General features: G+C 68.1%; 113 protein-coding genes, 1 pseudogene and 5 riboswitches. Of the genes and pseudogenes, 72 read left to right on the top strand and 42 right to left on the bottom strand.

Annotated features, from left to right (window positions below; genetic code table 11):
- Positions 1-271: 271 nt before the first annotated feature.
- Positions 272-1480, bottom strand: a complete 1209-nt coding sequence (locus MOM01_RS07335; protein WP_241384754.1) for an NADH:flavin oxidoreductase — start codon at positions 1478-1480, stop codon at positions 272-274.
- 54 nt (positions 1481-1534) lie between these two features.
- Positions 1535-2131, bottom strand: a complete 597-nt coding sequence (locus MOM01_RS07330; protein WP_241384753.1) for a TetR/AcrR family transcriptional regulator — start codon at positions 2129-2131, stop codon at positions 1535-1537.
- 130 nt (positions 2132-2261) lie between these two features.
- On the opposite strand from MOM01_RS07330, the gene MOM01_RS07325 reads away from it, so the two are divergent.
- The 9 genes from MOM01_RS07325 (at position 2262) to MOM01_RS07285 (ending at position 10018) form a co-directional block, all read left to right on the top strand.
- Positions 2262-3110, top strand: a complete 849-nt coding sequence (locus MOM01_RS07325; RefSeq protein WP_241384752.1) for an SDR family oxidoreductase — start codon at positions 2262-2264, stop codon at positions 3108-3110.
- 118 nt (positions 3111-3228) lie between these two features.
- Positions 3229-4122, top strand: a complete 894-nt coding sequence (locus MOM01_RS07320) for an SDR family NAD(P)-dependent oxidoreductase (RefSeq protein WP_241384751.1) — start codon at positions 3229-3231, stop codon at positions 4120-4122.
- Positions 4119-5009, top strand: coding sequence for an SDR family NAD(P)-dependent oxidoreductase (locus MOM01_RS07315; protein WP_241384750.1), 891 nt, complete (start codon positions 4119-4121; stop codon positions 5007-5009). The genes MOM01_RS07320 and MOM01_RS07315 overlap by 4 nt, the downstream gene beginning before the upstream one ends.
- 76 nt (positions 5010-5085) lie before the next feature.
- Complete coding sequence (locus MOM01_RS07310) at positions 5086-5619, top strand: nuclear transport factor 2 family protein (protein ID WP_085469076.1); 534 nt, start codon at positions 5086-5088, stop codon at positions 5617-5619.
- The gene (locus MOM01_RS07305) at positions 5616-6158 is read left to right on the top strand and encodes a nuclear transport factor 2 family protein (RefSeq protein ID WP_241384749.1); all 543 of its coding nucleotides are present in this window, start codon (positions 5616-5618) and stop codon (positions 6156-6158) included. The genes MOM01_RS07310 and MOM01_RS07305 overlap by 4 nt, the downstream gene beginning before the upstream one ends.
- A gap of 3 nt (positions 6159-6161) precedes the next feature.
- On the top strand, positions 6162-6647 hold the full coding sequence (locus MOM01_RS07300; RefSeq protein ID WP_241384748.1) for a hypothetical protein: 486 nt from the start codon (positions 6162-6164) through the stop codon (positions 6645-6647).
- Between the two features lie 64 nt (positions 6648-6711).
- A complete protein-coding gene (locus MOM01_RS07295) occupies positions 6712-7635 on the top strand; it encodes an alpha/beta hydrolase (RefSeq protein ID WP_241384747.1) in 924 nt (307 codons plus the stop codon).
- Between the two features lie 122 nt (positions 7636-7757).
- Positions 7758-9470: a 3-ketosteroid-delta-1-dehydrogenase gene (locus MOM01_RS07290; RefSeq protein WP_241384746.1), complete on the top strand. Its 1713-nt coding sequence runs from the start codon at positions 7758-7760 to the stop codon at positions 9468-9470.
- 29 nt (positions 9471-9499) lie between these two features.
- Positions 9500-10018 (top strand): hypothetical protein, encoded by a 519-nt coding sequence (locus MOM01_RS07285; RefSeq protein WP_241384745.1) that lies wholly within the window; start codon positions 9500-9502, stop codon positions 10016-10018.
- Between the two features lie 26 nt (positions 10019-10044).
- Here the strand turns inward: MOM01_RS07285 and MOM01_RS07280 are convergent, their stop codons facing one another.
- Positions 10045-10836, bottom strand: coding sequence for an FAD-binding oxidoreductase (locus MOM01_RS07280; RefSeq protein ID WP_241384744.1), 792 nt, complete (start codon positions 10834-10836; stop codon positions 10045-10047).
- Positions 10837-11057: 221 nt separating this feature from the next.
- Here MOM01_RS07280 and MOM01_RS07275 point away from each other — a divergent pair, with 221 nt between their 5' ends.
- Positions 11058-12611 (top strand): AMP-binding protein, encoded by a 1554-nt coding sequence (locus MOM01_RS07275; protein WP_241384743.1) that lies wholly within the window; start codon positions 11058-11060, stop codon positions 12609-12611.
- Between the two features lie 63 nt (positions 12612-12674).
- On the top strand, positions 12675-13244 hold the full coding sequence (locus MOM01_RS07270; RefSeq protein WP_241384742.1) for a hypothetical protein: 570 nt from the start codon (positions 12675-12677) through the stop codon (positions 13242-13244).
- Positions 13245-13269: 25 nt separating this feature from the next.
- Here the strand turns inward: MOM01_RS07270 and MOM01_RS07265 are convergent, their stop codons facing one another.
- The gene (locus MOM01_RS07265) at positions 13270-14430 is read right to left on the bottom strand and encodes an FAD-binding oxidoreductase (protein ID WP_241384741.1); all 1161 of its coding nucleotides are present in this window, start codon (positions 14428-14430) and stop codon (positions 13270-13272) included.
- Positions 14431-14702: 272 nt separating this feature from the next.
- Between MOM01_RS07265 and clpB the strand changes: the two genes are divergently transcribed.
- From clpB to MOM01_RS07220, 9 genes are all read left to right on the top strand, one after another.
- Positions 14703-17258, top strand: a complete 2556-nt coding sequence (clpB, locus tag MOM01_RS07260) for an ATP-dependent chaperone ClpB (protein WP_241384740.1) — start codon at positions 14703-14705, stop codon at positions 17256-17258.
- Positions 17259-17326: 68 nt separating this feature from the next.
- A complete protein-coding gene (locus MOM01_RS07255; protein WP_241384739.1) occupies positions 17327-18262 on the top strand; it encodes a hypothetical protein in 936 nt (311 codons plus the stop codon).
- A 29-nt stretch (positions 18263-18291) separates the two neighbouring features.
- Positions 18292-18951 carry a hypothetical protein gene (locus MOM01_RS07250; RefSeq protein ID WP_241385110.1) on the top strand — a complete coding sequence of 220 codons (660 nt, stop codon included), beginning with the start codon at positions 18292-18294 and terminating at the stop codon, positions 18949-18951.
- Positions 18952-18991: 40 nt separating this feature from the next.
- Entirely contained in the window at positions 18992-19774 is a 783-nt protein-coding gene (locus MOM01_RS07245; protein ID WP_241384738.1) for an SDR family NAD(P)-dependent oxidoreductase, read from the top strand.
- A 110-nt stretch (positions 19775-19884) separates the two neighbouring features.
- Positions 19885-20505, top strand: coding sequence for a LemA family protein (locus tag MOM01_RS07240; protein ID WP_241384737.1), 621 nt, complete (start codon positions 19885-19887; stop codon positions 20503-20505).
- Between the two features lie 77 nt (positions 20506-20582).
- Positions 20583-21122, top strand: a complete 540-nt coding sequence (gene pyrE, locus MOM01_RS07235) for an orotate phosphoribosyltransferase (RefSeq protein WP_241384736.1) — start codon at positions 20583-20585, stop codon at positions 21120-21122.
- 4 nt (positions 21123-21126) lie between these two features.
- Positions 21127-22242: a galactose-1-phosphate uridylyltransferase gene (gene galT / locus MOM01_RS07230; RefSeq protein ID WP_241384735.1), complete on the top strand. Its 1116-nt coding sequence runs from the start codon at positions 21127-21129 to the stop codon at positions 22240-22242.
- Positions 22239-23360, top strand: coding sequence for a galactokinase (galK, locus tag MOM01_RS07225; protein ID WP_241384734.1), 1122 nt, complete (start codon positions 22239-22241; stop codon positions 23358-23360). The genes galT and galK overlap by 4 nt, the downstream gene beginning before the upstream one ends.
- A 22-nt stretch (positions 23361-23382) precedes the next feature.
- On the top strand, positions 23383-24105 hold the full coding sequence (locus tag MOM01_RS07220) for a lysoplasmalogenase family protein (RefSeq protein ID WP_241384733.1): 723 nt from the start codon (positions 23383-23385) through the stop codon (positions 24103-24105).
- A gap of 16 nt (positions 24106-24121) precedes the next feature.
- Here the strand turns inward: MOM01_RS07220 and MOM01_RS07215 are convergent, their stop codons facing one another.
- Entirely contained in the window at positions 24122-24562 is a 441-nt protein-coding gene (locus tag MOM01_RS07215; protein WP_241384732.1) for a hypothetical protein, read from the bottom strand.
- 67 nt (positions 24563-24629) lie between these two features.
- On the opposite strand from MOM01_RS07215, the gene MOM01_RS07210 reads away from it, so the two are divergent.
- The 4 genes from MOM01_RS07210 to MOM01_RS07195 all read left to right on the top strand — a co-directional run bounded on the left by MOM01_RS07210 (position 24630) and on the right by MOM01_RS07195 (position 27976).
- Entirely contained in the window at positions 24630-25412 is a 783-nt protein-coding gene (locus MOM01_RS07210) for an SDR family oxidoreductase (RefSeq protein WP_241384731.1), read from the top strand.
- Between the two features lie 60 nt (positions 25413-25472).
- Complete coding sequence (locus MOM01_RS07205; RefSeq protein WP_241385109.1) at positions 25473-26072, top strand: hypothetical protein; 600 nt, start codon at positions 25473-25475, stop codon at positions 26070-26072.
- Positions 26072-26758: a TrmH family RNA methyltransferase gene (locus MOM01_RS07200; RefSeq protein WP_241384730.1), complete on the top strand. Its 687-nt coding sequence runs from the start codon at positions 26072-26074 to the stop codon at positions 26756-26758. Before MOM01_RS07205 ends, MOM01_RS07200 begins: the two co-directional genes overlap by 1 nt.
- A 75-nt stretch (positions 26759-26833) precedes the next feature.
- Complete coding sequence (locus tag MOM01_RS07195; protein WP_241384729.1) at positions 26834-27976, top strand: glycoside hydrolase family 76 protein; 1143 nt, start codon at positions 26834-26836, stop codon at positions 27974-27976.
- Between the two features lie 99 nt (positions 27977-28075).
- Here the strand turns inward: MOM01_RS07195 and MOM01_RS07190 are convergent, their stop codons facing one another.
- Complete coding sequence (locus tag MOM01_RS07190; protein WP_241384728.1) at positions 28076-28819, bottom strand: VTT domain-containing protein; 744 nt, start codon at positions 28817-28819, stop codon at positions 28076-28078.
- A gap of 167 nt (positions 28820-28986) precedes the next feature.
- Here MOM01_RS07190 and fbaA point away from each other — a divergent pair, with 167 nt between their 5' ends.
- A complete protein-coding gene (fbaA, locus tag MOM01_RS07185; protein ID WP_241384727.1) occupies positions 28987-30024 on the top strand; it encodes a class II fructose-bisphosphate aldolase in 1038 nt (345 codons plus the stop codon).
- A gap of 147 nt (positions 30025-30171) precedes the next feature.
- Here fbaA and MOM01_RS07180 read toward each other — a convergent pair whose 3' ends face one another.
- Positions 30172-31122, bottom strand: a complete 951-nt coding sequence (locus MOM01_RS07180) for an Rv0361 family membrane protein (RefSeq protein ID WP_241384726.1) — start codon at positions 31120-31122, stop codon at positions 30172-30174.
- An 80-nt stretch (positions 31123-31202) separates the two neighbouring features.
- Between MOM01_RS07180 and MOM01_RS07175 the strand changes: the two genes are divergently transcribed.
- The 4 genes from MOM01_RS07175 to MOM01_RS07160 all read left to right on the top strand — a co-directional run bounded on the left by MOM01_RS07175 (position 31203) and on the right by MOM01_RS07160 (position 34231).
- Positions 31203-31619 (top strand): DUF3151 domain-containing protein, encoded by a 417-nt coding sequence (locus MOM01_RS07175; RefSeq protein ID WP_241384725.1) that lies wholly within the window; start codon positions 31203-31205, stop codon positions 31617-31619.
- Between the two features lie 10 nt (positions 31620-31629).
- Positions 31630-32775, top strand: coding sequence for an FUSC family protein (locus MOM01_RS07170; RefSeq protein WP_241384724.1), 1146 nt, complete (start codon positions 31630-31632; stop codon positions 32773-32775).
- A gap of 85 nt (positions 32776-32860) precedes the next feature.
- A complete protein-coding gene (locus tag MOM01_RS07165) occupies positions 32861-33790 on the top strand; it encodes a cation diffusion facilitator family transporter (RefSeq protein ID WP_241384723.1) in 930 nt (309 codons plus the stop codon).
- Positions 33791-34081: 291 nt separating this feature from the next.
- Positions 34082-34231 (top strand): hypothetical protein, encoded by a 150-nt coding sequence (locus MOM01_RS07160; RefSeq protein WP_241384722.1) that lies wholly within the window; start codon positions 34082-34084, stop codon positions 34229-34231.
- 31 nt (positions 34232-34262) lie between these two features.
- On the opposite strand, the gene MOM01_RS07155 is transcribed toward MOM01_RS07160, so the two are convergent.
- On the bottom strand, positions 34263-34799 hold the full coding sequence (locus MOM01_RS07155; protein ID WP_241384721.1) for a histidine phosphatase family protein: 537 nt from the start codon (positions 34797-34799) through the stop codon (positions 34263-34265).
- 205 nt (positions 34800-35004) lie between these two features.
- Between MOM01_RS07155 and MOM01_RS07150 the strand changes: the two genes are divergently transcribed.
- From MOM01_RS07150 to MOM01_RS07135, 4 genes and pseudogenes are all read left to right on the top strand, one after another.
- Entirely contained in the window at positions 35005-35193 is a 189-nt protein-coding gene (locus MOM01_RS07150; protein WP_241384720.1) for a CbtB domain-containing protein, read from the top strand.
- 53 nt (positions 35194-35246) lie between these two features.
- Positions 35247-35771, top strand: a pseudogene (locus MOM01_RS07145) (CbtA family protein); the annotation flags it as partial.
- A gap of 4 nt (positions 35772-35775) precedes the next feature.
- Entirely contained in the window at positions 35776-37254 is a 1479-nt protein-coding gene (locus MOM01_RS07140) for a cobyric acid synthase (RefSeq protein WP_241384718.1), read from the top strand.
- The gene (locus MOM01_RS07135) at positions 37251-38048 is read left to right on the top strand and encodes a cobalt-precorrin-6A reductase (RefSeq protein ID WP_241384717.1); all 798 of its coding nucleotides are present in this window, start codon (positions 37251-37253) and stop codon (positions 38046-38048) included. The genes MOM01_RS07140 and MOM01_RS07135 overlap by 4 nt, the downstream gene beginning before the upstream one ends.
- On the opposite strand, the gene MOM01_RS07130 is transcribed toward MOM01_RS07135, so the two are convergent.
- Together MOM01_RS07130 and MOM01_RS07125 are read right to left on the bottom strand one after the other, a co-directional pair.
- Positions 37984-38532 (bottom strand): hypothetical protein, encoded by a 549-nt coding sequence (locus MOM01_RS07130; protein WP_241384716.1) that lies wholly within the window; start codon positions 38530-38532, stop codon positions 37984-37986. The two genes, MOM01_RS07135 and MOM01_RS07130, sit on opposite strands and share 65 nt — an antisense overlap.
- A gap of 98 nt (positions 38533-38630) precedes the next feature.
- A complete protein-coding gene (locus MOM01_RS07125) occupies positions 38631-39152 on the bottom strand; it encodes an Rv2732c family membrane protein (protein WP_241384715.1) in 522 nt (173 codons plus the stop codon).
- A 114-nt stretch (positions 39153-39266) separates the two neighbouring features.
- Between MOM01_RS07125 and MOM01_RS07120 the strand changes: the two genes are divergently transcribed.
- Entirely contained in the window at positions 39267-39956 is a 690-nt protein-coding gene (locus MOM01_RS07120) for a haloacid dehalogenase type II (RefSeq protein WP_241384714.1), read from the top strand.
- Positions 39957-39965: 9 nt separating this feature from the next.
- Here the strand turns inward: MOM01_RS07120 and MOM01_RS07115 are convergent, their stop codons facing one another.
- From MOM01_RS07115 to MOM01_RS07100, 4 genes are read right to left on the bottom strand one after another with little or no spacing between them, the layout of a single operon-like run.
- The gene (locus tag MOM01_RS07115) at positions 39966-40886 is read right to left on the bottom strand and encodes a cobalamin biosynthesis protein (RefSeq protein WP_241384713.1); all 921 of its coding nucleotides are present in this window, start codon (positions 40884-40886) and stop codon (positions 39966-39968) included.
- On the bottom strand, positions 40883-43258 hold the full coding sequence (locus tag MOM01_RS07110; protein WP_241384712.1) for a cobyrinate a,c-diamide synthase: 2376 nt from the start codon (positions 43256-43258) through the stop codon (positions 40883-40885). Before MOM01_RS07110 ends, MOM01_RS07115 begins: the two co-directional genes overlap by 4 nt.
- Positions 43255-43869, bottom strand: a complete 615-nt coding sequence (gene cobO / locus MOM01_RS07105) for a cob(I)yrinic acid a,c-diamide adenosyltransferase (RefSeq protein ID WP_241384711.1) — start codon at positions 43867-43869, stop codon at positions 43255-43257. The genes MOM01_RS07110 and cobO overlap by 4 nt, the downstream gene beginning before the upstream one ends.
- A complete protein-coding gene (locus tag MOM01_RS07100; RefSeq protein WP_241384710.1) occupies positions 43869-45764 on the bottom strand; it encodes a VWA domain-containing protein in 1896 nt (631 codons plus the stop codon). The genes cobO and MOM01_RS07100 overlap by 1 nt, the downstream gene beginning before the upstream one ends.
- Before the next feature lie 35 nt (positions 45765-45799).
- Positions 45800-45995, bottom strand: a riboswitch (cobalamin riboswitch).
- Positions 45996-46035: 40 nt separating this feature from the next.
- On the opposite strand from MOM01_RS07100, the gene cbiE reads away from it, so the two are divergent.
- The 4 genes from cbiE (at position 46036) to MOM01_RS07080 (ending at position 50086) form a co-directional block, all read left to right on the top strand.
- The gene (gene cbiE / locus MOM01_RS07095; RefSeq protein ID WP_241384709.1) at positions 46036-47241 is read left to right on the top strand and encodes a precorrin-6y C5,15-methyltransferase (decarboxylating) subunit CbiE; all 1206 of its coding nucleotides are present in this window, start codon (positions 46036-46038) and stop codon (positions 47239-47241) included.
- Positions 47238-47999 (top strand): cobalt-precorrin-4/precorrin-4 C(11)-methyltransferase, encoded by a 762-nt coding sequence (locus tag MOM01_RS07090; protein ID WP_241384708.1) that lies wholly within the window; start codon positions 47238-47240, stop codon positions 47997-47999. Before cbiE ends, MOM01_RS07090 begins: the two co-directional genes overlap by 4 nt.
- 107 nt (positions 48000-48106) lie before the next feature.
- Positions 48107-49537 (top strand): MFS transporter, encoded by a 1431-nt coding sequence (locus MOM01_RS07085; RefSeq protein WP_241384707.1) that lies wholly within the window; start codon positions 48107-48109, stop codon positions 49535-49537.
- Positions 49538-50086 (top strand): TetR/AcrR family transcriptional regulator, encoded by a 549-nt coding sequence (locus MOM01_RS07080; protein WP_241384706.1) that lies wholly within the window; start codon positions 49538-49540, stop codon positions 50084-50086.
- Here the strand turns inward: MOM01_RS07080 and MOM01_RS07075 are convergent.
- The 3 genes from MOM01_RS07075 to MOM01_RS07065 are packed head-to-tail and all read right to left on the bottom strand — an operon-like array spanning position 50041 to position 53353.
- A complete protein-coding gene (locus MOM01_RS07075; protein ID WP_241384705.1) occupies positions 50041-51615 on the bottom strand; it encodes a precorrin-2 C(20)-methyltransferase in 1575 nt (524 codons plus the stop codon). The two genes, MOM01_RS07080 and MOM01_RS07075, sit on opposite strands and share 46 nt — an antisense overlap.
- Positions 51612-52286: a precorrin-8X methylmutase gene (locus tag MOM01_RS07070; RefSeq protein ID WP_241384704.1), complete on the bottom strand. Its 675-nt coding sequence runs from the start codon at positions 52284-52286 to the stop codon at positions 51612-51614. The genes MOM01_RS07075 and MOM01_RS07070 overlap by 4 nt, the downstream gene beginning before the upstream one ends.
- Positions 52283-53353: a cobalamin biosynthesis protein CobG gene (locus MOM01_RS07065; RefSeq protein WP_241384703.1), complete on the bottom strand. Its 1071-nt coding sequence runs from the start codon at positions 53351-53353 to the stop codon at positions 52283-52285. The genes MOM01_RS07070 and MOM01_RS07065 overlap by 4 nt, the downstream gene beginning before the upstream one ends.
- A 37-nt stretch (positions 53354-53390) precedes the next feature.
- Positions 53391-53582: riboswitch (cobalamin riboswitch) on the top strand.
- Positions 53583-53635: 53 nt separating this feature from the next.
- Here MOM01_RS07065 and cobN point away from each other — a divergent pair.
- Positions 53636-57247: a cobaltochelatase subunit CobN gene (cobN, locus tag MOM01_RS07060; RefSeq protein WP_241384702.1), complete on the top strand. Its 3612-nt coding sequence runs from the start codon at positions 53636-53638 to the stop codon at positions 57245-57247.
- Entirely contained in the window at positions 57244-57990 is a 747-nt protein-coding gene (cobF, locus tag MOM01_RS07055) for a precorrin-6A synthase (deacetylating) (protein WP_241384701.1), read from the top strand. The genes cobN and cobF overlap by 4 nt, the downstream gene beginning before the upstream one ends.
- Positions 57991-58014: 24 nt before the next feature.
- Here the strand turns inward: cobF and MOM01_RS07050 are convergent, their stop codons facing one another.
- Both MOM01_RS07050 and MOM01_RS23030 read right to left on the bottom strand, forming a co-directional pair.
- On the bottom strand, positions 58015-58902 hold the full coding sequence (locus tag MOM01_RS07050; protein WP_241384700.1) for a class II glutamine amidotransferase: 888 nt from the start codon (positions 58900-58902) through the stop codon (positions 58015-58017).
- A 38-nt stretch (positions 58903-58940) separates the two neighbouring features.
- The gene (locus MOM01_RS23030; protein ID WP_277609372.1) at positions 58941-59072 is read right to left on the bottom strand and encodes a hypothetical protein; all 132 of its coding nucleotides are present in this window, start codon (positions 59070-59072) and stop codon (positions 58941-58943) included.
- Between the two features lie 175 nt (positions 59073-59247).
- Between MOM01_RS23030 and MOM01_RS07045 the strand changes: the two genes are divergently transcribed.
- Positions 59248-60048 carry an SDR family NAD(P)-dependent oxidoreductase gene (locus MOM01_RS07045; RefSeq protein WP_241384699.1) on the top strand — a complete coding sequence of 267 codons (801 nt, stop codon included), beginning with the start codon at positions 59248-59250 and terminating at the stop codon, positions 60046-60048.
- Positions 60049-60066: 18 nt separating this feature from the next.
- Here the strand turns inward: MOM01_RS07045 and MOM01_RS07040 are convergent, their stop codons facing one another.
- Positions 60067-60579, bottom strand: coding sequence for an Rv2732c family membrane protein (locus MOM01_RS07040; protein WP_241384698.1), 513 nt, complete (start codon positions 60577-60579; stop codon positions 60067-60069).
- 214 nt (positions 60580-60793) lie between these two features.
- Between MOM01_RS07040 and MOM01_RS07035 the strand changes: the two genes are divergently transcribed.
- From MOM01_RS07035 to MOM01_RS07020, 4 genes are all read left to right on the top strand, one after another.
- Positions 60794-61669, top strand: a complete 876-nt coding sequence (locus MOM01_RS07035; protein ID WP_241385108.1) for an SDR family oxidoreductase — start codon at positions 60794-60796, stop codon at positions 61667-61669.
- Positions 61670-61679: 10 nt separating this feature from the next.
- Positions 61680-61866, top strand: a riboswitch (cobalamin riboswitch).
- Positions 61867-61878: 12 nt separating this feature from the next.
- Positions 61879-62952 carry an ABC transporter substrate-binding protein gene (locus MOM01_RS07030; protein ID WP_241384697.1) on the top strand — a complete coding sequence of 358 codons (1074 nt, stop codon included), beginning with the start codon at positions 61879-61881 and terminating at the stop codon, positions 62950-62952.
- Positions 62952-64004: a FecCD family ABC transporter permease gene (locus MOM01_RS07025; protein ID WP_241384696.1), complete on the top strand. Its 1053-nt coding sequence runs from the start codon at positions 62952-62954 to the stop codon at positions 64002-64004. Before MOM01_RS07030 ends, MOM01_RS07025 begins: the two co-directional genes overlap by 1 nt.
- Positions 64001-64774, top strand: a complete 774-nt coding sequence (locus MOM01_RS07020; protein WP_241384695.1) for an ABC transporter ATP-binding protein — start codon at positions 64001-64003, stop codon at positions 64772-64774. The genes MOM01_RS07025 and MOM01_RS07020 overlap by 4 nt, the downstream gene beginning before the upstream one ends.
- 73 nt (positions 64775-64847) lie before the next feature.
- Here MOM01_RS07020 and MOM01_RS07015 read toward each other — a convergent pair whose 3' ends face one another.
- The 9 genes from MOM01_RS07015 to MOM01_RS06975 form a co-directional block, all read right to left on the bottom strand.
- A complete protein-coding gene (locus tag MOM01_RS07015) occupies positions 64848-65408 on the bottom strand; it encodes a DUF7676 family protein (protein WP_241384694.1) in 561 nt (186 codons plus the stop codon).
- The gene (locus MOM01_RS07010; protein WP_241384693.1) at positions 65405-66052 is read right to left on the bottom strand and encodes a (2Fe-2S)-binding protein; all 648 of its coding nucleotides are present in this window, start codon (positions 66050-66052) and stop codon (positions 65405-65407) included. The genes MOM01_RS07015 and MOM01_RS07010 overlap by 4 nt, the downstream gene beginning before the upstream one ends.
- The gene (locus MOM01_RS07005) at positions 66045-66860 is read right to left on the bottom strand and encodes an ABC transporter ATP-binding protein (protein WP_241384692.1); all 816 of its coding nucleotides are present in this window, start codon (positions 66858-66860) and stop codon (positions 66045-66047) included. Before MOM01_RS07005 ends, MOM01_RS07010 begins: the two co-directional genes overlap by 8 nt.
- A complete protein-coding gene (locus MOM01_RS07000) occupies positions 66857-67951 on the bottom strand; it encodes a FecCD family ABC transporter permease (protein WP_241385107.1) in 1095 nt (364 codons plus the stop codon). The genes MOM01_RS07005 and MOM01_RS07000 overlap by 4 nt, the downstream gene beginning before the upstream one ends.
- A gap of 5 nt (positions 67952-67956) precedes the next feature.
- Positions 67957-69153 carry an ABC transporter substrate-binding protein gene (locus MOM01_RS06995; protein ID WP_241384691.1) on the bottom strand — a complete coding sequence of 399 codons (1197 nt, stop codon included), beginning with the start codon at positions 69151-69153 and terminating at the stop codon, positions 67957-67959.
- A gap of 36 nt (positions 69154-69189) precedes the next feature.
- Positions 69190-69308, bottom strand: a riboswitch (cobalamin riboswitch).
- A 24-nt stretch (positions 69309-69332) separates the two neighbouring features.
- Positions 69333-70160: a glycosyltransferase family 2 protein gene (locus MOM01_RS06990; protein WP_241384690.1), complete on the bottom strand. Its 828-nt coding sequence runs from the start codon at positions 70158-70160 to the stop codon at positions 69333-69335.
- Positions 70157-71155, bottom strand: a complete 999-nt coding sequence (locus tag MOM01_RS06985) for a glycosyltransferase (RefSeq protein WP_241384689.1) — start codon at positions 71153-71155, stop codon at positions 70157-70159. The genes MOM01_RS06990 and MOM01_RS06985 overlap by 4 nt, the downstream gene beginning before the upstream one ends.
- Positions 71152-72237, bottom strand: a complete 1086-nt coding sequence (locus tag MOM01_RS06980; RefSeq protein ID WP_241384688.1) for a glycosyltransferase — start codon at positions 72235-72237, stop codon at positions 71152-71154. The genes MOM01_RS06985 and MOM01_RS06980 overlap by 4 nt, the downstream gene beginning before the upstream one ends.
- Positions 72234-73304, bottom strand: coding sequence for a glycosyltransferase (locus MOM01_RS06975; protein ID WP_241385106.1), 1071 nt, complete (start codon positions 73302-73304; stop codon positions 72234-72236). Before MOM01_RS06975 ends, MOM01_RS06980 begins: the two co-directional genes overlap by 4 nt.
- Positions 73305-73490: 186 nt before the next feature.
- Here MOM01_RS06975 and MOM01_RS06970 point away from each other — a divergent pair, with 186 nt between their 5' ends.
- Complete coding sequence (locus tag MOM01_RS06970; RefSeq protein ID WP_241384687.1) at positions 73491-74069, top strand: TerD family protein; 579 nt, start codon at positions 73491-73493, stop codon at positions 74067-74069.
- 85 nt (positions 74070-74154) lie between these two features.
- On the opposite strand, the gene MOM01_RS06965 is transcribed toward MOM01_RS06970, so the two are convergent.
- Entirely contained in the window at positions 74155-74814 is a 660-nt protein-coding gene (locus tag MOM01_RS06965; RefSeq protein ID WP_241385105.1) for a hypothetical protein, read from the bottom strand.
- 251 nt (positions 74815-75065) lie between these two features.
- Here MOM01_RS06965 and MOM01_RS06960 point away from each other — a divergent pair, with 251 nt between their 5' ends.
- Together MOM01_RS06960 and yczR are read left to right on the top strand one after the other, a co-directional pair.
- Positions 75066-76355: an adenylosuccinate synthase gene (locus MOM01_RS06960; RefSeq protein WP_241384686.1), complete on the top strand. Its 1290-nt coding sequence runs from the start codon at positions 75066-75068 to the stop codon at positions 76353-76355.
- A gap of 51 nt (positions 76356-76406) precedes the next feature.
- Positions 76407-77918, top strand: a complete 1512-nt coding sequence (gene yczR / locus MOM01_RS06955) for a MocR-like transcription factor YczR (RefSeq protein WP_241384685.1) — start codon at positions 76407-76409, stop codon at positions 77916-77918.
- On the opposite strand, the gene MOM01_RS06950 is transcribed toward yczR, so the two are convergent.
- The 3 genes from MOM01_RS06950 to MOM01_RS06940 all read right to left on the bottom strand — a co-directional run bounded on the left by MOM01_RS06950 (position 77919) and on the right by MOM01_RS06940 (position 80530).
- On the bottom strand, positions 77919-78863 hold the full coding sequence (locus tag MOM01_RS06950) for an alpha/beta fold hydrolase (protein ID WP_241384684.1): 945 nt from the start codon (positions 78861-78863) through the stop codon (positions 77919-77921).
- A 100-nt stretch (positions 78864-78963) separates the two neighbouring features.
- Complete coding sequence (locus MOM01_RS06945) at positions 78964-80061, bottom strand: CaiB/BaiF CoA transferase family protein (RefSeq protein WP_241384683.1); 1098 nt, start codon at positions 80059-80061, stop codon at positions 78964-78966.
- Positions 80062-80152: 91 nt separating this feature from the next.
- Complete coding sequence (locus MOM01_RS06940) at positions 80153-80530, bottom strand: nuclear transport factor 2 family protein (RefSeq protein ID WP_241384682.1); 378 nt, start codon at positions 80528-80530, stop codon at positions 80153-80155.
- Positions 80531-80623: 93 nt separating this feature from the next.
- Between MOM01_RS06940 and MOM01_RS06935 the strand changes: the two genes are divergently transcribed.
- Complete coding sequence (locus MOM01_RS06935) at positions 80624-81004, top strand: VOC family protein (RefSeq protein WP_241384681.1); 381 nt, start codon at positions 80624-80626, stop codon at positions 81002-81004.
- A 6-nt stretch (positions 81005-81010) separates the two neighbouring features.
- Here the strand turns inward: MOM01_RS06935 and MOM01_RS06930 are convergent, their stop codons facing one another.
- Positions 81011-81439 carry a hypothetical protein gene (locus MOM01_RS06930; RefSeq protein WP_241384680.1) on the bottom strand — a complete coding sequence of 143 codons (429 nt, stop codon included), beginning with the start codon at positions 81437-81439 and terminating at the stop codon, positions 81011-81013.
- A gap of 23 nt (positions 81440-81462) precedes the next feature.
- Positions 81463-84231, bottom strand: coding sequence for a vitamin B12-dependent ribonucleotide reductase (locus MOM01_RS06925; RefSeq protein ID WP_241384679.1), 2769 nt, complete (start codon positions 84229-84231; stop codon positions 81463-81465).
- A gap of 46 nt (positions 84232-84277) precedes the next feature.
- Here MOM01_RS06925 and purT point away from each other — a divergent pair, with 46 nt between their 5' ends.
- Both purT and MOM01_RS06915 read left to right on the top strand, forming a co-directional pair.
- On the top strand, positions 84278-85483 hold the full coding sequence (purT, locus tag MOM01_RS06920) for a formate-dependent phosphoribosylglycinamide formyltransferase (RefSeq protein WP_241384678.1): 1206 nt from the start codon (positions 84278-84280) through the stop codon (positions 85481-85483).
- Positions 85480-85962 carry a DUF456 domain-containing protein gene (locus MOM01_RS06915; RefSeq protein ID WP_241384677.1) on the top strand — a complete coding sequence of 161 codons (483 nt, stop codon included), beginning with the start codon at positions 85480-85482 and terminating at the stop codon, positions 85960-85962. The genes purT and MOM01_RS06915 overlap by 4 nt, the downstream gene beginning before the upstream one ends.
- Before the next feature lie 93 nt (positions 85963-86055).
- On the opposite strand, the gene MOM01_RS06910 is transcribed toward MOM01_RS06915, so the two are convergent.
- Complete coding sequence (locus tag MOM01_RS06910) at positions 86056-87453, bottom strand: FAD-dependent oxidoreductase (protein ID WP_241384676.1); 1398 nt, start codon at positions 87451-87453, stop codon at positions 86056-86058.
- 291 nt (positions 87454-87744) lie between these two features.
- Between MOM01_RS06910 and MOM01_RS06905 the strand changes: the two genes are divergently transcribed.
- From MOM01_RS06905 to MOM01_RS06875, 7 genes are all read left to right on the top strand, one after another.
- Positions 87745-88185, top strand: coding sequence for a nuclear transport factor 2 family protein (locus tag MOM01_RS06905; RefSeq protein WP_241384675.1), 441 nt, complete (start codon positions 87745-87747; stop codon positions 88183-88185).
- 48 nt (positions 88186-88233) lie between these two features.
- Positions 88234-88644, top strand: a complete 411-nt coding sequence (locus tag MOM01_RS06900; protein WP_241384674.1) for a rhodanese-like domain-containing protein — start codon at positions 88234-88236, stop codon at positions 88642-88644.
- On the top strand, positions 88641-89864 hold the full coding sequence (locus tag MOM01_RS06895) for an O-succinylhomoserine sulfhydrylase (RefSeq protein WP_241384673.1): 1224 nt from the start codon (positions 88641-88643) through the stop codon (positions 89862-89864). The genes MOM01_RS06900 and MOM01_RS06895 overlap by 4 nt, the downstream gene beginning before the upstream one ends.
- Before the next feature lie 24 nt (positions 89865-89888).
- Positions 89889-90019, top strand: a riboswitch (cobalamin riboswitch).
- Positions 90020-90102: 83 nt separating this feature from the next.
- Positions 90103-91008, top strand: coding sequence for an ABC transporter substrate-binding protein (locus MOM01_RS06890; protein ID WP_241384672.1), 906 nt, complete (start codon positions 90103-90105; stop codon positions 91006-91008).
- A gap of 104 nt (positions 91009-91112) precedes the next feature.
- Positions 91113-92075 (top strand): FecCD family ABC transporter permease, encoded by a 963-nt coding sequence (locus tag MOM01_RS06885; RefSeq protein WP_241385104.1) that lies wholly within the window; start codon positions 91113-91115, stop codon positions 92073-92075.
- The gene (locus MOM01_RS06880) at positions 92072-92884 is read left to right on the top strand and encodes an ABC transporter ATP-binding protein (RefSeq protein WP_241384671.1); all 813 of its coding nucleotides are present in this window, start codon (positions 92072-92074) and stop codon (positions 92882-92884) included. Before MOM01_RS06885 ends, MOM01_RS06880 begins: the two co-directional genes overlap by 4 nt.
- Complete coding sequence (locus tag MOM01_RS06875) at positions 92884-94224, top strand: bifunctional adenosylcobinamide kinase/adenosylcobinamide-phosphate guanylyltransferase (protein ID WP_241384670.1); 1341 nt, start codon at positions 92884-92886, stop codon at positions 94222-94224. Before MOM01_RS06880 ends, MOM01_RS06875 begins: the two co-directional genes overlap by 1 nt.
- Positions 94225-94566: 342 nt before the next feature.
- Here MOM01_RS06875 and MOM01_RS06870 read toward each other — a convergent pair whose 3' ends face one another.
- From MOM01_RS06870 to MOM01_RS06845, 6 genes are all read right to left on the bottom strand, one after another.
- Positions 94567-96528, bottom strand: a complete 1962-nt coding sequence (locus MOM01_RS06870; protein ID WP_241384669.1) for a hypothetical protein — start codon at positions 96526-96528, stop codon at positions 94567-94569.
- 7 nt (positions 96529-96535) lie between these two features.
- On the bottom strand, positions 96536-97171 hold the full coding sequence (locus tag MOM01_RS06865) for a SipW-dependent-type signal peptide-containing protein (RefSeq protein WP_241384668.1): 636 nt from the start codon (positions 97169-97171) through the stop codon (positions 96536-96538).
- Positions 97155-97745, bottom strand: coding sequence for a signal peptidase I (locus MOM01_RS06860; protein ID WP_241384667.1), 591 nt, complete (start codon positions 97743-97745; stop codon positions 97155-97157). The genes MOM01_RS06865 and MOM01_RS06860 overlap by 17 nt, the downstream gene beginning before the upstream one ends.
- Complete coding sequence (locus MOM01_RS06855) at positions 97742-98287, bottom strand: hypothetical protein (protein ID WP_241384666.1); 546 nt, start codon at positions 98285-98287, stop codon at positions 97742-97744. Before MOM01_RS06855 ends, MOM01_RS06860 begins: the two co-directional genes overlap by 4 nt.
- Before the next feature lie 4 nt (positions 98288-98291).
- Positions 98292-98852 (bottom strand): alternate-type signal peptide domain-containing protein, encoded by a 561-nt coding sequence (locus MOM01_RS06850; protein ID WP_241384665.1) that lies wholly within the window; start codon positions 98850-98852, stop codon positions 98292-98294.
- Positions 98853-99011: 159 nt separating this feature from the next.
- Positions 99012-99785, bottom strand: a complete 774-nt coding sequence (locus tag MOM01_RS06845) for a sulfite exporter TauE/SafE family protein (RefSeq protein ID WP_241384664.1) — start codon at positions 99783-99785, stop codon at positions 99012-99014.
- Positions 99786-100054: 269 nt separating this feature from the next.
- Here MOM01_RS06845 and MOM01_RS06840 point away from each other — a divergent pair, with 269 nt between their 5' ends.
- The 14 genes from MOM01_RS06840 to MOM01_RS06775 all read left to right on the top strand — a co-directional run bounded on the left by MOM01_RS06840 (position 100055) and on the right by MOM01_RS06775 (position 115162).
- Positions 100055-101023, top strand: a complete 969-nt coding sequence (locus MOM01_RS06840) for an amino acid ABC transporter permease (RefSeq protein ID WP_241384663.1) — start codon at positions 100055-100057, stop codon at positions 101021-101023.
- Positions 101020-101802, top strand: coding sequence for an amino acid ABC transporter ATP-binding protein (locus MOM01_RS06835; RefSeq protein WP_241384662.1), 783 nt, complete (start codon positions 101020-101022; stop codon positions 101800-101802). Before MOM01_RS06840 ends, MOM01_RS06835 begins: the two co-directional genes overlap by 4 nt.
- A gap of 31 nt (positions 101803-101833) precedes the next feature.
- Positions 101834-102808, top strand: coding sequence for an ABC transporter substrate-binding protein (locus MOM01_RS06830; RefSeq protein ID WP_241384661.1), 975 nt, complete (start codon positions 101834-101836; stop codon positions 102806-102808).
- Positions 102809-102832: 24 nt separating this feature from the next.
- Positions 102833-103963 carry an FAD-dependent oxidoreductase gene (locus MOM01_RS06825; RefSeq protein WP_241384660.1) on the top strand — a complete coding sequence of 377 codons (1131 nt, stop codon included), beginning with the start codon at positions 102833-102835 and terminating at the stop codon, positions 103961-103963.
- Positions 103960-104466 (top strand): GNAT family N-acetyltransferase, encoded by a 507-nt coding sequence (locus tag MOM01_RS06820; RefSeq protein ID WP_241384659.1) that lies wholly within the window; start codon positions 103960-103962, stop codon positions 104464-104466. The genes MOM01_RS06825 and MOM01_RS06820 overlap by 4 nt, the downstream gene beginning before the upstream one ends.
- On the top strand, positions 104463-105509 hold the full coding sequence (locus MOM01_RS06815) for an LLM class flavin-dependent oxidoreductase (RefSeq protein WP_241384658.1): 1047 nt from the start codon (positions 104463-104465) through the stop codon (positions 105507-105509). Before MOM01_RS06820 ends, MOM01_RS06815 begins: the two co-directional genes overlap by 4 nt.
- Before the next feature lie 158 nt (positions 105510-105667).
- Entirely contained in the window at positions 105668-107296 is a 1629-nt protein-coding gene (locus tag MOM01_RS06810) for an ABC transporter substrate-binding protein (protein ID WP_241384657.1), read from the top strand.
- Positions 107297-107299: 3 nt separating this feature from the next.
- Positions 107300-108313 carry an ABC transporter permease gene (locus MOM01_RS06805; RefSeq protein ID WP_241384656.1) on the top strand — a complete coding sequence of 338 codons (1014 nt, stop codon included), beginning with the start codon at positions 107300-107302 and terminating at the stop codon, positions 108311-108313.
- On the top strand, positions 108306-109199 hold the full coding sequence (locus MOM01_RS06800; protein WP_241384655.1) for an ABC transporter permease: 894 nt from the start codon (positions 108306-108308) through the stop codon (positions 109197-109199). Before MOM01_RS06805 ends, MOM01_RS06800 begins: the two co-directional genes overlap by 8 nt.
- A complete protein-coding gene (locus tag MOM01_RS06795) occupies positions 109196-110791 on the top strand; it encodes a dipeptide ABC transporter ATP-binding protein (protein WP_241384654.1) in 1596 nt (531 codons plus the stop codon). The genes MOM01_RS06800 and MOM01_RS06795 overlap by 4 nt, the downstream gene beginning before the upstream one ends.
- Positions 110781-111878 carry an LLM class flavin-dependent oxidoreductase gene (locus tag MOM01_RS06790; protein ID WP_241384653.1) on the top strand — a complete coding sequence of 366 codons (1098 nt, stop codon included), beginning with the start codon at positions 110781-110783 and terminating at the stop codon, positions 111876-111878. The genes MOM01_RS06795 and MOM01_RS06790 overlap by 11 nt, the downstream gene beginning before the upstream one ends.
- Before the next feature lie 13 nt (positions 111879-111891).
- Positions 111892-113262, top strand: a complete 1371-nt coding sequence (locus MOM01_RS06785; RefSeq protein ID WP_241384652.1) for an NtaA/DmoA family FMN-dependent monooxygenase — start codon at positions 111892-111894, stop codon at positions 113260-113262.
- Positions 113259-114029 (top strand): DUF1684 domain-containing protein, encoded by a 771-nt coding sequence (locus tag MOM01_RS06780; protein WP_241384651.1) that lies wholly within the window; start codon positions 113259-113261, stop codon positions 114027-114029. Before MOM01_RS06785 ends, MOM01_RS06780 begins: the two co-directional genes overlap by 4 nt.
- A complete protein-coding gene (locus tag MOM01_RS06775) occupies positions 114026-115162 on the top strand; it encodes an LLM class flavin-dependent oxidoreductase (RefSeq protein WP_241384650.1) in 1137 nt (378 codons plus the stop codon). The genes MOM01_RS06780 and MOM01_RS06775 overlap by 4 nt, the downstream gene beginning before the upstream one ends.
- Positions 115163-115343 lie beyond the last annotated feature (181 nt).

The following is a 115343-nucleotide window of genomic DNA, read 5'->3' as shown; positions in this document are numbered from 1 at the left end:
CTCGTCGAGAAATTCAGTCCCGCACACACGTCGATCCAATGGCAATCCGACACTTCCGAATGTCCACTCATCTCGGGGAGCGGCTTCGCGCCCGGTGAGCACCATCGGGAGTGCAGCGCGCTTCGAGACAGCATCGACCGCGCCGTGGCGAAAAGTGTGCTGACCGAATCACACATCGAGTTGCCGGACGGTCCATCTCTGCCCCGATTGCACTGAGAGTGACAGAAGGGGCCCCGCAGCAGAATCTGCAGCGGGGCCCCTTCGTCTGTTCTCAGGAGTGGGATTCGAGAACCAAGGGGCACCGGGTGCCCGTGAAGATGCTGGCCGCGCACCGATTGCAGTGGATGCACAACGACCGGGTGTCCCTGTCCCGCTGGATCTGTGCGATCAGATCGGGCTCGCGCAGCAGTGCTCGGGCCATCGCGACGAACTCGAAACCCTCGCGCATCGCGACCTGCATTCCGTCGAGATCGGTGATGCCGCCGAGCAGCACGAGCGGCAGGTCGAGCTCGTCGCGGAACTGACGGGCGTACTCGAGGAAGTACAGCGGTTCGTACGGATAATGCTGGAAGACGAAGTTGCCGAACATCTTCATCCCGAGTTGCAGGATCGGAATCTGTGTCTCGGCCATCTCGCGTAGCGGTACGTCGCCGCGGAACAGATACATGGGATTGAGCAGCGACGAACCGCCGGTGAGTTCGAGTGCGTCGAGGTGACCGTCCGATTCGAGCATCTTCGCGAACGGCAGGGACTCGTCCAGCCAGAATCCCCCGGACACTCCGTCGGCCATGTTCATCTTGGCCAGCACAGCGATCTCACCGTCCGCTGCCTCCGCAACGGCGGCGAGGATGCGGCGGGCGAACTCGGCACGGTTGGCCAGGGAGCCGCCCCAGCGATCCTTGCGGCGGTTCACCTTCGGGCTCAGGAACGAACTGGCGAGGTAATTGTGTCCGAGGTGGACCTCGACTGCATCGAATCCGACCTCGCGGGCGTATCGTGTCGCCTCGCCGTGCGCGGCAATGATCCGCCGGATGTCGTCCTCGCTCGCCTTCCTGTCGATACTCATGGACAGGGGATTCGGGCGCGCGGAGGGCGCCAGCGAGGGGAGCCCGTTCGATCGGGAGTTGGCCACGGGACCGGCGTGGCCGATCTGTGCCGAGACCTTCGCGCCGGTGGCGTGCACGGCGTCGGTGAGACGCCGGAGCCCGTCGAGCGCCTCCGGGCGCCAGTAGATCTGATCCTTCTCGGTCCGCCCTTCGGGCGCCACGGCGAGGTAGGCGACGGTGGTCATTCCGACGCCTCCTTCACCGACCCTGACATGGAAGTCGATGAGCCGGTCGCTGACCAGGGCGTCGGGGCTGGCACCCTCGAAGGTTGCGGATTTGATGACTCTGTTGCGCAGTGTGATCGGTCCGAGGCGGGCAGGCGCCAGTGGATCGACCGTAGGAACGGACGCTGGTTCGGGGTGGACTGTCGACATGGTGGTCTCCGGGTTCTCGGGCTGTGAGAGGACTTTCGGGCGTCCGGTGTTGATTCAGGCGGACTGTGCCGACGAGCGGGGAACGATGTCCATCCAGCGCAACATCGCGTCGACGGCGTCGGCGGGATCCCCGTGTGCGCCCTCTTCGGCCCACTCCGTCAAGGCTGCGAACGATGCGGCCTGGTATGCGGTCGCCAACGCGCGCGCGACCGCTGCCGGCACTTCGGGGACTCGCCGGCCGATGTAACCGGCCAGCTCGATGATCCACGGCTGGTACGCCTCCGACGCCATCGCGGCCAGTTCGGGTGTGCCGGCGATGAGACGGAGCCAATCAGGCCCGACTCGCTGGATGCGCGGACGATGCGAGACCGATTCGACGATCGCGGTGCGCACCGCGTCCGTCAGTGGGGCAGTCTCGGAGGTGGCGGACAGAGATGCGCGCAGGCGCTCGGTCGCAGGGGTGACACCGATCCAGGCGATCGCGGATTTGACGGAGAAGTGCCTGATGAGGGTGCGGGCGCTGACCCCGGTCGCTTCGGCCAGGTCGTTCCAGCTGGTGTCGGCGTATCCCTGCCGGGACCAGAGGTGGAAAGCCGCCTCGGCGATCGCTTCGGGGTCGATGACCGACGGTCGGCCGCGCCTGCGTCCCACCGTCGATCCGGTGTATGTCCTTGGAAGTTCGGAGGATTCCTGACGCACATACGCAGAACACCATTTTTGTCCTATTATGTCAAATATCAGCCGCCGGGAAGGCCGGCGTGCGGGGACGGGAGGAGACGGCATGGGCGTCTATGTGGTGACAGGATCTGCTTCGGGCATGGGGCGTGCCGTCGCAGAACAACTTCGCGCCGCCGGGCACACCGTCATCGGTGTCGACGTCAAGGAGGCGGAGGTCGTCGCCGACCTGTCGACGCCTCAGGGCAGGAAGGGCGCCATCGAGAACGTGCTCGAGGCCGCCGAAGGCCGGCTGGACGGCGCCGTGCTCGCTGCGGGTCTCGGCCCGGCGCCCGGCCCGGAACGCCCCCGGCTGATCGCGGAGGTCAACTACTTCGGGGTCGTCGACCTGCTGACGGGCTGGCGGTCGGCCCTCGAGGCAGCGGGCAACGCCAAGGTCGTCGTGTTCTCGAGCAATTCGACGACCACCACGCCCGCGGTTCCGGGCCGGACGGTCAAGGCGTTTCTGAACGGCGATGCGGACAAGGCAGTCCGATCGGTCCGGTTGTTCGGCAAGGTTGCGCCGTCGATCATCTACGCGGCTTCGAAGATCGCCGTCAGCAGATGGGTGCGCCGCACCGCCGTGCGACCCGACTGGGCGGGCGTCGGTATCCGGCTCAACGCTCTGGCGCCGGGAGCGATCATGACACCGCTGCTGGAGAAGCAATTGTCCACGCCGTCCGAAGCGAAGGCGATCCGCTCGTTCCCCGTGCCGGTCGGTGGCTTCGGTGATGCCGGACAACTTGCTGCGTGGGCGGTCTTCATGCTGTCGGACGCCGCGGATTTCCTGTGCGGCAGTGTGGTGTTCGTCGACGGCGGTTCCGACGCGTACTTCCGTGCCGACGACTGGCCCCGGTCGGTTCCGGTTCGTCAGCTCCTGTCCTATCTGGTTCGGTTCCGTCGATCGGGGAGGTAGCCGACGTGACCTCCCGCACAACGGGAGGGAACGGTCCGCCCGTGCGAGCTGCGGCATAACTTCGGAGTGGTTCGACGAGAAGTCCGAGCACACAGACGAACAGGCAGCAGGAACCGATATGACACAACGACTGACCGGACGTACGGCTCTCGTGACAGGGAGCAGCCGGGGTATCGGCCGGGCGATCGCGCAGCGTCTCGCATCCGAAGGTGCCACCGTAGTGGTCACCGCTCGTTCCATGTCCCCTTCCCGGTCGGTTCGGGACGGACAGGAGCATGTGCTCGCGGGCACCCTGGAAGAGACGGTGCAACTGATAGAACAGGCCGGCGGTCGCGCGGTTCCGATCGCGGCCGATCTCGAGGACCGCGACCAGCGCGCGGGACTGATCGACGCAGCGGTGGACGCCGTCGGCGGCCTCGACATCCTGGTCAACAACGCGGGTTTCGCCGATTACTCCTCGATCGAGAAGATGAGCGAGGAAACGTTCGACAGGACGATCGAGCACTACCTGAAGGTCCCGTTCCTGCTCTCGCAAGCGGCGATTCCTCACATGCGCAAGTCCGGTTCCGGGTGGATCGTCAATATCGGTTCGTCGACCGGCATGAGCCCGATCCGGCCGTTCCGTGAATACAACAAGACCTCCGGCGACGTGATCTATGCGTCGGCGAAGGCTGCCCTGCATCGATTCACGCAAGGCCTCGCCGCAGAACTCGTCGACGACGATATCGCCGTCAATGCTGTCGGTCCGTCCACGGCGATCATGACCCCGGGTGCTGCCACGCTGCTGCCCGAAGGCTACGAAACCGAGCCGCCGGAGTACCTGGCGCAGACCGTTCTCGAGATGTGCACCCTTCCTGCGGCCGAACGTACCGGTCTGGTCGGTTTCAGCCTGCACTTCCCGTGGTCGCAGGGAATACCGGTCAAGAGCCTCGACGGCAGGGACGAACTGCCTCGCCGCGAGCCACCGGCCTGGTGCAATCCCAACATCGCCGAGGACGGACTGAGGGCATGACGATGCAGTCGAACGGTGCGCGGGAACGTTTCTGCCGGGGCGTTGCAGTGGTGACCGGCGCAGCCGCCGGCATCGGTGAAGGTCTGGCGCGGCACCTCTCGTCGCTGGGAATGACGGTCGTCGTCTCGGACATCGACGGAGATCGCGCTGTGAAGGTCGCGGACGATATCGCCGCTTCGGGAGGCAAGGCGGAAGCCTGTGCCGTCGACGTCGCAGACCCCGACGCCGTCGAGGCGATGGCGAGCGAGATCTTCGATCGTCACGGCAGCGTCGAGCTCCTGGTGAACAATGCCGGCATCGAATCGTCCGGCCTGCTGTGGGAGATCGACCGGGAGCGGTGGCAGCGGCTGATGCAGATCAACGTCGACGGTGTCTTCTACTGCCTTCGATCCTTCGTCCCGCGGATGATCGCCGCAGGAACTCCCTCGTGCATCGCCAACCTGTCCTCGGTGGGTGGGCTCAATGCCGTTGCGGTGCAATCCCCGTACATCGTGAGCAAGCACGCGGTACTGGCGATGACGGAGTGCCTGCATCAAGACCTGGCCATCGTCGGTGCCCCGATCCAGGTGAGTGCCGTGATCCCGCATTCCATCCGGAGCGAGATCTTCCTGTCGGCTCAGCGAGAGGCGCCCACGGACAATCCGACGGCGAACGCGGTGTTCGCTGCCATGCAACGCGACAACGTCGAGAAGGGACTCGATCCGCTCGTCGCCGCCGAGCACATGATCGAGCAGATCGCGCGCGGCGAGTTCTGGGTCCACTCCGACGACGACCTGTGCATCGCCGCGATGCATCGACGCGGACAACAGCTTCTCGATCTTTCGCCACCGGCCGATCCTCACGCCATGCTCACACGCATGGGCATCACCGTCGAGCACGGGGCATGACAGGGGCTTCGTGTCCGATTCCCGCGTGATGGGACGTTTCGTAGGACGATGGGCATTCCGGACCATAGGGTGAAATATGGCCGAAAACAGCTGGAGCAGAGAAGAACTCGAGAACGCATATCAAAACTGGCACGCCACGGTGAATCGTGCGGGTTCGGGGGAGGGAAGCTGGCGGGATTTCCTCGAACTGTTCACCGAGGATGTCGTCTACCACGAGCAGATGGCCGGCGTACTCGAAGGGAGAGAGGGTATCTGGAAATGGGCAGAGCCGAGCCTCGCCCAATTTCCCGGCTCCCACACGGTCTCCTTCCCCGAGCACTTTCATGTGATCGACGAAACCAACGGCACGATCGTGGCCAAGCTCGACAACGTGATGAGCGATCCCGGTGATGGCTCGGTGTGGGGAGCGCCCCATGTCAGCATCTTGACCTACGCCGGGAACGGCAGGTTCTCCAGACAAGAGGACATCTACGACGTCACGAGTTTCCTCGACCTGATCAAGGCCTGGGGGCGACGTGCAATGGAACTGGGCACGTTCGACGCCACCCAGCGCGCCTGGTTCGCGCAGGTCTACCCCGAGACCGTCCCCTCGTCGGCGGCCGACCGATGAGTGGCGGAGGCGGGAGCACGACCGAATCGGTACGAGAGATCACCCTCGATCCGGCGGAGCGCGCGCTTGCGATCCGGGAGATCGAGAATGTCTTCGCCGCGCGGCTGCGCATCATGGACACCAAACAGTGGGACCTGTACGGCAGCGTGCATACCGAAGATGTCGTGAGCGAGACCTTCGGTGCTGCGGTCGGCGACGGGTCGGCGCGGCGGCCGGCGGTGGTCGGACGGGATGCACTGAGGCGCGCGATCGAAGGTGTTCTCGACGGACCTGTTCCGGTGACCAGCGTGCACCACGGGCATGCACCGGAGATCACATTGACCTCGGACACGACGGCGACCGGTGTCTGGGCGATGGAAGACAAGTTGTGGTGGCGCAACGGCTCGACCGAGGAACACCTGCACGGATACGGCCATTACCACGAGACGTACCGCAGGGTCGACGGTGTGTGGCTGATCGCGTACAGGACCCTGACGCGTCTGCGCGTCGATCACACCCCCGGATTCTTCGACTATCGGTCTCGATCTCCGCAGGAGTAACTCATGAACGAATCGACCCTCACTCCGGGCACCGTCAGCGCCCTCGTCGCAGCCTGGTGGTTCCACTACGACGAATGGAATCCCGTCGAGTTGCGGGCCTTGATGGCCGACGACATCGCCTTCACGTGTGCGAGCGACACGGGTACCACCGACTACGAGGATTTCATCCGCGTCGATGTGCGCGGAGCCGACGACGTGATGGCATGGAAGGACGATCACCGGCGCAACAGCCCTTATCCACTGCGTCACAACGGCACCAATGTGTTCGTCACCGGCGTCGCGGACGGAGAGGTCGAGTTCTCGTCCTACATCTTCGTGACGAAGATCGTCGCGGGAAAGCCGTTCGCTGTATCGAGTGGCATCGTGCGCGGCAGCATCCGGGCCACCGAAACGGGACCGGTCTTCAGTGCTGTACATGTCGTACTCGACACGCAGGAGTCGGTGCGCTACGCCGATCATCCCGTGGGAGCGTCCACCCCAGCGGTCTGATCGGATCGGATCCGATAGCGGCCGGAACCGGCCCCACCCCTCCGTCGACGAAACGAGAACGAAGATGCCGCTGTCTCCCGACGCCCAGCGAGTGGTCGACAACTCCGCAGCGCGTATGGCGAAAGCCATGCACGAGACACCCGTTGCGGAACTACGCGCCGCACTCACCGCGAGCGCCATCCCGGTGGTGACACCCATTCATCAGAGTCGGGACGTGGTGGTTCCCTCCGCGGGGGGCGGTGTCCGGGTGCGTATCTACCGGCCGTCCGATGATCCGGGATTGCCGGTGGTCCAATGGATGCACAGCGGGGGCTTCGCCGTCGGGAATCTCGATCAGAACGAGGAGTATCTGCGGAAACTGAGCATCGCATCGCAGGCCGTCATCGTCTCGGTGGACTATCGCCTCGCCCCGGAACATCCGTGCCCTGCCGCACTCGACGATTGCCGGGAGGTGTGGGAATGGATCACGTCTGCACCCGATGAGCTTCGGTCCGTCGACGTGACCAGAGCGGTCCTCGCAGGCGAAAGTGCAGGTGGGGCGCTGTCCTTCGCGTTGTCTCAGCAACTCCGGGACGAGGGGCTCCCACTTCCCGCCGCGCAGATCTCACTCTACGGCACGGCGGTGATGGAAGTGACCAATCCGGAGCACGCCACGGCGCTTCTGTCCCCCGAGGACTGTTACTGGTTCTGGGGCATGTACGTGCCCGACCCCGCCGACCGGAATTCTCGGCAGGCGTCTCCGGGCCTCGCTCCCGACCTCGGTGGCCTGCCGCCGGCCCTCGTGGTCACTGCCGAGATCGATCCCACCCGCGACGGGACCGAAGAGTACGCGCGACGTATGCAGGAGGCCGGTGTGCAGGTCGACCTGCGACGGTACGAGGGCATGATGCACGGCTTCGCGACCATGACGACCGTGCTCCCCGCAGCGAAGGAACTGTTCGATCAGATCGTCGACTATCTCGCCGAAGTCTTCACGCGGCAGAGATGATCCGGACATTTCCGGAAAACCGAGCACCTGACCTCGTACTCTCCCGGTGATCGGGATCACGGGCCGCACGGCCCGGAAACTGACCTACCGTCCCGCAGACAACCACATGAAGGAGACTGCCGATGGCGACGACACCCCTGCCGGCCGTGACCCCCGCCCGCGACACCACTGTGGACCTGCTCGTGATCGGGTCCGGTACCGGCATGGCCGCCGCACTCACCGCGCACGAAGCGGGACTGTCCACCCTCATCGTGGAGAAGTCGGAATACGTCGGCGGCTCCACCGCGCGTTCGGGTGGTGCCTTCTGGGTGCCGGCCAATCCCGTTCTGGTGGAGTCGGGTTCGGGAGACAGCGTCGAACGCGGCCACACCTACGTCCGGTCGGTCGTGGACGGAACGGCGCCGGTCGAACGGGGTGAGGCCTTCGTCGACCACGGAGTCGAGACGGTCGAGATGCTCCGTCGCACCACACCCATGAAGCTGTTCTGGGCGAAGGGCTATTCCGACTACCACCCGGAACTGCCCGGTGGGTCGGCGGTCGGACGCAGCTGCGAGTGCCTGCCGTTCGACATGTCGGTGCTGGGGGAGGAGCGTTCGCGTCTGCGCCCGGGGCTCATGGAGGCGGGCCTGCCGATGCCCACCACCGGAGCCGACTACAAGTGGATGAACCTCATGCTCCGCGTGCCGCACAAGGGTTTTCCGCGGATCTTCAAGAGGCTCGCGCAGGGTGTCGCGGGGCTCGCGGTCAAGCGTGAATACGTCGCCGGCGGGCAGGCGATCGCGGCGGGACTGTTCGCGGGTGTACTGCGAGCGGGCATTCCCGTGTGGACCGAGACGTCGCTGGTGCGTCTGATCACCGAGGGTGACCGGGTCACCGGTGCCGTCCTCGAGCAGAACGGACGCGAGGTGACGGTGACCGCGCGCCGCGGAGTGGTGCTCGCCGCAGGCGGTTTCGACCACGATATGGCGATGCGGCGCAAATTCCAGTCCGAGCGTCTGCTCGACAACGAGAGCCTCGGCGCCGAGACGAACACCGGTGATGCGATCAAGGCGGCACAGGAGATCGGTGCCGACCTGGACCTCATGGATCAGGCGTGGTGGTTCCCGGCAGTCGCACCGACCCGGCCGGGCAAGCCGCCGCTGGTCATGCTCGCGGAGCGGTCGCTGCCCGGTTCGTTCATCGTCGATCAGAGCGGCCGACGCTTCACGAACGAGTCGTCGGACTACATGTCCTTCGGGCAGTTGGTGCTCGAACGTGAACGCGCCGGTGATCCGATCGAGTCGATGTGGATCGTCTTCGACCAGAAGTACCGCAACAGCTACGTGTTCGCGGCCGGGGTGTTCCCCCGTCAGCCGCTGCCGGAGGCCTGGTACAAGGCGGGTGTCGCTCACCGCGCCTCCACCGCGGAAGAACTTGCGGCCTCGATGGGCGTGCCGGTGGAGAACTTCGCCGCGACCTTCGGCAAGTTCAACGACGATGCCGCTGCCGGAACGGATTCCGAGTTCGGCCGTGGGAGCAGCGCCTACGACCGCTACTACGGTGATCCCACCGTCCAGCCCAACCCCAACATGCGGCCCCTGACGCACGGACCGCTCTACGCCGTGAAGATGACCCTGAGCGATCTGGGCACCTGCGGTGGCGTGCGCGCCGATGAGCGGGCTCGGGTCCTGCGCGAGGACGGCACGCCGATCGCCGGTCTCTACGCGATCGGCAACACTGCCGCCAATGCGTTCGGCCACAGCTATCCCGGTGCCGGCGCCACGATCGGGCAGGGACTGGTGTTCGGGTACATCGCGGCGCGCGACGCGGCATCGCCGGACGCGCCGGTCGCCTGAGCGAACGGTTCGAGAGGTAGGGAGGGCATGTGACGATCACGAACGGGGACGTCCGTCCCCTCCCTACCGTGCTGTCCCTCTGGGGAACCGGGCCTCGTCTCGACGATGCTCGGGTGGACGAAGTGGACATCGTCTTCTTCGCCCCACCTGCCGGCGACACGCTGGGATGCCGGGCCCGGGAGCATCGCGACGAGGAGTCCGGCCGGGTCGACCGGACGCTCGGATACGTCGACGAGGTCGGGCGAGTCGTCGCCGAGGTCTTCGTGTCCGGATCCGTGCATCCGGGCGGTGGGCGCGGTGAGGTCGATCCGCTCGCCGGTGAGCTCCTGCATTCGGTCGCCGAGCGGTTCGACCTCGCCGATGTGCGGCGGATCCGGATGCGGTTCCGCGGACACCCGGCGGGTGTCGCATCGCCGAGTTGGTCCGCAACGGTGCTGCAGCAGTACCGCACCGATCACGAACGCGTCGAGGACGTCGCGCTCGTCGGCACGGATTCGTCCGGATCCGTGGTCGCTCGTGCCTGGGTGACCGTCGCGGCCGATTCGTAGAGCACCCGCCGGTCCGGCGGGCGTATTCAGTACGGGTCGTACCGGATGTTCTCCGCCGGCGTGCCGGTCTCGACGAGCCGCTGGGCGGTGGTGCGCACCATCGCCGCAGGCCCGCACACGAGCACCTGGTGGTCGCCGAACGCGCCGTAGGACGTGACGACCTCGTCGATGCTGCCCTCGAGCAGTTCGTCGGGGTCGGGCCCGAAGTCGCCGATCTGCGACGCGATGCGGTCGAACCAGGGATCGGGGAGGTCGGGGATCTCGAGGGTCTCGACGACCGGCACCACCGTCAGCCAGGGCAATGCCTCCGCCAGCAGGGTGAGCATGTCGGCGGCGTAGAGGTCGCGGGGATTGCGAGCTCCGGTGAAGAGGAAGGTGCGCGGCGGTGCCGGTCGCCGCGCCACATCGAGCACCAGTGAACGCAGCGGTGCGAGTCCTGTTCCGCCGGCGACCATGATCGCGATGCGCCCGGTGTCGTCGATGTGCAGGTCGCCGCCGCGGGCCGCACCGATCTGCCACACGTCGCCCGGTTGTGTCTCGGCGACGATCGCCCCACTCACCCAGCCACCCGGGACCGTGCGCACGTGGAACTCGAGTTTGCCGTCCATCGACGGCGGCAGCGCCGGGGACAACCGGCGGGGCAGCGTGGGCCGCTGCGGCACTGCGACGTCGACGTACTGGCCGGGGCGGAAGTCGACGATCGCGTCGTCGCATTCGAGCCGGACGACGGCGAGATCGTGCCGCAAGCGGTGATGTTCGACGACGGTCGCGGAGACGGCCGTCTCGGTCTCGGTCGGTGACGGCGTGGCCGACTGCATGCGTGACCCCCGGTGGTGTGCTGTGGTGTGCCCGAACGGCGTCGTCGCCGGTTGTGCCAAGACTCTAGGCGAGAAAGCGCCGGATGGGCATAGTGGAACGTGTTTCAGTTTTTGCTCCGGACCGGTTATCGTGGCCCAGGGTGGGTGATGGGCACCACAGGCGGGGACGCCGCCGGGCGCTGTCACACATCGGACCGTCACAGCACACCGGAAGGACGACCATGCCCGAGGAGTACGCCGACCTCTACCGTCCCGCATTCACGCCAGACCTCCTCATCACCGCGCTCGACCGCAGTGCCGACCGACCCGCCCTCCACCTCGGCGACGTCGTCCTCACCGGAGCCGAGATGCGCGCTGCCATCAGCCGGTTCCAGCAGGCGCTCGCCTCCGTCGGCGTAGGGCAGGGCTCGGCCGTGGCGATGTTGTCGAAGAACCGGCCCGAGGTGCTCATCTCCATGGGTGCCACGATGGTCGCCGGATGCCGCAACTCGTCACTGAACCCCATGGGCTCGCTGTCCGACCACCTCTACATCGCGACCGACGCCGAGATCGAGACCCTCGTCTTCGACCCCCGCCACTTCGAGGAGCGCGCCGCGGAGCTGCGCGAGCAGGTGCCGACCCTGAAGAACCTGTTCTCCCTCGGTCCGTCCTCGGTCGGCACCGACATCCTCGCCCTGTCGGACCGCTTCACAGAGCAACGGCTCGTGTCGGCGCCCGTCGACATCGAGGACACCTCGTCCATCGTCTACACCGGCGGCACCACCGGGAAGCCGAAGGGTGTGATGGGGTCCTTCCGCTCCGGAGCGGCGCTCAACCAGATCCAGATGGCCGAGTGGCAGTGGCCCGACCAGCCGCGTTTCCTGATGTGCACACCGCTCTCGCATGCCGGCGCGGCCTTCTTCGTCCCCACCCTCCTGCGCGGCGGATGCCTGTACGTGCTGCCGCACTTCGATCCCGCGCTGGTGCTCGAGGCGATCGAGAAGCACCGGATCAACGCCACCATGCTCGTGCCGACGATGATCTACATGCTGCTCGATCATCCCGACTTCGACAGCCGCGACCTGTCGAGCCTCGAAACGCTGTTCTACGGAGCATCGGCCATGTCGCCGTCCCGGCTGCGCGAAGGAATCGAACGTCTCGGTCCGGTCTTCTTCCAGTTCTACGGGCAGTCCGAATGCGGCATGACGATCTCCGTGCTGCGCAAGGAAGAGCATCTGCCCGACGATCCGGGCCGCCTCGCGTCGTGCGGGCGTCCCGTGCCGTGGCTCGACGTGCGCCTGCTCGACGACGACCTGAACGAGGTGCCGCAGGGCGAGCTGGGCGAGATCTGCGTGCGTGGCCCGCTGGTGATGAAGGGCTATCTGAACAAGCCCGAGGAAACCGCGGAGGCACTGCGCGGCGGCTGGCTGCACACCGGCGACGTGGCGCGGGCGGACAAGAACGGTTTCATGACGATCGTCGACCGGAAGAAGGACATGATCGTCACCGGCGGGTTCAACGTCTTCCCCCGGGAGATCGAGGACGTCATCTCCTCGCACCCCGCGGTCGCCTCCGTCGCGGTCGTCGGTGTGCCCGACGCGAAGTGGGGTGAGGCGGTCAAGGCGTGCGTCGTACTCCGCGACGGGCAGTCGGTCCCCGCCGAGGAACTCATCGAGAAGGTGCGCGCCGCGAAGGGCTCGGTGCACGCACCGAAGTCGGTGGACTTCCTCGACGCGCTGCCTCTGACCCCGCTCGGCAAGCTCGACAAGAAGACCTTGCGCGCGTCCTATCGGTAGCGGGCCGGGGATGGGTGAACTCCCGACTTCCACTGCCGATGGCCTCCTGACATACTCCCTCGCATGGTGAACGGGGGACCCCAGCGGGTCGAGGTGCGGTTGGCTGTCGAGTATCGGGGTTCCGGGGCGTCGAACACTCTCGGCGACGGCGCGATGCGACCCGTGGAGCCCATCCCTCCCGTCTGCCCCCGGCACGGTGAACCGGAGATCAATCGTGTCCGGGTGACGGTCGCGTCCGATTCGTCGGAGCCCCGGGGCGGGGCGAACAAGCTCGGATCGGCTCTCGAGGCCGCCTACACCGTCCAGGTGGCCGCACTCGACTGGCCCGTGTGCGCGAGATGTGTCGCGGTCCGCACGCGCTGGCAGATCGCGGCCGCCGCGACGTGCACGGTCCTCGGGGTCATCTTCCTGGCGCTGGTGTTCGCCCTTGTGCAGGGTGCTCCGAAGATCTACGGCCTTGCGCTGCTCACCGTCTTCGGTCTGTCCTTCCTGCCGATCTACGTCGCGCTGCGTGTCCTCGAACCGCGACGGGCCTCACTGGGTCTGAGCGTCACCGAGGACGGTTCGGAACTGGTCGTCTCGCAGGCGCATCCGGAGTTCGCGCGGACGGTCGCGGCGCAGCGGACGACATAGTCTCCCGGTTGGTGCCCGGCACGGGTCACAGCGGGTCGAAGCTGATGTTCTGGCGCGGGGTGCCGACGGCCGAGAGCGCGTACAGCGTCGTCCGGATCATCGACGGCGATCCCGCGATCTGGATCTGACGGTCGGCCCACGCGCCGAACTGCCCGGCCACCTTGCCGAGTTTGCCGAACATCGGCCGGTTCAGTCCGGGAGGTGGTTCCTTCACGGGAACCGGATGCCACCAAGGGTTTTCCGACTCCTCGAGCACCGGCACGATCGTCAGCCACGGATTGGTCATGGCGATCTGCCACAGGGTCTCGAGATCGTACAGATCGCACGGATACTTCCCGCCGTAGAACAGGTGCACGCGCGGATTGTCGCCGCGCATGGCCATTTCCATGATCTGGGCGCGCATCGGCGCGAGACCGGTGCCGGAGGCGATCATCAGGACGTCCTGCCCGCTCTCGCGGTCGATGTGCAGGCCACCGAGCGGCGGGCCGATCGTCCACCGGTCACCCACCGCGGTCTCGCCGACGAGGGCGGGGCTCACCCATCCGGTGGAGACGCGTCGCACGTGGAATTCGATCTGCCCGTGCGGGTTCGGCGGGATCGCCGCGGAGAGATAGCGCCACATGTGGGGACGCTGCGGGATCTGGACGCTCATGTACTGGCCCGCGTGGTAGGGGATCGGGCCGTCGGTCTCGAGCCGGATGATCGCCAGATCGGGGAGGACTCGCTCGTGGCCCACGACGGTCGCTCCCCACGAGGCGGGCAGGTCGTCGGTGGCGGCGGCCGTCGCCATCGTCTCGACGAGCCGATCGATCACCTCGGCCCAGGTCCGTTCGAGCGCCGCCGTCCACAGGATCAGCGGGGTGCATTCCCGGACGGCGAGGAGCAGTGCGTGTCCGGCGACGCGGTAGTGCGCGGGTTCGACACCGTACTTGCGATGATCGCGGGCGAGCTGTGACAGGAACTTCTCGACCGTGTGCGGTTCGTGGAGACGGCCCACGACCCAGCCGACGGCGGTTGCGAACCGGCGCCGCATGCTCTCCATTCCGGCGGGGAACAGTGCGCGGATGCCGGTGGACTCGGACCACAGGGAGGTGTAGAACGCGCCGGCGAAACGTTCGGCGCCGGTGGGGGTGGCGATGATCGAGGCGAAGCTGAGCTGAACCCGGGCGATGGCGAAAGCCTCCACGCCATCCTCCCTGTAGCCGTCCTGCGCGAACGCCGTCACTGTAGTCGCTCGCGTGACGGCGAGCCACTCCCGGTGCCTCCGCCGCAGCAACATCCGTTGGTGTGATGCGAGTCACGTAACTCATGAAAGTTGAGTGGAACAAACTCAACTAGTGAGGCGTTGGAGAGATCGACATCGCAGAGTCCTGTCCACCGGACAGGATCGACTGCAGAATCGACATGGGTGCACTCGACTGCGCGTCGGGGTGCACGCGAGAACGAAAGGGGCGCGCAGTGGACTCGTTCAATCCGACGACCAAGACCCAGGCCGCACTCACCGCTGCACTTCAGACGGCGTCCGCTGCGGGCAATCCGGAGATCCGTCCGGCCCACCTGCTGGTGGCGTTGCTCGACCAGGAGGACGGCATCGCCGGTCCGCTGCTCGAAGCGGTCGGTGTCGCACCCGCCGCCGTCCGGCGGGAGGCCGAGGAGCTCGTCCGCCGGCTCCCGCAGACCAGCGGTGCGACCACCACACCGCAGCTCGGTCGTGAGGCCATCGCGGCGATGACCGCGGCGCAGAAACTCGCCACCGACCTGACCGACGAGTTCGTCTCGACCGAGCACGTACTCGTCGGCCTCGCCAGTGGCGACTCCGACGTGGCGAAGCTCCTCGCGGGGCACGGCGCGACGCCGGCCGCCCTGCGGGAGGCGTTCACGACCGTCCGGGGCAACCGCCGCGTGACCAACGCCGATCCCGAGGCCACCTATCAGGCCCTCGAGAAGTACTCCACCGATCTGACCGCTCGGGCGCGCGAAGGCAAGCTCGACCCGGTGATCGGCCGCGACAACGAGATCCGTCGTGTCGTGCAGGTGCTCTCGCGGCGTACCAAGAACAACCCCGTCCTCATCGGTGAACCCGGCGTCGGCAAGACGGCGATCGTCGAGGGCCTCGCCCAGCGGGTCGTCGCCGGAGACGTGCCCGAGTCGCTGCGCGGCAAGACCGTCATCTCGCTCGACCTGGGGTCCATGGTCGCGGGCGCCAAGTACCGCGGTGAGTTCGAAGAACGGCTCAAGGCGGTGCTCGACGAGATCAAGGACTCCGCCGGGCAGATCATCACCTTCATCGACGAACTCCACACCATCGTCGGCGCCGGCGCGACCGGCGAGTCGGCGATGGACGCCGGCAACATGATCAAGCCGATGCTCGCCCGCGGTGAGCTGCGCCTGGTCGGTGCGACGACCCTCGACGAGTACCGCAAGTACATCGAGAAGGACGCCGCGCTCGAACGCCGCTTCCAGCAGGTCTTCGTCGGCGAACCGAGCGTCGAGGACACCGTGGGCATCCTGCGCGGACTCAAGGAACGCTACGAGGTCCACCACGGCGTGCGCATCACCGACTCCGCCTTGGTGGCAGCCGCGACCCTGTCCGACCGGTACATCACCTCGCGTTTCCTGCCGGACAAGGCAATCGACCTCGTCGACGAGGCCGCCTCCCGGCTGCGCATGGAGATCGACTCGCGTCCCGAGGAGATCGACACCGTCGAACGCATCGTGCGTCGCCTCGAGATCGAGGAAATGGCACTGCAGAAGGAGAGCGACGAGGCCTCGAAGGAGCGTCTCGAGAAGCTGCGCGCCGAACTCGCCGACGAACGCGAGAAGCTCAGCCAGCTCACCACGCGCTGGCAGAACGAGAAGACCGCGATCGACTCCGTGCGGGAGATCAAGGAACAGCTCGAATCCCTGCGCGGGGAGGAGGAGCGCGCCGAACGTGACGGCGACCTGGGCAAGGCCGCCGAACTGCGCTACGGCCGCATCCCCGAACTGGAGAAGAAGCTCGAGGCCGCGGCCGCTGCCTCGGGTGCCCCCTCCGGTGGCGACGTGATGCTCAAGGAGGAGGTCGGCCCGGACGACGTCGCCGATGTCGTCGCGGCCTGGACGGGTATCCCCGCCGGTCGCATGCTCGAGGGTGAGACCGCCAAACTGCTGCGCATGGAGGACGAACTGCGTCGGCGGGTCGTCGGCCAGGACGTTGCGGTGCAGGCCGTGTCCGACGCGGTGCGTCGCGCCCGTGCCGGAGTGGCCGATCCGAACCGCCCCACCGGATCGTTCCTGTTCCTCGGCCCGACCGGTGTCGGCAAGACGGAGCTTGCCAAGGCACTGGCGGACTTCCTGTTCGACGACGAACGCGCCATGGTCCGCATCGACATGTCCGAGTACAGCGAGAAGCACTCGGTGGCCCGGCTCGTCGGTGCACCTCCGGGTTACGTCGGTTACGAGGCCGGCGGTCAGCTCACCGAGGCCGTGCGCCGCCGCCCGTACACGGTGGTGCTCTTCGACGAGGTCGAGAAGGCTCATCCGGACGTCTTCGACACCCTGCTGCAGGTACTCGACGACGGCCGGCTCACCGACGGCCAGGGACGAACGGTCGATTTCCGCAACACCATCCTGATCCTCACGTCCAACCTCGGTGCCGGTGGCGACAAGGAGCACGTGATGGCGGCGGTGCGCGCGGCCTTCAAGCCGGAGTTCATCAACCGGCTCGACGATGTCGTCATCTTCGACCCGCTCTCGGAAGAGCAGCTCGAGAAGATCGTCGACATCCAGCTCGACCAGTTCGCCGAGCGCATGTCGGCACGGCGGCTGACGCTGGACGTCTCCGGTACCGCGCGGTTCTGGCTCGCGGTGCGCGGCTACGACCCGCAGTACGGTGCACGCCCGCTGCGTCGCCTGATCCAGCAGTCCGTGGGCGACCAGCTCGCCCGGAAACTGCTCGCAGGTGAGATCAAGGACGGCGACACCGTCCACGTGGGCGTGAGCGAGGACGGCGACCACCTCGTGATCAGCGCCTGACGGCACCCGTGCGCGTTTCCGGCAGCTCCGACTGCCGGAAACGCGCACGGCCTACTCTGGAGGGCGCTATGACGAATCCTCAGGATCCGCGCACCCCGCAGGAACGGGCCTACGCGCTCGACGAGTCGTCGAGCGAGCAGGACGCCGACGCCACCCGGGTGCTGCACACCGACGACCCGACCCAGGCGTACGGACGCCCGGTGAGCAACCCGACCGTGGCGTACACGCAGTACGACCAGTGGGGTCGCCCGGGTGAGGAATACCGAGCCACGCAGGCCTATCCGATTCCGCAGGATCATCAGCCCACGCAGGCTCATCCGGTCCCACAGGATCATCAGCCCACGCAGGCTCATCCGGTCCCACAGGGCTACCAGTTCTCCCAGGGTCATCAGCCGACACAGGTGTTCCCCGGCTACCAGCCGATGCAGGGACCACCCGACGCGCCCACGCCTCCCGGTCAGGGATATCCGCCGGCGGGGCCGGTCCCCGGGCAGGAGCCCGGCACGTCACCGCGCGGACCGCGCTGGGGGCTGATCGCGCTCGCCGCCGTCGTTCTCGTCGCCCTCGGCGGCACCATCGGCTTCCTGCTCAGCCGTCCCGACGACTCCGCCTCGCGGGTCGCCTCGGACCGGAATCCGGCGACCCTCGCTCCGCAACCCCCGGCCACTCTTCCGGCGCCGGACGACGAGTCCACCGAACCCGGACTGCCTCTCGACGGGCTTCCGGGAGGACTCGGCGAGGTCATGGGCGATGTGGGTGCGGTCGTCGGCACGATCACGGCGAACGACGGCGGGAGCATCACGCTCTCGGTGATCGGAGGTTCCGCCGTCACCGTCGCACTGACCCCCGAGACGGAGATCATCACGCTGTCCGGGAACACCGCGGACAGCCTCGAGGTCGGTTCGACCGCCGTGGCGACGGGCAGCTCCGTCGAAGACGGGAGGATGACGGCAGAGACCGTCGTCAGCGCGTCCATCCCGTCCTTCGACGGACCGGGCGGATGAACCGCTAGGCTGACTCGACGATGACTGTCATGTGGTTCGCTCTGGCGGCGGTCGCGCTCCTCGGCGCGGGCGCCCTGCTCTACGTCGACCGGACACGGCGGGAACAGTCGGGTCGTATCCGGGAGATCTGGGCCAAGGCGCAGGGTTACAAGTACACCTCCGCCGAGGACCACCTGCCGTCCACCTGGCACCGTGCCGCGCTGGCCAAGCAGGAATATCTGGGCGCGATCGACGTCGTGCGAGGGGTCCGTCGCGGCGAGGAGTTCGTCCTCTTCGACATCGAGGAGACCGCCACGATCGTCGCGGTCCGTCGCAAGGTCGGTTCGGACGTCGACATCGACCTGCGACTCAAGTCGACGCCGCCGCCGAAGGATCCCGACATGAACCTGCTCGGTTCGATCGGGCCGCGCATCGTGTTCGCCACCGACCTCGAGATCGCGCGCCGTGTATGCGATCAGCGGATGGTCGCGTTCACCGAGTCCATCCCCGACCACGTGCAGATGTTGTGGAGCGAAGGGGAGTGGACCCTCGGGTCGATCCCGATCGGCAGCACCGGACGCGAATGGGATTCGGCGATCGAAACCGTCGCCCGGCTCTCCGGTATCCTGCACGTGCTGCCGCCCGTCGTCGAACCCGACGAGCTCGATCGCGGTATGCAGGATCCGGGACGCCCGTCGGCGCAACGCTGAAAGGTGGTCGCGACCACCGCGCGTCAGTAGGGTGACGGCCATGACTTCCGCCCGACCCGTCGCGCTCGTGACCGGACCCACTTCGGGAATCGGTGCCGGCTTCGCCCGCACCCTCGCGAGTCGCGGATACGACCTGGTGCTCGTCGCCCGCACACGTCCCGCTCTCGATCGGCTCGCCGACGAACTGCAGCAGCGCTACGGCTCGTCGTCCGAGATCGTCGTCGCCGATCTCGCGACCGTCGAGGGTCGCGACCGAGTGGTCGAGCGCCTCGGCCGCGGGGTCGACATGCTCGTCAACAATGCCGGTTTCGGCACGCACGGCGAGTTCTGGACCGCCGACCCCGCGCTGCTGCAGGCCCAGCTCGACGTCAACGTCACCTCCGTGGTGGCCTTCACCCGTGCCGCGCTGCCCTCGATGATCGAGGCGGGCAGGGGCGACATCGTCAACGTCGCGAGCGTGGCCGGCCTGCTGCCCGGCCGCGGTTCGACCTATTCCGGCAGCAAGGCCTACGTGGTGTCGTTCACCGAGGGACTGGCCGGTGGACTCACCGGTACGGGTGTACGCGTGCAGGCCCTGTGCCCCGGTTTCGTCCGCACCGAGTTCCACCAGCGCGCCGGGATCGACATGTCGTCCACTCCGGACCTGTTGTGGCTCGACGTCGACGAGGTGGTGCGCACCTCCCTCGCCGATCTCGACAAGGGCAAGGTGCGCAGCATCCCCGGGGCGCAGTACAAGGTGCTCGCCACAGCGGGCCGGCTCGTGCCACAGAATCTCGTGCGGAAACTGACCAACACTTTCGGCAACGGTCGCGGCCGCACCTGACCTGCCCCGGAGGGAGCCGGCGGTGATCCCAGGTCACGGTACGGACACACCGACGCGGACACGCCGGGTGCAGTCTTCGGCCCGAAAGTTCGGCTCGGTACATTCTGCCCGTGACGTCTGTGGCTGTGGTGATCTGTGTTGCTGTCGTGATAGCGGTGGTGCTGTGGATGCGAGCAGGTGTGCGTCGCCTCCGGACGCTCCAGCAACGACACCGTGAGAGTCTGCGCCTGCTCGTCCACGAACTCGACGACCGGTACGACCTCGTGCCCGCGCTCATCGCGGCATCGGCGGGTGCCGGCGTCGAGCGCGAGCGCATCCGGCCGGTCGTGGGGGCCCGGTCGCTCGCGATCGGTGTGCGCGATCAGCGCCTCGGCCTCGCCGAACGCGCCGGTGCCGAGAACGCGCTCTCCGCGACGCTGCACGAGCTCATCGGAGGACTCGACGGGGTCTCGCACTGGCCGTTCATCCGGGTCGCCCGTGAACTTCAGCTCCGCGAACAGCGGCTCGCCGGTGCGGTGCGGGTCTACAACGACCTCGGGCGCACACTCAACACGGCGATCGGCCGGTTCCCGACCTCGCTGTTCGCGAAACTCGCCGCGATCGGTCCGGTCGCACTGTTCGAGGCGCCCGCGCCGATGGCCGCACCCGCAACCGGATCCGAGGGCGCGCCCGTCACCGGAACGCCCGTTCGGTCCCAGGCCCCGGCACCCTCCGGCACCGCCGCCGCATAAGCGGCGACTAGGCTCTTTCCCCGACAACGAGCGCGACCGGAACAGGGCCGCGACGACGACCGACGGGTGAGGACACAATGAGTGACCGCGACGAACTGGCAGCACTGGTACGCGAGCTGGCGGTGGTGCACGGCCGTGTGACCCTCTCGTCCGGCAAGGAAGCCGACTACTACGTCGATCTGCGCCGGGCCACCCTGCATCACAAGGCAGGCCCGCTCATCGGCTCGCTGCTGCGTGAACTCGTGTCCGACTGGGACTTCGACGCCGTCGGCGGGCTGACCATGGGTGCCGATCCGGTCGCCCTCGCCGTCATGCACGCCCCGGGTCGTCCCATCGACGCCTTCGTCGTCCGCAAGGCTGCCAAGGCCCACGGCATGCAGCGGCAGATCGAAGGACCGGATGTCACCGGCAAGCGTGTGCTCGTCGTCGAGGACACCACCACCACCGGCAACTCCCCGCTCACCGCCGTCAAGGCGCTGCGCGAAGCCGGCGCGACCGTCGTGGGTGTCGCGACCGTCGTCGACCGCGCGACAGGCGCCGACCAGGTCATCGCCGCCGAGGGAGTCGAGTACCGTTCCCTGCTCGGGCTGGCCGACCTGGGTCTGGCCGACGAGTAGTCGCGTGGCCGCGCGGGTCCGGCAGACCGTCACGCATCTCGCGGACGGACGGGAGCTGATCTACTTCGACGATACCGAGCCGTTCGTCTCGGGTGCCGCGACCCGCGAGCTGCACGACGGGCGCGACCTGCCGTCCGTTGCCGCAGCCTCCGAGCTGCGCCGCGACCCGCTCACCGGAGAGTGGGTGACCTTCGCGGCGCACCGCATGGACCGCACCTTCCTGCCCGCCGTGGCGGACTGCCCGCTGTGCCCGAGCCGTGCGGGTGCGGCCACGGAGATCCCCGCCCCCGGCTACGACGTCGTCGTGTTCGAGAACCGGTTCCCCGCGCTCGGGACGCCGTCCGGCGAGGGAGATCTCGTCGACGGTGAGCCGCTGTGGCCGCGCCGCCCGGCGACCGGTCGTTGCGAGGTCGTCGCATTCACCCCCGAGCACGACGCGCGGTTCGCCGATCTCGCCCTGCCGCGGGCGCGCACCGTCATCGATGCGCTCGCCGCCCGCACGGCCGCCCTGTCGCGCCGGCCGGAGGTGCGCCAGGTCTTCTGCTTCGAGAACCGGGGAGTGGAGATCGGTGTGACACTGCAACATCCACACGGGCAGATCTACGCGTACCCGTTCGTTCCGCCGCGTTCGCAGACCCTGCTGGACCGTTCTCGCGAACACCGTTCCCGCACCGGCAGGTCGCTGCAGCACGACATCCTCGACGCCGAACGACGGGTCGGAGAGCGCATCGTGTGGTCGGGTGAGGCGTGGTCGGCCTACGTTCCCGCCGCGGCACGCTGGCCGGTCGAGGTGCATCTCGTCCCGCACCGCGAGGTGCCGGATCTCGCTGCCCTCGACGACGGCGAACGCGACGAACTGGCCGTCGCCTACCGCGACCTGCTCGGACGGGTGGACCGGTTCTTCCCCGGAGTGGGCCGCGCTCCCTACATCGCGGCGTGGCATCAGGCCCCGACCGGGGCGGAGCTGGGGGAGATGCGCCTGTTCTGCCAGATCTTCTCGTTGCGGCGGGCCCCGGACAAACTGAAGTATCTGGCCGGATCCGAATCCGCGATGGGGGCGTGGATCAGCGACACCACACCCGAGCGGATCGCCTCACGACTGCGTGAGATCGCGACGTGAAGGCCGGGGAAGCCGCCCGAGCGGTGTTCGAAGCGGAGTTCGGATCCGAACCCGAGGGATGCTGGTGTGCACCCGGCCGGGTCAACCTCATCGGCGAACACGTCGACTACGCCGGCGGCCTGTGCCTGCCGATAGCCCTCCCGCAGGTCACCACCGTCGCGATGCGCCGTCGCGCCGACGGCCGGCTCCGCATCCGCAGCTCCGGCTTCGATCCCGTCGACATCGATCTGCGCGACCGGCAGATCGACGGCTGGGCCGCCTATGTCGCCGGAGTCGCCTGGGCACTCGAACCCCCGGGATTCGCCGGTGCCGACATCGCGATCGCCTCCGAGGTGCCGGTCGGGGCGGGTCTCTCGTCGTCCGCCGCGCTCGAGACAGCGGTCGCAGTCGCCCTCGCCGACCTGTGCGGTCTTCCCCTCGACGACGAGGGCCGCGAACGGCTCGCCGAGGCGTGCGTGCGCGCGGAGAACGACTACGCAGGGGCACCCACCGGTGGGCTGGACCAGCGGATCGCCCTGCACGGACGGGCCGGGCACGCCCTCCTGCTCGACTTCGCCGACGGCACCAGCGATCACATCCCGTTCGACGCCGGAAAACAGGGATTGACGGTGCTCGTCGTCGACACCGGAACAGGGCACCGGCTCGCCGACGGCCAGTACGGACAGCGCCGCCGCGAGGTGGAGGACGCCACCAGGCTCCTCGACGTCGGATCGCTGCGCGAGGCCCGGTCGGCGGAACCGATCGCCGACCCGCTCCTGCACCGCCGCGCCCGGCACGTGATCGGTGAGATCTCCCGTGTCCGTCAGGCCGCCGAGTCGCTGCGGGCAGGCCGGATCCGCGATCTCGGACCGCTGCTCGATGCCTCGCATCGCTCCTTGCGGGACGACTTCGAGGTCAGCTGCCTCGAACTCGACACCGCCGTCGACGCGGCCGTCGCCGCCGGGGCTCTCGGTGCCCGGATGGTCGGGGGAGGCTTCGGTGGGTCGGTGATCGCTTTGTGCGAGGACGCGCGTGTCGACGACGTGCGGCAGGCGGTCGCCGATGCCGCGGCGCGCCGCGACCTTCCGGCGCCTGCCTTCCTGCGTGCCAGCGCCTCCGGTGGTGCGCGCCGCTGCTGACCGTCCCCGGTACTGTGCGCGCATGGGTTGGTTCAGTCGCAAGGCCTGGGGTGTCGAGCACGCGGTCTTCGCCGCGGCATCGGCCGCCACCGTCGTCGGTGGAGTCTCGGGGAACGAGACACTGCAGAAGATCGCCAAACCGCTCATCGCACCGGCACTCGCCGTACGGGTGCTGCGCAGATCCCGCGAGAGCGACCGCACCGACACCGCGCTGCTGCTCGCCGGTCTCACCGCCGCCACCCTCGGCGACATCGCCATGATCCGTTCGGACGAGGATCGCCGGATCCTTGCCGGTGCGGGATGTTTCGGCGTCATGCAGACGGCCTACTCGGCGATACTCGCCCGGCACGGGGCACGTCTCTCCACGCCTGTCGCGGTGCAGCGCGCCGGAGCGCTCGCCGGCGCGGCCGGTCTGCTCGCCGCCCGCAACCAGTCCGTGGCGGCGCCGCTGACCGGATACGGTGCGCTGCTCGCCACCACTGCGACCCTCGCCGGCGATCCTGCTCTCGCACCGGGATCGCCCGTCCGTGCGGGTCTGCCGGTGCCGAATTCGGATCGGCGCAGTCTGCTCGGTCTCGGCGGCCTGATCTTCACGCTCTCCGACGGGTCCATCGTGGTACGCCGCACTCTGCTGAAGGACGAGAAGGCCCGCGCGGCTGCGGAAGGGCTCGTCCTGGTCACCTATGTCGCCGCGCAGCTGCTGCTCGTCGAAGGGCTGATCGCGCTGGCCCGTCGCACGCGCTGACGCCCGGCCGCCGCACTCACGGATAGAGCACGATCCGATCCCGGTCGAGGGGATCGACCCACACGCTCACGGTCTCCCCGGGAACGTAGCGGTGCAGGTCGCGGCGATTGACCTCGTAGACGACCGTGCCGCTGTAGGACTCCGAACCCGGCACCGTGAGTTCGAGATCGAGCCGGGTCAACTGACCGGTCGACGTCCGGTCCAGAGGGGTCGCGGAGCGGATGGTGGCCCACCCTTCGTAGCCCTCGCGTTCGATCCTGCGCATGGTCTTCGAACGGCGACCCGCGAACGCCAGGGACAGACCGAGCACGGTGCCGTACAGACAGACGAGGAAGACCACCTGGAAGCCCTCGGTGCCCGGCTCCGAGATCGGCAGGAACAGGTTCAACCACACCGCGAGAACGACGAGATATCCCACGGTGACGAACGCGACGGTGCTGACGATACGACGATTCATGGCTGCTCGGGTCCCAGCCTATCGCCGCGCGTTCCCTGCGGGGTACCACCGTGGTTAGGCTGGCGCCATGTCCGCTCCCCGTGTGGTCGTCACCGGTGCCGCCGCCGGAATCGGCCGCTCCACCGCCCTGCTCTTCGCCCGGCGTGGTTATCGCGTCGGCGCATTCGACATCGACGAGGCAGGTCTCATCAGCCTCGCCGGCGAAAGCGCGCCGATCACGGCGGGACAGCTCGTCACCGGGGTCCTGGACGTGACCGATGCCGACGCCTGGACCCGTGCGCTCGCCGGGTTCTGCGGAGACGGCGGGCTCGACATCCTCGTCAACAATGCCGGCCTCTTGTCGTCCGGCCCGTTCGAGGAGATCCCGGCGAGCCGGCACCGGCAGATCGTCGATGTCAACGTCACCGGAGTCGTCCTCGGATGCCATGCGGCATTCCCGTATCTCCGCGACACCCCCGGCGCGCAGATCGTGAACATGTGCTCGGCTTCGGCGCTCTACGGACAGCCCGATCTCGCCACCTACAGCGCCACCAAGTTCGCCGTGCGGGGCCTGACCGAGGCGCTGGAACTCGAATGGGCGCAGCACGACATCACGGTGACGGCGATGTGGCCGCTGTTCGTCGACACCCACATGGTCGACGGCATGGACATCGGTGCGCGCCGGTCGCTCGGTGTGAATCTCGGCGCCGACGACGTCGCCCGCGCCGTACTCGACGCGACCCGTCCCGGCCGGCGTTCCGGGCGGGTACACCGCCCGGTCGGCCGGCAGGCCACCGTGCTGTCCGCGCTCGCCCAGATCTCGCCCGGATGGGCGAACCGCCTGGTCAACCGCCGCCTGACAGGTCGCTGACGTCGGGTCGATAGAGTGACATCCGCACGTCGTCGGGAAGGGTGTTGCGTGAGAACTCGGATGTGGCCCATCGCAATCGTCGCGGGTGCGGCGCTGGTCGTCGCAGGTTGTGGAGGCTCCGCGGACGACGCGGAGACGGCGTCCGGAACGACGACGACCAGCAGCACGATCTCCTCGACGAGCCTCGCCCCGAGTCCGGTCGAGGAGACGACCACCCCGCCGTCGACCCCCGCACCTTCGTCCACTTCGGCGATCGCATCCGCGGAACCGGCTCCGCTCGTGGACGTCGAATACGAACGCAACGAGTCGTACTATTTCAGCAGTCCCGACGGTGCCTTCCAGTGCGGCATCGTCCGCCTGCCCACCCGCACCGAGGCCGGTTGTGAGGGTCCCACCGATCCGATCCCCCCGCGGCCCGACGACTGCATGGTCAACTGGGGACAGGGCATCCGCGTGCAGGACACCGGTGAAGGTGGCTTCGTGTGTTCCGGAGGGCCGGTCTACCTCTCGCCCGACGGCGTGAGCCCGGTGCTTCCGCCCGGATCGGAGCTGTCGCAGCTCGGCTACACGTGCTCCACCACCGAGGTCGACGTGACCTGCAGCAACGACACCACCGGCCACGGCTTCCGCGTCGCGCCGGATTCGAACGAAACGTTCTGATGGTGACCGACGAGCTCGCGACCCGACCCGAGGAGACAGCCGGACCCACCGAGTGGGGTGAGCATCCGCACGGTGTCGGACCCTGGACGGAGGAGTTCGGTACCGAGCCCCCCGACGACCCGCGGTACGACCCGGAACTGCTCGCCCACGGCGACCGGCGCAACGTCGTCGACGCCTACCGCTACTGGACCCGCGACGCGATCGTGCAGGACATCGACCGGCGGCGACACCCCCTGCACGTCGCCATCGAGAACTTCGCCCACGACGCGAACATCGGCACCGTCGTCCGGACCGCCAACGCGTTCGCCGTGGGCACCGTCCACATCGTCGGCCGACGGCGGTGGAATCGGCGTGGCGCGATGGTCACCGACCGCTACCAGCATCTTCTCCACCACCCCGATGTCGACGCGCTCGTCGCGTGGGCGGCCGAACAGGATCTCACCGTCGTCGCGGTGGACAACACCCCCGGTTCGGTGCGGCTGGAGACGGCGACGCTGCCCGAACGCTGCCTGCTGCTGTTCGGCCAGGAAGGCCCGGGCGTGACCGAACAGGCCCGGGAGGTTGCGTCGATGACCGTGTCGATCGCTCAGTTCGGCTCGACACGGTCCATCAATGCGGGGGTCGCGGCGGGCATCGCGATGCACGCGTGGATCCGCCAGCACGCCGACTTGTCGGGCGCCTGGTAACACCCGGCCCGTATTCCGGGATGAAAGTCGCGGACCGTCGTCGGGGCGGGACGCATGTCGGGCAGGTGGAGGGTGATGAACTCGGGGTCGGGAGAGAGGTCGGCTCGGGCCGCGGCCTCCCAGTGGTCGAATCGCGCCGATGCCGCTGAGGAAGCGGTGGTCTCGCGTCACGTACGTCGTCTCTGGTCGCTTCCGGGCACAGCGCTCGGGGTGGTCGGGTGGCCGGCCGTTCGTCGTGAACGGCTGTTCTTCACCTGGCACTACTGGTGGCAGGCGCATCTGATCGACACGGCCGTCGATGCCGCCGAGCGCGACGCCACCACGCGCCGTCGTCGTCGCGTCGTCCGGCTCGCACGCACCCACCGCATCCGCAACATCACCGGGTGGACGAACAACTACTTCGACGACATGGCGTGGCTCGGCCTGTCGCTCGAACGCGCCGAACGCCATCTGTACGTCGATCACCGCAGCGCGATCGCCACCCTCGTCGACGAACTCGTCGACGCGTGGCAGCCCGACCACGGAGGCGGTATCCCGTGGCGCCGGCACGACAACTTCTTCAACGCCCCCGCGAACGGCCCGGCAGCGCTGCTGCTCGCCCGCACTGGAAAGGTCTACCGCGCCCAGGAGATGGCCGACTGGATCCACGACAGCCTGCTCGATCCCGAGACCGGCCTCGTCTTCGACGGAATCCGCGACGGTGTGCATGAGCGGGCGATCTACAGCTACTGCCAGGGCGTGACGCTCGGCCTCGAGACGGAACTCGCGGTGCAACTCGACGATCCGCGGCACCGCCGGAGAGTCCATGCGCTCGTCGCCGCGGTGGACGACCATCTCACCGAGCGCAGTGTCGTCACCGGCGGGGGAGGAGGCGACGGCGGGCTGTTCAACGGCATCCTGGCTCGTTATCTCGCGATGGTCGCCACCACGCTGCCCGTCGTCGACAGCGAGGACGTGCGTGCCCGCAACGCCGCCGCCCGCATCGTGCTGGCGTCGGCGGAGGCGGCCTGGGAGAACCGCCTGCAGGTCGAGGAACTGCCCGTCTTCGGCCGCGACTGGTCCCGGCAGGCGCGTCTGCCGGGCCTGGGGCGATCGATCGCGCGGTCGACCGGCGGCAGCGTCCGCGAGTCGTCCGTGCCCGAGCGGGACATGTCGGTCCAGCTCGGCGGGTGGATGCTCATGGAAGCGGCCTACGCCGTCGCCGCGTCCCGGTCGTGACGTCTCCCCCCGGCCCCGAAGACGGAAGAAGGTGGATGACGGCCGCTCTGCGGGCCGCGCATCCACCTTTCCGGGTGTGCGAATGGCTGGTGCGAAGGTCTACGGAGTCTCGATGCGCTTGATCGGGGTGGTCGCGGCATCCGCCTCGACGACCGACGGTTCGGCGTTCTTCGCCGCGCGACGCGAGGCCAGCACGCGCTTGCCGACCTCGGTGAAGATGGGGATGACCGAGACGAACACGATCAGCAGGAAGATGATGTCGATGTTGTCGGCGATGAAGCCGATCTGGCCCAGCAGGTAACCGAGCAGGGTCACACCCGCGCCCCACACGATGCCGCCGATGATGTTGTAGGTGATGAACACCCGGTAGGGCATCTTCGCGGCGCCCGCGACGAGCGGGGCGTAGGTACGCACGATCGGCACGAAACGCGCGAGGAAGATCATCGCGGGTCCGTGACGGAGGAAGAACTTGTGGGCCTCGTCGATGTAGGCCTGCTTGAAGAGCTTCGCATCTTCCTTGAAGAGTCTGGTGCCGCCCTTCGCGCCGATGAAGTAGCCGACCTGGTCACCGAGAACCGCGGCGATCGGGATCGTCACCATCAGCACCCACAGCGGGGCGAACGGCTCGACCTCCGTCGACTTCGACGCCGCGATCAGACCGGCGGTGAACAGCAGGGAGTCGCCGGGCAGCAGCGGGAACAGCAGCCCGGACTCGACGAACACCACCACCAGAAGCCCGATGAGCATCCAGGTGCCGAACGAATTGAGCAGATTGACAGGATCCAGAAACCCCGGCAGTAGGGCCAGATTGGTCACGGACTCCGAGGCTTCGAGCACAGTCACGCGGTCCAGGGTACCGGCGGGGGCAACGTCTTCCCGAATTCCGACCCGCCACCCGGGACGGCCCGAGTATCGAACGAACCCGTCACTTGACATACTGCAAGGACAACCCGGGCACCCGCCACATCCCGGTGGTGTGCCGATCGACTCTCATCTGGAGGACAGCCGCTGTGCCTATCGCGACTCCCGAGGTCTACGCCGAGATGCTGGCCCGCGCCAAGGAGCACTCCTTCGCGTTCCCGGCGATCAACTGCACCTCGTCCGAAACGATCAACGCCGCCATCAAGGGCTTCGCGGATGCGGGCAGCGACGGCATCATCCAGTTCTCGACCGGTGGGGCCGAATTCGGCTCGGGCCTGGGTGTCAAGGACATGGTGACGGGCGCTGTCGCCCTTGCCGAGTTCGCGCACGTCGTTGCCGAGAAGTACGACGTGACGATCGCTCTGCACACCGACCACTGCCCCAAGGACAAGCTCGACGGCTTCGTCCGTCCGCTCATCGCCATCTCCCAGGAGCGGGTGAACAACGGACAGAATCCGCTGTTCCAGTCGCACATGTGGGACGGCTCGGCGGTCCCCATCGACGAGAACCTCGAGATCGCACAGGAACTCCTCGCTGCCGCGAAGGCCGCGAAGATCATCCTCGAGATCGAGATCGGTGTCGTCGGCGGTGAAGAGGACGGCGTCGAGAACGCCATCAACGACAAGCTCTACACCTCCGTCGAGGACTTCGAGAAGACCGTCGACGCACTCGGTGCCGGCGACAAGGGTCAGTACCTGCTGGCCGCGACGTTCGGCAACGTCCACGGCGTGTACAAGCCGGGCAACGTCAAGCTCAAGCCGTCCGTGCTCGCCGAGGGTCAGGCCGTCGCGTCGCGCAAGCTCGGTCTCCCCGAGGGCTCGAAGCCGTTCGACCTCGTCTTCCACGGTGGCTCGGGCTCGCTGAAGTCGGAGATCGACGAGTCGCTGAGCTACGGCGTCGTGAAGATGAACGTCGACACCGACACGCAGTACGCGTTCACCCGCCCGATCGCCGGGCACATGTTCACCAACTACGACGGTGTGCTCAAGATCGACGGCGAGGTCGGCAACAAGAAGGTCTACGACCCGCGCAGCTACCTGAAGAAGGCCGAGGCCTCGATGACCCAGCGTGTCATCGAAGCCTGCAACGACCTCAAGTCGGCAGGACGCTCGGTCTCGGCTCGATAGGACCGATCCGACACACGACAGGGGCGCCGACGTTCTCGTCGGCGCCCTTTCGCGATTCCGATCGGTGCGCAGTCCCGTCGTGCCGGGCCGGGCGCGTCGTGCCGGGCCGGGCGCGAACGACGACTGCCGCACGTCCGGGCAGCGCGCCTATTCGCTGCACACCTTCCATTCCTCGCCCACGAGTTCGAGATCGAACGTGCGGTCGGTGACGTCGGACGGGCTGTTCGTCGTGTGCGCGGTGACCTGGGCGATGGCGTTGTTCTCGGTGATCTGGACGCGATCGACGCTCGTCACCACCGGGATCTCGCCCTGTTCCACCGCGAGCCGGTGGATCTCGCGGAAGTCCTCCGGATCGACCGAGGCGTAGAAGTCGGCGAGGCCTCCGCATGTGGACGCCCGCAAGGCGTCGAGGTCCCCTGCCTCGAGCGCTCCGACGAAGGTGTCGATGCTCGCCCGGATCCGGCTCTCGGGCGAGTCGTCCGCGCGCTGCTGCAGGAACACGAACGCCACGGCCGCGACCACGGCCACGACCAGGACGGCTCCACCGGCCGCGACGAGCCGCCGTCCGCGTCTCGTGTCGCGTGCCGGGGGGATGCGTGTGGGGGTGGGCTGGATGGTGACGCGGGCGGGCTCGGGCTGGGCCGGTGGCCTCTCGGTGCGCGGGGGGATTCGCTGGGGCGGTGCCTTGGGGACGTGACTGCGCACCGGGATCTGCACCGTGGGTGCCTCGGCGGGGCCGGGCGCGACGACGGGGAGGGCGACGGTCTCGGCGGCACTCCCGTCGATGCTGCGTGTCTCGGCTTCCTCCTCGACCCGGTTCTCGGCCGTGCCGTCGCTGCGTTCGTCACCGCTCTCGTCACGGTCTTCGTCACCGCTCTCGGTGCTGTGTCCGTCACCGCTCTCGATGTGGGGGACATCGAGGCTCTCGTCCGCACCGGCCGGAGAGGCTGCAGGTTCCCGGCCCGCTGCCCCGCCCTCGGGATCGACGGGACTCGGATCCTGTGCGACGACCTCGTTCGTCGCGACGTCGTCTGCCGCGTCGACGCTGGGGGTCGTCGAAGTCTTCTCGGGTGTCTCTTCGTTCTTCGGGTCCGACAACGTGCTGCACCTCGCTCGACGGCCTGCGGTTACCCGGGGACTCTATCCAGCCTCCGAGCGCGGAGGGCAGAATGGCCCTCATGACGTCTTTCGGTGATCTTCTCGGCCCGCAGCCCACCTTGCTTCCCGGCGACGACGAGGCGGAGTCGGCCCTGCTGAACAACGAGGATCCGGCGAAGGTCGCAGCCGACCATCCCACCGCCTCGATCGCATGGGCCCATCTCGCCGAGGCCGCGCTCGACCGGGGCGAAACCATCCAGGCCTATGCCTACGCGCGCACCGGATATCACCGCGGTCTCGACCAGTTGCGCCGCAACGGATGGAAGGGTTTCGGTCCCGTCCCCTACAGCCACGAACCCAACCGCGGTTTCCTGCGCTGCGTCGCTGTGCTCGCCCGCGCCGCGAAACTGATCGGTGAGGCGGACGAGCACGCCCGCTGCCTCGACCTGCTCGAGGACTGCGATCCGCGGGCAGCGGAAGCTCTCGGCGTCGAATAGACGCCGCTGAATGTTCGCGGCGAACAGGCGCCGGCCCACCCGTCAGGAGGTTCGTCAGCGCCTGGAGGATTCGGTCGGGCGTCTGCGTTCGTCCGCGCTGCCCATCGTGCAGTGCGCACTCGCGGCGGGACTGGCGTGGTGGGTGGCGAAGGATCTCGTCGGCCACAGCCAGCCCTTCTTCGCGCCGATCGCCGCCGTCGTGTCGCTCGGCCTGTCGCTCGGGGCGCGGATGCGGCGTTCCGTCGAGCTGGTCTGCGGTGTCACCGTCGGTATCGGGGTGGGCGACCTGATCGTCTCCCTGATCGGCAGCGGGCCGTGGCAGATCGCTCTGGTGGTGATGATGGCGATGGGTACCGCCGTGGCGATCAACAGCGGTCCGATCTTCTCGATGCAGGCAGGAAACTCTGCGGTGCTCGTCGCCACCCTCCTGCCGCCGGGCGACGCGGGAGGCGTGGACCGGATGGTCGACGCCCTCGTGGGCGGGCTCATGGGGATCGCCGTCGTCGCGCTCGTTCCCACCCATCCGGTGCGGCGCGCCCGCCGCAACGCTGCCGAGATCCTCGCCACCGCGAGCGAGGTGTTGCGCAAGGTCGAGACCGGTCTCGTCGAGAACAACCCGAAACCGATCGAGGAGGCGCTGCGGCAGGCCCGCGCGACACAGCCTGCGATCGACGCGATGCGATCCCATCTCAAGGGCGGCAGGGAGATCAGCCGGATCTCGCCGCTGTACTGGAACAGCCGAAAGCGTCTGGCGGTGCTGACGGCTGCCGCGGATCCCATCGATCACGCCATGCGCAACATCCGCGTCCTCGCCCGACGTGCGTTGACCCTCGTCCGCGACGACGAGATCCTCGACCCGCGACTGGTGAACCGTTTCGTCGAAGTCGCCGACGCGGTGGACGTCCTCCGGGAGATGGTGCTGGCCGAGCCGGGGGAGCAGCCCGATCAGGCCGAGGCCGCGCGGGTGTTGCGCAGTGTGGCGAAGAAGATGGATCCGGAACTGGTCGCGGATGCAGGTGTCTCGGCGACCGTCGTGTTCGCTCAGATGAGGTCGCTGATCGTCGATCTGCTGCAGACCGCCGGACTCAAGCGGATCTCCGCGATCGCGACTCTTCCTCCCACCGTCGAGCATCCGGCATACGAACCGGAGAACTGACTCCCGATCCGCAACGTCTGCGTGGCTGTTGATACATATGCGCATTCATGCATACGATGTCCGGAGGTTTCGGAGAGGGAGAGCGATGAGTTCGGGTCACGGGCACTCACACGGCGTCGGCCACGGGCACGGCCGGGGCGCAGGCCCCACGCGTGCCGTCATTCGGCGCATGGCTGTCGCACTGGGCATCCTCGCGGCGTTCTTCGTGCTCGAGGTCGTCGTCGGTGTCCTGATCGGATCCCTTGCACTGCTCGCCGACGCCGGCCACATGCTCACCGACATCGTCGGGGTCTCGATGGGCATGGTGGCGCTGATCCTCGCCCGCCGGGGAAGCGCCGCGGCCTCGCGGACCTTCGGCTGGCACCGCGCCGAAGTCCTCACCGCCATGGTCAACGCGGTGCTGCTGCTCGGGGTCGCGGGCTGGGTCTTCTACGAAGCGATCGACCGCATCGGCGACACCCCGGAACTTCCCGGCCTGCCCATGATCGTCACCGCCCTCGCGGGTCTGGCCGCCAACATCGTCGTGATGCTCATGCTCCGATCCGACGCGAAGGACAGTCTCGCGGTGCGCGGCGCCTACATGGAGGTGCTCGCCGATGCCGTCGGATCGGTCGGCGTCCTGATCGCGGGCGCTCTCGTCATGATCTTCGGGTGGAGCCTGGCCGACGTCGTCGTCGGCGTGCTCATCTCCCTGTGGGTCGTGCCGCGCGCCCTGCGACTGGCCGCGGAGTCGCTGCGGATTCTCACCCAGACCTCGCCCGCACATCTCGACGTCGACCTCCTGCGCACCGACCTGCTCGCCCTACCCGGGGTGTGCGGCGTGCACGACCTGCACGTGTGGACGCTCACGACCGGAATGGACGTCGCGACCGTCCACCTCGTCAGTGACCACGACCCGCAGTGGATCCTCGATTCCGCTCGCACGACGCTCTCGTCGCACGGGCTCGAACACGCCACGGTGCAGGTCGAGTCGACGGTCGACGGCACGCAGTGCGAGAAGGACGTGACGTGGTGATTCCCCCGCCCATCATCACGGCGAGTTCGAGACCGCTGAGAGTGACGACGAGGGTTCAGCGCCGCCTCCAGCGCGTGACGATGATGCACGACCCTCTCGACCCGCGTCCCCTCCCACTGGAAGATGCCGATCTCGGCGGTCGCCAGGGTCGGCCACGGCAGTAGCAGGCGCCGGGCCCATTCGGATGAAATTCCGTCAGCAGCGTGTTCTGCCGGAACGAATAATCCAGCGCTGGAGGCCGGTCGACCAGACCCCTGGAAGCCCCTCGGACGTCGGGACCCCGGACAGATAGTGCTTCAGCTGGATGCCACCGCCGACGAGGTGGTCCCATTGCTCCGGGCACGCGGCCTGTACCGGCACGAACACGAGACCTCGACGCTGCGCGACCACTTCCGGACGGCGGAGCCGATTCGCGACGAGGCCCTGCATGCGGTGAGCTGAGCGCAGCCGAAGCCGCACGGCGACGGCAGGGTCAGTGCAGACGCAACGTCCACCGACCCGGCCGACCGTGCAACCGGACGACGTCCAGCGGCCGCACGTCGACCCGCCAGAACGCGGTCGCCGGAGCGTCGAGAGCACACACCGTCGCGGCCCGGACCACCGAGGGGTGTGTCACCGCTGCGACGCGTTCGTAACCGTCGTCCTGTGCTGCCAGCCAGTCGTAGACCCGGCCGAGCAGGTCTTCGACGGATTCGCCGCCGTGCGGTGCCGTTGCCGGATCGGTCAGCCACGCCGCCAACTCGCTCTCGGGTACGTCGTCCATCGCAGTTCCGGCCCACGTGCCGTAGTCGAGCTCGCGTAGAGCGGGTTCGACCTCGGCGGCGAACCCGAAGGCGTGGACGGTGCCGACCGTGCGCCGCTCCGGTGCAGACACCCACCGGTCGACGACCGGTGCGGAGGCGCGGTCGAATTCGCGTCGGCCTCTTTCCGAGATCGGCTCGTCGCGGGGGAATCGGGCTTGCTCCGTCGCAAGCGTGGATGCGTGTGCGAGGAGGAACAATCGAGTCATGGTAGGTATGTCCTTTCCGCTTGACATCGTCGACCGGGCGGTGCGAAGGTTCGTCCGGTAACGATGTGCCGAGGTGTAGGCAATCCGGTGTGAGACCGGAGCGGTCGCGCCACTGTAACCGGAGAACACGAGGTCTCCGGAAGCCAGAAAACTCCCGCGGTACATGACGGAATCGAATGGGACGCGAAATCCCTGGAGGATTGTCATGGCTGTTGCTCATACGCCAGACGAGTCGCTCGGCTCTGCCGCAGTCGCTCTCGCCGCAGTGATCGTGGCGACATTTCTCGTTCTCTATCCGGCCGGATTCGATCGGGGCGCGATCTCGCGCACCGGGATGTTCATGCACGAACTGATGCACGACGGCCGGCACTTGCTCGGTCTTCCGTGCCATTGAGAACGGGGACCACGATGCTTGGAAACCACATCCAGTTGCTGTGCAGGGGCCTGCTCGCCGGCCTTGTTGCGGGTCTGCTCGCACTCGGTGCCCTCTACGCGTCCGTCCTGCACTTCGCGCGTCGTCTCACCGACATGCCGGGCTGGGAGCTCGGATTGTTCGGAGCGGCCGGGGCGTGGCTCGCGATCGAGGCCGTCCCCTTCCTGAAGTACCCGGCGAACCCACCGGCAGTGGGTGATCCCGACACGATCAACGAACCCACCCTGCTGTGGCTCGCCTCGGTCGTCCTCGGACTCGTCGCGATCGTAGTCGCCGTGGCGGTGGCCAAGGCACTCGCCACCCAGGATCTGCACACCGTGCGTATCGCAGGTCCGGCCTTCGCATTCCTCGTCGTGGTGGGCCTCGGCTATCTCGTGCTGCCGAGCGTCGACGAGGTCGGGGAAGGCTTCCCCTCAACGTTGTCGTGGGAATTCCGGGCCGCGTCGTTCGCCGTGCAGCTCGGCCTGTGGGCGGCGCTGGGTGTGGTCCTCGCGTACCTCACCGAACGCGCATCCCGTCGTACGCCGATCGCTGCCTGACGACGTGGGAGCGGGTCTGCTCGTCGCCGGGACCACCTCGGATGCGGGAAAGTCCGTGGTCGTCACCGGGATATGCCGGTCCTTGTCCCGCCGTGGCCTGAAGGTCGCGCCGTTCAAGGCACAGAACATGTCGAACAACTCGATGGTGACGAGTGCCGGCGCCGAGATCGGGCGTGCCCAGTGGGTCCAGGCGGTCGCCGCCCGCGTAGAGCCCGAACCGGCGATGAATCCGGTGCTGCTGAAACCGGGCAGTGACCGCCGGAGCCATGTCGTGGTGCTCGGGCGACCGGCAGGGACCCTCGAGTCCGGTGAATTCGCCGGTGGACGGCGTCATCTCGCAGAATCCGCCTTCGCCGCCTTCGACGACCTGCGGTCCCGGTTCGATGTGGTGGTCTGCGAAGGCGCGGGGAGTGCCGCGGAGATCAACCTGCGCTCCCACGACTACGTGAACATGGGTCTGGCGCGACACGGATCCCTGCCCACCATCGTCGTCGGCGACATCGACCGCGGCGGTGTGTTCGCGTCGATGTACGGCACGCTGGCACTGCTCGATCCTGCCGACCAGCAGTTGATCCGCGGCTTCGTGATCAACAAGTTCCGGGGAGAGGTCTCGCTCCTGAAACCCGGACTGGATTCGCTCGAACAACTCACCGGCCGCCCGGCACTGGGCGTGCTGCCCTGGCAACGCGATCTGTGGCTCGACTCCGAGGATTCGCTCGCCCTCACCTCCCGTCCCGCGCACGACGGCGACGGCGCTGTGACCATCGGCGTCGTGATGTTGCCGCGCGTCAGCAACTTCACGGACGTCGACGCGTTGTGTCTGGAGCCGGACGTGCGGGTTCGTTTCGTCGACGATCCTCGGGCACTCGTCGGAGCCGATGTGGTGATCGTGCCCGGAACCCGCGCGACCCTGGCGGATCTCGCGTGGCTTCGTTCGCGGGGTCTCGACACCGCGATCGTCGAACACGCGAGCCGGGGATACCCGGTCCTCGGCATCTGCGGGGGGTTCCAGATGCTCGGCACACGCATCGACGACCCGCACGGTGTCGAAGGTGTGGCCGGCGCGAGCGCGACCGGCCTCGGACTGCTCCCGGTGCGAACCACATTCGGCCCCGAGAAGGTTCTGCGATTACCCAGGGGTGCGGCGTTGGATGCGGCTGCCTCCGGATACGAGATCCATCACGGACGCATCACTGTCGACGGCGGCACGGATTTCCTCGGTGGCACCCGTGTGGGTTCGGTGTTCGGCACCATGTGGCACGGCGCCCTCGAAGGGGACGCTCTGCGTCGGGCGTGGCTGCGCGAGGTCGCTGCGGCGATGGACCGCGAGATCCGTACCGGCGAGGTGAGTTTCCCGGCTGCACGCGAATCCCGGATCGAGGCACTCGCCGATCTCGTCGACGAGTACCTCGACATGGATTCCCTGCTCGGCATGCTGTCCGACGAGCGGACCCTGCCGGTGCTGACGGGGACTCTGCGGTGACGGTCCTGATCCTGGGCGGAACCGGTGAAGCACGCGCGCTCGCCGCGGCTCTGGACGACGACGCGATCGAGTTCGAGTCCTCGCTCGCAGGCCGGGTCCGCAACCCGCGCCTGCCCGTCGGCCCGGTGCGCATCGGAGGGTTCGGTGGCGCCGAGGGCCTCGCCCGGTACCTGAACGAGCGCGGCATCCGAGCCGTCGTCGACGCCACCCATCCGTTCGCTGCCGGCATCAGTACGAACGCCGCTGGGGCATGCGCCGCCGCAGACGTGCCGTTGCTGCGTCTGCAGCGACCCGGCTGGCACGACCGGCACGGTCGATGGACATGGGCCGACGACCACCATGCCGCCGCGAATGCCGCCGCGACCGGCCGGCGGATCTTCCTCAGCACGGGACGGCAGACTCTCGACCGCTTCGTCGGACCGCTCGCTGCGCACGACGTGCTCGTCCGCGTCGTGGACCCGCCCGCGATCGAACTGCCACCGGACTGGTCCGTGCTGCTCGGACGCGGCCCCTACGGCAGGGAAGAAGAACGGAGTCTATTGCTCGACAACAGGATCGACACCCTCGTCACGAAGGACTCGGGTGGTGCGCTCACGCGCGGGAAACTCGACGCCGCAGACGAGTTGGGCGTGCGCGTGATCGTCGTGCGCCGGCCTGCCACACCCCGCGGGGTCGCCACGGTGGATTCCGTGGCGACGGCGCGGGACTGGGTTCTCCGGGTCGCGGAGGTCAGACCTGCGGACCTTCGGAGCGCAGATCGTCGACCTTCTTCATGGCCTCCCGCAGCTCACTGAGCCACTGTTCGGAGTGCTGTCCGGCGAGCCGGACGGTCCATTTCAGTGCGTCCGAACGAGACCGTGCCACACCCGCGTCGACGAGGGTGTCGAGAACCTTCCGCTCGGGCTGCCGCAACCGCGTCATCACGGGTACGGCGAGGTGGGTGAACAGGACGGTGCGGTCACCGGCCGTCACTCCCCACGCCACTTTGCGGCCGTAACGGGCTTCGGCCTCGTCGGCGATCCGCATCCGGTCGGCGCGTGTGGTCTCGCGAAATCGAGCGATCCGTCCGTCGATCTCGGTGTCACTCGTGCCGTCGGGCACCTCGAGGGGACCGACGACGACGATCTCTTCCCTGTCGATGTCGATGGCGGGCGGTCCGGAGAACCAGTCCTCGGGAAGTCTGCCGGCGAACCACTCGCCGGCATCGCCCGCGTCGGGCACATCGGCCTGCTGCCAGCCGCCCGGCCGTCCGAATCCGTGGATATGTGAATGTCGCATGATGCCCTCCCAGGGACGCGACCCGAAGTGCGTGTTGCACTGATTACAGTGTTGCACTGCACCGAGGCGCGCGCCACCATGCACCGATCTGCTGCGGATCAGCGACGATTCCGTGGCGTCAGAACACCGGAGGTGACCGGGGGAGCGGTGCGCAGCGGGGCGGCGGAGACGACGACGGGCAGCCACACCGCGGTGGACGCCATCACCGCCCCCCAGCACAGATACAGCCCGACCTGCGGCGTGTGGGGCATGTGGGTGACCAGCCCGGCCTGCGACCAGACGGCGAACAATCCCACCATCGAAGCGAGGCCCGAACCGAGCATCGCGACGGTCGCGGCGCGCCAGCGTCTGCGCACCAGCGCCACGAGGGCTGCCACCACCCCGAACACCAGCACGAACGCGTCGAAGATCCGTACCGGCATGGCGACCGCGGCGGAGTCCCAGCGTGCCAAGGTCGTCAGGGAGGTGACAGAGGTGGCCTGTGGCAGCAGCAGCCCCACGACGAGCAACGCCACGCAGCCCGCCAGGGCCCACGCCCGTGAACGTCCCAGGGTCACCTCGCCGGCGACCCGGTTTCCGATGCGGTCGAGATCGTGACGATATTCCGACAGGTCGTCCATGAAGTACCCCCGGAGCCTGGCGACACCTCGACTCAGTATGCGGCGCGTACCCCGCCGGCGTGCGTGCTTCGGTGAGCCCGGTTTCACCTGCACACGAACGGGCATGCTCGGGGCGTGAGCCGATACGACGCGTACATCTTCGACGTGCAGGGCACCTTGACGGACTTCTACACACCGGTGGCCCGCGCGGTGGAGACGGTCCTCGGTGAGTACGTGGATCCGTCCGCGGTGGGCGATTTCGTGCGGGCCTGGAGACAGGACTACTACGAGCGCATCCTCGAACTCGACCAGTCGGTCGACCATTGGTACCGGGTGCAGGATTCCTATGCCGACGGTCTCGGCGCGGTGTGCGAGCAGTTCGGGATCGACGTCCCCCCGGAGTTCCGCTCCGAGGCGGCACAGGCGTGGCAGCGGCTCGAAGCCTGGCCCGATGTGCGTCCCGGATTGGCGAAGCTCCGCTCCCGGGCCGTGGTCGCCACCCTGTCGAACACCGACATGGCCACGATGGTGAACCTGTTCCGCAACCAGCAGCTCGAGGCCGATGCCATCCTCACGGCCGAGTTGTTCGGCGCGTTCAAGCCCGAGCTGTTCCTCTACGAGCGCACGTGCCGCTATCTCGGCGTCGAGCCCGCCCGGGCGGCGATGGTCGCGTCCCATCCGTACGACCTCCGGGCCGCCCGCGAAGCGGGTCTGAACACCGTCTTCATGTACCGGCCGCTCGAATCCGGTCGCCTCGAGGACGCGGTCGACGACACCTCCGGCGAGTTCGACCATCGCATCGACGACCTGCGGGATATACCGTGACGGCGACGCTCACCAGCGGCAGGTGAGCGCTATGGCCACGGCCGTCGCCAGCGCCCCGGTGCCCACCCTCGCGGCCAGCCGGGCGGTCCGGCCGATGTCGGCCGGTTCCGGGGCACGTCCGTTCCCGAGCGTGCCGCGGTCCTCGACGACCCCCTGGTAGACGTTCGTGCCGCCGAGGCGCAGGCCGAGTGCACCCGCGAACGACGCCTCCACCGGGCCGGCATTCGGGCTCGGATGCTTGTGGGCATCACGACGCCAGGCCGTGACCGCCGCACGCGGATCGTCGCCGAGCGCCGCGGTCAGAACTGCCGTCACGCGCGCGGGAACGAGATTGAGCAGGTCGTCGAATCGCGCCGCTGCCCACCCGAACCGTGCGAGGCGCGGCGTGCGATGGCCGACCCGCGCGTCGAGTGTGTTCGCCGCCCGGTAACCCAGCAGTCCCGCGGGACCGAGCAGAGCGCCCCACCACAGCGGGGCCACCACGGCGTCGGAGGTGTTCTCCGCGACCGATTCGACGGTGGCACGGGCGATGCCGCGCTCGTCCAGTCGTGACGGGTCGCGTCCCACCAGGTGCGTCACCTGGCGGCGTGCGGCAGCAAGATCGCCCTCGCGGAGCTGGGCATCGATCGTCCGCGCCTCGTGGCCGAGCGAGCGTCCACCGAGCACGACCCAGGTCGCGAGGGCCGTGACCGCGATCGACAGCACCGGGCGACGGCGGGTCGCGCGGTCGGCGACGTACCCCACCGCTCCGGCGGAACCCACCAGCACCGAGGTGAACACCACCCCGGCACCGCGGTTGTCGGCATAGAGCCGGTCCTCGGCGGTGCGCGCCAACGTTCCGAAACCGCTCACGGGATGCCACCGCTGCGGATCGCCGAAGACCTGGTCGGCAGCGTAACCGAGCGCCAGCCCGAGGGCCCTCTGCTTCACAGGATCGTTCTCCATGCCTCGACGAGCGCCGCCGTGGTGGCGGCATCGCGCACCGCGATGCGCACCCACCCGTCACCGAGACCGGGGAAGGTGTCGCCGCGACGCAGCGCGAAACCCTTCTCCCGCAGCTTGTCCCGAGTCCCTTCGGATACCTCCGCCAACACGAACGGGGCCGTAGCGGACGGGACCACGTGGATTCCGAGACCGGAGAGAGCGTCGACGAGAACCGCCCTGTCGGCGGTGATCTCCCGGGCGATCACGGCAGTCTCGCATGCCGCTTCGTCGGACGCGCACGCGATCATCGCAGCCGCGGCGGGAGTCGACACCGACCAGGGTGGTTGCTGCGCAGCGAGATCCGTGATCACCTCAGGGTCGCCGACGACATACCCGGCGCGCAGACCCGGGATCGCCCAGGTCTTGGTGAGCGACCGCAGCACCACGAGCCTCGGAACGCACCGGCCCGTCAGCGATTCCGTCTCACCGGGCACGGCGTCCATGAACGCCTCGTCGACCACGACGACCCGCCCTGGTCGCACCAGTGCCAGGATGGTGCCGGACGGATGCAGCACCGAGGTGGGGTTGGTGGGATTGCCGACGATCACCAGGTCGGCGTCCTCGGGAACCGCAGCCGGATCGAGGACGAATCCGTCCTCGCGGCGCAGCACCACACGGGTGACACGGTGTCCCGCGGCGAGCAGGGCGGCCTCGGGTTCGGTGAACTGCGGGTGCACCACGACCGGCTTCCGCCACGGGCGTGCCCGGGCGAGCAGGGTGAACGCCTCGGCGCCTCCGGCCGTCGGGAGAACCTCCTCGATGCTGCGGCCGTGACGGGCGGCGAGGGCGGCGCGGGCGTCGCTCGGGTCGGGATAACGATCGAGACGGTCGAGCGAGGAACGCAGGGCGTCGTCGAGCCAGGCCGGTCGCGGTCGGCGCGAGACGTTGACGGCCAGGTCGACCAGCCCTTCGGTCGCGTCGCGGTCGCCATGATGGTGCAGGTCGGGTTCGGGTGTTCGACGATGTGCCGGTGCGGAGGTGGGTTCGGGCGCGGGTTCCGCTGCCCGTGCGGCGTCCGCGAATCGTCGTGCGAGTTCGGGATGTCCGGCCCAGTGCGTGTGCAGATACGACGCGTGCACGGTCGCGGTCGCGACGCCGTCCGGCCGGCCGTCGAGCAGCCACGCCGGGGACGAGCCGGAATCGATCACGGTGCGGTGGAATTCGTGTCCGGTCACACGGCTGCCTGCAGGAGCGAGGAGAGTGTCCTGCGGGGCGATCGCCGTGCGGTAGCCGAGTGTCAGGCGCGGTGTCATCCGCGCCGAGGCGTCGAGCGCGCCGACCATCTCGTGTCCGTCGACGTCGCGCCCGAGATAGAGCAGACCGGCACATTCGGCGACGGTCGGAAGCCCCGCCGCGATCGCGTCGCGCAGGTGTGCGCGCAGAGGCGCGTTCGCGGCGAGGTCGGCGGCATGCAGCTCGGGGAAACCGCCACCGAGATAGATCCCCGCGGTGCCGGCGGGCAGTCGTTCGTCTCGCAGTGGATCGAACGCCACCGGTCGGCATCCGTGTGCGCGCAGAAGTTCCTCGGTCTCGGTGTACCGGAAGGTGAAGGCCCGGCCACCGGCGACGGCGATCACCGGACCGTCCTCCGCGGAGGATCCCGGATCCCACGCCGTGGCCGGGAGATCCGGCGCCGCCGAGGCGATACCGACGATCTCGGCGAGATCGATGCGTTCGGCGATCTGCGCCGCGAGCCGATCGACCTGTGCTGTCGCCTCGCCGCGCTCCTCGGCCGGAACGAGTCCGAGATGCCGCGAGGGGACGGTGATACCGTCGTCGCGCCCGACGACTCCGAGGACCGGGATGCCGGTCGGTTCGAGAGCGCGGACGACCTCGTCCGAATGTCGCCGGGATCCGGCCTTGTTCAGGATCACACCGGCGATCCGTGTGCCGCGGTCGTAGGACGCCATGCCGTGCGCGATCGCCGCGATCGACCGGGAGGCATGGGAGACGTCGACGACGAGAACCACCGGCGCGGCCAGCAGTGCCGCGACGTGGGCGGTGGACGCGTACCCGTCGGTGCCGGTCATCCCGTCGTACAACCCCATGACGCCTTCGATCACGGCGATGTCCGCCGCGGCGGCGCCGTGCAGGAAGAGGGGAGCGACGAGGTCCTCGCCGACGAGATGCGGGTCGAGGTTACGACCGGGCCGGCCCGTGGCGAGCGAGTGGTATCCGGGATCGATGTAGTCGGGACCGATCTTGTGGCCCGACACGATGTGTCCGGCCCCTCGCAGAGCGGCCATGAGACCGGTGGCGACAGTCGTCTTGCCGTGCCCGGACGCGGGTGCGGCGACGACCACACGTGGAACTCTCACCACTCGATCCCTCGCTGACCCTTCTGTCCCGCATCCATCGGATGCTTGATCTTCGTCATCTCCGTCACGAGGTCGGCGACCTCGACGAGCTTCGGATGGGCCCGGCGGCCCGTGATCATCACGTGCTGGCGCCCCGGCCGTGAAGTGAGGGTCTCGACGACCTCGTCGATGTCGATCCAACCCCATCCGATGGGATAGGTGAACTCGTCCAGCACGTACAACCCGTGCTGTTCCGCAGCGAGACGTCGCTGGATCTCGCGCCATCCGGCGAGCGCATCCGCCGCGTGATCCTCCTCGGTGCCCTCCTTCCGCGACCACGACCAGCCCGACCCCATCTTGTGCCACTCGATGGGACCGCCGGTACCCCGCTCGTCGTGCAGGCGGGCGAGAGTCTCGAAGGCCGTCTGTTCACCGAGGCGCCACTTGGCGGACTTGACGAACTGGAAGACCGCGACCGACCATCCCTGGTTCCACCCGCGCAGAGCGAGGCCGAAAGCAGCTGTCGACTTACCTTTTCCGTCACCGGTGTTGACCATCAACAGGGGCCGGTTACGACGCTGGCGGGTGGTGAGACCGTCGGCGGGCACGACGGTAGGTTGTCCCTGGGGCATCAGGCAGCCCTTTCCCTGACGATTCCGGCGAGTGCGTCGGCGTCCACCTCACCGACGGGTACGTACTCGGCACCGAGGCGTTCGGCCAGACGGGCCGCGAGACCCATCCGGAACCGGCCGGTCTCGGAGTCCACGACCACCGAGGAGATGCCTTGCGCGGCAATGATGTCTGCAGCATCGAGGGATCGCGTGACAGCGTGAGGCCCCGCGGTCGCGCGGCCATCGGTGACCACGACGAGCAGTGCCCGCCGTTCCGGGTCGCGCAGCGCGTGTTTCCGGATGGTGCTCGCAGCCTCGAGCAGTCCCTCTGCGAGCGGTGTACGTCCGCCCGCCGGAAGTTCCTGCAACCGGGCGGCCGCGACGTCGACCGAACCGGTCGGCGGAAGTACGAGGGTGGCGCCGGTGCCGCGGAACGTCACGAGACCGACGGTGTCGCGGCGGCGGTAGGCGTCGAGCAGCAGGGACAGGACTGCCGTCTTGACCTGGATCATCCGATTGCGTGCCGCCATCGATCCGGAGGCGTCGACGCACAGCAGCACCAGATTGGCCTCGCGGCCCTCGATGATCTTGCGGCGCAGCTGCCATCCGTCCTTGTCGGTGACGACCGTGGCACGAATCGACGCGGGCAGGTGGACGGGACCGGAATCGCCGCGCCGGCTTCCCACGGCGCGGCCGATCGTGGTGACCGCCCGCGACCGGCGACCGGCCGCCCCGCGCCCGACCCGGTCGATGGAGAACACCTCGGTGCGATACGGATCCGACGCCGCCGACAGCGTGGTGGACGACCGGCCGGCCGAGTCGGAGGCCACGTCGCCCGCAGTCTCGCCGGGTGCGCTCTCCCCGCCACCGGGATCGTCGTCGGGGCCGGGATCGGGATCAGGGTCGGTGTCGTCCTCGCCCAGCAACTCGTCGAGCAGGTCGTCGCTGCTGGTGGGCGCATCGAAGGGATTGCGCCGCCGCCGGTGCGGCAGTGCCAGCCGCGCCGCTGCCGCGATGTCCTCGCGTGTCACTTCGGTGCGCCCGTACCACGCGGCGTGCGCGATCGCGGTGCGAGCGGTGACGAGGTCGGCACGCATGCCGTCCACGTCGAAGGCCGCGCACACCTCGGCGATCGAGACCAGTGCGTCGTCGCTCAGCACGACCTGCGGGACGAGTTCGCGCGCGGCGACGATGCCCCGCGACCATTCGGCGTCCCGATCCGCCCAGCGGGCGGCGAATCCGGCGGGATCGGCGTCGAAGGCCATGCGTCGCCGTACGATCTCGGCACGCACCCGCGGGTCGCGGGGCGCGGCCACGTCGACGGCGAGTCCGAAGCGGTCGAGAAGTTGCGGACGCAGTTCGCCTTCTTCGGGATTCATCGTTCCGACCAGCACGAACCGGGAAGCGTGTGCGACGGACACACCGTCACGTTCGACGGTCGAACGGCCCATCGCGGCGGCGTCGAGCAGCAGATCCACGAGGTGGTCGTGCAGGAGGTTGACCTCGTCGACGTACAGCACACCCCGATGGGCGAGGGCCAGGAGACCGGGTTCGTATTCGGCCCTGCGTTCGGACAGCGCTTTTCCGAGATGCAGCGAGCCGGTGACACGATCCTCCGCCGCACCGACGGGTAGTTCCACGAGCCGCACCGGCCGGATGTGCGCGGCCGCATCGGCCGGATGAGGGCCGTCCGGACAGGACGGATCGGGTGCGGTCGGATCGCACGAGAATCGGCACCCCTCCACGACGGTGACCGGCGGCAACAGTGCGGCGTGGGCACGCACCGTCGTCGATTTCGCGGTGCCCTTCTCGCCGCGTACCAGCACACCGCCTATCGACGGCGACACCGCACACAGGGTCAGGGCCAGCGCGAGGTCGTCGGAACCGACCACCGCGCCGAACGGATACACGTGCACTCCAACCTCCACAGGCTCCCGCTGGGATGTTCTCCGGGGCAAGCTGTTCGAAGGCCGGTATTCGGACTTCCCGGTCGGACGCCGTGCGATCGCCTTCCCGGACCGTGTGGTCCAGTGGCTGCGCGTATGCGCGTGATCGACGACTCCCGGGTCACCGCAGCGGGCCTGTGCCGGATTCTCACCGGCTTCCCGATTATCCCCGTGAGGGGCACCTTCGATTGCCTTGCTGCGGCCGAGTCTAACCCCAACCCGTGGGCTAGGGTTCACCGCCATGGGTTCACGCATCACCGTCGTCGGTATCGGAGCGGACGGGTGGCCGGGTGTGCCGTCGCTCATCCGGGAACGAATACTCGCCGCCGACGTTCTGGTCGGCGGCCGGCGGCACCTCGGCCTGGTACCTGCCGGCCGTGCGATGCGCGAGCCGTGGCCGTCGCCGCTGCTGCCGGGCCTCGACGATCTCCTCGAGCGGCACGCAGGCAGGGATGTCGTCGCCCTCGCGTCGGGCGATCCGCTGGTCTCCGGGATCGGTACCACCCTGATCCGTCGACTGGGCCGCGACGCCGTGCGGGTGATCCCCGCCGTGTCCTCGGTGGCGCTCGCCCGCGCCCGCATGGGCTGGTCTGCGGAGGAATGCGAGACGGTGACCGTGGTGGGACGCGAGATCGACTCGCTGCGACGGTTTCTCACCCGCGGGCGGCGGCTCGTCGTCCTCGTCGACGGAGGGCGGGTGCCGGACGTCGCGGCGCTGCTCGCCGAGGGGGGATTCGGCCGGTCGCGGACGACGGTGTTCTCGAATCTCGGGGAGGATGCAGAATCCCGGATCGATTCGACAGCAGACGATCTCGTGAACGCATTGGTTCCGTCGTTGAGTCTGCTGTGCATCGAGGTCGACGGTTCCGCAGGGTTGTCGGCAGTGCCCGGTCTCGCCGACGAGCTGTTCGAGCACGACGGCCAGCTCAGCAAGCGGACCGTGCGCCTCGCCGCGGTATGTGCCCTCGCGCCGCGTCCGGGGGAGCTGCTGTGGGACGTCGGTGCCGGTGCCGGTTCCGTCGGAATCGAATGGGCGCGCACGCATCCCCGTTGCCGCACGATCTCGGTCGAGGGCAACGCCGGTCGCGCCGACGCGATCGAGCGCAATGCCGCCGCGCTGGGGGTGCCGTCCACCGTGCGCGTCGTGCGCGGACCCGCCCCCGCTGCACTCGCCGGTCTCGAAGCGCCCGACGCGATCTTCGTCGGTGGGGGAGGAAGCCGTGACGGCGTGCTCGGCACATGCTGGGACGCACTGTCTCCCGGCGGAAGGCTCGTCGCGCACGCGGTGACCCTGGAGACCGAGGCCGTCCTGGTGCGGTGGTGGAAGATGCACGGCGGTGAACTCGTGCGCCTGTCCGTCGAACACGCAGATCCGATCGGAACATTCACCGGGTGGCGCGCGCAACGACCCGTGGTGCAATGGAGTGCAGTGAAAGGTGAACGATGACCGTCCATTTCGTCGGGTCCGGACCTGGAGCGGCCGACCTGCTCACGCTGCGAGCGGTGAACCTGCTCCGCGAGGTCCCGGTGGTTCTGTACGCCGGTACCTATCTCGATGTCGAGACCCTCTCGCACTGCCGTGACGACGCCGAACTGATCGACACGCAACATCTGGACCTCGACGAGATCACCGCCCACCTCGTCGACGCACACCGGCGCGGGCTCGATGCGGTGCGGCTGTGTTCCGGCGACCCGTCGCTGTACTCCGCGCTCACCGAACAGACGCGACGACTCGACGCCGCAGGTGTGCCCTGGGACGTCACACCCGGTGTTCCGGCCTACGCTGCGGCGGCGGCGGCGCTCGGTACCGAACTGACCGTTCCCGAACTCGTGCAGACGGTCGTGCTGACCCGCACCCAGGCCCGGTCGACGGCGATGCCCGGCACGGAGGCGCTCGCGCGGGTCGCCGGGCTCCGGGCGAGTCTCGTCCTGCACCTGGCGATCACACGCGTCCGGGTTCTCGCCGAGGAACTCACGGTGGAGTACGGCGCCGACTGCCCCGTCGCGGTGGTCGCGTTCGCGTCGCGCCCGGGCCAGGTCGTGCTGCGCGGCACCCTCGCGGACATCGCCGACAGTGTCGAGGCAACGGGACTGAAGCACACCGCTGTGATCGTCGTCGGGCGGGCCCTCGGGGTCCGGGAGCAACCCGATGTCGCCTGCTCGCACCTCTACGACCCCGCCCGCGAACGTCACGGTCTCGGATAACGCTTCACCCTCGCGCGCCGGACCTGTTGACAAGCCGGGGGTGAACACCGTTCACTCGGTCAGGGTGAACAATGTTCACCCTGATGGGCGACAACGGAGATGGGGACATGGCACGAACGACATCGGCGTCGAGCACCACGATCACGACGCTGCTGAGCCTGGCCGGCCTCGTCGCGGCCCTGCAGACCACGCTGGTCATTCCGCTGCTCCCGGACTTCCCCGAGATCCTGGACGCCTCGGCCGGCGCCGCGACCTGGCTGGTCACCATCACGCTGCTGACCGGAGCGGTCGCCACGCCCATCGTCTCCCGCTCCGCCGACATGTTCGGCAAGCGCCGGATGATGGTGCTGTCGCTGGCCATGATGATCGTGGGGTCGCTGATCGCCGCGCTCGGCGGGAGCTACCTCACGGTCCTCATCGGGCGCGCCCTGCAGGGCTTCTCCTCGGCGCTCATCCCCGTCGCCATGGCAGTACTGCGCGACCTGCTGCCCCGCGAGAAGGTCGCCGGCGCGGTGGCGCTGACCAGCGCCACGATGGGCATCGGCGGCGCCCTGGGACTGCCCGCAGCGGGCGTTCTCTACGACACCCTGGGGTGGGCGTCGGTCTTCTACGTCTCGGCGGCCGCCGGTGTGCTCCTCCTCGTCGGCATCCTCGTCACGGTTCCGGCGAGCGCATCCGGTACCCGGGGCCGCTTCGACCTCGTCGGCGCGGTGTTGCTGTCACTCGCGCTGGTGGCGCTGCTCCTCGGCATCTCGAAGGGCCCGGTGTGGGGCTGGTCGAGTCCACAGACCCTGGTGAGCCTGGGGGTGGCCGCCGTCGTCCTCGCGCTCTGGGTGCCCTACGAACTGCGCGTGCCCGTTCCCATGATCGACCTGCGGGTCTCGTCCCACCGGCCCGTTCTGCTCACCAACCTCGCGGGGCTCTTCGTCGGCTTCGCGGCGTACGCGAACACGCTCTCCACTACGCAGCAACTGCAACTCCCCGAGGTCACCGGTTTCGGATTCGGACTCAGCGCAGCGACCGCGGGACTGTGCATGGTTCCGGGCGGACTCACGATGCTCGTCGTCTCTCCGTTGTCGGCCCGCCTGACCGCACGCTTCGGTGGCCGCACCACACTCCTGGCCGCGGGCCTGCTCATGACCGTGGCCTACGGATTCCGGATGGCTTTCGACGACACGGTGGCGCTCATCATCATCGGCAGTGTCCTCGTCAGCATCGGCAACGCGATGGCCTTCGCCACCATGCCGGCACTGATCATGGGAGCCGTCCCGCTTTCCGAGACCGCTGCGGCCAACGGTCTCAACAGCCTGCTCCGGACGATCGGATCATCGGGTATGAGTGCGGTGGTCGCAGCGTTGGTCGCCGGTCTCACCGTCGAGGTGGCCGGGACGGTCTTCCCGTCCCACAGTGCCTTCACGGTGATGTTCGCGATCGCGGGCGTCGCGACGTTCTCCGCTGGCCTGGCAGCCGTGTTCCTTCCCCGGCATCGACCGTCGACGGCGAGCGTCGCGGACGTATCAGTGGAGGCGAAGGCATAAGTGACCGAACGATCCACCCGCGAGGTCATCCTCGACGCCGCCCGGCCGCTGTTCGCCGAGCGGGGCTTCAACGGCACCACCATCAGAGATGTCGCCGAAGCGGCAGGTGTCTCACCGGCGCTCGTGATGAAACTGACCGGCAGCAAGGCCGAACTGTTCCAGGCGGCGGCTCCGGATTCTCCCGGGCTCGCCGAGGCCGTCCGTCACGACGAGCCGGTCGGATACCGGATGGTGCGTGCCGTCGTCGAACGACGGGATTCGGACGACTACGAATTCTGGGCGGTGGCACCCTTCCTGGTTCGTGAGGCAACGGATCCGGCGGTTGCCCGCGCACGCACGAGCGAGCGGGTCGTCGGCCGGATCGCGGCGCTGATCGGCGACCGGTCGGCGGGGACGGCGCGCTCGCAGATGGTCGTCACGCTTCTGCTGGGGCTGGCGGGCAGCCTGAGGACGTTCGGGATGCTGCCACCCGACGTGATTCCCAGCGCGACCCTCATCGAGACCTACGGCCGGCTCGTCCAAGCGGTCGTCGACGATCCCGAACTCTGAACGTCGACCGACCGCTTCGTCCACACGGCACCGGTCGACGTCACCGACGTAGCCGCCGCGCCGACGATGAGCAGGCATCTCATGTCGACGCTCACCGGATCCAGCTTCTCGAGCGTCGTCACCTCGAGAGACTCGCCGGGCCGTCCCACATCGCGCCCGATCACGACGACGGTGTCGGCCGGACGATGTTTCAGCAGTATCGCTTTCGCATCGGCGACCTGCGTGCTGCGCGAGCGCGACGCCGGGTTGTAGACAGCCAGGACGAGGTCGGCCTCGGCGACCGCCGCCAGTCGCTTCTCGATCACGTTCCACGGCTTGAGGCGATCCGACAGGCTCATCACCGCGAAGTCACCACCGATAGGGGCGCCCGCCCGCGCTGCCACGGCCTGCACCGCGGAGACACCCGGCAGGACGCGGATCGGTACGGACGCGTACTTCTCGTCCTGCGCGGCCTCGAAGACCGCCGACGCCATCCCGAACACTCCGGCGTCACCGCCGGAGACCACAGCGACCTTCTCACCGGACAGAGCGAGATCGAGCGCGAATCGCGCGCGGTCCACCTCCACGGTGTTGCCACTCGAATGACGGTGCAGCCCGGTGCGAACCGGAACGCGGTCGACGTACGGTCCGTATCCGACGACGTGATCGACCTGCGTGAGCGCGTCCGCGGCTTCGGACGTCAGCCACTTGTCGTCGGCCGGGCCCAGCCCGACGACGAGCAACTCGTTCGTCACGTCCGCTTCCGGCGGCTCCACCACGACCGGCCGGGAGCGGTCGCCGATCTCGCGGTTCTTCGGCGCACGGTCGCCGGCGGTGAGGATCACCGAGAAGTACGGCACCGTGTCCGCGTCGACCTCGGCGACCGGCAGGATGCGTTGCCGATCCATCGATGCGCGTTCGACGTAGACCGCGTCGTCGAGTCGACCGGACTGGGCGAGCGCCTCCCGGACGGCGGGGAACGTCCTGCCCAGCTTCATGATCGCCGCGCCGTCGGTGTCGGCGAGCCGGCGGGCCAGTTCCGGGGTGGGAAGCGTGCCCGGCAGGATGGTGAGTACGTCGGTGCGGCGGACCATCGGCTCGGCCGCGGCAGCCGCAGCAGCGGACACCGACGTCACACCCGGTACCACCTCCGTCGGGTATCGCGGCGCGAGGCGGTCGTGCAGATACATGTACGAGCCGTAGAACAGCGGATCACCCTCGCACAGCACCACCACGGTGCGGCCCGCGCCGAGATGGACGGCCAGCCGCTCGGCGGACTCGTCGTAGAAGTCGGCGATCGCGCCGTCGTAGCCACCGGGGTGTTCGGTGGCGCCCGTGGTCACCGGATACACCAGCAGTTCCTCGATCACCCCGTGCGGGATCAACCCGGCCGCGATCGATCGGGCGATGGAACGGCCGTGCGTGCCGGAATAGTAGGCGAGCACGTCGGCCTCACCGATCAGCCGGGCCGCCTTGAGCGTGATCAGCTCCGGGTCGCCGGGCCCGAGGCCCACCCCGTAGAGTCTGCCGGGCATCGTCGTCTCGCTCATTCCGCCTCCTGGGCAAGTGCATTGATCGCGGACGACGCCATCGCCGAACCGCCGCGCCGCCCCCGGACCACCAGATGCGGTATCCGCAACGGATGGCCGAGCAGTGCTTCCTTGGATTCGGCGGCACCGATGAACCCCACGGGCACGCCCACGATCGCCGCGGGACGCGGGGCGCCCGCGTCGAGCATCTCGAGCAGATGGAACAGCGCGGTCGGTGCATTGCCGATCGCGACGACCGCCCCATCGAGCCGGTCCGTCCACAACGACACCGCCGCGGCCGCCCGCGTGGTGGCCCAGCGCTCGGCGAGTTCGGGAACGCGCGGATCGGCGAGCAGGCACACCACGTCGTTGCCGGCGGGAAGCCGCGTGCGCGTGACGCCGGAGGCGACCATGTTCGCGTCGGTGAGTATCGGCGCGCCGGCGTTGAGCGCAGCGCGCGCTGCCGGAACGAGATCGGGATGGATCACGAGATCGCGTGCGAGATCGGTCTGTCCGCTCGCGTGGATCATCCGCACGGCGACCTTCTCGGCATTCGTGGGGACCGCGGTCAGATCCGACTCGGCGCGGATCGTCGCGAACGACCGGACGTAGATCTCGGCGCCGTCGGTGACGTAGTCGTACCGGCGGGGCGGCGCGGACACGCGCGGGGGGAGCGGGGGCTGGACGGTCACGGTGAGCTCCTGGCGAGGACAAGAGTGTGCGGGGAGTGCGGTGCGCCGCAGGCGCGTTCGCACCCGGCGACATGAATTCGGGAATCGGTGGTATCTCCGGCGACGATCCGGCGGGCCTCGGCCCGGGTGTCACCCTGGGCGAGGCTACACCCGGGCGCGCCCGTGCACGCGCTCACCCGCTGCCAGGCCGACTCGGCAGTGGTCTCGAAGCCGACTTCCCGCAGGACAACGGGATTCGTTCCGCCCGCGATCACCAGACCACGCCAGGGCGTGACCACGACACCCCGATCGGGCAGGGCGGCCACCATTCCCGGGGTGAGAATCCCGAGCGGAACCAGAACCGACACCGCGTCACCGAGCATTCCGTACGGCATGGTGAAGCCGGCCGGGCGTGGTACGGGATCCCCGCCCCCGAGCTCGGCACCCGCGCGCGGGAGCAGGCGCACGTGCCACACCGATTCCCGTATCTCGACGAAGCGGCGGGCGAGCCGGATCAGGGTCGCCGGCACCTGCGAAAAGGGGACCGACGGGCCCTCGAGCGCGCCGATCGAGATCGTCGCCGTCCCGGCGTCGCGGACGATCGCGGCCAGGTCGCATCGCAAAGCGGCGATATCACCGCGACCGTCGTCGATGCCGAACAGGAACCGTCCCGGCAGATCCGTGAGCGTGGAATCGGCGCACAGCGCGGCGTCGAGCTCGCGGACGAGCGGACGGACGTCGGCGAGACCGCCCTGCAGTCCCGACAGTGGCGAGGCGACGATGTTCCGTACCCGTTCGTGACTCCCGGAGGGCAACAGTCCCGCCGCGATCACCGCTGCCGCCAGGGCAGTCGGCACCGACCCGCACTCGTCGAGTTCGATGCCCCTGAGCTGCAGGTTCCCGCGCGACGTCAGATGCACGTCGCCGTCGGCGAACGCGGTGGACGCCGCGGAGAGCGCGTGCAGAGTGCCGTCGGGGAGTTGCCCGCCGGGTACCCGCACGCGCACCAGCGCACCGTCGGCAGCGATGTGCGGCCGGAGGATTCCGGGACACCGGTCGGGGGGAAGAAGGGGTGGCTGAGCGTCCACGGACGCACATGCTTGCACACCTTCCGGCCGGCGTGCGCTACGCTCGCATCGCCGTGGTGCTCGGGAAGCCGGTGGGAAACCGGCGCGGCCCTCGCCACTGTGAGCGGATAGTTGCTCGCCCTCGTCCGTACCGGTCCGCCGGTTCGGAGGCCACTGGAGTCATCCGGGAAGGTCGGCGCAGCAGCGATGACCCGTCAGCCAGGAGACCGGCCACGGCACGTGAGGTCCACGAGGGTTATGGAGACTGAACATGGCTGTACGCCTGTATTTTCGGGCCGCGTCGTGACGCGCCTGACGTTGTTGTCGACGTCCGACACCGACCTGTTGTCGGCGCGGTCGAGCGGCTCCGAGTGGACGCTCGGTAACCCCTCGCGCCTCGACGTGTCCACCGAACTGCATGCTCTGCTCGACGGATCCGACCTGGTGGTCGTACGGATACTCGGCTCCGCGCGTAGCTGGCAGAACGGGCTCGAGACCGTGCTCGCGGCCGGGGTTCCGGTGGTCGTCCTGGGCGGTGAGCAGACTCCCGACGCCGAGCTCATGGGGCATTCGACCGTACCCATCGGCACCGCCGCCGAAGCGCATCGTTATCTCGCCCACGGTGGTCCGGTGAATCTCGCACAGCTGCACGCATTCCTGTGCGACACCGTGCTGCTCGGCGGTGAAGGCTTCGAACCACCCGCCGAACTGCCCGCGTGGGGCATACTCGACCGACCCGCGGCGCCGGCCGGCGACGACCTGCCCCGTGTGGGCGTGCTGTTCTACCGAGCCCACCACACCAGCGGAAACGTGCAATTCGCACACGACCTCGCCGACGCGATCGACGCCACGGGCAGGGCCCGCGGAGTCGTGATCCACTGCGCCTCGCTGCGCGGTGCGCCGGACGATCTGCTCGCTGCGCTCGGAACCCTCGACGCGCTCGTCGTGACGGTGCTGGCGGCCGGCGGAACCAGACCTGCCACCGTGAGCGCCGGCGGTGAGGACGAGGCATGGGACGTCGGGGATCTCGCGGCACTGGACATCCCGATCCTGCAAGCGCTGTGTCTGACCTGGAGTCGTGACGACTGGGCGGAGTCGGACGACGGTGTGTCGCCGCTGGATTCGGCCACGCAGATCGCGGTCCCCGAGTTCGACGGCCGCATCATCACGGTGCCGTTCTCGTTCAAGGAACTCGACGCCGACGGACTGCCCCGCTACGTCACCGATCCGGAACGGTGCCGACGCGTCGCCGGTATCGCGGTGGCGCACGCACGATTGCGACACGTGCCGCCGCCGCAGCGCCGGATAGCGATCATGCTGTCCGCCTACCCGACCAAACATTCCCGGGTCGGTAACGCCGTCGGTCTCGATACCCCGGTGTCGGCGATCCGCATGCTGCGCGCTCTACGCGATGCCGGATACGACCTCGGCGACGGATTTCCCGGCATGGACGTCGAGGACGACACCGAGGCCGGCAACACCCTCATCCACGCCCTGATCGATGCCGGTGGGCAGGACGAGGAATGGCTCACCGCCGACCAGCTGGCCGGAAACCCGGTGCGAGTGACCACGTCGGACTATCTCGCATGGACCGGTGATCTACCCGTCGAACTCACCGATGCCATCGGCGAGGCGTGGGGACCGGCGCCCGGGTCGCTGTTCGTCGACGGCAGTGGTGACGACAAGGCGATCGTGCTGGCAACCCTGCAGGCCGGCAACGTGGTGCTGATGATCCAGCCGCCCCGCGGATTCGGTGAGAACCCGGTCGCGATCTACCACGATCCCGACATGGCACCGTCGCATCACTATCTCGCCGCCTACAAGTGGGTCGAGCACGGCTTCGGTGCCGACGCCGTGGTGCACCTGGGCAAGCACGGGTCGATGGAGTGGCTGCCCGGAAAGAACGCGGGCCTGTCCGCGGCGTGTGCAACCGACGCCGCGATCGGAAACCTGCCGCTGATCTACCCGTTCCTCGTCAACGACCCGGGTGAGGGAGCGCAGGCCAAGCGCCGCGCCCACGCGACGATCGTCGATCACCTCATCCCGCCCATGGCACGTGCCGAATCGTACGGTGACATCGCACGTCTCGAGCAGTTGCTCGACGAGTATTCGAACATCGCCGCGATGGATCCGGCCAAGCTACCCGCGATCCGCGCGCAGATCTGGACGCTGATCCAGGCCGCGAAACTCGACCACGATCTCGGGCTCGACGACCGCCCGCACGACGCCGAATTCGACGACTTCCTGCTCCACGTCGACGGCTGGCTGTGCGAGGTCAAGGACGCCCAGATCCGGGACGGTCTGCACGTCCTCGGTGCCGCACCGACCGGTGGGGCGCGGGTGAATCTGGTGCTGTCGATCCTGCGTGCCGCGCAGGTGTGGGGAGGCAAGAGCAACGCCGTGCCCGGTCTGCGTACCGCGCTCGGGTTGAAGCCCGACGCCCCGGTGGCCGAGGTCGACAGGGTGGAAGCCCTCGCGCGGTCGCTCGTACAGGCCATGGAGGACGACGACTGGAACGCGAGGTCGTCCGAGCGCGTTGTCGAATCCGTTCTCGGTCATCCCGATTCCGAAGTCGCGCGGGTACTCACCTTCGCTGCCGACGAGGTGGCTCCCCGCCTCGCGGGCACGACGGCCGAGCTCGACGCCGTGCTTCACGCACTCGACGGCGGTTACGTCCCCGCCGGTCCGTCCGGATCACCACTGCGCGGCCTGGTCAACGTGCTGCCGACAGGCCGGAACTTCTACACCGTCGACCCCAAGGCCGTGCCGAGCCGCCTCGCCTACGACACCGGTGTCGCCCTCGCGAACAACCTGATCGAACGGTACGTCACCGACACGGGGGAGTACCCGCGGTCGGTGGGTCTGTCGGTGTGGGGGACGTCCGCGATGCGCACCGCCGGTGACGACATCGCCGAGGTGCTCGCACTCGTCGGCGTGCGACCCGTATGGGACGCCGAGTCGCGCCGGGTCCGCGAACTGACCGTGATTCCGCTCGACGAACTCGGCCGGCCGCGCATCGATGTCACAGTCCGGATCTCCGGTTTCTTCCGTGATGCCTTCCCCCATGTCATCGGCATGCTCGACGATGCGATCCGCATGGTCGCCGCACTCGACGAGCCCGACGACCGGAACTACGTGAAGGCTCACGCCAAGCGTGACGAAGCCGCGCACGGCGACGCCGATCGCGCGGTGCGCCGGATCTTCGGGTCGAAGCCCGGTTCGTACGGTGCGGGCATCCTGCAGCTCATCGACTCCGGCAACTGGCGCACCGACGCCGATCTTGCCGAGGTCTACACCGCCTGGGGTGGATTCGCCTACGGCCGCGGCGTCCACGGGGTCCCGGCCGACGAGGACATGCGTTCGAACTACCGCCGGATCGCGGTGGCCGCGAAGAATACCGACACCCGTGAGCACGACATCGCGGACTCGGACGACTATTTCCAGTACCACGGCGGCATGGTCGCGACGGTGCGTGCGCTCACGGGTACCGACCCGAAGGCGTACATCGGCGATTCCACCACGCCCGACGCGGTCCGCACCCGCTCGCTGGCGGAGGAGACCGCGCGGGTGTTCCGCGCGCGTGTCGTCAACCCGCGCTGGATCGGCGCGATGCGCCGGCACGGGTACAAGGGAGCCTTCGAACTCGCTGCGACCGTGGACTATCTGTTCGGCTACGACGCCACCGCCGGAGTGGTCGAGGACTGGATGTACGAGTCGCTCGCGCAGAACTACGCGCTCGACCGGGAGAACCAGGACTTCCTCCGCGAGGCGAATCCGTGGGCGCTGCGCGGGATCATCGAACGTCTCACCGAGGCGACAGATCGTGGCCTGTGGGCCGAGCCGGATCCCGAGACGGTGAGCCGGTTGCAGCAGGTCTATCTGGAGGTCGAGGGCGATCTCGAGGACCGCGCGTGAGAGTTCGGCTCATCGGTATCGGCCCCGGAGGACCCGACGATCTCACAGTGGCGGCGGTGCGTGCCCTCGAGAGCGTCGATGTCTTCCTCGTGGCCGACAAGAACCGGGGCGTGGACGATCTCGTCGACGTGCGCGAGGACATTCTTCGCCGCCACACCTTCGGTGCGCATCGGGTGATCGTGGTGCCCGACCCACCTCGGGACCGGAATCCGGAGCGCTACGGCGACGAGGTGCGCGACTGGCATGCCGCCCGCGCCGCGGCCTACGAATCCGTTCTGCTCGAACAGGTTCGGGACGACGAGACGGTCGGCTTCCTGGTCTGGGGTGATCCGGGCCTGTACGACAGCACGATTCGCATCGTCGACCGCATCCTCGAGCGAGGCAGAGTGCGACTCGACTACGACGTCCTTCCGGGTGTCAGCAGTGTGCAGATGCTCGCTGCGCGACATCGATTGGTGCTCAACACTGTCGGAAGCTCCATTCTGGTGACCACCGGCCGGCGGCTCGGCACCGGGATCGAGGCCGGAGCCGACAACATCGTCGTCGTGCTCGACGGCGGTCTCGCGTGCTCGGAGCTGCGCGGGCAGTGGAACATCTGGTGGGGTGCGAATCTCGGGACCGATGACGAGGAACTCGTCGCCGGTCCTCTGACGGACGTGCTTCCCTCGATCCGTGCGGCCCGCATCCGCGCGAAAAACGCACGCGGCTGGGTGATGGACACCTACCTGCTGCGACGCTGCTGACCCGCCCCGGCCGGGCGCCGGCGACTACGGTCTGCCGGGTGGGGCGCTGGGTGCCTGAGCGGCGGCGGCGCGGCCGCTCAGGTCCGAGAGGGCCAGTGCGTGGCGTGGTGGACGCTCGAGGAGCATCGTCCGGCTCAGCTGCTGCTGCGGTCCGACGTGGAGGAGTTCGCCCGCTTCCAGCGACGTCCACCCCGGGTCCTCGTCCATCTGTTCGGTGGCCACGACCACGGAGGACTTCGTGGCCAGCGCACCCGACCGGGTACGCACGGTCCCGGAGGCACCGGCGTGCTCGAGATGCCGGCTCCCGCTCGCACCACCCGGCCGACGAGACAGGAACATCAGATCGTGGACGGCGGGATAGCGGAAGGCCCACATCTCGTCGGCGGTGACGAGCACGAAATTCAACGACAGCATGCGCAGGTTGTCCGCGACCCATTCGACAGCCGACCTGATTCCGGCAGTGACGTCACCGCCGTGCTCGTCGACCCGTTCGGTGATCAATGCGAAGAACCGCTCCGAATCGGTGTCGCCGTGCACGAGTTCCCGCCGGTCGCCGAGTTCCGCCTCCAATGCGGGCAGGTCCTCGATCACGCCGTTGTGGGCGAACAACCGGCCGTTCTGCTCGAACGGATGAGTGTTGGCCGGCACGAGATCGCCCGTGGTGGCGTAGCGGATGTGTGCGATGAACGTCCGGGACTCGTGTTCCCGGGCCTCGAGCGCGAACGCCCTGTCCTTGTAGGCCGCGATCGGTTGTTTCTCGACGAGCGGACGGCCGTCGGCGGTGAAACTCCCCAGACCCGTGCCGTCGGGCATGCGGTGGCTCTGCTGCGCGAGGCTGTCCTCGGCGTCGAGGAGCCAGAAGGTGGCGTGTACGCGGTGAGGTGCCGCGGACATCCCGAAGAGTCGGCACATGGCCGTCACCTGCCCGTTTCGAGGCCGGGCGTGCCGGCCTAGTCGTCGTCGGAGCGTTCCACCACGTCCGGAGCGTTCTCGCGGGTGGCCATACCACCGTCGCGACCGTGGTCGACCGGGCCCGGCGGATCCCTGCGGACCTCGTCGTCCTCGTTCTTCGATGTTCCCATTGGTGCCTCCGTAGATGAGATGCCCTGTGACCGGGTATGTACCCCGGTAGCCGCTTCCGCACACGTCAGGGGGCAATTCAGGCGGACGGTCGCGGGATCGTCGACGCTTCCCCGTGGCGGAGCGGCGCAGGAGAGCGTTGACTGTCCGTACGGGCCTACAGGGAGGGAAGGGCACATGGAGATACGCGGCAAGGTATTCGTCGTCACCGGTGGGGGCAACGGGATCGGACGTGACGTCGTCCTCGAACTGCTCGTCCGCGGAGCGCGGGTCGCTGCCGTCGACCTGCGCTCCGAAGCGCTCGACGGCACCCGGGCGCTCGCGGTCGCCTATACCGATCGACTGACCACGCACACCGTCGACGTGTCCGACCGCAGCGCTGTCGAAGCACTGGTCGGCGAGGTGACCGCCGCGCACGGGCATGTCGACGGCATCGCCAACGTCGCCGGCATCATCCAGAAGTTCGTCCCGTTCGCCGAGCTCTCCTACGAGGAGATGACGAAGGTTCTCGACGTCAACTACTGGGGCACCGTGCACCTGTGCAAGGCGTTCCTACCCGCTCTGCTGTCGCGTCCGGAGGCGAGCCTGCTCAACGTCTCCAGTATGGGTGCGTTCGTGCCGGTACCCGGTCAATCGGTCTACGGTGCGAGCAAGGCCGCGGTCAAACTGCTCACCGAAGGTCTCTACGCCGAACTCCGCACCACGAAGGTCGCCGTGACGCTCGTGTTCCCGGGAGCGATCCGCACGGGCATCGCCGAGAACTCCGGGGCCGCGATTCCGGGACGCGACACCGACGGGACCGCCAGGATCACCTCGTCCGCCCAGGCGGCGGGCCGCATCGCCGACGCGATCGAGAAAGGCACCTTCCGCGTGTGCATCGGCAGGGACGCCACCATGCTCGACCTGCTGGCACGGCTCATGCCGCGCCGCAGCATCGATTTCCTGGCGAAGAAGATGGGTTCGCTCGTCGACCGCTGAGCGGACACCCCCGATCCGTCAGAGCGCGCGCATCGGGTGCGGCCGGGGCGACAGGTCCGTGGGAGAGCGGCTCAGCACGATGGGGAGCCACTGCGAGGTCATCACGATCATCACCAGCCACTCGACGATCATCGCCGCTGTCGGCCGGTGCGGGGCGTCGGTGACCATCCCCGACTGCGACCAGTAGGCCAGCAACCCGAAGAAGGACGACAGACCCGAACCGAGCATCGCGAGTGATGCCAGTTTCCACCGCCGCAACCACAACGCCAGCGTGGAGACGACCACACCGAACACCAACGCCAGCCCCACGAAGATCCGCAACGGCACGGCCACCGGGGCAGCGGTACCGAACCAGCTTCCGAGAACCGTCCACGACCACGCCGCCGACGACTGCGGCAACAGCAGGCACACCGTCAGCACGACGACGCAGACAGCGAGCGCCCGTCCACGTCGACCCGGATCGAATTCCCCGGCGATCTTCTTCTCGATTCGTGCGAAGTCGTTCCGATAGGCCGACAGATCCGCGCTCATGCCTCAGCCCTTCCGTTCCGACACATGAGTGGCCATTATGCGCTCGGGGCGGATGTGACCCTGCTCATGTCGGTCACCTGCCATTATGCTCCGTCGCACCCCCCCGGAGGGCACCTCGTCACGACCTCTGCGGTGTGAGGGCCGCGGTCGCCGGGTATCGCACCTACCGACCCGATCGAGGGAGGGAACCGTGTCGGCCCAGGACCAGTACCGCATGCAGCATCCCGGCGAGCAATATCCCGTTCCGCCGCTCGAGGAACAACAGGAAATCGCCCACCCGGGCACGACCGCCGAACTCGTCTCCGCCCCCGACCACGGGGAGCGGACGTACCGGGGGAGTGGTCGGCTCCAGGATCGCCGCGCGCTCGTCACGGGCGGTGATTCCGGCATCGGACGGGCGATCGCCATCGCCTTCGCGAGGGAAGGCGCAGACGTCGTCCTCGCCTATCTCGACGAGGACGAGGACGCGCGGCAGACCGCCGAACTCGTCGAGGAGGCGGGACGGCGAGCGGTGTGCGTTCCGGGCGACGTCCGGGAGGAGGCCTTCTGCCGACAGCTCGTGGACACGACGGTCTCCGAACTCGGAGGCATCGACATCCTGGTCAACAACGCCGCCTATCAGCATCTCGAACCCGGCGGTATCGCCGACATCAGCACCGAACAGTTCGACCGCGTCATGAAGACGAACCTGTACGCACTGTTCTGGTTGTCGAAATTCGCCGTGGCCGAGATGAGGCCCGGCTCGACGATCGTGAACACCACCTCGATCCAGGCTGCGAACCCATCGCCCGGTCTGCTCGACTACGCCACGACGAAGGCCGGCATCGTCGATTTCACCAAGGGGCTCGCATCGGACGTGGCCGATCGCGGTATCCGGGTCAACGCGGTGGCACCCGGGCCGATCTGGACTCCGCTCATCCCCGCGACCATGCCGAAGGACGCGTACGCACAGTTCGGCAAGGACGTTCCGCTCGGGCGCCCCGGGCAACCCGCCGAGCTCGCGCCCGCCTACGTCTTCCTCGCGTCACAGGAGTCGAGCTACATCACCGGAGAGACCATCGCCGTCACGGGCGGCGTTCCGTTCACCTGATGTGATCGGCCGGATTCCGTTCCGGTCTTGTACTGTTCGTAGGCGACGTAGGGAACAACGGTGCGAATCCGTGGCTGTCCCGCAACTGTCACCGAGGAGTGATCCCCCGATTCATGGTCACGGCCCACACGGGTTGGAAGGCCGGGGGTGAGCGTCGATCCGGGAGCCAGGACACCTGCGTCGACCGAAGCAGGACCACGAGGATGGACATGAACAATTCGATACTCACCGCCCGTACGGGGCGGCATTCTGTGTTGCGCGCAGGCGTAGCACTGATCGCGGCAGCGCTGGCTCTCTCCGGCTGCTCGTCGAGCGACGACCCCTCCGGGACGGCCGAAAAGAACACCGCCGCATCGGCCTATCCGCTCACCATCGAGAATTGCGGCAGGACGATCACGATCGACGCACCACCGCAGCGAGCCGTCTCACTCAACCAGGGATCCACCGAGATCCTGCTGTCGCTCGGTCTCGCCGATCGCATGGTGGGCACCGCGACATGGACCGATCCGGTGCGGGAGAATCTCGCCGACGAGAACGCGAAGGTTCCGCGTCTGGCCGACAACAAGCCCTCCTTCGAGGTCGTGCTCGATACCGAGCCCGACTTCGTCTCCGCGTCTTTCGGTGGCACGCTCGGCCCCGGTGGAGTCGCCGAGCCCGTGCAGTTCGAACAACTCGGCGTACCCGCCTATCTGTCGCCGACCGACTGTGACGGCAAGGAGGACAACAGCGTCAATGCCGACGGCAATCGCACCGAACCCCTGACGATGGAGTCGGTGTACAAGGAGATCCGCGAGCTCGCAACGATCTTCGATGTCCGTGAACGAGGGGAGGAGTTCGTCGCCGAACTCGAACGGCGCTACGAGGACGCGTCGGGACAGGTGAACGCGAACGGCGTGTCGCTCGCCTACTGGTTCGCCGACATCGACACGCCGTACGTCGCGGGTTGCTGCGGGTCGTCGGGCATCATCACCGATGCCGTCGGGGCGAAGAACGTCTTCGACGACACCACCAACGAGTGGCCCCAGGTGAGCTGGGAATCGATTCTCGATCGAGATCCGACCGCACTCGTGCTGGCCGATCTGAGCCGGCGCAGCATCACCGGCGACGCGCTCGACAGCAAGATCCAGTTCCTGGAATCGAATCCGGTCACGAAGCGCCTGACCGCGGTGCAGAACCGGCGATACATCGTGGTCAACGGCGCAGACATGAATCCGTCCATCCGCACGATCGATGGAATCGAGAAGGTCGCTGCCGGGCTGCGCGAGTGGAACCTCCACAGCTGATGGCGACATCCACTGCCCGGCGGCCTCTCGAGCGTCGCCGGGCACCGGTGGCCGGTGTCATCATCGCCGCAGGTCTGCTCGCGCTCGCGGTATCGATCGCGGTAACCGTCACCATCGGTCCTGCCGATCTGTCCGTCACCGACGTGTACGCGGTGATCTTCGATCGTCTCGGCCTGGCCGACAGTTCCGTCACCGCGATTCGGGAGGGAATCGTGTGGGAACTGCGTCTCCCTCGCACCTTGCTCGCGGCGGTGTGCGGTGCCGGTCTCGCGGTGTGCGGCGTGATCATGCAGTCGTTGTTACGTAACCCGCTGGCGGATCCGTTCGTGCTCGGTATCTCCTCGGGTGCCTCGACCGGCGCGGTGATGATTGCGGTGCTGGGTATCGGCGGGGGCGCCGTGTCGTTGTCGGGCGGAGCGTTCCTCGGGGCACTCGTCTCCTTCGCACTCGTGTTGCTGTTGGCGACCGGGACAGGGGGCGGGACCTCCCGTGTAGTGCTGGCCGGAGTGGCAGGAACACAACTGTTCTCGGCGCTGACATCGTTCATCGTCATCTCGTCCGCCGACGCGGAACGTACTCGGGGGGTGCTGTTCTGGTTACTCGGTTCCCTGAGCGGAGCCACCTGGACCGACGTCGTGCTCTGCGGAGCGGTCTGCGCCGCCGGAATCGTGGTGTGCCTGGTGAAGGCGTCGTCGCTGGACGCCTTCACATTCGGGTCGTCGACCGCCGCGACCCTCGGGATCGCGGTCGGTCGGACCCGTCTGATGTTCCTCCTGGTGACGGCGTTGATCACCGCCGTCCTGGTCAGTGCAGCAGGGGCGATCGGCTTCGTGGGGCTGGTACTGCCCCACGCGGCGCGGTTCCTGGTGGGTCCGCGGCACAGCCGTCTGGTGCCGGTCACTGCGGTCGTCGGGGCGGTCTTCATGGTGTGGGTCGATGCGGTCGCCCGCACCGTCTTCGCGCCGCAAGAGGTTCCCGTGGGTGTGGTGACCGCACTGATCGGCGTGCCCGCCTTCGCGCTGATCCTCTTCCGTACGAGGAGTACTCCGTGACACTGTCCGCAAAGTCGCTGCGGTGGAGCCGCGGCGGACATCTCGTCGTCGACGACGTGACGATCGATCCCGCGCCCGGGGAGACGATCGGGCTACTCGGACCGAACGGATCGGGCAAGTCGTCGTTGCTCCGCCTGCTGTCCGGAGTCGACCGGCCCGAGTCGGGTGCGGTGACCCTGGACGGCACCGATATTCACAGCCTCGGACGTCGCGTCCTGGCGCGCCGGGTCGCAATGGTCGGGCAGCACGCACACACCGAGGTCGACATCCGGGTACGGGATGTCGTGCGGCTGGGAAGGATTCCGCACGCCGACGTTCTCGGGCGCGACGACGGCGGGAATGCAGCGATCGCACATGCGCTCGAGGTGACCGGGATGACGGAACACGCCGACCGGATGTGGCGATCGATGTCGGGAGGTGAACGTCAGCGCGCACACATCGCTCGGGCCCTCGCGCAGGAGCCCGAAGAACTGCTGCTGGACGAGCCGACCAACCATCTCGACATCCAGCACCAGCTCGACATCCTCGAACGGGTCGCGGCGCTTCCGGTGACGACCTATCTCGCGCTGCACGATCTCAATCTCGCGGCGATGTTCTGCGACCGCGTGGTCGTTCTCGAGAAGGGGCGGGTCGTCGCTCACGGTAGCCCGGCCGACTCGTTGACCGCGGAGATGATCGAACAGGTGTACAACGTGCGCGCCACCGTGACCGACGAGGACGGGACACCGGTCGTCCGTTACCACCGCTGTCACGAGTCGTCCTACGCGTGACGGCAGCGCCGCGCGACATGGTCGTCGGAGCGCACGATCGCCCACCGATGACCATGTCGCGCACAGCCGTTGGTCACGAATGCCGGAATCCCTTGCCGGTACGGTCCCGTGGATCGGATTGCAGTTCCAGGAACTCGGCGCGGATGCGGTCCCACGCCTCGAGGTGTTCCCAGATCGGTTCGGCCGTCAGCTGTTGGGTGTCGGTGAGGAACGGGGTGGGCAGCATGACCGTGAGCATCTGCTCGCCCCGGCCGTTGAACATGCGCAGACCCCACGAGGTGACGGTGTCGTCCCTGCCGATCCTGCGGTACAGCTCGGCACGACTGCAGCGGCGGATCCGGCCGAGTTCCGGCCCACTCGCGGTGTGTTCGCCGATGCACAGATGGAAATGCCACCGGCCGAAATCGACGGTGACGTACCCGTCGTACATCCCGATCTTCTTCGGCGCGTTCGGAGCTGCAACCTCCAGCGCCGAGCCTTCGATGAGCAAGCCGAACCACATGTCGTTCCAGTAGTCCTCGAACAGCAGCCGGACCAGTCGCAGCAGGCTGTCCTCGTCGGTCGGCAGGGGCCAGCGTTGTTCGCGGCCGCCGTCCTCGGTATCGAGGATCTCGGGATCGAATACGACTGTCACGGCATCTCCTCGGAACGAATTTTCGGCGGGCTGGGGAATACGCAGTCACCGCACACTCCGCCGGTGGAGGTGCGGTAGAAGAGGCAGCAACTACGGCGTCGGCCTGTCGCGGGGTCCGTGCTCTCGGCGAGCCGCGGATCGGACAGCGCAGCGTCGACGAGAGGCTGTGCATCCGAACCGATCACCCGGCCGGCGCCGATCAGGGCGGATGCCGCGTTGCCCCACAGCAGGCCGCCTGCCACCACGTCGCGCCACGCACGGACGAGGGGTTCGATCTGGCGGTCGAGGACTTCCGCCACGATGTCGTCGCCGAATCCGGGTTCGGTGATGTGCAGGTGCAGTCCGGCGTCGTTGTGCCACAGGAGTTGTCCGGGATCGAGCCGAATGCATCGTCCGGAGTCGACGACGGAACCGATCGCCACCGACCACACGCGTGCGACGTATCCGAAGAAGAGGGTCGATGCCGCCACGCGCGGTTCGTCGGTGCCCATCCGCGCGGCAGTATCGGCCACCAGAGCGTCGCGGGTCGCGGGGTCGGCCAGATCTGCGGTGGGACGCCATCTGCCGTCGGCAGGGCCGGTACTCACGCGGAAGTACGGGCTCCACACGGCGATTCGCTCGAGAATCCCGATCGCATCAGACACGGTTGCCCTCCGCTTCCAGGTCGAACACCATCCTACGAGGATCGAACCGCATGCGTCCGCGATCGAACGCCGCTCCGATACGGCCGGATTCGGCGAGGGCAGCGGGGGTGCCGCATGTCAGTGTCCGATCTGCGTCGAGCAGCCACATCCGGTCGGACACCCGTAGCGCGAGTTCGAGTTCGTGGGTGGACATCACGACTGCCAGTTTCTGCTCGCGCGCCAGGCGTCCCAGCACGTCGACGAGTTCGACCCGGGACGGAACGTCGAGGAACGAGGTGGGCTCGTCGAGCACCAGCAACGACGGATCCTGGGCGAGCGCCCGGGCGGTGAGACTCCGCTGGCGCTGGCCGTCGGATAATTCGCCGAACTGCCGGGACGCCAGCGACGCAGCTCCCACAGCGTCGAGGGCCCAGTCCACCACAGCCTTGTCCTCGGAGGACAACCGGGCGCCGGCCGGCAGGTGGGGAGTCCGGCCCAGGGCGACGAGTTCGCGCACGGTCAGCAACCCCGGGTCGATGCGGTCGGTGAGGACCACGGAGATGCGGGTCGCGAGATCGGCGGGGCGTACCGTTGCGAGGTCCTCACCGTCGACGAGTACCTGACCGCTCAACGGCGGTTGCAGCCCGCACAGCGTGCGCAACAGAGTCGATTTACCCGCGCCGTTCGGCCCGACCAGCGCGGTCAGTTCACCCCGTCGAGCGACGGCGTTCACCTTCGCCGCGATCTCCGTGACCGTCCTCCCACGGAAGGCACGACGACGGGCGTAGCCGATGGTCAGATCGCGCAGTTCCACGCCGGCGGGGGTCACAGCGCCGCTCCCAGTGCTCCGCGGCGCGAGCGGAGCAGGACGGCGATGACCACGGGTGCCCCCACGATCGCCGTGACGGCGTTGAGGGGGACGACGGTGTAGGCTCCCGGCATCTGGCTCGCGATCCCGCAGATCAGTGCCAGGACGCCGCCGAGAAGCGCCACGCCCGGTAGGAGTACGCGGTGGTCCGATGTGCCGAACGCCATGCGCGTCAAGTGGGGAACGATGAGGCCGAGAAACCCGATGGGGCCACAGAAGGCCGTGGTGGCCCCGGCCAGCAGAGCAGCGGAGATCACCGTCGTCAACCGGACGGTGCGGATGTCGATGCCCATCGAACGGGCATAGCCCTCGCCGAGAAGCAGAGCATTCAAGGCACGCACCGTCAGCAGGGCGACGGCGATCCCGCCGAGTACCACGGGGACGAGGAGCCTCAGGTCCGACCAGGTCGTCGCCGTGAAACTGCCCAGCCCCCACACCAGGAACTGCTGGCTCCGTTGTGGATCCGCGTAGACCAGGAGAACGGATACCACCGCGGTGGTCGCCGACCCCAGCATCACACCGATCAACAGCAGCGTCACCGCGGATTTCACCCACCGCGCCAGCACCACGATCAGCAGGAGCACAGCGGCAGCCCCGAGCGCCGCGGCGACCACCACACCGGCACGGCCGAGGCCGGCCAGCCCGGCGGTGAACCCGCCGGCGCCGCCGCCCCCGGCCACCACCACGACGGCGACACCGAGACTGGCGCCGGAACTCGCACCGAGAATGAACGGGTCGGCAAGAGCGTTGCGGAACAACGTCTGCATCTGCAGACCCGCGATACCGAGAGCGGCGCCGACCGCGAGCGCGGTGACGGTGCGCGGCAGACGCAGGTCGCGAACCACCATGTCCCAGCGGGTATCCCTCGCGGAACCGCCGAACAACACCCGCACGGTCTCGTCGAGCGGGACTGTCACCGACCCCAGGGCCACCGACAGCACCGTCGCGACGGCGACTGCGACCGCGAGAGTCGCGAACACGACGGTGACACGACCCACCCGAGGGGGTACTTCCAGCCGTCGATCGCCCGTGGGCTCGGGTGCCCTCAGCATTGCGGTCATGCCGGCAGTTGCCGATAGAACGTGAACTCGTGGTCGGGTAGAAGATCGGGATGCAGGATCGCGACGAGATCCGCCAGGATCAGATCGGGACGCAGTACGCCGCGCTCGTAGTAGTCGTTGCCGCCGTTCGGTCCGAGTGCCTTGTTCGCGTTCCAGACCCGGCCGGTGTCGACTGCGGCGAGCGATCCGTAGCGTTCGTCATCCGCGAGAGCATCATCGATGGAGGCCCAACTGTTGACCACCAGCCAGGTCGGAGCGTCGGCGGCCTGCGTGACCACGGCTTCGAAGTCGAGGGGAAGCGAGCCGGTGGTCGTCACGTCCTGCCATGGCCAGCGGGCACCGGCATCGCTGAACAACCGGCCCATGTAACTGCCGCCGGAGGACATATACCAGGTGCCCTGCGACATCCCGCCGAGCAACACGGGCACGGTCTCCACGCCCGCGGCCTTCGCCGCGACGTCGAGATACCGGTCGCGGATACCGTCGTAGACCTCGGCGGCCCGGGCCTCCTTGCCCGTGAGCGCAGCCACGACCTTGATCCACTCGGCTCGGCCCAACGGCGATGTCTCGAGCCATTCGGCGTTGGCGACCACGCCGATCCCGGCCTCGCGCAGCTGCGTGTAGGCGGGGTCGTCGGTGCCGCCGGTCATCACCACATCGGGCGCGGCCAGCACGACCGTCTCGGTGTCGATCGTGCCGCCTGCTGCGTATTCGGCGATGTCACCGGACTCGATGCGTTCGATCACGGTGGTGTCGGAGACATACGAACCGTTCGAGACGCCGGTGAGCACATCGAGTTCGTCGAGCGCGGTCACCAATGGCAGATGGGTGGTCGAGCCGGAGTACAGGTTCGTGATCGGCACGGGGATCTGCTGGGCCGTGGTCAGCTCGCCCGACAGTTCCGGGGCAGGTGCACCGCACTTGACGAGTACGTACGACTCCGGCTGTGCGCCCGTGAACGGTTCGGTCACGGTGAGCACCTGATAGCTCTTCTCGTAGGTGATCGAGAAGTTCTCGGCGTCGACGATCTCGGACTTGTCGGGAAAATAGTCGACCGAGGGGTCGAAGTCGGTGATACACCCGTCCGAGGCAGCGTTCTCGGTGTCGGATGGTGCCGTCGAACATCCGGCGAGCAGAAGACTTGCGGAGGTCAGCGCGACAAGAAGCTTCGGAAAGGCTGCGCGTACACGCATGGCGATTACGCCCTCTCTCGGGGAAGTCCGCCCCGGGCAAGGAGGTACGGCGACGTGAGTATCTGGCTCCCGGAGATCGCTCTACCGGTCACAGTGGCGGGACCGCGCCGGAATCACACCGGCTTCCTCGTGCGTCGTCGCAATGACGGGCTGAAATTAGCACACGGCACGAGAAGTCTTCACGGGCCGGTCGTCCTCACCTTCGTCCACCGCTGCGTGTCGGGGTCGAAGGAGACGAGTCCCATCCGCTCGAATTCGTCGAGCCATCCCCGCATCGGCCACCAGCCCCAACGCTGCTGGAACAGTGTGGCATTGACGAGAATGTCGTCGAGATGCTCGACGGGCGGCTTCGACACCGGGTGGTGCTGGTGGAAGGCGTGGGCGCCCCCGACCCATGCCATGGGGACTCCGGCGCGCGCGGCCTTCTGCCCGAAATCGGTGTCTTCCCCGCCGTACCCCCGATACGCGGTGCAGAAGCCGCCGATGCGGTCCCATACGAGTGACCGGGCTGCGAACGAGAGCGACCAGAACAGTTCGTGTGCGTCGTTCAGCACGATCTCGTCGTCGGGTGGGAACGGGCGGGCCGGGTGCGGATCGACGGAGTCGCCGAGCCGGGCGAGGTCGTAGCCGCCGGGTCCTGGCTCGGGCAGGTAGGTGACGGGACCGCAGTGAAGCGCGGCGGGATGGCGCACGGCCGCGTCGATGTACCGCTCGAGCAGGTCGGAGGACGGGATGCAGTCGACGTCGAGGAAGACCAGAAGGTCGGACGACGCCGCACGGGCTCCGAGATTCCGCGCCGCCGCGACCGGCAGGCGCCCGGAGTCGACATCCATCGGCACCACCCGCGCCGGCGACTTCGCAGCAGCGACCACATCGGCGACCTCCGGATCACCCATCGCGACGACGATGTGTTCGTCGGGGGTGCGGGTGCTGTGAGCGAGCCCGTCGAGTTGCCGCCGGAGATGGGTGCTCCGCCCGGCAGCGACGGTGATCACCGCGACCGTCACCGCGACCTCGCGAGGTCGTCCAGAACGGCAGCGGCGCGGGCCGCAGCACCGTCGACCCGCCATCGTTTCCATTCGATCGGGTCGAGACCGCGCGCCCGCTCGATCAGTTCCGGCCAGCGGTCCGGGTCGGGCCACCCATCGAGACCGACTGCCAGGCCGGATCGGTCGAGAGCATGTGCGGTGGCATGTTGCTCGTCGAACGGGCGGGCTTCGGCGATCACCACAGCGGGTCGTGCGGCGGCCGCGATGTCTGCGACGGTGTTCTGTCCCGCATGCCCGATCACGACGTCGGCTGCGGTGAGGGCGGGCCACGGATCGTCGAGCCACGAACCACCGGCGACGCCCACACCGTCCCATATGTACTCGGGGAAGCGAGCCGAGAGCCGTCGCAGGTCGTCGACGGTGATCGACGACCCACCGCTGCCGCTCATCACGAGTACCCTCGGTTTCCCCGAGGACGCCGGGCCGGGCGCCGGTCGGCCGTCGAAACGGCTGATTCCGCCCACGTACGAGGTCTTGCCGGCATAGGCGCGCATCCAGTGCGGGTCGTAGACCTCCTGCGACCACGACGCGATCAGATGGTCGGCGACGCTGTAGGCGAGCGTGTGCGCGGTGTCGGTGCGTTCGCCCGGCATCGCCGACACCACCACCGGGATCCCGTACAGCCGAGCGAGCAGGGTCACCTCGACCGAGACGTCCACCACCAGCAGGCTCGGCCGGGCCTCGGCGATCCATGAGCCGAGGGCGTGCATGCGCTCGCGGAGGCCGTCGTCGTGTGTGGGCGCCCAGTGCAGCACCTCGTGGGCGGTCGGATCGTGCGCGGTGTCGACGGCCAGATCGTCGCGCGGGAGCCGCACGACGTCGTCGAAGTCGTCGGCCGCATCACCGAGCGCTGCCGACGACAGTGCCGTCACCGGGGTTCGCAGATGTGCGCAGATGCTGCTCGCCCGGGTGCGGTGCCCGTGCCCGCGGTGATGGATGTAGTAGCCGATCATGCCGCCCCGGCGAGCTCTCGGTACAGGGAGACGTATGCGTCGACCATCGTGCGCTCCGAGCAGCGCTCCTCGGCGCGGGCGCGAGCGGCCGCCCGTGACAACTCTGCGGCACGCGACACGGCTGCCGCGAGACCGTCGATGTCGTCGGGAGGGACGAGGCATCCGCTCGTCTCGTCGACCACCTCCGGAATCCCGCCGCGGGCGAAGGTGACCACGGGTGTGCCGCACGCGAGGGACTCGGCCACGACGAGCCCGTACGGCTCGTCCCACTGGGGGGTGATCAGTGCTGCTGCCGAAGTGCCCACCGCAGCAGCAAGATCGGGCTGGGAAAGATGGCCGAGATAGGTGACGTCGGGACCGAGGAACGGTTCGACCTGCGAGGAGAAGTACTCGGGATTGCTGATCGGACCCGCGATGCGCAACCGGTAGCCGGCCCGCCGGGCCGCCTCGATCGCGAAGTGTGCGCCCTTCTCCGGCACGATCCGGCCGAACCAGATCAGGTCGTCTCCCCCCGGCCCGACCGGCCATGCGCCGAGGTCGACACCGTTGGGCACCACCGCCACCGGGCCTGGTGTCGCATGCTCCCACGCCGCAGCGGTGTGCCGGCTGACCGCGACGAACGTTCCGGGGCACCCGCCCGGCGCGGCCATCGCCGACTCGAGCCAGGGTGTCGGTGGGGTGTGCAGCGTGCACAACAGCGGGGTACGCAGCGTGCGGGCCATCGCGATCGGCAGATAGTGCAGGCTGTGGTTGTGCACCACGTCGAAGGCGTCTGCGGACCGTCCCGCGAGGTCGAGCATCAGCGACAGGTAGGCGTGGTGGTCGCCGACGAAACCGTCTGCCGGCGGCATCGACACGTCGTTCCGGGCGAGTTCGCTGACCTCGAAGGAGGGAACTTCGAGGAATTCGGCCGGAAGTGCAGGGTCGGAGCCCGGGGCGGCGAAGAGTGTCACCTCGTGCCCGTCCTTGCCGAGTGCGTGCGCGAGATGCCACACGTGTGCTTCGAGCCCGCCGGCGAAGGGCTGGCGGATCGGATACCGATTGGAGGCGATGAGTGCTACTCGCAGAGCTTTCGGTTTCATGATCCGTTCCGGCCCCCCATTGCGCGTAGATAGATGTCGCGGTGGGCGCGGGCGAGCGCGCGACGCTCGTCCATGCGCTGCGACCAGCCGGCTCGTGGAAAGTTCCTGCTCTCGTGCAACTCCCGTATGCGGCGTGCGAGAGAGCCGGCGTCGAAGGTGTTCTCGTCGAAGGTGTACACCCCGCACGGGCGCTGTTCACCGTAGAAGCCGCAACTCGGCGCGACGACTGCGGTGCCGAGGTCGAAGCACGCCTCGAGCCAGCCCGAATGGGTGCCGAACCGATAGGGCAGCACCGACACCGACAGATCCGAGAGGTACTGCCACAGTTCGTTGTCCGAGAAATAGGGATGGACGCGCACGTCCACCTGCGGCTGCTCGCCGTACTGCAGGATGCGGGATCCCGCATCCGGGTTGTACCAGTACGCATCGTCGGGATCGAAGATCTCGTCGTGCACGTCGATCTGCAGGATCGCGTCGGGGAGGGACTGCACCGTCTCGGCGAGCGTGTCCAGCACGGGGAACAGATCCATATTCGCCCGCAGGCTCTTCGCATGGACCCCGACGACGAACGGTCCCTCGTCGCGCCGCGGTCGTTCGAGCCAGTGCCGCTCGACGACGTGCGGGTGCGGCAGGACCGTCGTCTCCCGTCCCCAGCGCCGGCGGATCTGCTCGGCGGCGCCCCGTGTGAGCGTGATCAGTTCGTCCGCCGCGGGAACCACCACGTCGAGTTGCTTGTGATGCTCGCCGGGCGTGCGGTGGTGCGGATTACGCAGATCGTGCACCGTGTACACGAGCGGCTTGTCGTGCTCGCCGAGTTCGGCGACGACATCCTGCAGTTGTTCCGCACCGATCGCGTCGAAGCCGAAATGGATGTGGAAGACGTCGAATTCCTTGTGGTGGTGGCTCACCCAGCCGCTCTCGAGCATCAACGGCGGCCACCAGCCCCCGGGCACCGTGCGACCGTCGGCGGGGACCGGGTCGGTCAACCGGATCACGTCGTCGCCTGCCGGGCACGCGAGGTGCCGGACGTAGACGTGCGACGCGGGTACCGACGCGACTCGAATCACCACAGCGGACTCTCTTCTCACTCGAGACACTCGGCATACGCACCGGAAGGCCGGGGTGTGCTCCCCGGCCGGCATCGGACTGCATCCGCATACCCGGGGTACAGGCTGTTCACACGTGGATGCCCGCCACCCCTGATCTTCACTAGGGTGGCTGCAGGTAACGACCATCGAACGAAGGGATTCGGTATGGGTGTCAGCTTGGCCAAGGGCGGCAACGTTTCGCTGTCGAAGGAGGCGCCGAACCTGACAGCCGTGACCGTGGGGCTCGGCTGGGACGTGCGAGCCACCACGGGTGCGGATTTCGACCTCGATGCCAGTGCTCTGTTGACGGCCGAGAACGGCAAGGTTCTGTCCGACCAGCACTTCGTCTTCTACAACAACCTGCGTTCTCCGGACGGGTCCGTCGAGCACACCGGCGACAATCTCACCGGTGAAGGTGAGGGTGACGACGAGACCGTGAACGTCGACCTGGTGGCGGTGCCGCCGGAGGTGAAGTCGATCGTCTTCCCGGTGTCGATCCACGACGCCGACGCGCGCGGCCAGTCGTTCGGTCAGGTGCGCAACGCGTTCATCCGCGTCGTCGATCGCGCCGACGGTCGCGAGCTCGCACGCTACGACCTCACCGAGGATGCGTCCACCGAGACCGCGATGGTCTTCGGTGAGCTGTACCGGCACAACGGTGAGTGGAAGTTCCGCGCCATCGGCCAGGGCTACGCCTCGGGTCTGGCCGGGATCGCTCGCGATTACGGGGTGAACATCGGCTGAGTCGAAGTTCGCAAGGTCGGCGTAAAGCTCGCAGCCCCGGTGACCGGTCACCCGGGCTGCGAGCTTTACCTACGGTCTGCGAGCTTCAGCGGACGAGTTTCCACTTCTTCTCGTGCCGGTAGAAGGTCGAGCGCTTGAGGGCACGCGGGCCGGTCACGCCGTCGCGGGTGACGATCGCGGCCGGGGAACCCAATTGCATCGCCCGGCCGGTCAGCCACTTGTAGCCACCGAACCAGCGCGGCCGGTCGATCGCGGCGCGCAACCCGGGCATCGCCGGGGTGGGCTCGACCCGCACGCCGGGGACGGTGCCGGAGAACAACCGGGTGTCGTCGACGTAGGCCTCCCCGACGAGTGCGTGGTCGTCGTCGTTCTCACCGCACAGCAGCGCCCGGCCGACGAGCGCGATGCCCGCGTCGTCGCGGATGAGCGGGAGCGGCTTCGCCACGCCCTGGAGCGCGACCGTGGCGGCCTTCGAACCGGTCCGCAATCCGTACGCCTCGGTGGCGGGGGTGCGCTTCTCCGGAACGTACGCGATCTCGAGATCGAGACGTTCGGTCCGCATGAGCCGCGTGACGGTCGCGGCGAAAGCGGCGTCGTCTCCGACCACCACCAGACGTGGATCCTCCACCGACTCGAGATGGGCGAAGACGTCCTCGAAGTCCTCCTTCTCGGGGAGGGCAGGCGCAGAAAGTGCGGTCACCGGGGTCAGCGCCAACGGCAATGGCACGTCACCGCATCTGAGCACTACCGGGGTCAACGGATCTCCTCGAGGGGTCGGGTCGTCGGGCTCTCGGTGCGTCCACTGTAGTGCGAAGAGGATCGGGGAGGGCGCCGGCGACCCGCCGCCGCGTGGCGCAGCTCCCGCTCGGTCTGCCGGACCGTCACCCGCACTCGCCGGGCGGTGCACTACACTGTGGTCCCGGCTGCTGCCCGTTCGGGCAGGACCCTGCAGGCGAGACCGCCCGCACGTAGACACCTGCCTGAGGAGAGCGCGACATGCCGGCAATCGTCCTGATCGGAGCCCAGTGGGGCGACGAGGGCAAGGGCAAAGCTACCGATCTACTCGGCGGACGTCTCCAGTGGGTCGTGCGCTATCAGGGTGGCAACAACGCGGGTCACACCGTGGTGCTGCCGAACGGCGACAAGTTCGCTCTGCACCTGATCCCCTCGGGCATCCTCACCCCCGGAGTCAACAACGTCATCGGCAACGGTGTGGTCGTCGATCCGGGTGTGCTGCTCACCGAGCTCGACGGTCTCGAGAAGCGCGACGTGGACACCACCCGTCTGCTGCTCTCGGCCGACGCGCACCTGATCATGCCGTACCACGTGGCCATCGACAAGGTCACGGAGCGCTTCCTCGGCAAGAAGAAGATCGGCACCACCGGCCGCGGTATCGGCCCCTGCTATCAGGACAAGATCGCTCGGGTCGGTGTGCGCGTGGCCGACGTCCTCGACGAGAAGATCTTCACGCAGAAGGTCGAGGCCGCACTGGAATTCAAGAACCAGGTGCTCGTCAAGATCTACAACCGCAAGGCGCTCGATCCGCAGCAGGTCGTCGACGAGGTTCTCACCCAGGCAGAGGGGTTCAAGCACCGCATCACCGACACCCGTTTCGAGCTCGACAAGGCGCTCGAGCGCGGCGAGACGATCCTCCTGGAGGGCTCGCAGGGCACGCTGCTCGACGTCGACCACGGAACCTATCCGTACGTCACCTCGTCCAATCCCACCGCAGGTGGCGCGGCGGTCGGATCCGGCATCGGACCCGCCAAGATCTCCACGGTGCTCGGCATCCTCAAGGCCTACACCACCCGCGTCGGCTCGGGCCCGTTCCCGACCGAACTGTTCGACGACCACGGCGCCTACCTCGCCAAGCAGGGCGGAGAGGTCGGTGTCACCACCGGTCGCGCACGCCGCACGGGCTGGTTCGACGCCGTGATCGCCCGCTACGCGACCCGCGTCAACGGCATCACCGACTACTTCCTGACCAAGCTCGACGTGTTGTCGGGCCTCGAGACCGTGCCGATCTGCGTCGGTTACGAGGTCGACGGTGTGCGTGTCGACGAGATGCCGATGACGCAGACCGACGTCCACCACGCGAAGCCCATCTACGAGGAGATGCCCGGCTGGTGGGAGGACATCTCCCACGCCCGCACCTTCGAGGAGCTGCCGAAGAACGCGCAGGACTACGTGCTGCGTCTCGAAGAGCTGTCGGGTGCCTACATCTCGTGCATCGGTGTGGGACCGGGCCGCGACCAGACGATCGTCCGGCGCGACGTCATCCGCTGACGGCCCCGGCCGCCTTCCCGCGGCCGGGTCGGTGTGCGTGATACTGGACCGGTGATCACGCGTGCGATAGGAGCGGCTGCGCTCGTCCGCGACCTGGGGAATTGGCAGGATGCGGAGCGGTTGCCCTCCCGTCGCTCCGCTCGCCCCGAGTCGTCATCCCGTCGCTCCGCTCGCCCCGAGTCGCGACCGGCCTATCGGGCACTCGCCGACAGCATCCGTCTGCTCGTGCACGACGGGCGCGTTCCGCTCGGCGTCGCACTGCCGAGCGAGCGGGAACTCGCCGCAGCGCTGTCGGTGAGCCGCACCACCGTCGCATCGGCCTACGCGGCGCTGCGTGACGAGGGCTGGCTGCGCAGTCGCCGAGGGGCCCGGAGCGTCGTCGCGGTACCCGCGCGCGGGGGGCCCGGCGCCTCCCGGTCCCGGACGCCGGCCGGTCCCGCGCTCGACCTGAGCAACGCCTCGCTGCCCGCACCGGCACCGGAGATCGAAGCGGCGTATGCGGCCGCTCTGCGGTCGATGTCGACCTATCTCGACTCGCACGGGATGGAGCCTGTCGGCGTGGCCGTCCTTCGCGAGGTCATCGCCCGTCGGTACCGGGAACGCGGGCTGCCCACCTCACCCGACCAGATCATGGTCACCTCCGGAGCGCAGCACGCGATGCGGCTGCTGCTCGGGGTCCTCGCCGATCCGGGCGACCGGGTCGTCGTCGACCATCCCACCTATCCCAATGCACTCGAAGCGATCCGCCGGTACGGCGCTCGCCCGGTGCCGGTGCCCGTGCGCACCGAAGGCGGCCCGGCCGGAGGGTGGGATCTCGACGGCATCGACAGTGCCGTCCGGCAGACCGCCGCGCGTACTGCCTTCCTCGTGCCGGACTTCCACAACCCCACGGGCCTGTGCCTCGACGAAGCGGGACGCGGCGAACTCGCGCGCATCATGCGCGATACGCGCACGACACTCGTCGTCGACGAATCCATGGTCGATCTCTGGCTGGACACGCCGCCGCCACCACCCGTCGCATCGGCGGCAGCGGGTGCTCCGGTGGTGACGATCGGGTCGACGGCCAAGTCCCTGTGGGGCGGGCTGCGGGTGGGGTGGATCCGCGCCGACCGCGACACGATCGTCCGGCTGGCAGGCGCGCGGACCGCGGTGGACCTCGGGACGCCGGTCATGGAACAGCTCGCTGCCGCGCACCTGTTGTCGGACGTCGACGAACTGCTCGAACGGCGACGCGAGCAGTTGCGGGACCGACGCCGGGCGCTGGGTGCCGCTCTCGAACGGCATCTGCCCGACTGGGAGTACACCCCCGGCCAGGGCGGAATGTCGTTGTGGGCGCGGATGCCCGAGCCGGTGTCGACGGCGCTGGCTGCGGCCGCGCCGTCGCACGGTGTGCTGCTCGCCGCCGGACCGCGTTTCGGCGTGCAGGGCGCGTTCGAGCATTTCGTGCGGTTGCCGTACACGCAGGACGCCGCGGTCCTGGACGATGCGGTCGAGGCCATGGCTGCCGCCTACGCCCAGGTGGCATCGGGACGGAATGCGGACGAGACGAGACTCGTCGTCTGATCAGGACATCTCGACGAGTTCACGCAGGGCTGCGGACACCTCGTGAGGGCGTTCGAGCGGCCCGCAGTGGCCGCTGTCCAAGGTGCGCAGTTCGACGAGATTCGGCAATCGGTCGGCGATCCATTCGGACCGGCCCGGGGGTGAGATCCTGTCGTGGCGACCGGCGATCACCAGGGCAGGCGCGGTGATCGCGGCGGGATCGACGGTGGTGACCATGTTGACGAGCAGAGCGCCGTATCCGCCGCGTCCGCGTGCGGACGTGCCGCCGAGCATGCGGTCGACCTCGGAGGTGATCGTCGCGGCGGCGCCGGCTCCGACGGCGACCCGCGCGAGCAGTTGCTTGCGCAAGGGCATCCGCTGGGGAAGCGGCATCCGTGCCAGGGGGACCACGCTCTGCGCCACGCGACGTCGCACCGGGATCAGGCTCCTCGGCCCGCGCAGGAACTGCACATTGTCGAGGATCTCGCCCGGCGTCGTGTTGACGAGCCCCACGGCCGAGACGCGCGCTGCAATGTCGTGGGGATAGCGCTCGGCCCACGCCATCACCGCGATGCCGCCCATCGAATGCCCGGCGACGACGGCGGGGCGGCCGTCGGGCACGGCTGCGCACAGCACGGCGTGGAGATCGTCCGCGAGATGGTCCATCGTGTACGCCCGGGCCGGCGCCGCCTGGCTGCGTCCGTGACCGCGGTGATCGAAGGCCACCACCCGGTAGTCGTCGGCGAGATCGCGAATCTGGTTGCGCCAGAAGCCGAGCTCGCACAGGATTCCGTGCGAGAGGACGATGGTCGGGGCATCGGCCGGTCCGTAGGCCTCGGTGTGGATGCGGGTGCCGTCCTTGCTGCGGACGTCGAGTACCTCGGGTGTCCGCCCCGGGATCGCGGTACGTGCTCGTGCTCGTGCCGCCGTCGATCTGTGGATCGCGGCTCCCACCCCATCGCTCATGTGGCCACTGGTACCACAACGGCCCCGTCGATATCCGGAACTTCGCTCACGATGGGATGGGCCCGGTGCCGCACGCGCACGGCACCGGACCCTCGCGACATCAGGCCCAGAGGCTGTCGATGTCGACGGCCTCGGCCGCCGGTGCGCCCGGCTCGCCGGCAGGCGTGCGCGAGAAGCGCGGGGCCGGAGCGTGTTGCACGATCCCGTCGACCTCGATGAGGGAACCGCGGGCGACGAGGTGCTCGTTCTTCTCCGCTTCGGCGAAGGTCAGTACCGGGGAGACACAGGCGTCGGTGCCGAGGAAGATCTCGGTCCACTCGTCGCGGGTCTTCGACAGGAACTTCTCGGTGAAGATCTTCTTCAGATCAGGCCAGCGGGAGGTGTCGAGCTGGTGCGGAAGGTCGGCCGCGTCGAGTTCGAGCCCCTGCAGGAGCAGCGCGTAGAACTGCGGCTCGATCGCACCGACGGCCATGTACCTGCCGTCCTTCGTTTCGTAGACCTCGTAGAACGGTGCGCCGGTGTCGAGCATGTTGACACCGCGCTCGTCCGACCATGCACCACGCCCGCGGAACGCCCACATCATGTGCGAGAGGGCGAGGGCGCCGTCGACCATCGCCGCATCGACCACCTGGCCCTTGCCGGAGGTCTGCCGCTCGATCAGCGCGGACAGGATGCCGAACACGAGGAACATCGAGCCGCCACCGAAGTCGCCGACCATGTTCAGGGGTGGCACCGGACGCTCGCCCTTGCGGCCGATCGCGTGCAGGACACCGGTGAGCGAGATGTAGTTGATGTCGTGTCCGGCGGCGTTCGCCAGCGGGCCTTCCTGGCCCCATCCGGTCATGCGCCCGTAGACGAGACGCGGGTTGCGCTCGAGGGCCACGTCCGGGCCGAGACCCAGCCGCTCGGTGACGCCGGGACGGAAGCCCTCGATGAGGACGTCGGCACGTTCGAGCAGGCTCAGGACCTTCTCGATGTCGGCAGGATCCTTGAGGTTGGCCTCGACGATACGGCGGTTGCGCTGAATGGGATCGCGCTGCCCTGCGGGCGGGATTTCTCCGGGGCGCTGCACGATGACGACGTCGGCGCCGAGGTCGGCGAGCAGGGTCGCGGCATGCGGACCGGGCCCGAGGCCCTTGAACTCGACGACGCGGACACCCGCGAGCGGACCCTTCTTCTCAACAGCTTCAGCGGACACTCGACGAACCTCACTCCGATACGTAGGGACTGTCGCCAGGGAGAGTACCTTAGCGAACGTTCAGAATATGAGGCCCGTCACTGCCGGTGGACTACGCCTCGTACAGATCCGCCTTGCTCAGCCCGGTCGCTTCGAAGGCCTCGTCGAGGTCGGCGTGACGGACCACCGTGACCACCCGGTCGTCGACGACCCGGAAGGCGATCGCCTCGGTGCGCGGCTCCGGTTCCGACGCCCAGACCGCCCTCTCCTCGACGACGACGACACCCTCGTGGACGAACATGCGACCCGGTTCGAGGGTGACACCCGAGGTCGTGGCCCACTCGCGCAGCTCGTCGAGACCCTGGTCGGGATCGTCGTCGGGGGTGGGGAGCACGATGTCGTCGCTCGACAACTGCAGGAGGGTGTCGATGTCGTTGCTGTTCACTGCGTCGTGCCAGGCCAGAACCGTTGCGATCTCGGAGGTGCTCATGATCGAGAGCCTAGTCGCCCGGACGCGGGGGCAGCGGTGTGAATCCGGTGAATCCGCTGCCGCTGTGGGAGGCTGCGGCGCACAGTGGACGGTATGACGATCACCGGCCAACTCGTGAGCTTCGTTCCGAGCACCGACCTCGACGTCTCGGAGATGTTCTACATCGACACCCTCGGTTTCCCGAAGATCTCCCGCGATCCGTTCGCGCTCGTTCTCGACGGCGGTGACGGCGCACCCGTGCGGGTCACGCTCGTGCAGTCACGCGAGGAAACCGGATACACGACGCTGGGCTGGCGGGTTCAGGACCTCGACGGCGCCGTCGAAGGGCTGCGCGAACGCGGTGTGGAATTCGTGCGGTACAGGGGCATGGACCAGGACGACCACGACGCGTGGACCGCCCCGGACGGTATGCGCGTCGTGTGGTTCCGCGACCCGCACGGAAACGTCCTCTCGCTGATGGAAGAGCGCGCCTGAGGGACGTCAACTCACGAAAGCGCCCCACGCGAAGCCCGTGAACAGCACCGCGAAACCACCCATCTCACCGACGACGAGCGCGGTCATCGCCGCGCCCGTCCCGCGCACCGGATGCGCGAACTGGTTGGTGGTGTCGCGCAGCGCGCCGTGCACGACGTAACTCGCGACGGCTCCGACGAAGAACACCACGATCACAGCGGCGGCCGTGAGGTTCACCGGCGTGGGCCACGCGCTGAGCTCGACGAAGACGGCGACGAGCAACGTCGCGAAGGAGTACATCAGGGCCGAGCGGTGTGCGATGTCGACGTAGGGATGCGCGAGATGGTCGTCCGACGTCGCCATCTGCCGGTATTTCCACACGCCGAGACCGAGCGCGAGGAGGAAGATCAGCCCCGCGGCCGTCAATGTCAGTTCGGTGTCGACTCCCAGGGCCATCGCGCCAGTATGGACGCTCCGTCTCAGCTGCAGCCGCTCGTGTTCCCACAGGACGGACATGCGTGGCAGGAGCCGGCGCGTTGCATCCGCACGCCGCACTGCATGCAGTACGGCGCGTCCGGGTTCGACGGTGACGGGGCAGCGAGCCCGACCGGCGAGTCCGTACTCGTGGTGCGAGGAGCAGCCGGTGGCGCGTCGGGTTCCGGTGCCGGAAACGTGCCGGTGTACGGGGTGAGCATCGGGCCGTCCGGCGCGGAACGCTCTGCGCCGGTGAGAATACCGAGTTCGGCCCGCTCGTCGGTCTCGAGATAGTCGACCGCGAGCCGTCGGAAGATGTAGTCCAGGATCGACGTGGCGATCCGCAGGTCCGGGTCGTCGGTGATACCCGCCGGCTCGAAACGCGTGCTCGTGAACGCGCGGACGAACGTCCGCAGCGGAACCCCGTACTGCAGACCGTAACTGACCGACATCGAGAAGGCGTCCATGATTCCGGCGAGGGTCGATCCCTGCTTGGACACCCGCAGGAACATCTCGCCGGGACGACCGTCGTCGTACTCGCCGATCGTGACGAATCCCTTGCAGTCGGCGACGCGGAACTCGAAGGTCCGCGAGTTCCGCGTGCGGGGGAGACGTTCACGGCGAGGACGCGCGGAGGGCGTCGCCGACTCGGCGGCGGCCGGGCGGGAGGAGGCCGACAGCGGTTGTCCGATCTTGCAGTTGTCGCGATAGATCGCAAGGGCTTTCACGCCGAGGCGCCATGCGTCGACGTACAGGTCGGCGATGTCGTCGGTCGTCGCGGATTCGGGCAGATTCACGGTCTTCGAGATCGCACCCGACAGGAACGGTTGCACCGCGGCCATCATCGCGACGTGACCACGCGGTGAGATGACGTTCTCGCCCATGGAGGTCGCGAACACCGGGGCGTGCTCGTCGCGCAGATGGGGTGCACCCACGAGATCGTGGTGCAGATCGAGATGCGCGACGACGTCGGCCACCTCCGACGGGCTGTAACCCAGACGAGACAGTGCGCGTGGCACACTGCGATTGACGATGGTGAGGGTGCCACCACCGACGAGCTTCTTCGTCTTCACGAGGCCGAGATCCGGTTCGATACCGGTGGTGTCGCAGTCCATGGCGAGTCCGATCGTTCCGGTCGGAGCCAGTACGCTGACCTGACTGTTGCGCACACCGTGTTCGGCGCCGTCGTCCACCGCGCGGTCCCACGCCTGCCGTGCCGCCGCGAGTATCTCCGCGGGGGCGAGACCCGCATCGATGTCGTCGAGGGCTCCACGATGTTTGCCCAGCACGTCGAGCATCGGCGTCCGGTTCTCGACGAACCCGTCGAACGGGCCGAGACGCCGCGCCAGATCGGCCGACACGGCGTAGGCGTGGCCGGTCATCAGCGCCGTGATCGCCGCGGCCGTGGCGCGACCGGCCTCGCTGTCGTAGGGCAGACCCGACGCCATGAGCAACGCACCGAGATTGGCGTATCCGAGCCCGAGTTGCCGGAAGCGCCGCGACGTCTCACCGATCCGGTCGGTGGGGTAGTCGGCACGGCCGACGAGAATCTCCTGGGCCGTGAGCATCACCGCCACCGCATGCCGGAAGCCGGCGACGTCGAAGATGCCGTCCTCCCGGAGGAAGGTGAGCAGATTCAGGCTCGCGAGGTTGCAGGCCGAATCGTCGAGATGCATGTATTCCGAACAGGGATTGGACGCGTTGATCCGGCCGGTCGCAGGCGCGGTGTGCCAGCTGTTGATCGTCGTGTCGTACTGGACGCCCGGGTCGGCGCATTCCCACGTGGCGGCCGCGATGCGCTGCAACAGCTCCCGGGCGCGTACCGTCCTCACGGTCTCGCCGGTGATCACGGCACGCAACGGCCATTCGTCGTCGGCCACTGCGGCATTCATGAACTCGTCCGTCACCCGCACCGAGTTGTTCGCGTTCTGATACTGCACCGAATGGATGTCGGTGCCGTCGAGGCCCATGTCGAAACCCGCTTCGGCGAGCGCTCGTGCCTTGCGTTCCTCGATCGCCTTGCAGTCGACGAACTCCTCGATGTCGGGATGGTCCACGTCGAGGATCACCATCTTCGCGGCCCGCCGGGTCTTGCCGCCGGACTTGATCGTTCCGGCCGAGGCATCGGCTCCTCGCATGAAACTGACCGGTCCCGAAGCGTTCCCGCCTCCGGCCAGCGGTTCGGCCGACGAACGGATGCGCGAGAGATTCACTCCCGCTCCGGAGCCGCCCTTGAAGATCACCGCTTCCTGCCGGTACCACTCGAGGATCGAATCGATGCTGTCGTCGACCGAGAGAATGAAACACGCGCTGGCCTGTTGCGGAGTGTTCGGCACACCGATGTTGAACCAGACGGGACTGTTGAACGAAGCTCGCTGGTGCACCAGCAACCAGGTCAGCTCGGCGGCGAAGGACTCGGGATCGTCCAGGTGACCGTCGGTATGTCCCCACGCGGTGATCGTGTCGACGATGCGAGCGATCACATCGCGCAGGGAGTGTTCGCGATCGGGACTGCCGAGCCTGCCGCGGAAGTACTTCTGGGTGACGATGTCGGTGGCGTTCTGCGACCAGGAGGCGGGGAACTCCACGTCGGTCTGCTCGAAGACCACGCGGCCGGTGCCGTGGTGGACGATCCGCGCATCGCGCCGCTGCCAGTCGACCGTGGCGGCCGGATCGGAACCCGGGGTGGTGAAGTAGCGCACGTCGCCCCGGATCTCGCCGTTTCCGGCGTCGGGTGCGCTCCTGCGACTGCTGTGAGGCTGGGCACTGCTCATCGAGTCCCTCCCGGGGCCGTGGTCCGGTGGCACATATAGTCCCACCATGGTCTCACCGCGTCTCGGTACTCCGCTGTCTTCGAACGCCACGAAGGTCCTCCTGCTCGGCTCGGGCGAGCTCGGCAAGGAAGTGGTCATCGCGCTGCAACGGCTCGGCGTCGAGGTCGTGGCCGTGGACCGCTACGCGAACGCGCCCGGACACCAGGTCGCGCATCGTGCCCACACCATCGACATGGGAGACCCCGAGGCACTGCTCGCGCTCATCGAGTCCGAACGGCCCGACCTGGTGGTGCCGGAGATCGAGGCGATCGCCACCGATGTGCTGGCCATCGTCGAGGAGCGAGGACTCGCCGAGGTCGTTCCGACCGCCCGGGCCACGCAGCTGACCATGAACCGCGAGGGCATCCGCCGCCTCGCCGCCGAGGAACTCGGCCTGCCGACCTCCCCGTACCGCTTCGCGACCAGCCTCGAAGAGGTTCGGGAGGCGGCCGAACAGGTCGGCTTCCCGTGCGTGATCAAGCCCGTGATGTCGTCCTCCGGCAAAGGTCAGTCGACCGTCCGGTCCGCCGACGATCTTGCCGGTGCCTGGGACTACGCGCTCACCGGCGGCCGCATCGACCGCGGCACCGTCATCGTCGAGGGGTTCGTGGACTTCGACTACGAGATCACCCAGCTCACCGTTCGTGCGGTCGGGGCGTCGGGCGAGGTCGAGACGTACTTCTGTGAACCCATCGGGCACCTGCAGCGAGACGGGGACTACGTCGAGTCCTGGCAGCCGCAACCGATGAGCGAGACCGCCCTCGCACGCGCGCGTGAGGTCGCGGCGGCGGTCACCGGTGCACTCGGTGGACGTGGCGTGTTCGGCGTCGAACTGTTCGTCAAGGGCGATGAGGTCTACTTTTCCGAGGTCAGCCCGCGTCCGCACGACACCGGCCTGGTCACCCTGCGCACCCAGCGTTACTCCGAGTTCGAATTGCACGCACGCGCGATCCTGGGTCTGCCCGTCGACACGACTCCGATCACTCCCGGGGCGTCGGCGGTGATCTACGGCGGAGTCGACGCCGTGGGGATCGCCTTCGACGGGGTGGCGGAGGCACTTCGGGTGCCCGAGACCGACCTCAGGCTGTTCGGCAAGCCCGAGTCGTTCCGGCGTCGCCGGATGGGCGTGGCCGTCTCCACCGGCCCCGACATCGAGACCGCGCGGGCCCGGGCGGCCGAAGCGGCATCACTGGTACAGCCGGTCGTGCCGTGAGCGTCGGGGGCGAACTACTCGTCGGAGCAGCGATCCTCGTCGGTCTGCTCGGGATCGTCCTGCCGATCCTCCCCGGCGTCCTTCTGATCTTCGCCGCGATCGCGGTGTGGGCGTTCGTCACGGGCGGAACCGCGGCATGGTCGGTGCTGGCGGTGGCGGCCGTGGCCCTGCTGGTCACCGGGATCGTGAAGTACACCTGGCCCGGTAAGCGGCTGCAGCAGGCCGGAGTACCGAACCGCTCGCTGATCGTCGCGGGACTGCTCGGGATCGTCGGATTCTTCGTCGTTCCCGTCGTCGGTCTGTTCCTCGGTTTCCTGCTGGGCATGTATCTGTCGGAGGTGCAGCGGCACCGCACGCACCGCGCGGCGTGGGTGGCCACGGTGGCGGCCACGAAGGCGGTCGCGCTGTCGATCCTCGTCGAACTGCTCGGGGGTCTCGTGGCCGCCTCGGCGTGGCTCGGAGCGGTCCTGTTCACCTGAACCGGGCGCCGCGAACGCAACGAGGGACCCGTCCGGGTGGACGGGTCCCTCGTTGTGCAGTGTGTGGGTCAGGCCCTGCCGGTCACGGCACCATCAGGCCTTGTCGGGCTCGGACGCACGGAACATGTCCTCGCGCTCGACGACCTTGACCCGCTCGCGGCCCTCGGCCTCACCGAGGCTGCGCTCGTGCGCGTCGAGGCGGTACCAACCCTGCCAGGTCGTGTACGGCAGCTGCTTGTCCTCGAGGAACTTCACGATCGCGTCCTCGGACGGATCCTCCGGGTCGTTCAGCCGTCCGGCGGCACGATCCTCGAGCAGGTTCGCGACGGTCTCGTTCGCGTCGCCCTTGGTGTGGCCGATCAGGCCCACAGGGCCGCGCTTGATCCAGCCGGTGACGTAGGTGTACGGCAGGAACCGGTCCGGGCCCTCGGCCGCCTCGTCGGCGAGCACGCGTCCGGCCTCGTTGGGCACGGTGCCGGCCTGCTCGTCGAAGGGCAGCTTGGCGATGTTCTGCGACAGGTAGCCGACCGCGCGGTAGACGGCCTGGACGTCCCAATCGCGGAACTTTCCGGTGCCGCGGACGTTGCCGGTGCCGTCGAGTTCGGTGCGCTCGGTACGGAGCCCGACGACCTTGCCGTCCTCACCGAGGATCTCGTGCGGGGACTCGAAGAAGTGCAGGAACAGCTTGTGCGGGCGGTCTCCCACGTCGCGGATCGCCCAGTCCTGCAGGGTGTTGGCGACCATGTCGACCTGCTTGGAGTTGCGGCGGGCCTGTTCGGAGGCCTCGTCGTAGTCGATGTCCTCCGGGTCGACGATGACCTCGATGGTGGGGGAGTGGTCGAGTTCGCGTAGCTCGAGGGGCGTGAACTTGGCCTGCGCAGGGCCGCGGCGACCGAAGACGTGCACCTCGACGGCCTTGTTGTTCTTCAGACCCTCGTAGACGTTCGGCGGGATCTCCGTCGGCAGCAGTTCGTCGCCGGTCTTGGCGAGCACACGCGCGACATCGAGCGCGACGTTGCCGACGCCGAGGACGGCGACCTTCTCGGCATCGAGCGGCCAGGTGCGCGGCACGTCCGGGTGTCCGTCGTACCAGGACACGAAGTCGGCGGCGCCGTAGCTGCCGTCGAGGTCGATACCGGGGATGTTCAGGGCGCGGTCCGCGTTCGCGCCGGTGGAGAAGATCACCGCATCGTAGAAACGCTGCAGGTCGTCGAGGGTGAAGTCGGTGCCGTAGTCGAGGTTGCCGAGCAAGCGGATCTGCGGCTTGTCGAGCACCTTGTGCAGGGCGGTGATGATGCCCTTGATGCGCGGATGATCGGGAGCGACACCGTAACGGATCAGACCGAACGGTGCCGGCATGCGCTCGAACAGGTCGATGCTGACCCCGGGATCCTGCGCAGTGTCGGACTTCATGAGCGCATCGGCGGCGTAGATACCGGCGGGACCGGCACCGACGATCGCGACGCGAAGGGGACGAGTCTGATCGGTCATCAGGGGATCAACTACCTCTTCGGTGTGCGGACGGACATATCCAGCTTAAATTAAGGCTGCCCTCAGCGGGCTCGGCGCAGGTCGCGCAGGGATGACGGCGAAGGAAGAGACATCGAGCCGTCGAGCGAATCGCTTCAGCGACAACACATGTGGGCACCCATGCGGCACAGGTCGACGGCGAGGCGTCGGACGAGCTGCGTGGTGGCCATGCACAATTCCTACCTCACGAGGGTTTTTGGGGCAAACGCGGCCGTGACAGGCGCCGATTCCGCTCCCACTAGGATCGGCAGTATGGCGAAGCGCGGAGCACCCGAACCCGATCCCGGTCCGGATCCGGACGGCCCGACCAACAACAGTATGGGCCCCTTCCTCGGAGCCCTCGCTGTGCTCGTGGTGCTCGTACTGATCGTCTTCGGCGCGCAGATTTTCTCCCCGCCCGGCGACGAACTGACCGACGACGACATGGTGCGTCGCGCGGTCACCGACTACGTCAACGCCCACAACGAGAACGACGAGCCGATCCTCGACCGGCTGCGCTGCGCCGACCTGCCCGCCGAGGAAGCCCCGCTGGCGGACGTCGACGGACGCGTCGAGCTGCAGGCCACGCAGAACATCTCCGTGGACGGGGACCGGGCGACGGTGGACGTCCGTGCCGGGATCGACGGCGAGCCGCAGACCGAGACATGGCAGGTCGTCCGTATCGACGATGTGTGGCGGGTCTGCCGCTTCTGAGGCGGTGCCGCGTGCACGTGAAGGCGTGAGCTGTGAAAACATGGTCGGGTGAGCTACGCAGGTGATATAACGCCGCAGCAGGCATGGGACCTGCTGCGGGACCATCCGGATGCCGTGCTCGTCGATGTACGTACCGAGGCCGAGTGGAAATATGTCGGGGTCCCCGAGACCTCGACGCTCGGCCGCCGGACGGTGTTCGTCGAGTGGGTCCGCTACCCCGACGGTGCCCCGAACCCGACGTTCGTCGAGGATCTGCGGGCAGCGGGTATCGACAGCGGACCGGTGATCTTCCTGTGTCGCTCGGGCCAGCGCTCGATCGGGGCCGCCGAAGCGGCCACCGCCGCCGGCCTGGCCCCCGCCTACAACATTCTCCAAGGATTCGAAGGCGCGCTCGACGGTGAGGGTCATCGCGGCGCCGAGGGCTGGCGGGCCGCGGGCCTGCCGTGGAGGCAGTCGTGAGTTCCATCCCCCAGGGCGGTGCCTTCCAGCGGGCGCTTCCCGATACCGTTCGTCCCGCCACGCTCGGTGTGCGCGGCGGCACCCTCCGTTCGGGCTTCGAGGAGACCTCCGAGGCGCTCTACCTCAACTCCGGTTTCGTCTACGAGTCGGCCGAGGCCGCCGAGGCCGCCTTCACCGGTGAGGTCGACCACTTCGTCTACTCGCGTTACGGCAATCCCACGGTGAAGATGTTCGAGGAACGTCTGCGCCTGCTCGACGGCGCCGAGGGGGCCTATGCCACCGCCTCGGGAATGTCGGCGGTGTTCACCGCGCTCGCGGCGCTGCTCGGCAAGGGAGATCGCCTCGTCGCCGCGCGCAGTCTCTTCGGCTCGTGCTTCGTCGTCTGCAACGAGATCCTGCCCCGCTGGGGCGTCGAGACGGTCTTCGTCGACGGCGAGGACCTCGACCAGTGGGAGAAGGCGCTGTCGGTGCCCACGACCGCGGTCTTCTTCGAGACCCCGTCGAACCCGATGCAGACCCTCGTCGACGTCCGCCGGGTCTCCGAGATGGCGCATGCCGCAGGCGCGAAGGTGGTGCTGGACAACGTCTTCGCCACCCCGCTGCTGCAGCGCAGCCTCGATCTCGGGGCCGACGTCGTCGTCTACTCGGGCACCAAGCACATCGACGGCCAGGGGCGTGTGCTCGGCGGTGCGATCCTCGGGCCCAAGGACTACATCGACGGCCCGGTGCAGCAGCTGATCCGTCACACCGGGCCGGCGCTGAGCCCGTTCAACGCGTGGACCTTGCTCAAGGGTCTCGAAACCATGCCCGTGCGGGTCCGCGCGTCGGTCGACTCCGCACTGCGTATCGCGCAGTTCCTCGAATCGCAGGATGCGGTCCGCTGGGTCAAATATCCGTTCCTCGAATCGCATCCCCAGTACGAGCTGGCGAGGTCGCAGATGAGCGGCGGCGGCACGATCATCACCTTCGAACTCGACGCCCCCGAGGGAGACGGCAAGAAGCGCGCATTCGAGCTGTTGAACAAGCTGCGCATCGTCGACATCTCGAACAATCTCGGCGACGCCAAGTCGCTCATCACGCATCCGGCGACCACCACTCACCGTGCGATGGGGCCGGAGGGCAGGGCCGCGATCGGCCTGTCCGACGGGGTGGTGCGGCTGTCGGTCGGTCTCGAGGATCCCGAGGATCTGCTCGAAGACCTCCAGCAGGCGCTGTCCTGACCTGGTACGCCGTGAGTTACGCTGCGGGTGTCCTGCCGTTCCGGTAGGACACCCGCTGCGTTTTCGGTGAAGCCGGTGCGAATCCGGCGCTGTCCCGCAACTGTGAGTCCCGGTTTCTCCGGGCGAGCCAGGTCAGCCGGCGTGGAGGGTCCGTACGTACTGGTCCTCGGACGAAGGACGGGACGTGCCGCAACGCATCGTTGCAGCCGGACTGTTTTCGTCCTCCGAGTAACGGAGGATGGCTGTGCCCCTCGACAACACCCGACGGCTGCTCGCCGCCGGAATCGCGACAGTCGCGCTGTTCACCGCAGCGTGCGGCAGTGACGATCCGGCTGCCGGCGGCGATGCCGCATCCGGAACGGCCGCCGATGCCCCGCAGGCCATCGTCTCGCTGAGCCCGACCACCACCGAGATGCTCTACGCCATCGGTGCCGGCGACCAGGTGATCGCAGTCGACGACCAGTCCGACTACCCGGCCGATGTGCCCGTCACCGAGCTGTCCGGTTACACCCCCAACGTCGAAGCGGTCCTCGGCTACGAACCCGACCTGGTCGTGGCCACCGCCGACACCGCCGACCTCGTCGCCGGACTCGAACAGGCCGGCGTCGAGACGCTGATCCTTCCGGCCGCGGAGAACCTGGACGACACCTACACCCAGCTCGAACAGCTCGGAGTTGCCACCGGCCACGTCGCGGACGCCGCCGGGCTCGTCGCGCAGATGAGGACCGAGATCGACGAGATCCTCGCCGGGCTTCCCGCCCGGGAGACTCCGCTGCGCTACTACCACGAGCTGGACAACACCTTCTACTCCGTCACCGACGACACCTACATCGGCGAGATCTACTCGATGCTGGGACTGACGTCCATCGCGACGGGCGGCAACGGCTACCCGCAGCTGTCCGCCGAGTACATCCTCGAACAGGATCCCGACGTGATCTTCCTTGCGGACGGGCAGTGCTGCGGAGTGACACCCGAGACGGTCGCCGAGCGCGCGGGCTGGAACGAGCTGACCGCCGTGCGCGACGGGCACGTCTACGTCCTCGACGAGGACATCGCGAGCCGCTGGGGTCCGCGCGTGGTGGACCTGGTGCGCGAGGTCGCCCGGGTCGTCGGTGGCATCCCCGCGGCTCAGCCCACGTCTTGATCCCGCTGTCGCGCAGCATCCGCTCACTGCCGCACGGTGGAGGGCGGATCTCAGCGCGTCATACGCTCGTACTGGCGGGGGCGGTGCTCGTCCTGCTCGCCACGATGCTGCTCGGCATCCTCGTCGGCCCCGCCGGTCTCACTCCCGGCGGCGTGCTTCTCGACATCGCCGATCGGATGCCGTTCGTCGACGTCGACTCCGGACTGAGCACGCGCCAGCAGGCCATCCTGTGGAACATCCGGATGCCGCGCGTCGTGCTCGGGGTGCTGGTCGGGGCGATGCTGGCCATCGCGGGGGCGGCCTACCAGGGAGTCTTCCGCAACCCGCTCGCCGACCCCTATCTGCTCGGGGTGTCCAGCGGTGCCGGTCTCGGCGCCACCCTCGCCATCGTCGTGGGTGGGGCGGCCGGGTTCGCCGGTGTTCCTCTCGCGGCGTTCGCGGGAGGACTGCTCGCCGTCGGCGCGACCTATTCGCTCGGCCGCACCGTCGGCGGCAGCCGATCGGAGGTCGTGATCATCCTCGCCGGTGTCGCGGTCGCGGCATTCGCCAATGCGATCCAGACCTTCTTCATGCAACTCCACGACGACACCCTGCGGCAGGTGTACTCGTGGATGCTCGGACGCCTGTCCACCGACGGCTGGTCCGATGTCACGATGATCCTGCCCTACGTGGTGGTCACGGTGGCGATCATCGCGCTGCACCGGCGCACGCTCGATGTCATGGCGGTCGGTGACGTCGAAGCCGCGAGCCTCGGTATCGACCCGGCACGCGTGCGCTTCCTGCTGGTGGGCGTGGCAACGCTCGGTACCGCCGCGGTCGTCTCCGCGAGCGGTCTCATCGGTTTCGTCGGAATCGTCGTGCCCCACGCGGTCCGGCTTCTCGTCGGCCCCGGCCACCGGCTCCTGCTACCGCTGTCACTGCTGGTGGGCGCGTCGTTCCTCGTCCTCGCGGACGTCCTGGCGCGCACCGTCATGTCGCCCGCGGAGTTGCCGATCGGCGTGGTGACCGCCGCGATCGGCGCACCCTTCTTCCTGATCGTGCTCCGACGAAGTCGAGGTGTCCGATGAGAGGTGATGTCCTCGCCGCGGGGGGCGTGTCGGTGTCGTGCCGCCGGTTGAGCGCCTCGCGCGGCGGTGTCGAGGTGCTGCACGAGGTCGATCTGAACGTCGTCGCGGGTTCCTGGGTGTCACTGGTCGGACCCAACGGATCGGGGAAGACCACGCTGCTGCATGCACTGGCCGGATTGGTACCGGCCTCCGGACGCCTCGAGGTCGCCGGAGTCGTACCCGGGCGTGCCGGGCGGCGGGACATGGCGCGCGCGGTGGCCTTGATGCCGCAGCGTCCGGTGGTTCCCGAAGGCGTCACGGTCCGGGAACTGATCCATCTCGGGCGCACCCCGCACATCCCGCGCTTCGGTTCGGAGACGGCGCACGATCGGGAGATCGTCGACCGGGTCGTCGAGCGTCTCGAGCTCGAGGAGTTCGCGCCGCGGCTCGCCACCGAGTTGTCGGGCGGCGAACTGCAACGTGTCGTGCTCGCTCGCGCTCTCGCCCAGCAGCCGCGGGTTCTCCTCCTCGACGAGCCCACCAGTGCTCTCGACATCGGGCATCAGCAACAGGTGCTCGAACTCGTCGATTCGATGCGTACGGAGGGCGAACTGACGGTCATCGCCGCGATGCACGACCTGACCTCCGCCGCGCAGTACGGAGAACGGCTCGTGCTGCTCGAGCACGGCCGGGTCGTGGCCGACGGCGCGCCCGCCGACGTGCTCACCGCCGAGCGTGTCGCCCACGTCTACGGCGCCCGGGTGGAGATCCTCGACCGGCCGGCCGGTCGCGCCGTCCTTCCGTTACGCGACGATCGGGAGGGACGCTGATGGAGGTCCTACTCCTGGGCACCGGCGCGGCCGACGGGTGGCCGAATCCGTTCTGCTCGTGTGTATCCTGCTCGGACGCCGCGCGCCGCGGGGAGATCCGCGGGCAGACGGCGGCACTCGTCGACGACGTGTTGCTGCTGGACTGCGGGCCGGAGGCTCCGCGCGCCGCCGTGCGCTACGGCAGGACGCTCGCGAACGTGCGGCACATTCTCCTGACGCACGCCCATGCCGACCATCTGGGACCGCAGGCGCTGCTGTTCCGGTCGTGGATCGAGGGGTGCGGCGAGCTCGAGGTGATCGGCCCTGCCGATGCCCTCGATACCTGCCGGCCGTGGGTGGGCCCCGGCGACCCCGTGCGGTTCGTGCCGGTCGAGCCCGGTGCGCGGATCGCGGTGGGGGAGTACGACGTGCGCGTCCTTCCCGCTCGGCACAAGGTCTTCCGGGACGGCGACGCCGTGCTGTACGACGTCACGGGCCCCGGCGGGTCCCGGTTGCTGTGGGCGTGCGACACCGGGCCGTGGCCGCAGGAATGGTTCCGCGCGGTGCGCGACGCGCAGTTCGATGCGGTGTTCCTCGAGGAGACATTCGGCGACCGCTCCGAGTTGTCCGACGGTCATCTCGGACTCGCCGAGTTCGGTGCGATGGTGGACGGGTTGCGCGGCGTGGGTGCCGTCACGGCGGAGACCGATGTCGTCGCGGTGCACCTGGGACATCACAATCCGGACATCGGATCACTCCGGAACCGGTTGCAGCAGTTCGGTGCTCGTGCGGGAAGCGATGGTGAGGCGGTGCACGTGGGTGGAGGATCTGCCGCAGCGGCACATCGGACGCTCGTGCTCGGGGGTGTGCGCTCGGGCAAGTCGCGCTACGCCGAGGACATGCTGGCTGCCCACCGCACCGTCACCTACGTCGCCACCGGCGGGACGCGCGAGGGTGACTCCGAATGGGCCGAACGTGTTGCGCTGCACCGGGAAAGGCGACCGGATTCGTGGTCGACGATCGAGACGGTCGATGTGGCCGATGTGCTGCGCACGGCCACGGATCCGCTCCTGATCGATTGCCTCGGGACCTGGCTGACGGGGAGGTTGGATCGCCACGGCGTCTGGGAGGGTGGCGACCTCGGGCCCGTCCGTTCCGACATGGAGGACTTGCTCGCCGCGTGGCGGGAGTGCGCGGTACCGGTCGTCGCCGTGAGCAACGAGGTGGGCAGCGGGGTGGTTCCGGCGACATCCTCGGGACGGTTGTTCCGCGACCTGCTGGGCCGGCTCAACGCGACGGTCGCGGAAGTGAGCGAATCGGCAGTGCTCGTGGTCGCCGGAATTCCGTTGATTCTGAAATAGAAAGAACGCCCTCGTCCGGTTGCGTCGCCGTGCGGTTGACCGTGAGCACCTCTCGGTGCACATCATCTCGAGGGTCTCCGTGTGTCGGATGTCGAGGAGGTCCTCGCCGACGGAGGAACCGCGGCCGTCGGCTCAGCGACCGGGGAACGTGATGTGGGTACGCCCTTACCGACCGTGTTCGACCCCGTAACCACCTACTCGGGCTGGGTGACCTTCGACGTCACGAACAGCGGAACCGGCGTGTCGCTGCAGGAGAAAGTTCGCAGGGCAAAAGTGAACTTCGCAGCCCTGGAGGACGACCTCCAGGGCTGCGAGCTCTACTGTGGCCCTGCAAGCTTCGGATCATCCCTCCGATCCATCGTCGGGAGGCGGCTCCACGGCGGGCTCGGGAAGATCGGCGGACGGCGAGGTCGGCGGAGGTGGTGCCGGAGCTTCTTCCGGGACGGGAACCGGTGCGGGCTCGTCGACCGGCGATGGGACAGGGTCCGGCAACGGGGCGGGGGCAGGAGGGGGAGCGGGGGCCGGCTCGACCACTGCGGTCTTGACCCACGAGCCCCCTACTTCGGTGATCACCCAGCTCCCCGAGCTTCCGGTGATGTGCAACCGGTCCGTCTCCGTCGCCCACCTGAGCGTGTCGTTCACAGATGCGTCGGTGCGATACTCCTCGTCACCGGGCGCGGAGGTGATCACGGCGTGGATCCCGTCCTCCGATCCGACGAGACGCGCCGAGTACAGGCCGGACGGTGAGCGGACCGCGGCGGTCAGCGCCGTCTCCTCGGGCGCGGACGGTGATCCGGGCGGTGCGGGACTGCTCTCGGTGGTCACAGCGCCCGGAACGCTCGAGGCCGCAGCGCTCTCCGGGGGGACGGACGTCGTCGGGGCCGCAGGCACCTGTGGCAACGAGCGTGCTCCTGCCGCGGGGGCGGAGCATGTGACACCGGTCGTGGCGGTCGTGCTCACGCGATATGCGACGAATCCCGTGGAGTACGAGCCTCCTTGAACGGATCTGACCTCGGCGACGACAGTGTCGGCGGTGATGAGAGCGGTGTCGAGATTGGTCCGGGAGATCCTGCCGGTCACCGGCTGCCCTGCGGTCGCCGGGGTGGCGGTGACGGTGGTGGCATAGACGATATTGCCGTTCGACGGATTACGCGCGGTGACGTGATAGGTGACGCCCGTGCCGACGTGCGGCCACGTCAACACAGCCGTGGTGCCGCTGCCTGTACCGGTGGTGGAGCAGGTGACGGAAGCCGGCGGCGCCACATAGGTCGGAGTCCCGTCACGTTCACCGCTCGGGCTGCAGTTGAGATCCTGGTTGTGGTTGCCTGCCGACAGAGGCTGGGAGACGAGGCGGCCCCGCCACGCTGCCGACACGGCGCCTCCCGGCAGCATGGTGTGTACTTCCGCGTTGTACTGCCAGATGACGCTGCGGCGGGGAAGGCCGGTGCCGTAGAGGTCGTACGTGATCGTGCTGCCCGCTGCCACCGTGATGTTCGTGACGTCGGCGGTGCGCCACACCCGGCCGTCCAGGTCCCGCAGGATGATCCGGTACTGATAGGGCGCTCCCAGATGGGTCCATCTGAGCGTGACCGGATCGGGCAGGTCGGCGACGGACTTGCTGGTGCAGCCGACGGTCCCCGAGATTCTCGGTACGTACTCGGCTTTCGACGTGAACGCCCCACTCCTGGCGGTCGCGCTGTCCGTGAAGGTCGCCCCGGTTCCCGGCGTGTGTGCGATGCCGACCGCGGACACGATCACGAGTACGGCGAGCGGGGTCGCGGGAACGGAGGTGTTCGTGCGCACAGGACCGTTCGGGCGCATCGCGATCCGGACGAGGACAGCGGACAGTATCGCCAGCACGAGAAGACCGGGGACGGTCCGGAGCCACGCCACGAGATAGCCGAGACCGTCGACGTGGAAGAGGACGCGTTCCGCCGAGCTCACCCCGTAGCTTCGGGCGTCCGGTTCCGGATTCGCATCACCCTGCAGCCGCAGGAGTGCCGTGTTTCCGGCGATCGACTGCACTTCCACGATCCGGTGGGTGACACGGCTTCCTTGATCGTTGATCACACTCACCACATCACCCGCCCGAAGTTCGGCCGCAGGGACGTCCCGTGCGATCGCGAGCGCGCCCGACGGGATCGCGGGCGCCATGGAACCCGAACGGAAGACCAGGGGTGTCACGCCGAACAGAATCGACACGACGGTGGCCAGGATGCACAGACTGCCGACGACGGCGCCGACGGTCAGCGCGGTGTCCCGCCATCTGCGTGCGGGTCGCGTCTCGATCCCGTGTCCGTTCACTGCGGCCTCACACGGTGGTCTGCGCGGCGAAGGTGAACACGAGGGCGGTCACGCTCTGGTTCTGTGTGGTGAGCGGCGCCGAGGCGGGAAGCGACACGACCATGCAGAGTGTCTCGATACCGGTCGTCGCGGCGAGGGGACGCGCCGTCGTGACGAGGGGTGCTGTACTTCCCGCAGCCGGGTTCGCCTGCCCGATCTGCGTGCCCGTGCACGATCCCGTGCGCATGCCGCCCGCGGTGGTGTTCGACGGAGTTCCCCCGCTGAAGACTCTGAGCTGGAGGCTGTTCGCCAGTGCGGGGCTTCCCACAGGCGTGGCGACACCCACCGTATAGAGGACGTCCATCGTCGACCGTGTGTTCTGGACCCGCAGACTCCCCGCCCGGCTCTCTCCCGGCATCATGCCCGACACGGTCAGATCGGAGAACGTGAAGGACTTCACGTCGTTCGCGCGGAGGTCGACCGTGCCGGTGCTGAATGTTCCCGTGGCAACAGCTGAATTCGCCCACGCAGCGAAGGTTCCCGCGGCGCCGAGTGCAAGGATCGTGCCGAGTGAGAGCAGGGCGCGTACCCGGACGGTGAACGCCCAACGGGCGCCCCGCGCGTACGTGCGCAGTCGATCGAGGACGTCATCTCCGGTGCGCATGGTCTCCTCTCGACGCCCGCTCCGCGCGCTCACGTCCACCGTCCCGGATCCCGCCGGCGAACAGAGTTGCCGCATAAGCGAACAGGACAGTGGCGATGATCCCGATCGTCCACGAGCGCTGTTGCCCGGTGAGCCAATTGTTCACGTAGCCGAGATAGGGGATCGAATACCAGACCCGCCCTCGGATCTGCTCGTGGACGATCGGATCCTCGTCCGGGACGTCGTTGGCGTCGCCCCGGGTGATGTAGGTGCGTTTCCCCTTCGTGGACTGGGTGGAGGCGACGATCCGGTGTGTCACCACAGTGGGCTCGCCCGAACGCAACTGGTACGTCACGGGCATTCCGACCGCGAGCTCGTCGGGCTCGACCGGCACGACCACGATGAGGGTGCCGGGCGGATAGGTGGGATCCATCGACCCGGTCAGTACGGTGAATCGTTCGCCACCTGCCACCGCCGGAATCAGGATGGTGACCGCCAGCAGTGTGAGCATGGCGAACAGCAGGGCCCAGGTCAGTACGGAGCCGACCCACCAGAACGGCCCCGTGTGCTCGTCCCCGTCTCGCGAATCGTTCATGTCTTCTGCTCCACTCGGAATTCGAGCGCGAGTGCGGTCGACGCGCCTTGTGCTGCGTCGGCTCCGACGGTCGCCCGCAGGCACCACACCTCTGTGGTGCCCGGTGCGGCCGACCGTCCTTCCCCTGGAGCCGGAAACGCAGTCCAAGGCCCGTCGACCGTCGAGACCGGCGCAGCCACTGCTCCACCGGACGAGGTCGGGCATGCGTCGGCGGACCGGACGATCCACGCTGTCACTGCGATCGGCAGCTGCGGCGAACCAGGCTGTACTGCCTGCAGCCGGTAACGTGCTTCGACGTCACCTTCGACGGTGACCGTCAATGGCTGCTGCACAACGGATCCCCGCGACAGATTGGTGCCGCCGAAGTTCGACCACGTGTAGTCCTGGGAGCCCTGCGCCAGGATCGTGAGGCTTCCCGAGGTGATCGTCCCGCCGCTGATCTGTGCTCTGTCGCGCCACAGCGCGCCGGTCTGCTGAGTGGACCAGAGCGCCACCAGCAGAACCGATGCGACTGCGGCGATCCAGATCGATCCCCGCCTCATGCCCTTATGCGGGGTCGGGGTTCGTGTTCTGCACCAGATTCAGACCCAGATTGCCGAGGTCGACGGTTTGATTCTGGCCGGTCGTCCCCGACGTGGCGGAATCGAAGGTGACGGTGACGGTCGCCGAAATGGGCTGTGCCGTGCCGTCGTTGGCGGTGACCTGCACTCCGTCCGTCCCGCCCGAGAACGTTTGCCCGGCATAACTGGCATCGACGGTCGTGATCAACGCCTGTCGCAGTTCTGCGTCGCCTGTGACACCGTCGAGGTTGGCGGTGAGGGTGGCCTGCAGGTTGTCGCCCTGGGCGGTGAGTGTGGTGTTGCAGGTGTAGCGCACGGTGTCGCCCGGGACGATCCGGAACGAGGAGATGTCGCCGATCGGCGCCCCGGTGCCGACATCGGTCCACGTCCCGCCGCCGACGCACTCCCCGAGCGTCAGCTGACCGGACGTGATCGTTCCGGCGTCACCGTCGGTCTGGTCGTTCCAGAACGCCAGGCTGCCCAGCCCGCCCAGGAGCAGGATCGCTCCGGCACCTGCGGCTATCGCGCCTTTGGTCTGTTTTTTCATACGGTCTCCCCTCGAAGATCACGCTTTCCGGTTTCCGTTGGATACCCAATGTGATCTATTCCATACCTAAAGCCCGTCCCTTGTGAGGCATTTGCAATCAATAGGGACGGTAGGAAATGGTTTCGTTATCTTCAGGAAGAAACGACGAACTCCCACGGCTCAGAAGAGCAGGCGGTACAAGCCGACCAGTCCGACCACGACGATCACGATCCGCAACGCGGTCGGCGACAGGCGGCGCCCGTAGAGCGCACCGAGATGACCGCCGACCAGCGACCCCGCAGCGATCAATGCCGCGACCGTCCAATCGATCCGGTCGAAGGCGACGAGGATGTACGCGCCGGCGGCGACGACGTTCACGACCAGCGACAGCAGATTCTTCGCGGCATTCTGGCGCTGGATGTCGTCGTTCAGCAAGGCGCCGAACAGACCCATCAGGAGAATCCCCTGGGCGGCGGTGAAATACCCGCCGTAGGCGCCGACGGCGAAGGTACCACCGATGAGCAAGGTCGTCCGCACCGGTCCGAGTCGTCCGTCGGCATCGCCACCCGATCTGCGCGACACCCAGGCCTGGATCCTCGGCTGCAGCACGACGAGAACCAGCGCCAGCACGAGCAGGACCGGTACGACGGTCTCGAAGACCGTCTCCGGTAGGTGCAGCAGGAGCCAGGCTCCGAGGAGAGCACCACCGAACGACGCCGGGATCTGCCATCGCAGGCGAGTCCATTGCCCACGCAATTCGCGTCGGTATCCCCAGGTTCCGGATACGCCACCGGCGACGAGACCGATCGCGTTGGACATCGTCGCCGTCACGGGCGGCACCCCGAACGCGACGAGCGTCGGGAACGTGATGAGGGTGCCGGACCCGACGAGGGAATTGATGGCTCCGGCGCCCAGGCCGGCGAGGGCGACGAGGAACAGTTCGAGCGGGGTCACCGACCGGAGTCTACGTCTCGTCGGTCGCGGCCTCGTGGTCGCCGTTCGCGCGACGTCGCCGGTTCTGCCATGCGTTCCGGGGCTGTTCCGATCACGGTGAGAGAAAGGCTGTCCCGGCTGGTCGGTACTCCGTAGCTTGAGCCGCGACCAGCCGCCGAGCACTCGGCTGCAGCCCCGTGTGTCCGGTCCGTCTGCAGGGGGACGGATCGGACACGGAACTCTCCGCATCCCGAAAGGTCTCCGATGTCTGCTGTCCGCAGGATGTCACCGTGAGCGCGCCGACCGCCTATCGCGCCGACGCGACGATCGACCGTGTCGACGACGAAGATCTGGTCGTCGCTCGCACTCGGCACCCGTGGCGGTGGGTGAGCACTGCCGCAGTTCTGGTCGTGGTCGCACAGTTCGTGCACGGGCTCGCCACCAACCCGGGTTGGGATTGGCCCACCTTCACGCAGTATTTCACCGCCTCCTCCGTGCTGGCGGCGCTGTGGACGACGATCGAGCTCACTGTGTGGGGGACGGTCCTGGGTTTCGCGCTCGGTGTCGTCCTCGCCGCCGGCCGCCTGTCCGACAATCCTGTTCTCCAGGTGGTCGCGTGGACCTATATTTGGGCGTTCCGGTCGATCCCGCTGATCGTCCAGCTGCTGTTCTGGTTCAACATCGCGTACCTCTACAAGACGCTCTCGATCGGGATTCCGTTCAGGCCCGCCTTCTTCGAATTCGGTGTCGCCGGGGTGATCTCCGGATTCACCGCCGCCGTCATCGGGCTCGCACTGCATCAGGCCGCATATTCCGCCGAGATCATCCGGGCCGGCATCGTCTCGGTCGACCACGGACAGATCGAAGCCGCGAACGCCCTCGGCATTCCGCGCTATCGGCAGTTCACGAGAATCGTTCTTCCTCAGGCCATGCGCGCGATTCTTCCGAATGCCGCCAACGAGGTGATCGGTCTGTTCAAGGGAACGTCGATCGTGTCCACGATGGCCATCGCCGAACTCTTCTACCAGGTGCAGGTGATTTTCGGCCGCACCGGACGTGTCGTGCCGATGCTCATGGTCGCGACCGTGTGGTACATCGTCCTCACCACGATCCTGTCGATCGGGCAGTACTACCTCGAACGCCACTACGCGCGTGGTTCGGCGCGCGAACTGCCGCCCACGCCGCGGCAGCGTGCGGTCGCGAAGTGCCGGGAGATCCGCCGAGGCGGATTCAGCGTTCGCCGCGGAGAGACCGGATGACCGGGCCCGACGACGAGGCGGACGTCGTCGTCGACGTACGCGGCGTCCACAAGTCGTTCGGCCCGCTGCACGTCCTCAAAGGCATCGACCTCCGGCTGCGGAAGGGTTCGGTCACCGTGATCCTCGGGCCTTCCGGATCGGGCAAGTCCACGCTGCTGCGCACGCTCAATCACCTCGAGAAGGTCGACCGCGGCACCGTCCGGATCGACGGCGAGCTGATCGGTTACCGGCGCCGCGGAAACACTCTGCACGAGTTACGAGGCCGCGAGGTCCTTCATCAGCGCTCGCGAATCGGATTCGTCTTCCAGAACTTCTCGCTCTTCCCACACCTGACCGCCCTCGAGAACGTCGTCGAAGCACCGATCTCGGCGCAGGGACGAGACCGCGCGGAGGCCGACGCCGACGCCCGCGCGCTGCTCGCCCGGGTCGGCGTGGGCGACAAGCTCCACGACTATCCCAAGCAGCTGTCCGGCGGCCAGCAACAGCGCGTCGCGATCGCACGCGCCCTGGCCCTGCGGCCCGCCGTGATCCTGTTCGACGAGCCGACGTCGGCGCTCGATCCCGAACTCGTCGGCGAGGTCCTCGGTGTCATCCGCAATCTCGCCGCCGACGGGGTGACTCTCGTGATCGTCACGCACGAGATCGGTTTCGCCCGCGAGGTCGCCGACACCGTCGTGTTCATGGACGACGGCCTCATCGTCGAACAGGGGCCACCCCACGAGATCCTCGACGATCCACAGCAGGAACGCACCGTGTCGTTCCTGTCCCGCGTTCTCTGATTCCTGTCCCACAGCACTCGAGAAGGTAACGATGTCCGCTTCTTCCCACCGGGTCCGCTTGTCGACCGCGGCTCTGACCACGGCTGCCCTCCTGGGCGCCGCAGCCTGCAGTTCCGGCGCAGGGGCCGGTACAGACACCGACGCTGCGACGGCGGCAGGCTACAACCTCACCGCGGAGCAGAACCGCATCACCACCGGTGCCGTCGAGGAGATCGCCGCCCGGGTTCCCCGGAGCATCCGTGACCGGGGCACCCTCGTCGTCACAGGCTCGGCGGGCACGGCACCACCGCTGCGCTTCTATGCCGACGACGACACGACCATCATCGGATCCGAGACCGACTTCGCTCATCTCATCGGCGACGTGCTCGACCTCGACATCGAACTCACCGCCGCAGACTGGGCCCAGAACTTCGTGCGCATCGATTCGGGTGAGGCCGACGTGTTCATCTCGAACGTCACCGTCACGGAGGAACGTAAGGAGAAGTACGACTTCGCCACCTACCGACTCGACAGTCTCGCCGTCGAGGTCGGTAAGGACAGCGGCATCACCTTCGACGGACCAGCGGACATCGCCGGACTGACCATCGGTGTCGGTTCCGGGACGAATCAGGAGGCGCTGCTCGTCGAGTGGAACGAACAGAACGTCGCGGACGGCGCGGAACCCGCGGAGATCCTGTACTACCAGAACGCCGTCGACTACTACCTGGCGCTCGGATCCGGCCGTATCGACGCATATGTCGGCCCGAATCCGACCTCGGCCTTCCACGTCCTGCAGGCAGGCGAGACGGAGATCGCCGGCACTTTCTCCGGGGGAGGTCTCGACCTGCAGGGGGAGATCGCGGTCCTGACGAAGAAGGACAACGGTCTGATTCGGGCGGTCAACGAGGCGCTGAACCACATCATCGCGAACGGCACGTATGCGCAGGTTCTCGAACGGTGGGGCATCAGCAACGAGGCGATCGAGGTCTCGAGGATCAACCCACCCGGTCTGCCCGCCAACTCGTGATCCGGAAGCACACAGGGAGACGGAATGATTCGCGTCGAGAGTTCCGCCGACGTCGTGATCGTCGGTGGGGGAGTCGTCGGCTCCGCGGCGGCGTGGCGACTCGCCGCCCGCGGTCGCCGGGTGGTCCTGCTCGAACAGTTCGAGCAGGGACATCACCGCGGTGCCTCGCACGGCAGTTCCCGTATCTACCGGCAGGCGTACGCCGGACGGTTCTACACTGCACTCGCCGCGCGTGCGCTACCACTCTGGCGGCAGCTCGAAGAGACCACCGGCGAGCACCTTCTCGAGCTGACCGGCGCCGTCGACCACGGGTTGTCCTCCACGGTCCTGGCGAAGGCGAGGGTGCTGGGCGACCTCGGCATCGCGCACACGGTCCTCGACCCCGCCGAAGCGGAACGACGCTGGCCCGGGATCAGATTCGACAGCGTGGTGCTGTACCACCCCGATGCCGGTCGGTTGCATGCCGACCGCTCGGTGGCTGCGCTGCAGCAGGCCGCAGTGCAGGCCGGTGCGGATGTCCGGCACAACACCTCTGCGCGCGCGATCCGGGAAACTCCTCGCGGAGTCGAGGTCGCTTCGGACACCGACACAATCGCCGCTGGGCAGGTCGTTCTCGCGGCCGGTGCCTGGACACCCGCGGTCCTGGATGCGACGACCGGCGCATCCCTCCGCCTCCCCGCGCTGCGGACGACGCAGGAGCAACCGGCGCACTTCGTGCCGCTCTCGGATGCCCGGTGGCCGAGCTTCGTCCACCACCGCGGGGCCGAACTCGTCGGTGAAGGGATCTACGGTCTCGGCTCGGTCGACGGAATCAAGATCGGCGAACACGGCACCGGTCCGCAGGTCGACCCCGACACACGCAGTTTCGTAGCGGACCCGGACGGTGTGCGCCGCCTCGTCGACTACGCACGAGCCTGGCTTCCCGGGGTCGACGCCGACAGTGCGAGGGTGGACACCTGCCTGTACACGACGACACCGGATTCGAACTTCGTCGTCGACCGCGCAGGCGCCCTCACCGTCGCGGCCGGCTTCTCCGGGCACGGTTTCAAGTTCGCCCCGGTGATCGGTGAGCTCGTCGCCGACCTCGTCGAGGCTACCGCCACCGGCCCGGAACCGTTCCGGTCGGGGACGCGGCATCCGGTGGTGGTCTCGTGAGCGAGACCCGTGGGCTCGAGGTCAGAGCGGTGCGGCAGGACGATCCCCTCGCCGCACCGCTGCTCGAAGAACTCGCAGTCGAGTACAGCACCCGCTACGAGCACTCCTTCGAGGAGCAGTACGAGAGCCTGGTCGGCTACCCGGAGGATCGGTTCGCGCCCCCCGACGGTGCGTTGCTCGTCCTCGTCGAGGATGGAGTGCCGGTCGCCGGTGGTGCGTTCCAGCGCTACGACGAGAACACCGCCGAACTCAAACGGATCTGGACGTCGAAAGACCATCGGCGTCGTGGTCTCGGCCGCATCGTGGTCGCCGAACTCGAGGCCGAGGCCCTGCGTCGCGGATACACCCGCGTCTATCTGACGACGGGCTGGCGGCAGCCCGAGGCCGTCGCGCTGTATCTCGCGGCCGGATACGCCGCCCTGTTCGATCCTCGGCGGCCCGCCGAGGAGATCGGCCCACATCCCTTCGAGAAATTCCTGGTCCGAAAGGCGTCCTCCGCGTGAAGTTCCTGCTGCTCAGTCTCATCACCCACCATCCCGACCCCGTGACGGGGGAGTGGCTCTCGCCGTCCGAACGGATTCGGGAGGTCGTCGATACCGCCGTGCTCGCAGAACAACTCGGATTCGAGGGTTTCGCGGTGGGGGAGCGGCACGAGAAGCCGTTCCTCGCGTCGTCGCCTCCGGTCGTCCTGGCCGACATCGCGGCGCGGACCAGCACCCTCGAATTGTGGACCGGGGTCACGACTCTGAGCTTGCTCGATCCCGTCCGCGCGTTCGAGGACTACTCCACGCTCGACAACCTGTCGGGTGGGCGTCTGCACCTCATGATCGGCAAGGGCAACGGCACCGCCCAAGCCGACCTGTTCCGCGTCACGCCCGACGACCAGTGGGACCGCAACCGCGAAGGGTACGAACTGTTCCGGGCCCTGTGGGAGAACGAGACGGTCACCTGGGAGGGCCGGTTCCGGCCGGCGCTTGCCCACGCCGTCACCGTGCCCAGGCCGCTGCAGCAGCGTCTGACCATCTGGCACGGCAGCGCCACCAGCCGCGAATCCGTCGATCTCGCAGCCCGACACGGCGATCCGATCTTCTCTGCCAATGTCACCTATCCGATCGAGCCGTACGCCGAACTCGTCGATCATTATCGGGAGCGGTGGGTGGCCTACGGCTACGAGCCGGCCGACGCACGAGTGGGTGCGGGAACGGCGGGACTCCACATCGCGCCCACCTCACAGGAAGCGATCGAACGGTACCGGCCGCTGTTCGACCAGCGGCGCGCGTTCGCCCGGGAGGCCGGCCTCCCGGTCGTGTTCGAGACCGTCGAGGACTTCGTGGAGCGCAGCTCCGCGCTCGTCGGAAGCCCGCAACAGGTGATCGACAAGGTTCTCCGCTACCACGAGCGGCTCGGCCACGAGGTCATGCACGTCACCGCCGATCGTGGCGGGCTCTCGGTCGCCGAACAGCACGCGAGCCTGGAATTGTTCCAAGCCGATGTCGCGCCGGCACTGCGTGCGGCGATACCGCACCGCGATGCCGTCGAGGTGTGAGTTCTCTGCACCGGCAACGGTTCCGATCGCGGTGAAGAAAAGGGTGTGCCCGACGCCGCGATCTTCGTAACCTCGGGCACCGAATCATCCTTCCTCCCGCCCGGCGGCATCCGCACGGTGACGCCGCCGATGCCTTGTCCAGATCACGGAGCCCGTCGTTGTCCATCTCGTCCTCACCTGCGTTCCGATTCGCCGCCACCGCAGCTGCGTCCGCCGTGCTGGGAGCTGCCCTGACCGCGTGCGGAACCGGCGCCGCGGCGAGCTCGCAACCCGCCGGCGACCCGCAGCCCGGCGGCACCCTGCGTTACGGCCTGTCACAGGCTCCGACCTGTGCCGATCCGGCCCAGGCCGGCACCAACCAGACCATCTACGTCGTCCGGCAGGTCGTCGACTCACTCACCGACCAGGACCCCGCAACAGGCGAGCTCGTGCCGTGGCTCGCCGAGAGCTGGGAGTCGAACGAGGACGGCACACAGTTCACCTTTCGGCTGCGGGAGGGCGTGACCTTCAGCGACGGCACCCCGCTCACCGCGGAGTCCGTGAAGAAGAACTTCGACGCGATCGTGAACACGCTCGGGGGTGTGAAGGCACCGTCGGCCGTCGGTTATCTCGCCGGATACACCGGCACGACGGTCGTCGACGACCGCACGGCCCAGGTGAACTTCTCGGCTCCCAACGCTCCCTTCCTGCAGGCCACGGCGACCGTGCAGCTCGGATTGCTCGCCGACGCCGACACCGCCGAGAGCGCCGAGGAGCGGTGCGCCGGCGACCTGTCGGGCACCGGCCCGTTCGTCTACGAGGACTACCAGCAGGACAAGTCGGCCACCCTCGTCAAACGCACGGGTTATGGGTGGGGATCGGAGACCTTCGGACACGACGGTGAGGCCTATCTCGACCGGATCGAGTTCACCATCGTTCCCGAATCGGGTGTCCGCACCGGATCGCTCGCCTCGGGCCAGCTCGACGCCATCTCGGATGCACTGCCGCAGGACGCCCCGCAGATCGAAGGGGCCGGCGGTCGCATCCTCACCACTCCGAATCCGGGTATCCCGTTCGGGTTCCAGCCCAACGTGAGTCGGGGTGTCCTCGCCGACCCGGCCGTGCGCGGCGCGATCGTCCCGGCGATCGACCGGCAGGAACTGGTCGATACGGTGCTCGGACCGGACTTCCGCCCGGCGACCAGCACTCTCGCGTCCACGACCCCCGGCTACGTCGAACTCACCGACGTCGCCTACGACCCGCAGAAGGCCGAGCAGATCCTCGACGAGGCAGGTTGGGTGCCCGGGCCCGACGGCATCCGTGTCAAGGACGGGCAACGTCTGAGCTTCCCGGTGCTGTTCAGCTCCGTCTTCGCGGGCAACCAGGCCATTCTGGAACTGGTGCAGCAGCAGCTGCGTGCGGTGGGCATCGACCTGCAGCTCGACCTCGTCTCCACTCCGGAGAACACCGCACGCCAGAACGCCGGCGACTTCGAGGCGTCCTACTACAACAGCACCCGCGCCGACGGCGACATCCTGCGCACCGCCTTCGGGCTGGAAGGCCGCAATCTGAACCAGCGCGGTCCCGTCCCCGAGCTGGACGAGGTGCTGAACCGTCAGCTGTCCACGACCGATCCGGCCGCACGAGCCGAGCTCATCGGGCAGGCGCAGCAGCTCGTCCTCGACAACGGGCTGTGGATCCCCACGGTCGAGCTGTCGCAGGCGATCGGTGCCGGACCGAACGTCGCCGACCTGAAGTTCGAGGCCTCGGCGCGACTGCAGTTCTTCGACACCTGGCTGAGCGAGTAGATCATGCTGCGCTATCTCGGTTTCCGTGTGCTCCAGGCCGTGGGAGTGTTGTGGGCGGCGTTCACGGTGTCGTTCGCGGTCCTGTTCCTGCTGCCCTCCGATCCGGTCTCCATCGCCGCTGGTGCCGACGCCGGAACACCGGTCGACGCCGCCGCGATCGAACAACTCCGGTCGCGGTACGGACTCGATCAGCCGGTTGCGGTGCAGTACTGGAACGCGCTGAGCAACGCGGTCCGGGGTGACTTCGGCATGTCCATCTCCACCGGGCAGCAGGTGACCGACGCCATCGCCGCCGCCCTGCCGAGCACCCTCGTCCTGGCGGGCACCGCACTGGTGTTCGCCCTCGTGTTCGGCACGGGGGTGGCCGTTCTCGCGACCTACACGCGGATCCACTGGCTTCGCAGCCTGCTGTTCTCGCTGCCCCCGCTGGGGGTGGCCGTGCCGACCTTCTGGGTGGGCCTGATCCTGTTGCAGCTCTTCTCGTTCCGGCTGCGTCTGTTCCCGGCCTTCGGTGACCAGGGCATCGAACACGTGATCCTGCCCGCGATCAGCCTGGCCCTGCCCACCGGTGCGGTGATCGCCCAGGTCCTCGCGACCAGCCTGCAGACGACCTGGCGGCAGCCGTTCATCGAAGCGGCACGCGCGAAAGGTGCGTCCCGTCTGCGTATCCAGACGCGCCACGCCCTGAAGCTGTCGAGCATCCCCGCCTTCACGATCGCCGGCGTCATCGTCGGCAACCTTCTCGCCGGATCCGTGGTGGTCGAAACCGTCTTCTCCCGGGCCGGTATCGGTCGCCTGACCCAGATGTCGGTGATGGCGCAGGACATTCCGGTGGTGCTGGGCATCGTCGCGTTCTCCGCCACCGTCTTCGTGCTCGTCAACCTCACGGTCGATCTGCTCTACCCCTTCATCGACCCGCGGATCACCCACCGCATCGACCGCGGTGGTGTGGACGCGTCGACGGAGGACGACCCGACCCACGACGACACTCTCCTGGAGGTCGACGCGCGTGTCTGACACACTCGTCCGCGAAGCGCTACCGGCGACGACATCGCCGGAAACGCACTCGCGCAGAAGAATCCGGATCTCGTCCACCGCGACGATGGTGCGCCGCAACGCCGTGCTGGTCGTGTCGTCGATCGTGCTGCTCCTCGCGGTGGGCTTCGCCCTGTTCCCGTCGGTGTTCGCGTCGGGCGACCCCCTGCAGGGCGTGCCCGCCGAGAAACTGCAGGGACCGAGCGCCGCACACTGGTTCGGTACCGACAATCTCGGCCGCGACCTGTACACGCGCGTCGTGCACGGTGCCGGACTGTCGCTCACCGCGACGCTCGTCGCGGTCGGGATCGCCCTGGTGGTCGGCTCGCTGATCGGATTGCTGTCCGGCGCGGTCGGAGGTGCTCTCGACGCGGCGCTCATGCGCCTGGTCGACGTCCTGCTGTCCATCCCCGCGCTACTGCTGTCGCTCGCACTGGTCACCGCCCTCGGCTTCGGCACCATGAATGTCGCGATCGCCGTCGGCGTGAGTCTCGTCGCGAACTTCGCGCGGGTCATGCGGTCGGAAGTGCTGCGGGTCCGCAAGGCGCTCTACGTCGAGGCGGCATTCGCGTGCGGTGTCCGGTGGCACACCGTGCTGCGCCGGCACGTGCTGCGCAACTCGTACGCACCCGTCGCGGCCCTCGCTGCCGTCGAGTTCGGCATGGCCGTGCTGGCCGTATCGTCGCTGAGCTTCCTCGGTTTCGGTGCCGTACCACCGACGCCCGAGTGGGGGTCTCTGATCTCGGAGGGACGCAATTATCTCGCCGCCGCCTGGTGGATGACGACGCTTCCGGGTCTGGTCATCGTCGCTGTCGTGCTCTCGGCCCACCGCATCGGCCACGCCATCGAGGACAGGAGCGCACGATGACCCTGCTCGAGGTCCGCGACCTGCAGGTCGCCTACGGATCGCCCCGCGAACCCGTCGTGGCGGTGGACGGCGTCGACCTCACCGTCGCACGCGGCGAGGTGGTCGCGGTGGTCGGCGAATCGGGATCGGGCAAGTCGACGACCGCTCACGCGATCATCGGGCTGCTCGCCGGGACCGGTCGCGTCACCGGCGGGTCGGTGGCCTTCGACGGCACACGGCTGAACGACTTGTCGGAGCGTGCCTTCGAACGGATCCGGGGTGCTCGGATCGGCTTCGTCCCGCAGGACCCGACGACCTCCCTCAATCCCGTGATCCGGATCGGCGACCAGGTCGCCGAGGTGCTGCGCATCCACGGTCTCGCCGACCGGCGCACTGCGAGGATCGAGGCGGTGCGCATCCTCGAGGAGGCCGGGCTCGACGATCCGGCGCTGCGCGCGAAGCAGTACCCGCAGGAACTGTCCGGAGGGCAGCGGCAACGCGTGCTCATCGGTATCGCTCTCGCCTGCCGCCCCGATCTCGTCATTGCCGACGAGCCGACCAGCGCGCTCGACGTAACCGTGCAGCGCCGCATCCTCGACCACCTCGACGCACGGATCGCCGAGACCGGCACCGCGGTGTTGCTCATCACCCACGATCTGGGTGTCGCGGCGGACCGCGCCGACCGCATCGTCGTCATGCAGGGTGGGCGGGTCGTCGAAACCGGACCGGCTGCGCAGGTGCTCACCGACCCGCAACACGACTACACGCGCTCGCTGATCGCGGCCGCGCCCGGTCTCGCGGAACCGGCCGTGCGGCCCGCACTGCGGGGGACCGCCCCCATCCTGTCGGTCTCGGCGGTGTCGAAGACCTTCCGCATCGACCGTAAGTCCTCACTGCGCGCGGTGCGCGAGGTGTCGTTCGACGTTCCCCGCGGCGGCACCCTGGCGCTGGTGGGGGAGTCGGGCTCCGGTAAGTCCACGGTCTCGCGCATCGCGATCCGCCTCGAGACCCCGACCGCAGGCCGGGTGCGGTTCGACGGGGAGGACATCACCGGTCTGCGCGGAAGCGCCCTGCGCGCCCTGCGCCGCAGGGTGCAGATCGTGCACCAGAATCCGTACGCCTCGCTCGATCCGAAACTGAGGATCCGCGACATCGTCGCCGAGCCCCTCGAAGCGTTCGGTATCGGTACGAGAACCGAACGCGCCGCGCACGTCGCACGGCTCCTCGATCAGGTGACGCTGTCGGCAGCACATCTCGACCGCACACCTGCCGAACTGTCGGGTGGGCAACGGCAACGCGTCGCCATCGCGCGGGCGATCGCGCTGAACCCCGATCTGCTCGTTCTCGACGAACCGGTCTCGGCACTCGACGTCTCGGTTCAAGCCCAGATCCTCGACCTGCTCACCTCGCTGCAGACGGAACTCGGGCTCAGCTATCTGTTCATCTCGCACGACCTCGCCGTCGTCCGGCAGATCAGCGACACCGTCGCCGTGATGTGCGCCGGCCGCGTCGTCGAATACGGCTCCACTGCACGCATCTTCGACAACCCCCAACACGAGTACACGCACACGTTGCTCGATGCCATCCCCGGGAAGGTCCACCATGTCCGATAGTCCGGAACTGCTGCTCGCCGTCGAGTTCGCCGGCACCGGCATCCATCCCTCGTCGTGGCGCCGCGACGATTCGCACGCCGAGGAATTGTTCGGTCCCCGTTACTGGACCGAGCTCGTCGGTGCCGCAGACCGCGCCGGAGTGGACTTCGCGTTCTTCTCCGACACCTTCGGTGTCGTGTCCGATGCGACCACGGTGCGCGGCAGGCTCGACGCCGTCGGTCTGGCGGCGCGACTGACCACTGCGACCACACGCATCGGCGTGATTCCCACGGCCACCGTCACCCACACCGAACCGTTCCATGTGGCCAAGGCCATCCAGACGATCGACCACACCACCCTCGGTCGCGCCGGTTGGGAGGTCGCGGTGACGCCCGGAGCCGCACCGGTGGCGCTGTTCGGGCGCAAGGAGGAGCAGGACACCGCGTCGCTGTGGGCGGAGGCGCACGAGGCCGCCGAGGTCGCGGCACGGCTGTGGGACAGCTGGGAGGACGACGCCGAGATTCGCGACGTCGCCACCGGCCGTTTCCTCGACCGCGACAAGGTCCACTACATCGACTTCGTCGGCGAGTACTTCTCCGTCAAGGGATCGTCCATCGTGCCGCGGTCACCGCAGGGGCAACCGCTGGTCGCGGTGACGGTGACCGGAGACGAATCCCTCGGATTCGCGGCGCAGCGTGCGGATCTGGTGCGGGTCCGTGCCACCGACGTCTCCGCAGCGGGCGACTTGGCCACCCGCATCCGAGCCGTGGCGGGAGACCGGCGCATCTTCGTGCTGCTCGATGTCGATGTGCTGCTCGGTGACGATGTCGCCGCGGATCTCGCCCAGCTCGAGGCGTGGGCCGGTGAACCCTACCGCTCCGACACGCTCGTCCACGTCGGGACGTCCGAGGGCCTGATCGAATTGCTCGGAGATGCAACGGGTGTGGACGGCGTGACCCTGCGGCCGCTCGCTCTGCCGTCCACCCTCCACGAGCTCGTCGAGAACGTCCTGCCCGTCGTCCGTCCCGACATCGCGCCCACAACCGGAACGCTCCGTGACCGGCTCGGTCTGCCCCGCCCCGCCAACCGCTTCGCGGCTGCTCACTGAAGGAACGATCATCGTGTCCCGCAACACTGTTCGTAAGCAGATCCATCTCGCTGCGCACTTCCCCGGCGTCAACAACACCACGGTGTGGGCCGACCCCGGGTCGAAGAGCCAGATCGACTTCTCGTCGTTCCTACACCTGGCTCGCACCGCCGAGCGCGGCAAGTTCGATTTCTTCTTCCTCGCCGAGGGACTCCGCCTCCGCGAGCACCGCGGCCGCATCCACGACCTCGACGTCGTCGGCCGGCCCGACACCCTCACCGTGCTCGAGGCCCTGGCCGGTGCCACCACCCATCTCGGCCTGGCCGGCACCATCAACACCACCTTCAACGAGCCGTACGAACTGGCCAAGCAGTTCGCGACCCTCGACCACCTCTCGGACGGTCGCGCCGCGTGGAACCTCGTCACCTCGTCGGATGCGTTCACCGGTGAGAACTTCCGTCGCGGCGGTTTCCTCGAGCACTCGCAGCGGTACGTCCGAGCCGCCGAAGTGGTCGACGTGGTGCGGGAACTGTGGGACGGCTGGTCCGCCCGCGGTCCCGTGATCGACCGCGAGGCCGGAATCTTCGCTCCCGACGGCGACATCGCGTCGTTCGACATCCGCACCACCCAGTTCGACATCTCGGGCCGCTTCGAAGTGCCGCGCAGCCCCCAGGGGCATCCCGTCCTACTGCAGGCCGGCGATTCCGACGAGGGCCGCGAATTCGGTGCCGCCAAGGCCGACGCCATCTTCAGCAGGCACGGCACTCTCGACGAGGGCCGTGCCTTCTACACCGACGTCAAGAATCGGCTGGCGAAGTACGGCCGCAGCTGGGACGAGCTGAAGATCCTGCCTGCCGCGACCTTCGTCCTCGGAGATACCCACGAGGACGCCCACGAGCGCGCCCGGCACATCCGCCTGCAGCAGGTCGGGCCACAGACGGCCATCGCCTTCCTCGAACAGATCTGGGGCAAGGACCTTTCGTCCTACGACCCCGATGGTCCGCTACCCGACATCGATCCCGAGGACAACGTCACGATCACGCGCGGCCGCGTACGGCACGCGAAGGATCCGCTCGCCGTCGCCCGGCAGTGGAAGGAGAAGGCCGAGGCGGAGAAGCTGAGCATCCGGGAACTGGTCATCGAGGTCACCGCGCGCCAGCAGTTCATCGGAACGCCGCAGCAGGTCGCGGACGAGATCGATCTCTACGTGCAGACCGACGCCGGCGACGGATTCATCCTCGTCCCGCACCTCACACCCGGCGGACTCGACGAGTTCGTCGACAAGGTCGTTCCATTGCTGCAGGAACGCGGAAGCTTCCGCACCGAATACCGGAGCACGACCCTCCGAGGCCACCTCGGCCTGCGCGACCCCCACACTGTCACCGAAGGAGCCCGGGCGTCATGACAGCAACATTCGATACGTTCGTCGACGATTGGCGGCGGTGGCATGCCGACCGCAACGACGGCCTGCGGCAACCGCTCGGCTGGCTGAGTCTCACCGCCCTCTACTGGCTGGACGAAACCCCCACCTCCTTCGACGATGCGCCGGGTCGGTGGCACGTCGACGGCGGGTCGGTGATCCACGAACTCGACGCTGAGACCACCACCTACGAGCCGGTCGAGGGTGCGCCGGGCCTCGAAGCGGAGTTCGACCGCGGTTTCGTCGAGGTCATCCAGCGCACCGGACGATTCGGGATCCGCATCCACGACCGGACCGCACCGGCGCTCGCGTCGTTCACCGGTGTCCCGGTCTACGAACCCGACCCGTCCTGGGTGCTGACCGGCCGGTTCGAGGCGTTCGACGAACAGGAGGTCGTGACGACGGGCGCGGTCGTCGACGGACTCGAGCACCACCATCCCGCGGCCGGTGTCATCCGCTTCGACTACGGCGGAGCCGAACACGAACTCGTCGCCTTCGGGGAAGCCGGGGGCGCGCTGCGCGTGTTGTTCACCGATGCGACGAGCGGGGTGACCACCTATCCGGCGGCGCGGATATTGCAGGCCGGTAGGCCGGACACCGACGGCATCGTCACACTCGACTTCACGCGCGCCGCGAACCTGCCGTGCGCGTTCACCGACGCGGCGACCTGCCCGATCGCGCCCGCCGGGAACCGACTGCCGTTCGCCGTCGAGGCCGGCGAACGTGATCCACGTGCAGGGGAGGGGGCGTGAGCGCGAATCCTGTCCCACTGTCGGTGCTGGATCTCTCGCCGATCAGCGAGGGATCCACCGCGCGGCAGGCCCTGCGGAACAGCGTGGACCTCGCCCGGCGTGTCGAGGAGTGGGGGTACAAGCGGTACTGGGTTGCCGAACACCACTTCGTCGCGGTGGCGTCCTCGGCTCCCGACGTGCTGATCGGAGCGATCGCCGCTGCTACGAACACCATCCGGGTGGGCGCCGCTGCGGTACAACTCGGGCACAACACCGCGATCGGGGTCGTCGAGTCCTTCGGCACGCTCGATGCGTTGTATCCGGGACGGATCGATCTCGGGCTCGGCCGCTCGGGGCAGCGCCGCGCCGAAGCTCTGGCAGCCGGGTCCCGCGAATCCGCCCCGCGAGCGACGGAGATCCGTGACGGCCTCGTCATCCCGCCTCCCTTCTCCGCTGCGAAACTGCTGTCCTCGTCGCGGCTCTCGGCGAGCTTCGGGACCCTTCAGCAGCCGGGCGCGCAGACCCCCGACTTCGATGCCCAGGTCGAGGAGATCCTCGCCTTCCTGCGCGGCACCTACACGGCGCCCGACGGGACGGAACTGCACGCCAGCCCGGGTGAGGGCGCAGACGTCGAACTGTGGGTGTTCGGTTCGAGTGCCGGGCCGTCGGCTCAGCTCGCGGGCCGCCTCGGGTTGCCGTTCGGTGCGAACTACCACGTCAGTCCGGGAACGACCGTCGACGCGATCGAGGCCTACCGCGCCGCCTTCCGCCCCTCGGCCTTCCTGCCGGAACCGTACGTCGTGGTCTCGGCGGATGCGGTTGTCGCCGATGACGACGACACCGCCCGCGAGCTGGCATCGACCTACGGGCACTGGACGCACAGCATCCGTTCCGGCCACGGAGCGATCCCGTATCCGGATCCGGAGACGACGACGCCGCTGACCGACGAGCAACGCAGCCTCGTCGACGACCGCCTCGTCACCCAGTTCGTCGGGGCGCCGAGTACCGTCGCCGAGCGGCTCGACACCCTCCGGCGAGTGACGGAGGCGGACGAGTTGGTGGTCACCTCCGTCACCCACCGGCACGGCGATCGCCTCCGCTCCTACGAACTTCTCGCCCGCGAGTGGGGATCGTCCGGGATCCGCGCGGCGTGAGCTCACATCGAGACCGGTAGCGGTGCGAGTTCTACGCGAATCACGCACACAACCTCGGTCTCGACCGATGAAGGGCGGGTGATGGGCATACTCGGGGACATCGGATGTGCGAACGGGCGGAGGAATCGGTGACTCAGGGTCTGAAGTTGGGATACAAGGCGTCGGCGGAGCAGTTCGGGCC

This window comes from Rhodococcus sp. CH91, assembly GCF_022554085.1.
Lineage (GTDB): Bacteria > Actinomycetota > Actinomycetes > Mycobacteriales > Mycobacteriaceae > Rhodococcus.
The sequence above is the reverse complement of the archived record's forward strand: the minus strand, read 5'-3'. Positions and strand labels throughout refer to the sequence as shown.

Bases quoted from the DNA above. Each gene is read 5' to 3' on its own strand.
- MOM01_RS07335 (WP_241384754.1), bottom strand. From the start codon at position 1,480: ATGTCGACAGTCCACCCCGAACCAGCGTCCGTTCCTACGGTCGATCCA.
- MOM01_RS07325 (WP_241384752.1), top strand. From the start codon at position 2,262: ATGGGCGTCTATGTGGTGACAGGATCTGCTTCGGGCATGGGGCGTGCC.
- MOM01_RS07320 (WP_241384751.1), top strand. From the start codon at position 3,229: ATGACACAACGACTGACCGGACGTACGGCTCTCGTGACAGGGAGCAGC.
- MOM01_RS07315 (WP_241384750.1), top strand. From the start codon at position 4,119: ATGACGATGCAGTCGAACGGTGCGCGGGAACGTTTCTGCCGGGGCGTT.
- MOM01_RS07310 (WP_085469076.1), top strand. From the start codon at position 5,086: ATGGCCGAAAACAGCTGGAGCAGAGAAGAACTCGAGAACGCATATCAA.
- MOM01_RS07305 (WP_241384749.1), top strand. From the start codon at position 5,616: ATGAGTGGCGGAGGCGGGAGCACGACCGAATCGGTACGAGAGATCACC.
- MOM01_RS07300 (WP_241384748.1), top strand. From the start codon at position 6,162: ATGAACGAATCGACCCTCACTCCGGGCACCGTCAGCGCCCTCGTCGCA.
- MOM01_RS07295 (WP_241384747.1), top strand. From the start codon at position 6,712: ATGCCGCTGTCTCCCGACGCCCAGCGAGTGGTCGACAACTCCGCAGCG.
- MOM01_RS07290 (WP_241384746.1), top strand. From the start codon at position 7,758: ATGGCGACGACACCCCTGCCGGCCGTGACCCCCGCCCGCGACACCACT.
- MOM01_RS07280 (WP_241384744.1), bottom strand. From the start codon at position 10,836: ATGCAGTCGGCCACGCCGTCACCGACCGAGACCGAGACGGCCGTCTCC.
- MOM01_RS07275 (WP_241384743.1), top strand. From the start codon at position 11,058: ATGCCCGAGGAGTACGCCGACCTCTACCGTCCCGCATTCACGCCAGAC.
- MOM01_RS07270 (WP_241384742.1), top strand. From the start codon at position 12,675: ATGGTGAACGGGGGACCCCAGCGGGTCGAGGTGCGGTTGGCTGTCGAG.
- MOM01_RS07255 (WP_241384739.1), top strand. From the start codon at position 17,327: ATGACGAATCCTCAGGATCCGCGCACCCCGCAGGAACGGGCCTACGCG.
- MOM01_RS07250 (WP_241385110.1), top strand. From the start codon at position 18,292: ATGTGGTTCGCTCTGGCGGCGGTCGCGCTCCTCGGCGCGGGCGCCCTG.
- MOM01_RS07245 (WP_241384738.1), top strand. From the start codon at position 18,992: ATGACTTCCGCCCGACCCGTCGCGCTCGTGACCGGACCCACTTCGGGA.
- pyrE (WP_241384736.1), top strand. From the start codon at position 20,583: ATGAGTGACCGCGACGAACTGGCAGCACTGGTACGCGAGCTGGCGGTG.
- MOM01_RS07220 (WP_241384733.1), top strand. From the start codon at position 23,383: ATGGGTTGGTTCAGTCGCAAGGCCTGGGGTGTCGAGCACGCGGTCTTC.
- MOM01_RS07215 (WP_241384732.1), bottom strand. From the start codon at position 24,562: ATGAATCGTCGTATCGTCAGCACCGTCGCGTTCGTCACCGTGGGATAT.
- MOM01_RS07210 (WP_241384731.1), top strand. From the start codon at position 24,630: ATGTCCGCTCCCCGTGTGGTCGTCACCGGTGCCGCCGCCGGAATCGGC.
- MOM01_RS07205 (WP_241385109.1), top strand. From the start codon at position 25,473: ATGTGGCCCATCGCAATCGTCGCGGGTGCGGCGCTGGTCGTCGCAGGT.
- MOM01_RS07200 (WP_241384730.1), top strand. From the start codon at position 26,072: ATGGTGACCGACGAGCTCGCGACCCGACCCGAGGAGACAGCCGGACCC.
- MOM01_RS07195 (WP_241384729.1), top strand. From the start codon at position 26,834: ATGAACTCGGGGTCGGGAGAGAGGTCGGCTCGGGCCGCGGCCTCCCAG.
- MOM01_RS07175 (WP_241384725.1), top strand. From the start codon at position 31,203: ATGACGTCTTTCGGTGATCTTCTCGGCCCGCAGCCCACCTTGCTTCCC.
- MOM01_RS07170 (WP_241384724.1), top strand. From the start codon at position 31,630: ATGTTCGCGGCGAACAGGCGCCGGCCCACCCGTCAGGAGGTTCGTCAG.
- MOM01_RS07165 (WP_241384723.1), top strand. From the start codon at position 32,861: ATGAGTTCGGGTCACGGGCACTCACACGGCGTCGGCCACGGGCACGGC.
- MOM01_RS07155 (WP_241384721.1), bottom strand. From the start codon at position 34,799: ATGACTCGATTGTTCCTCCTCGCACACGCATCCACGCTTGCGACGGAG.
- MOM01_RS07150 (WP_241384720.1), top strand. From the start codon at position 35,005: ATGGCTGTTGCTCATACGCCAGACGAGTCGCTCGGCTCTGCCGCAGTC.
- MOM01_RS07130 (WP_241384716.1), bottom strand. From the start codon at position 38,532: ATGCGACATTCACATATCCACGGATTCGGACGGCCGGGCGGCTGGCAG.
- MOM01_RS07125 (WP_241384715.1), bottom strand. From the start codon at position 39,152: ATGGACGACCTGTCGGAATATCGTCACGATCTCGACCGCATCGGAAAC.
- cobO (WP_241384711.1), bottom strand. From the start codon at position 43,869: ATGCCCCAGGGACAACCTACCGTCGTGCCCGCCGACGGTCTCACCACC.
- cbiE (WP_241384709.1), top strand. From the start codon at position 46,036: ATGGGTTCACGCATCACCGTCGTCGGTATCGGAGCGGACGGGTGGCCG.
- MOM01_RS07090 (WP_241384708.1), top strand. From the start codon at position 47,238: ATGACCGTCCATTTCGTCGGGTCCGGACCTGGAGCGGCCGACCTGCTC.
- MOM01_RS07085 (WP_241384707.1), top strand. From the start codon at position 48,107: ATGGCACGAACGACATCGGCGTCGAGCACCACGATCACGACGCTGCTG.
- MOM01_RS07075 (WP_241384705.1), bottom strand. From the start codon at position 51,615: ATGAGCGAGACGACGATGCCCGGCAGACTCTACGGGGTGGGCCTCGGG.
- MOM01_RS07050 (WP_241384700.1), bottom strand. From the start codon at position 58,902: ATGTGCCGACTCTTCGGGATGTCCGCGGCACCTCACCGCGTACACGCC.
- MOM01_RS23030 (WP_277609372.1), bottom strand. From the start codon at position 59,072: ATGGGAACATCGAAGAACGAGGACGACGAGGTCCGCAGGGATCCGCCG.
- MOM01_RS07045 (WP_241384699.1), top strand. From the start codon at position 59,248: ATGGAGATACGCGGCAAGGTATTCGTCGTCACCGGTGGGGGCAACGGG.
- MOM01_RS07040 (WP_241384698.1), bottom strand. From the start codon at position 60,579: ATGAGCGCGGATCTGTCGGCCTATCGGAACGACTTCGCACGAATCGAG.
- MOM01_RS07035 (WP_241385108.1), top strand. From the start codon at position 60,794: ATGCAGCATCCCGGCGAGCAATATCCCGTTCCGCCGCTCGAGGAACAA.
- MOM01_RS07030 (WP_241384697.1), top strand. From the start codon at position 61,879: ATGAACAATTCGATACTCACCGCCCGTACGGGGCGGCATTCTGTGTTG.
- MOM01_RS07025 (WP_241384696.1), top strand. From the start codon at position 62,952: ATGGCGACATCCACTGCCCGGCGGCCTCTCGAGCGTCGCCGGGCACCG.
- MOM01_RS07000 (WP_241385107.1), bottom strand. From the start codon at position 67,951: ATGCTGAGGGCACCCGAGCCCACGGGCGATCGACGGCTGGAAGTACCC.
- MOM01_RS06995 (WP_241384691.1), bottom strand. From the start codon at position 69,153: ATGCGTGTACGCGCAGCCTTTCCGAAGCTTCTTGTCGCGCTGACCTCC.
- MOM01_RS06985 (WP_241384689.1), bottom strand. From the start codon at position 71,155: ATGATCGGCTACTACATCCATCACCGCGGGCACGGGCACCGCACCCGG.
- MOM01_RS06980 (WP_241384688.1), bottom strand. From the start codon at position 72,237: ATGAAACCGAAAGCTCTGCGAGTAGCACTCATCGCCTCCAATCGGTAT.
- MOM01_RS06970 (WP_241384687.1), top strand. From the start codon at position 73,491: ATGGGTGTCAGCTTGGCCAAGGGCGGCAACGTTTCGCTGTCGAAGGAG.
- MOM01_RS06960 (WP_241384686.1), top strand. From the start codon at position 75,066: ATGCCGGCAATCGTCCTGATCGGAGCCCAGTGGGGCGACGAGGGCAAG.
- MOM01_RS06950 (WP_241384684.1), bottom strand. From the start codon at position 78,863: ATGAGCGATGGGGTGGGAGCCGCGATCCACAGATCGACGGCGGCACGA.
- MOM01_RS06940 (WP_241384682.1), bottom strand. From the start codon at position 80,530: ATGAGCACCTCCGAGATCGCAACGGTTCTGGCCTGGCACGACGCAGTG.
- MOM01_RS06935 (WP_241384681.1), top strand. From the start codon at position 80,624: ATGACGATCACCGGCCAACTCGTGAGCTTCGTTCCGAGCACCGACCTC.
- MOM01_RS06930 (WP_241384680.1), bottom strand. From the start codon at position 81,439: ATGGCCCTGGGAGTCGACACCGAACTGACATTGACGGCCGCGGGGCTG.
- MOM01_RS06925 (WP_241384679.1), bottom strand. From the start codon at position 84,231: ATGAGCAGTGCCCAGCCTCACAGCAGTCGCAGGAGCGCACCCGACGCC.
- purT (WP_241384678.1), top strand. From the start codon at position 84,278: ATGGTCTCACCGCGTCTCGGTACTCCGCTGTCTTCGAACGCCACGAAG.
- MOM01_RS06910 (WP_241384676.1), bottom strand. From the start codon at position 87,453: ATGACCGATCAGACTCGTCCCCTTCGCGTCGCGATCGTCGGTGCCGGT.
- MOM01_RS06905 (WP_241384675.1), top strand. From the start codon at position 87,745: ATGGCGAAGCGCGGAGCACCCGAACCCGATCCCGGTCCGGATCCGGAC.
- MOM01_RS06890 (WP_241384672.1), top strand. From the start codon at position 90,103: ATGGCTGTGCCCCTCGACAACACCCGACGGCTGCTCGCCGCCGGAATC.
- MOM01_RS06885 (WP_241385104.1), top strand. From the start codon at position 91,113: ATGCTGCTCGGCATCCTCGTCGGCCCCGCCGGTCTCACTCCCGGCGGC.
- MOM01_RS06880 (WP_241384671.1), top strand. From the start codon at position 92,072: ATGAGAGGTGATGTCCTCGCCGCGGGGGGCGTGTCGGTGTCGTGCCGC.
- MOM01_RS06875 (WP_241384670.1), top strand. From the start codon at position 92,884: ATGGAGGTCCTACTCCTGGGCACCGGCGCGGCCGACGGGTGGCCGAAT.
- MOM01_RS06865 (WP_241384668.1), bottom strand. From the start codon at position 97,171: ATGCGCACCGGAGATGACGTCCTCGATCGACTGCGCACGTACGCGCGG.
- MOM01_RS06860 (WP_241384667.1), bottom strand. From the start codon at position 97,745: ATGAACGATTCGCGAGACGGGGACGAGCACACGGGGCCGTTCTGGTGG.
- MOM01_RS06855 (WP_241384666.1), bottom strand. From the start codon at position 98,287: ATGAGGCGGGGATCGATCTGGATCGCCGCAGTCGCATCGGTTCTGCTG.
- MOM01_RS06850 (WP_241384665.1), bottom strand. From the start codon at position 98,852: ATGAAAAAACAGACCAAAGGCGCGATAGCCGCAGGTGCCGGAGCGATC.
- MOM01_RS06835 (WP_241384662.1), top strand. From the start codon at position 101,020: ATGACCGGGCCCGACGACGAGGCGGACGTCGTCGTCGACGTACGCGGC.
- MOM01_RS06830 (WP_241384661.1), top strand. From the start codon at position 101,834: ATGTCCGCTTCTTCCCACCGGGTCCGCTTGTCGACCGCGGCTCTGACC.
- MOM01_RS06825 (WP_241384660.1), top strand. From the start codon at position 102,833: ATGATTCGCGTCGAGAGTTCCGCCGACGTCGTGATCGTCGGTGGGGGA.
- MOM01_RS06805 (WP_241384656.1), top strand. From the start codon at position 107,300: ATGCTGCGCTATCTCGGTTTCCGTGTGCTCCAGGCCGTGGGAGTGTTG.
- MOM01_RS06795 (WP_241384654.1), top strand. From the start codon at position 109,196: ATGACCCTGCTCGAGGTCCGCGACCTGCAGGTCGCCTACGGATCGCCC.
- MOM01_RS06790 (WP_241384653.1), top strand. From the start codon at position 110,781: ATGTCCGATAGTCCGGAACTGCTGCTCGCCGTCGAGTTCGCCGGCACC.
- MOM01_RS06780 (WP_241384651.1), top strand. From the start codon at position 113,259: ATGACAGCAACATTCGATACGTTCGTCGACGATTGGCGGCGGTGGCAT.